We start from the raw sequence: 103,185 nt of genomic DNA, 5'->3' as shown, positions 1-103,185 counted from the left end.
CGTCAACGCATCCAGCCCAGGATGAAAAGGGCTCAATGAACCGCATGGTCGCTACGGAAGTCCGAGTGATCGACCGGGTGGTCGACACAGCTCGCTATCCGCTGACGGATCCGGCAAGTGGCGCTTGGCAGACCGCTGTTTTCCAGGCCCGTCAGGAATTGCGCACCGACGGCTGCAGTGTGCTGCCGGATTTCATCAGATCCGAACTGAGGGAGACGCTCCGCGCGGAGGGTGCGGGCGTCGCGCCGCTCGCCCACTACGACGTCGAGCAGGTCAACGCCTACAACATCCCGCTCGACGCCGAACTGCCTGAGGATCACCCCGGACGGATGATCCTGGAGCGCGGCAACGCTTTCGTCGCTCGCGACCGCATCCCGCCGACGTCGCTCATCCACCAGCTCTACACCAGCGCGCTGTTCAAGAGATTCGTCGCCGAGTGCTTCGAACTGCCCGAGCTGCACGAGTTCGCCGACCCGCTGGCCGGGCTGTGCCTCAATGTCGTGTCACCGGGAATGGAGCACCCGTGGCATTTCGACACGAACGAATTCACCGTGAGCATGCTGACCCAGGAATCGCAGGCGGGCGGCGTGTTCGAATACTGCCCGAATATCAGATCCGGTCAGGCCGAGAACTTCGGCGAGGTGCGTGCGGTGCTGACCGGGAACGGGGAGCGGCTCATCCGCGGGCTTTCCCTGCGCCCCGGTGATCTGCAGTTGTTCAAAGGCCGCTATTCGCTGCACCGGGTGACCTCCGTGCGCGGCGAGACGGCCCGCCACTCGGCGATCTTCGCCTACAGCGAGCGTCCCGGCGTCATCGGCAACGTGGAACGGACCCGGCAGCTCTTCGGCCGCGTCCTGCCCGAACACCTGGCGGCCGCGGGGCGCGCCGTGCGGGGCGACCAGCTGTTGGACTAGGGAGCGAACGTGTCCGTGCGTTTCGACACCACCGGAAAGATCTCCTTCGACGACATCTACATCCAGCCCGACCCACGCGCGTACTACGGCGCGCTACGCGAGCTGGACTACCGCATTCCCGAACTGGCCAAGCCCTACTTCCTCAAGCTCATCCACGAGTACCGCGAGACGACCGGTGCCACCGAGGTGAACGTCCTCGACGTCGGCTGCTCCTACGGGATCAACGCCGCGCTGCTGCGCTGCGACGCGACGATGGACGACCTGTACCAGCACTACGCCGACACCGGGGAACTCGGCCACGGCGACCTGGTCGCGCGTGACCGCGAGCTGATTCGCGCGCGCACGCGCCTCGACGGCGTCCGGTTCGCCGGGTTCGACGCGTCCGAGAACGCCCTGTCCTACGCGCTGTCGACCGGGTTCATCGACTCCGCGCTGCACGCCGACCTGGAGCGTGCCGACCCGACGCCGGAGCAGCGTGCCGAGCTGGCCGGAACCGACCTCGTCGTCTCCACCGGCTGCGTCGGCTACGTGACCGAGAAGACGATCTCCCGCATCGCCCGCGCGCAGGAGCGGCGGCCGTGGATGGCGCACTTCGTGCTCCGCATGTTCTCCTTCGACCCGGTGGCCGAGAGCCTGGCCGAACTCGGCTACGAGACCGAGGCCGTCGACGGCGACTTCCGGCAGCGGCGGTTCGCCTCGGCGGAGGAGCAGGCGCAGGTCCTGGACACGCTGTCGAGCGTGTCGGTGGACCCGACCGGGCTGGAAGCCGAAGGTTGGCTCTATGCCCGGCTCTATATCTCCCGTCCGCGCGCCTGACCGCGCGATGATGGGCACACCCGACCACCGAGTTCGAGGATCACAGTGAACAGCAGCCAGCAATGGTCTCCCCGCACCTTCGGCAACGAGGACCTCCTGCCGCGGGTCCCGCTGCCCGACTTGGAAGACACGTGCGAGCGCTTCCTGGCCTGGTGCGCGCCGCTGCTGACGGCCGAGGAGCTGGCCCAGACCGAGGCCGCCGTGGCCGACTACCTGCGGCCCGACAGCCCCGCGCGGGAACTGCACGCGGAGCTGGTGCGGTACAACGAGACCGAGGGTGTGCACAGCTGGCTCGACACGTTCTGGCCGTCGCGCTACCTGGGCAGGCGCGACCGGATCGCGCTCAACGCCAACTTCTTCTTCCTGTTCAAGGACAGCGACCTGGGCCAGGTCGAGCGCGCCGCCGCCCTGACCGCGGCCGCCGTCGACTACAAGCTGCGCCTCGACGACGAGCGCATCCCGCCGGTCCTGCAGCGCGGGCAGCCGCTGTCGATGGAGCAGAACAAATACCTGTTCTCCGCCACCCGCATCCCGGGTCTTGAGCAGGACACCGTCCGCGTCCCGTACACCGACGAGTGGCCGGGTCCCTCGCAGGCGAAGCACATCGCGGTGCTGTTCCGGGGCAACATCATCCGGCTGGACGTCATCGCCCCCGACGGCCGCCCGTACTCCCTCGACGGCCTCACCGAGGCGCTGCGCGCCCTGCTGACCCACGACCGCTCCGACACTTGCGTCGGCCACCTCACCACCATGGCCCGCGCGGACTGGGCAGCGACAAGGCAAGCGCTTGCGCAGGACAACGCGGCGGCTCTGGACGTCGTGGAGACGGCGCTGTTCTGCGTGTGCCTGGAAGACCTCGCGCCGAAGGACACCCAGGAGGCGTGCGACCACCTGCTGCACGGCGACAGTGCCAACCGGTGGTTCGACAAGGCCGTGTCCCTGATCGTCTTCGCCGACGGCCGGGCGGGCATCAACATCGAGCACTGCGGCCTCGACGGGACGACCATCCTCGCCTTCGTCGACAGCATCCTCGGTGACGAACCCACCGCCGAGACGGCACCCGGCGTCCCCGGTTCGGAACCGGTGGAGTTCATCCTCACCGACGCCCTGCGCGCGGAGGTGGCGGCCGCCGCCAAGTCCTTCGCCGACTACGCAGCCGCCAACGCCACCACGATCGTCTCCTTCGACGACTTCGGGGCGAACAAGGCGAAGCAGCTGGGCATGTCGCCGGACGCCTTCGCGCAGCTGGCGTACCAGCTCGCGCACAAGCGCACCAAGGGATTCACCGGCGCCACCTACGAGTCCATCGCCACCCGCCAGTACAACCGCGGCCGCACCGAAGCGATGCGCGTGGTCACCCCGGAGGTCCTGGCGTTCGTCGAGGCCATGGAATCCGGCGACCCCGACACCCGCCGAGCCGCTTTCCGCACGGCGGCGGAGAAGCACGTCGCCCGGGCGAAGGAATGCCAGGCGGGGAAGGCGCCGGAGCAGCACCTGTGGGAACTGCAGCTGATCCAGAAGCGCCGCGGCGGCGGGGAACCCCTTGCGCTGTACGACAGCCCCGGCTGGGTCACGATGCGCGACGACTACCTGAGCACCAGCTCGGCGCCGTCGGTCAACATCGAGTACTTCGGGTTCGGATCCACGTCCTCGAAATGCATCGGGGTGGCGTATGTGCTGCTGCCGGACCGGTTGAACCTGTACTTGAGCACGCCAGTGGGGGTGGCGGACGAGATGTATGCGTTCGCTGATGAGCTCAAGAAGGCTGTGCGGGAGTTGCAGGATCTCCTGTCTGCCGGCTAGTTCCCGCTTGTCAGGGGCAAGGGGGAACTGCAGGGGCGAAGCCCCGCCACCCTGGAGCTCGTCCGGTTGTCGTAGACGACAAAGGTGCCCGAAGCCTTGGCTTCGGGCACCTTTGTACGAGTCACATTCAGCGGGTCTTGGCGGGTGCCTTGTTGCCGTTGGCCGAGTTCGCCGGGGTCGCGGCGTTCTCCGACTTCTCCGTCTTCTCCGGCTTCGCCCCCGTGAAGTGGCGCTTGGCCTCTTCCAACAGGGCGAACGCGTTGGTGACCTGTTCCGAGACGCGGGTCTCGTAGTCGGTCGCGGCGCGGTTCTTCTCGGTGGCGTCGGTGAGGCGGGCCTGCGCGTCGGAGAGGAGTTTGGCGGTTTCCTTTTCCGTGGTGGCTCGCTGGGCGGCCAGTTCGGCCTCCACGCGCTCGCGTTCCTCGGCGAGTGCGGCCTCGGTGTCCGCGCGCAGCTTCTCGGCGTCGGCGACGAGGGTGGCGGCGCGCTTTTCCGCGGTGTCGAGGTTGGCCAGGATTTCCGCGTCCGACTTGGCGCGGGCCTCCTCCAGTTCCCTCTCGACCGCCGCGGACTGGGCGGCGAGGGTGGATTCGGTGTCGGCCTGGAACTTCTCGGCGTCCGCGACCAGTGTCGCGGCGCGCTTCTCCGCGGAGTCGAGGCGGGCGGCGATTTCGGCGTCGGACTTCGCGCGGGCGTCGGCGAGGTCCTTCTCGATGGCCGCGGACTTCGCCGCGTACTCGCGGTCCAGTTCGGCCGTGCGCTCGGCGAAGGTGGACTCCGCCTGCTCCGTGCGGGCGGCCAGGTCGGCTTCGGCGGTGGCGCGCTTGGCGGCGAGTTCCTGGTCGGCCTTCTCGGCGGCCGCGGCGCGCAGTTCCGCGGCCTCGGCGTCGAGCTGCTCGCGGATGCGGAGGGCTTCGGCGTCGAGTTCCTCGCGGTGGGCGGACGCGTCGTCGTAGAGCTGGGCGATGCGGGCCTCGTTGGCCTTCGACTGCCGTTCGATCTCCGCGCGGGAGTCGGCCATGAGCTTGGTGTGCTCGGCGACGAGGTTCGCGCGCATCGTCTCGTACTCGGCGTCGAGTTCGGCGTGGTTGCGGGTGTAGTCCGCCTCCAGCTGCTTGCGGCGCTCCTCGACATCGGCGACCAGCCGCTCGTGCTTCGCCTTGAGGTCCGCGGCGTACGCCTCGGCCTCGGCGCGCAGGGCGGCGGCGGCCTCGTCGGCGGCGCGGGTGGTGTTCTGGGCGTACCCGTCGGCGTTCTTGCGAGTCTGCGCGACGTAGTCGTCGGCGCTCGACTTCACGCCCGTGGCGTAGGTGTCGGCCTCGGTGCGGGTCGCCTGCGCGTACTCGTCGGCCTCACGCTTGAAGTCGGCGATCTCCTCGCGGGCCAGCTCCATCATGAGCCGGACGCGCTCGGTCATCCCCTCGGTGCTGTTGGGGTTCGAGGTGATCCGGTTGAGCCGGGTCGTCGTCTCCAACAGTTGCTGCTGCAACGAACCGAGCGACTTGGTCAGCTCCGCGACCTTGGCCGAGGCCTCGTCGCGTCCCTTGGCCGCGTGGCGCAGGTCGTAGGTGAGACGGGTGACCCGCTCGTTGACCTGGCGGGGGTTATACCCACGCAGGACCGTGTCGAAGTGCGGGACTTTGTCGGCGGACTCGGCGTCGGCAGTCGGCATTGCCCCACTTTAGTGGGTCCCCCAATCGTGTCTTCCGCAGGCTGGCAATTGGGGATGATTGTTCGCCGAAGCTCGGGCGACGTAGATCAGGTATATGACGCCGAAGAAATTTCGCATGTTGCTTCCGGCAATTCTCGCGCTGTCGTTGGCGGCCATCCCTGTCCCGGCGGGCGCCGAGCCCGCCACCGGCTACGTCGTAGTCCTGCACGCGGGCGCCGCCGACGACCTGACCCACCGCCATGGCGGAACCGTCAGACACCGCTATTCCGCTGCGCTGCAAGGGTTTTCGGCCAGCCTGACCAGCAGGCAGGCGCGCGCCATCGCAGCCGATCCGGCGGTCTCGTATCTGGTCCCGGACACCCCCGTCCACGCCTTGGGGGAGCAGCTCAATCCGCCGTCGTGGGGCCTTGACCGCATCGACCAGCGAACCCGCCCACTTGACGCCCGGTACCGATACGCGACCACCGCCGCGAACGTCCACGCCTACGTGATCGACACCGGAGTCAAAGCCACGCACCAAGATTTCGCCGGGCGCGTCTCCGGTGGCTACGACTTCGTCGACCACGACCAAGATCCCACCGACGGAAACGGCCACGGCACCTTCGTCGCGGGTGTCATCGGCGGCACCGCGCACGGCGTGGCCAAGGAAGTCCGGATCGTCCCGGTTCGGGTGCTCAACAACTCGGGGTCCGGAACGATCTCCACCGTGATCGCCGGTATCGACTGGGTGACCCGCAATGCGGTGAAGCCCGCCGTCGCCAATATGAGTCTCGGCGGATCGGCCAATCAGGCTCTCGACGACGCGGTCCGCCGCTCCATCGCCTCCGGCGTCACCTACTCGGTGCCCGCGGGTTCCTCGGCGAGCCAGGCGGGCAACTACTCGCCCGCACGCGTTGTCGAGGCGATCACGTCCGCCGCGATCGACCGTTCGGATTGCGCTTCCCGCAGTTCCAACTATGGCCCGCTCGTCGATCTCTACGCGCCCGGCGTCGGTATCACCGCGCCGTGGATCACCTCAGACACCGCCACCGTGACGATCAGCGGCACCTCCTTCGCCGCCGCGCACGTGACCGGCGCCGCCGCCCTGTTCGCCGCCCTCAACCCCACGGCAACACCGGCGCAACTACAGGCCGCCCTCAAGGCCACGGCCAGTAACGGGGTGTGCAACCTCCCGCCGAACACCCCCGACCGAATCCTCTACACAGGACAGTAAGNCCTGTTCGCCGCCCTCAACCCCACGGCAACACCGGCGCAACTACAGGCCGCCCTCAAGGCCACGGCCAGTAACGGGGTGTGCAACCTCCCGCCGAACACCCCCGACCGAATCCTCTACACAGGACAGTAAGCGCATCGCCGTCCGCCAACCGAACAAACTTGTCCCACCCACCCACCCACCCACCCGCTCGGTCGCGGTGACGTTTCGGGGGTCCCGCACGAACACGCCATCGAAGTTGGCAGTGTTCGTGCGGGGCCCCCGAAACGTCACCATCAAGGCGACCGAGTCGCGCCACCAGGCGCCATGTCACAGCGGTCGAGCCGCGCCGACGAACCGGCGCAAAATTACAGCGTTCGGGTGACGGATCTAGCGCGTGCCCGGGTGTTGCTGAGACATTTCAGCCGCTCGGGCCCAGTGCTGTGCCCGCCTGTCCGAGGCACCAAGGAGAGGACCTGTCGTGCCACCAGGCGGACGCCACGTTCGACGCGGGCTGCCCGTGATCGTCAGCGCGCTGCTGGCCGCCCAGGCCCCCGCCGCGGCGGAGCCGCTCGCGCCCACCTCGCCGATGGCCTCCCCACAGGCCATCGCCGACTTCTGGGCCGCCTACGTCGGCCGCACCGACCTGCGCCGGACGGCGGCCGTCCTGGACCACCGACTGCGGACCGACACCGCCGGCGACACCGAGAGCGCGCGCCGCGCCGCGCGAATCCTGCTCGGCCACGGTCTGGGCCACCACCGGCGCGCGTGGGCTCATCGCCTTGCCCTGGCCGGGCTCGACGTGCCGCCGCGCCACCGCCGGTTCGTCGCCGCCGCCCAAGCCGAGTCCGACCGCGCGCTCGGCCTGCGCCGCACCCATCCCGCCCCGACGACCGACATGGGCGCCTACGGCGACCACGTCGCGGCTCGGATGGCCGACGGCGACGCCACCACCTACTTCTGGAGCGCGGGCGCGCCGCGGGTGGGCACCCAGGTCGTCCTGGACCTGGGCCGGGTCCGGTCACTCAGCGGCGTGCGGCTCGTCATGGGGCAGTCCGCGCGCCCCCACGACTACCTGCGGTCCGGCGTCATCGAGCGTTCGGTCGACGGCACCGACTGGCAGCCGGTCCGCCAGGTCGCGGGCGGGCCCACCGTCGTGGCCGGGCTGTCCGAGGCGACCCGGTACCTTCGGCTGAGGGCCACCGCCGAGCAGAAGCACTGGCTGGCTGTGCGTGAGTTCAGCGTGACCCCGGAACCGGTCGACGCGTGCGCCGACGGCGTCGCCGAGACCGTGTTCCCCGTCACTTCGAGGATCGCCGAGGTGCCCGTGGAAGGGCCCAGACCGATCACCAGAGTGGTCGTCCTGGCCGCCCGCCACACGCCCCCGGGCGGGGAGATCCAACTGCGTGACGGCGACGAGCCCTGGCGGACCGTGGGCCGGGTGGCGGGGGAGTACAGCGAGGTCCGCGTCCATGGCCTCATGGCCACGCGGGTGCGCGTCGTCTTCCCGCCGGACTCGACCGTCGGAGTGCACGAGATCGTGGTCGACTGATCCGGCGCGCAACCCCGCTGGGCAGGACAATTGTCGACTGGGTGAGACTGCGGATCCGAGGTCGGCCGAACGTGCGGAACACGGCGACGAGGTTACCGGCGAGTTGTCCGTCACGTGGGACGAAGTTCCCGACTGGCGGGAAAGACACGGTAATCTCCGGCGACCGACGCTGAATTAGCAGGAGGTATCCGGGCATGTTTCGCAAGGTGCTCGTCGCCAACCGTGGCGAGATCGCCATCCGGGCGTTCCGGGCCGGGTATGAACTCGGCGCCGGGACCGTCGCGGTGTTCCCACATGAGGACCGCAACTCCCAGCACCGGATGAAGGCCGATGAAGCCTATGAGATCGGTGAACCCGGTCACCCGGTTCGGGCGTACCTGTCCGTCGAGGAGATCGTCAAGGCCGCCAAGAAGGCGGGCGCCGACGCGGTGTATCCGGGCTACGGGTTCCTCTCCGAGAACCCCGAACTGGCCACGGCCTGCGCCGAGGCGGGGATCACGTTCGTCGGCCCGACCGCCGACATCCTCGAGCTGACCGGCAACAAGGCGCGCGCGATCGCCGCCGCCAAGGCCGCGGGCCTGCCCGTGCTGCAGTCCTCCGAGCCGTCCAAGGACGTCGAGGCGCTGCTCAAGGCCGCCGAGGACATCGGGTTCCCGATCTTCGTCAAGGCGGTCGCGGGCGGTGGTGGCCGGGGCATGCGCCGGGTCGAGGAGCCCAAGGCGCTGCGTGAGTCGCTCGAAGCGGCGATGCGTGAGGCCGAGTCGGCGTTCGGCGACTCCACGGTGTTCCTCGAGCAGGCGGTCGTCGACCCGCGCCACATCGAGGTGCAGATCCTGGCCGACGCCGAAGGCAACGTGATCCACCTCTACGAGCGCGACTGCTCGCTGCAGCGCCGCCACCAGAAGGTGATCGAGCTGGCGCCCGCGCCCAACCTCGACCCGCAGCTGCGTGAGCGGATCTGCGCCGACGCGGTCAAGTTCGCCCGCCACATCGGCTACCTCAACGCGGGCACCGTCGAGTTCCTGCTCGACACCCGCGGCCACCACGTCTTCATCGAGATGAACCCGCGCATCCAGGTCGAGCACACGGTGACCGAGGAGGTCACCGACGTCGACCTCGTCCAGTCGCAGCTGCGCATCGCCTCCGGTGAGACGCTGCCCGAGCTGGGGCTCACCCAGGACGACATCTACCTGCGCGGCGCGGCGCTGCAGTGCCGCATCACCACGGAGGATCCGGCGAACGGGTTCCGCCCCGACACCGGCATGATCAGCGCCTACCGCTCCCCGGGCGGCAGCGGCATCCGGCTCGACGGCGGCACCGCGGCGGGCGCCGAGGTCAGCGCGCACTTCGACTCGATGCTGGTCAAGCTCACCTGCCGAGGCCGCGACTTCGACGCCGCGGTGCGTCGGGCCAAGCGCGCGGTGGCCGAGTTCCGCATCCGCGGTGTGGCCACGAACATCCCGTTCCTGCAGGCCGTCCTCGACGACGAGGACTTCGTGGCGGGCCGGGTGACGACGTCGTTCATCGAGCAGCGCCCGCACCTGCTCACCGCGCGGCACTCCGCCGACCGCGGCACCCGCCTGCTGACCTACCTCGCCGACGTGACGGTCAACAAGCCGCACGGCGAGCGGCCGAAGGTGATCGAGCCGCGCACCAAGCTGCCCGAGATCGACCTCAACGCCGAAGCGCCCGCGGGCTCCAAGCAGAAGCTGGTCGAGCTGGGGCCGGAGGGCTTCGCCCGCTGGATGCGCGAGTCGAGGAACGTCGGCGTCACCGACACCACGTTCCGCGACGCCCACCAGTCGCTGCTCGCGACCCGGGTGCGCACCAAGGACCTAATCGCGGTCGCCCCGCACGTCGCGCGGATGACCCCGGAGCTGCTGTCGCTGGAGTGCTGGGGCGGCGCCACCTACGACGTCGCGCTGCGGTTCCTCGCCGAGGACCCGTGGGAGCGTCTGGCCGCGCTGCGTGAGGCCGTGCCGAACATCTGTCTGCAGATGCTGCTGCGCGGACGCAACACCGTGGGGTACACGCCGTACCCGACGGAGGTGACCTCCGCGTTCGTCGAGGAGGCCACGAAGACCGGCATCGACATCTTCCGGATCTTCGACGCCCTCAACGACGTCGAGCAGATGCGCCCGGCGATCGAAGCCGTGCGCGAGACCGGATCCGCGGTCGCCGAGGTGGCCCTGTGCTACACCGCCGACCTGAGCGACCCGGCCGAGCAGCTGTACACATTGGACTACTACCTCAAGCTGGCGGAACAGATCGTCGGCGCGGGCGCGCACGTGCTGGCGGTCAAGGACATGGCGGGCCTGCTGCGCCCGCCTGCCGCGGCGCGCCTGATCACCGCGCTGCGCAAGGAGTTCGACCTCCCGGTCCACCTCCACACGCACGACACCGCGGGTGGTCAGCTGGCGACCTACCTGGCCGCCATCCAGTCCGGTGTGGACGCTGTCGACGGTGCGGTGGCGTCGATGTCGGGCACCACCTCCCAGCCGTCGCTCTCAGCCATCGTCGCCGCGACCGACCACAGCGACCGGGAAACCGGCCTGTCGCTGCAGGCGGTGTCGGACCTCGAGCCGTACTGGGAGATCGTCCGACGGGTCTACCGTCCGTTCGAGGCGGGTCTCCCGTCGCCGACCGGCCGCGTGTACCACCACGAGATCCCGGGCGGGCAGCTGTCGAACCTGCGCACCCAGGCGGTGGCGCTGGGTCTGGGCGACCGCTTCGAGGACATCGAGACGATGTACGCCGCGGCCGACCGGATGCTCGGCAGGCTGGTCAAGGTGACGCCGTCGTCCAAGGTCGTCGGCGACCTGGCGCTGCACCTGGTGGGCGCGGGCGTGGACCCGAAGCGGTTCGAGTCGGAGCCGGGCAGCTTCGACGTGCCCGACTCGGTCGTCGGCTTCCTGCACGGCGAACTCGGCGACCCGGCCGGTGGCTGGCCGGAACCGTTCCGCACCAAGGCCTTGAAGGGCCGTGCGGCCCCGAAGGGCGTCGCGGAGCTGACTTCGGAGGACCGCGCGGGCTTGGCGTCGGACCGGCGGGCAACCCTCAACCGGCTGCTGTTCCCGGGGCCGACAAAGGAGTACCTGGCGCACCGGGACCAGTTCGGCGATACGAGTGTGTTGGCGAGCAAGGACTTCTTCTTCGGCCTGGAACAGGGCAAGGAGTACGCCGTCGGCATCGGCAAGGGCGTCACCCTGCTGATCGAACTGGAAGCGATCGCCGACCCGGACGAGCGCGGCGTGCGGACCGTGATGGCCACGCTCAACGGGCAGCTGCGGCCGATCCAGGTGCGCGACCGGGCGGTCGCGTCCGACCTGCCGGTGGCGGAGAAGGCCGACAAGACGAACACCAACCACGTCGCCGCTCCGTTCGCGGGCGTTGTCACGCTGTCGGTCAGCGAGGGCGATGAGGTCGAGGCAGGCGCGACTGTCGCGACGATTGAGGCGATGAAGATGGAGGCCGCTATCACTGCTTCCAAGGCGGGCAAGGTTTCGCGGCTCGCTATTGGGAAGGTGCAGCAGGTCGAGGGTGGGGACCTGTTGGTGGTCCTCGGCTGAGCCCACCCCGCGAGTCGCCCCTTCCAGCAAACGAGTCGCCCCGCCCGGCAAGTGAATTCGACATTCACGTGGCTGTGCGGGGCGACTCATCTGCTGGAAGGGGCCGACTCGCGGTCAGGACAGGGGTCTTCGCCAGCGCGGACTTTCGTTTCAGTGATCCCGCGCACCCTTGCGGGCGTACATCGCCTGGTCCGCCGCCGCCAGTGCCGCTCCCGGGCCGTGTTCGGTCAGCTCCGCCCAGCCGATGCTGATCCCCACGGGCGCCCCCAGCGCCAGTTCGCTCCAGTTCACCCGGGCCAGGGCGGCGCTCACCCGGTCGCCGACCTCGTGGGCGGCGCGCAGTGAGGTCTCGGTGAGCACCGCGACGAACTCGTCGCCGCCATAGCGGGCCAGGAAGTCGCCCTCCCGCAGGGAAGACGCCACCACGGACGCGATGCGGGCCAGTACGGCGTCGCCCGCCAGGTGGCCGTGGTGGGTGTTGACGTCCTTGAAGTTGTCCAGGTCCATCAGGCCGACGATCGCCCGTTCGCGCCTGCCGCTGAGTTCCTCGAGCCGTTCCTCCAGGTGCCTGCGGTTCGGCAGACCCGTCAGCGGGTCGGTCAGCGCGGCTGCCGCGTATTCCGACAGGACGGCGTGGTCCGCGCGGAAACGGGCGGCGTGGGTGGCCAGCCTGCGCAGGTTCTGCCACGGCTCGCTGAACCGCCGCATCGCCTGCCGCTCGGCGGCCAGCGCGCCGGTCAGGTCGCCTGCCGAGCTCAGGGCCAGTGACCGCAGCCGCAGGATCTCGACCTCGTGCACCAGGTTGATCGGCACGGTCGCGTCCAGGGCGGGCAGGACGTCGGTCGGGCGGCCCGCGGTGATCGCCAGGCACACCCGGGTCAGGGTGCGGTACGGGTTGCTCGCCTGATCGGCCTCCGCGGGCATCAGCCGCCGCGGGTCGACCCCGGGGTCGCCGCCCAGCACGGTGTACCGGGCGGTGGCGTAGGCCAGGTAGGCCCGGTCGGCCATGGCGACGCCGTCGAGATCGCCCGCCGCCAGCCTGCGCCCGTCGGCGGACATCTCCGCCAGCATCAGCGCACACTGATCGGTGTCACCGCGGTGGTCGGCCGACACCGCGGTGACCAGCCGCATCGGGGCGTCCTCGTAGCGCAGCCCCCAATGGCTGCCCGTCTCATGGGCGTGGCGCAGGGCGACGTCGACCTCGTCGGTCATGCCCAACTCGCCCGCGGTCCACGCCAGGTCGTACCAAGCCAGCGCGGTGGTCACGCTGGGACCTGCCTGCGCCGTGGCCCGCATCCCGTCGATCGTGTGCAGCATGGCGTTCTCGATCTCGCCGACCGCGAACGCCGCGCCACCGGCGAGGGCGTGAAACTCGCCGACGAAAGCCGGTTCCGGGAACTGCTTGACCGCGTCGTCGGCTTCGGCCAAGACGCGCGCGAATTCCGGGGTTCCGGTCTGGCCCAGCGTGAGCAGCGCGCCCATGAGGAACAGGTGCGCCTGGGTCCGCTCGTGCGGATCGGCACTGAACCGGGTGAGCAGCCTGGCCCTGGCCGCGGCCTCGCGCAGCTTGCCCGCGTCCATGAGCCTGAGCAGGTCGGCACACTGACCTGCTGGTCGGCTCGGGTCGGGCTCCGGCACGCCGCTGCTCCTTTAGCTGTCCGGCCAGTTCCGGTCTGTCGTCACTACCGTAAGCCGCTGAGTAGCCCGGGTGAGGGCGACATACAAAGTTCGTGGTCCCGTGGTGGACTCCGCGACCAGCTCCGCAGGCTCGACGAGCACGACCGCGTCGTACTCCAAGCCCTTGGACTCCAGCCCGTCGACCACCCGCAGCCGCTCGTCGTTGAGCCGCTCGATCGCCGACCGGGTCGAATCGACCCGGCTGGTCGCGGTGATCACCCCGACCGTGCCGTCGACCGTGCCGAGCAGCTCCTTCGCCGCCGTGACCGCGAACTCCGTCAGCTGGTCGAACGAGCAGACCCGGACCGAGGGTTCGATTCCCGTGCTGCGCACCGCGTGCGGCAGCTGCTCGGGGGTCGAGACGTCCCGCACGACCTTGCCCGCGAGGTCGAAGATCTCCGCCGAGTTCCGGTAGTTGGTGCGCAGCGCGAACTGCCTGCGCACCGTCCGCGGGCCGCCGAACGCGCCGTCCTGCGCCTGCCGCGCCTCCGCCGGGTCCGGCCAGGAGCTCTGCACCGGGTCGCCCACGACGGTCCAGCTCGCGTACTTGCCGCGCCTGCCGACCATCCGCCACTGCATCGGCGAGAGGTCCTGCGCCTCGTCGACGACGATGTGCGAGTACTCGTCGTAGTCGTCGGGCCGGTGATAGCCCGGCCCGCTCTGCCGCTCCGACCACGTCTTCAGCTCCGCGGCCGAGGTGTCGGTCTTGCGCTTGCGGCGCTTGGGCGGCTTGCCCAGCAGCATCCGCAACTCGTCGAGCAGGGCGACGTCGGCGACCGACGGGCCGCTCGGGTCGGCCCATGAATCGGCCAGCATGTCCACTTCGGACCGGGTGAGACCGCGCCCCGCGATCCGCGAGAGGCGGCGGCGGTCGCTCAGCGACCGCAGCACCTCCGCCGGGGTGAGCAGCTGCCACCACACGACGACGAACCGGTGGAAGTCGATCCGCTCGCCGATCTCGGTGATCAGGTCGACCCGCTTCACCGGGAAGTCGGTGTAGGAGTCCGCCTTGCGCCACAACGCTTCCAGCAGCGCCTCGGCGGCGTCCACCCGCGCCTGGTTCGGCGGACGGCGGCCATTGTGGACGTTGTTGCGGACGGCGTCGAGCTCGCGGGCGTCGAGTTTGAGCACCTCGCCCCGGTACATGATCCGCAGCTCGTTGGGCGCGTCCGCCGGGGCCTCGCGGATGGCCCGCTTGAGCACCCGGCGCATCCGCAGCGACCCCTTGACCGCCGCCACCGGAGCCGGGTCGACCCGGACCGCCTTGACGCCGTCGAGCAGGTCCGACAGGGAACGCAGTTCGACGTTGTCCTCGCCCATCGAAGGGAGCACGCGCGAGATGTAGGAGGTGAACGCGGGCGACGGGCCGACCACGAGCACTCCCGTGCCGCCCATCCGCCTGCGGTCGCGGTAGAGCAGGTACGCGACGCGGTGCAGCGCCACCGCCGTCTTGCCGGTGCCCGGGCCGCCGGTGATCTCGGTGACGCCGCGCCACGGAGCGCGGATCGCCTCGTCCTGCTCCTTCTGGATCGTCGCGACGATGTCGCGCATGTTCTCGCCGCGGGCGCGGGTCAGGCTCGCCATCAGCGCGCCCTCCCCGACCACGGCCATGCTCTCCAGGTGCCGCTCCGGCATGAGCAGGTCGTCGTCGATGTCGACGACGGTCTGCCCCGAGGAACGGATCACGCGGCGCCGGATGATGTCCATCGGCTGCTCGGCGGTGGCCTGGTAGAACGGCGCCGCCGCGGGGGCGCGCCAGTCGGTGACCAGGTTGTCGAACTCGACGTCGCGGACCCCGAGGCGGCCGACGTACATCGTCTCGCCGGAGGTGTCGTCGAGCCGGCCGAAGACCAGCCCTTCGTGTTCCGCGTCGAGGGTGCGCAGGATCTGGTTCGCGTGGCGAACCATGACATCACGTTCGAAGAGCATGGCGGCTTGCTCGAAGACCGCCTCGTTGCGTGCTCCGTGGGCGAGCGCGTCGCCCCGGTTGCGCATCGCCTCGGCCTCGCTGCGCATCTCGTCGACGCGCGCGTACACGACGTCGACATGCTTCTGCTCGACCGCGATCTCGGCCTCTCTCACAGAGGTTTCCGACACGCAGCGCTCCCAGGTTGGTTTCCGACAGGAAGAGCGAGATTACGCGCTTTGGGTCGCGCCTGAATCGACCTGATGGCCGATGTGCTCCGCCTCACCGTTCAGCGGAGTGATGATAACCCTCCGTGATCCACCCGATACCAGGTGAAGGTCCCCGTCCGACCCGGCGGAAATCGCGCGGTGCGGGGTTGACGCTTCATGGCCACCAGCCGCGCCAGGCGCGGTCTTACGGTCGGCTCCACGTCCGTTTCCTGTCTCCGGGCCACTCCCGGCGACATGCCTATCGACGAGCGCGGCGAGATTGAGCGCGGCGTTGACATCGCGATCAAGGGTCAGGCCGCAGTACTCGCAGCAGAACGTTCGTACGCGCAGCGGCAGTCTGGGTTTCACTGCCTGACACCTTGAACACATCTTGGTACTGGGGAACCATCGGTCGGCCACCTGGAGCGTGCCGCCGTTCCACGCCGTCTTGTAGGTGAGTTGACGCCGGATCTCGGCAAACCCGGCGTCTGCGACGGCCCGGGCAAGGCGCCGGCTACCGAGCACGCCGGCTACGTGGAGATCTTCGATGACGATCGTGCCGTACACGCGGGCCAGGTCGATTGTGAGCTTGTGGATCGCGTCGCGGCGCTGGTTCCCGACGCGGTGATGAACCCGATTGCGCCTATCGTTGGCACGCCTCCACCGGTTTGACGGCGCGCGACCGATGCGTCTGTTCGGGCCCTGCTTGCGTGAAACGGCACGCGACATGCGGGCAAGTTTGCGCCGCGCGATGTCGTGATGCCTGGGATTGGCGCTGGGCGGTCGTCCGTCGGAGAACACTGCCAGGGCCTTGATGCCCAGGTCCACTCCGATTACGGCGTCCGGCCGTGCCGGGGTGCGCTCGGCACGCTCGACCACGCAGGAAAATGAACAGAACCAGCGACCGGCTTCCCGACGTACGGTCGCGGAGGTTATCCGAGCCGTTCCGTCGACGAGGCGGCGATGCAGCTTGCTTGTGGACTCGTGTGTCTTGATTGCTCCCAGCACCGGCAAGGTGATGTGCCTGTGGTCGTCCTCCAGGCGGATAGCGCCAGTGGTGAACCGGCACGATCCGGGGGCCGAACGCTTCGATCTGAAACGCGGAAAGCCGACTCTCCGGCCCTTGTGTTTGCCGCTACGGGAAGCCGACCAACTGCGCAACGCGCGGGCCAACTGGTCCAGGCCGGTCGAATACGCCTCTTTCGGGCATTTGTTCCACCACGGCGCGATCCTGAATTTTGCTTGGTTCCATCACCGGTTGCCTGCGGGAGGTGTCGCTGTCGGCCAAACCGTAGGAGCGCTCCGCTTCACGCTGATCGACCGTAGCGCTGAGGACCGACAATCGTGGCTAGTTCTCGCGCGGCGCCGGCCCCGACGCGCGGTCGAGCAAGGCTGGTCAGGCACCATGTGAAGGTGACAAGAATTGTGGCGGGCGCCGCCGGGGGAAGGCGGCTCGCGGTGCCGCCCAAGGGCACCAGGCCGACGTCGGACCGGGTGCGCGAGGCCCTCTTCAGCGCGTTGGAGGCGGGCGTCGGCCTGCATGGCGCCCGGGTGCTCGACCTCTACGCCGGGTCGGGCGCGCTCGGGTTCGAAGCGCTTTCCCGTGGGGCGGTGCTGGCCACGATGGTGGAGGCCGACCGCAACGCCGTCGGCGTCCTCAAGCGCAACGCCGCCATCGTCGCGCTGCCCGGCGCCGACATTCGGGCCGGACGGGTCACCCAGGTCCTCTCCGCGGGCTCCGCCGAGCCCTACGACCTGGTCATGGCCGACCCGCCCTACGCCGTCGAGGGGCCGGAACTCGCGGTGATGCTCAACGCGCTCGTCGACTATGGGTGGACCGGACCCGGCTCGACGGTGATCGTCGAGCGGTCCACCCGCGCGGGCGCGCCCGACTGGCCCGCCGCCCTCGTGCCCGAGCGGTCCCGTCGCTACGGCGATACCGAGTTGCACTGGGCCTCGCAAGTGAGTGTCGACACGGACTCCGACTGACTCCCGGCTGCTACGGTCCAAATCCATGACGCGCGCAGTTTGCCCGGGCTCGTACGACCCGCCCACCAACGGCCACCTCGACATCATCGAGCGGGCCGCGGCGCTGTTCGACGAGGTCGTGATCGCCGTCATGATCAACAAGTCGAAGCGTGGGTTGTTCACCGTCGAAGAGCGGATGGACATGCTCGCCGAGACCACCGCCCACCTCCCCAATGTCCGTGTCGACTCGTGGCACGGGCTGCTGGTGGACTACTGCACCCAGAACGACGTGCGGGCGATCGTGAAGGGCCTGCGCGCCATCAGCGACTTCGACTACGAGTTGCAGATGGCGCAGATGAACCAGGGCCTGACCGGCGTGGAGACCATGTTCATGCCGACCAGCCCGCTCAACAGCTTCCTGTCCAGCTCCCTGGTCAAGGAGGTCGCCACCTATGGCGGCTCGGTCTCGCACCTGCTCCCGGAGCTCGTCCACACCCGCCTCCTCAAGCGCCTGGCCGAGAACGCGGCGGCGGCGGAGGAGAGCTAGGCCGACGGTGCGGATCATCACAAGCCCCCACCCCCTCACAAACGAACACGCCCACTCGATCTCCACGTGCGGAGCCCGGTAAGCGGGCAGAATCGAACGGGGAGCCGTCACGTCCCGCGCGTGGAGGTGGAGGAGGAGCTGTGTACAAGGTCTTCGAGGCGATCGACGAACTGGTCACGATCCTGGAGGAAGCCCGGGGCGTGCCGATGACGTCGGGCTGCGTGGTGCCCCGCGGCGACGTCCTCGAACTGCTCGACGAGGTGCGCGACGCGCTGCCCGCCGAGATCGACGACGCGCAGGACGTGCTCGACCGCAAGGACGAGATCATCGGCGGCGCCGAACACCAGGCCGAGCAGACCCGGTCCAAGGTCGCCCTCGAAGCCGAGCAGCTCATCGCCGACGCCCGCGCCCAGGCCGAGCGCCTCGTGGCCGAGGCCACCGCGCACGCCGACCGCCTCGTCGCCGAGGCCCAGGACGAAGCCGACCGCACTGTGGCCGCGGGCCGCGCCGAGTACGAGAACCTGGTCGGCCGCTCCCAGTCCGAGGCCGACCGGATGCTGCAGGCGGGCCGCGAGTCCTACGAGCGCGCGGTCGAGGAAGGCCGCTTCGAGCAGGCCAGGCTGGTTTCGCAGACCGAGGTCGTCCAGGCCGCCCACGCCGAGTCCGCCCGCATCCTCGACGCCACCGCCGACGAGGCCGCCCGCAAGCGCGCCGAGTGCGACGACTACGTCGACACCAAGCTGGCCGAGTTCGAAGACCTGCTCAGCCACACCCTGCGCACCGTCGGCAAGGGCCGCACCCACCTGCGCGGCGCCATGAACGGCGTCCCCGCGGGCGCCGTCCCCTTCGATTACCACGGCTGACCCGCGAGTCCAACGTCCAGAACGCTGAGTCCAACGTTCACGACAGCCACGAACGTTGGACTCGTTGTTCTGAACGTTGGACTCGCGGTCTGATTTCCCGTTTCACGGTGCCTCACGTACCCTGTTCTAGCTGGCCGCGCGGACATCCGCGTCGGCCCCACCAATCCACGAAGGCGTGACCGAGTCCACCATGTCCGAGAAGCGCAAAGGCCCGGCCCGTCCGGTCCTGACCAGCCCGTGGGTCATCGACACCCGTGAGCTGGGAAGGCGACCCGGATCATCGCGACCGGTCCACCGCAACGCCCAGGCCGACTACGCCATCGGGCTCGAAGGCGTCATCGCGGTGCCCGCGGGCGCCGACGTCGAGCTCGATGTCCTGCTGGAGTCGGTCGTGGAGGGTGTCCTGGTCTCCGGGGTCGCCGCCGCCCCGCTCGCGGGGGAGTGCTCCCGGTGTCTCGACCCGATCACCGACGAGGTCGAGGTCGACATCACCGAGCTCTTCGCCTACCCGCTGAGCGCCACGGTCGAGACGACCGACGAAGACGAGGTCAGCCGCCTGATCGACGACCTCATCGATCTTGAGCCAGTCGTCCGCGACGCGGTCGTCCTGGCACTGCCGCACGTTCCGCTGTGCAGCCCGGACTGTGCCGGTCTGTGTACGGACTGTGGTGGCAAGTGGGCCGAACTCGGCCCGAATCATAGGCATGAGACCATTGATCCTCGATGGGCCGCGCTCCAAGAGCGGTTCCAACAGGATGATGGCTGAGACAACACAGTCTGTAGCGTCGTTGTAACTGTCCGTCCTGCTCACACAGCTTGCTCAGAGGAGATTCAGTCGTGGCCGTCCCCAAGCGGAAGATGTCGCGTTCGAACACCCGCTCGCGCCGGTCGCAGTGGAAGACCACTGCGGTGCACCTGGTGAACTGCTCGAACAAGGCTTGCCGGGCCCCGAAGCCGCAGCACATCGCCTGCCCGACCTGCGGCCAGTACGACGGTCGCCAGGTCGTTCAGCCCGCGTGACCGTAGGTTCACGCCATGGGGGCTAAGGCGTCTCGAGGTCCGACAGCGGACCCGTCAACGCTGCTCGACGCGCTCGGCGTCCACTTGGACGCCGAGCTGCTCGTGCTCTCGCTGACGCACCGCTCGTACGCGTACGAGAACGGCGGTCTGCCGCCCAACGAGCGCCTGGAGTTCCTCGGCGACGCGGTCCTGGGCCTCGTCGTCACCGACCACCTGTACCGCCGCCACCCCGACCTGCCCGAGGGGCAGCTCGCCAAGCTGCGGGCCAGCGTGGTCAACATGCACGCCCTCGCCGGTGTCGCCCGCGGTCTGGGCGACGGCGGCCTCGGCGCGCACCTGCTCCTCGGCAAGGGTGAGGAGCTGACCGGCGGCCGCGACAAGGCGAGCATCCTCGCCGACGGCATGGAAGCCGTGATCGGCGCGGTCTACCTGCAGCACGGCATCGACACGGCCCGCCAGGTCGTGCACCGCCTGTTCGACCCGCTGCTCATCGAAGCGCCGCTTCGTGGAGCCGGGCTGGACTGGAAGACGAGCCTGCAGGAGCTCACCGCGTCCGCGGGCCTCGGCGTGCCGGAGTACCGGGTGCGCGAGGAAGGCCCGGACCACCGCAAGGAGTTCACGGCCATCGTCGTCGTCAACGGCCAGGGCTACGGCAACGGCGACGGTCGCACCAAGAAGGAAGCCGAGCAGAAGGCCGCGGAAGCGGCTTGGCGCGAGCTTTCCGAGTCGATCGACACCAAGCGGTCCGACGAGTCCTGAGTGCCCGAACTGCCTGAGGTCGAGGTCGTCCGCCGGGGTCTGGAACGCCACGTCACCGGTCGCACGATCGCCTCGGTCGACGTCCTGCACCCCCGGGCCATCCGCCGCCACGTTCCGGGTGCGATCGACTTCGCGTCCCGGCTCGTGGGGCATTCTCTTGACGCCGCGCGCCGCCGTGGCAAGTACCTGTGGGTCGAGTTGAGCTCCGGTGAGGCCGTCCTGGCCCACCTCGGCATGAGCGGCCAGATGCTCGTCCAGTCCGCCGACGCGCCCGACGAGAAACACCTGCGGGTGCGGGTCCGCTTCGCCGACGACGGCCCCGAACTCCGGTTCGTCGACCAGCGCACCTTTGGTGGCCTGTCCGTCGAGGACACTGTCGAGGTCGACGGCGAGACGCTGCCCGAGCCGGTCGCGCACATCGCGCGCGACCCGATGGACCCGGCGTTCGACCTCGACGCCGCCGTCCGCGCCCTGCGCGCCAAGCGGACCGAGGTCAAGCGGGCGCTGCTCGACCAGACCGTGGTGTCCGGCATCGGCAACATCTACGCCGACGAAGCCCTCTGGCGCGCCCGCGTGCACTGGGCGCGACCCACCGAGCGGCTCTCCGCGGCGAAGGCCCGCGAGCTGATCGGTGCCGCCACCGACGTGATGGCCGAGGCGCTCGTCGCGGGCGGCACGTCCTTCGACGCCTTGTACGTCAACGTGAACGGCCAGTCCGGCTACTTCGACCGATCCCTGGCCGCCTACGGGCAGGAGGGGCTGCCGTGCCCCCGCTGCGGCAGTCCGATCCGTCGTGAGCCGTTCATGAACCGCTCGTCGTTCTCCTGCCCGCGCTGCCAGCGCCGCTCATGACCCGCTGCCGTAGGGCCGGGTAAGAATCTCCAGTGCGTGCCCGTCGGGGTCGTCGAAGTACACGCCGCGCCCGCCGTCGTTTGTGTTGATCTCCCCGGTCTGCCGGTGGTGCGGGTCGGCCCAGTAGCTCAGGCCGCGGTCCTTGATCCGGCCGAAGATCTCATCGAACTCGTCCTCGGAGACGAGGAACGCGTAGTGCTGCTCGGTGATCTCCCCGTCAACGTCGATGAAGTCGAGCGTGACGTCGTTGTCGGTCCGCACACACAGGAACGGGCCGAACGGGAACGGCGCGGGCAGACCTAGGACCTCGGCCGTGAACTTGGCCGACGCGGCCTTGTCCCGGCTGTGGACGATGGTGTGGTTGAGCTGGATGGACATGGCGGTTCCTCCCCATCGCAGTGCTGTCGCAGTGCTGTCGCAGTGCTGTCTCCACCCTAGAACTTCCAGCGCGGACGAGGTCAAACCGCTGGGGTGTCCACTTTCCATGTTGCGCGGTACTGCGTAATGCGCAATAGTGCTCTTAGCGCGATACCGGGGAGGGTGCATGGATACGAGCCAGCTGCTCAAGGGAGTGCTGGACCTCGCGGTGCTCGCCGTGCTGCGGGATGAGGACGGCTACGGCTACGACGTTCTCAGACGACTGCGGGGCGGCGGCATCGAGGAAGTCGGGGACGCTTCGGTCTACGGAACGCTGCGGCGGCTGTACAAGGCGGGGTACCTCAGCTCCTATGTGGTCCCCAGCGACGAGGGGCCGCACCGCAAGTACTACGGCCTCAACGATCTGGGCCGGGCCCGACTGGTCGAGACCGAGCAAGCCTGGCGGGCGTTCGCCGAGACGTTGGACGGGATTCTGCGAAAGGGGAAGGCGGCGTGAACAGCGACACTCGCCTGGAGCTCGACGAGTACCTCGCCCGGGTGCGGACGGCGTTGGCCGACCTCCCCGCCGACGAGCTGACCGAGCTGATGGAGGACGTCGAGCCGCACGTCACGGAGGTCTTCGGCGAGGACGGATCCCCCGTCGAACGCCTTGGCACGCCGGAGGACTACGCGGCCGAACTGCGCGCGACGGGTGGCTACCCGCCCCCGCCGAACCGGACCCTGCCCGCGGTTCCGCGCAAGCTGGCGGGGCGGGTCGCCCTGTGGGGACTGGCGATCACGGCGCTGGTCGCGTTCATCGTCGGTGCCGCGGGCGTGGGAGAACGCTCGGACAACCCGTTGGTCGCGGTGATCGTGTTCTTGCCACTGTTCGCGTTGGCGGCGTGGCTGATCTTCACCGGCCGTGTCCGCCGCTCGGACATCGAGGAACTGGGCGAGTACCGCTGGGCTGTCCGAACTGGACTGAATCTGCTGCAGCCCGCGGCGATGGACTACCTGCGCTCGCTGCGTCCGGCGTGGACGGTGCTGCGGATCGTGGTGCTGGCACTGGCTTTCCTCGCCACGATCAGTAGGGCGCCCTCCTTCGCGGTGGCGGTGCTCATCGCGGCGGGTGTGCTGCTCTGGACTGCGGGCCGGGTCAAGACCGACCGGCGCCTGCTGGCGATCACGGTGCCCGGCAACGCTTTCGTCGTCGGCTGCGGCATCGCCCTGGCGGTGGCCGCGGCATCGAACAGCGGCGGCACCACCTACCACGGCGGATACTCGGGCAATGGCTTGTCCTACAACGGAAGTCCACTGGCCAATGTGTACGCCGTGGGCGCCGACGGCAAAGCCATCGACGAGTTCTACCTCTATGACGAGTCCGGCAGCCCGATCACGGTCTACCGCCCATCGTGCGGTGAGCACATCGACAACCGAAACCGCTTCCCACTGCCCCGGGTCGTCTACACCCGAGGCATGTGCGAGGAACTGACCGGTCTGCCGTTCGTGCCGCTGCCGCCGTCACCCTCGGCGGTCCCGTCTCCGTCGACCACCGTGAGCCCAGCGCCGTCGACCACGGCGACTTCACCGCCGCCGTCGACGACCTCGTCGGCACCGGCCAAGACGTCGGCGGCCGTGCCGACGGGTTGATCCCCTCGGGGGAGGGTGTGAGAGTGGGAGCAGGCATCGGGGGCCTGCTCCCACTCTCGCCACGATCGGCAAGCCCTCGTCAGCTTGGTGACATCAGTTCGACGGTCGGGAAGTAGGTCCGATACCGCCGAGCCTCCCGAGTGAGCAGCGCGAATCTGCTGACGGCGGCGTGAGCGCCAATGTAGAAGTCGGGGAGGGGTGCGGTCTTCGCGCCACCCTTTGCTTTGTACTCGACGAAGCACTTGCCCGCGAGAAACGCGGCAGACCAAGGCAGCGGCGTACGCACGAAGTCGTCCTTGGGGGGCGCGTCGTCGAGATCCTCGATCGACGAGAGGCGCACCGAGACCTCGGCGCACACGATCGGATTGATCACCAGCAAGCCGACCTCGGCGGCGTCAGCCAATGCCCCGAAGACCGTTCGGCCCACTCGGGATCTTCGGTCATGATGTCGATGAGGATGTTCGAGTCGACCGGAGTCGTGTTGCGCTCACTCGCCACGGGTGAGCGCCATGATCTCGTCGGTGCTCATGGCGACATCTCCGCGATCCCGCAGGATTCCCACAATGCGTCGACCGCGTCGGCCGTGGGTGTTGGACCGCTTGAGCCGAACCTCCTCGCCTTCGACGACGAACTCGACTTCGTCACCAGGCAGCAGACCGAGTTGTTCCCGGACCGCGATAGGGATGGTGACCTGCCTCTTCTCGGTCAGTCTCATGGAGTAAGAGCAATATTTTCTCGGTATTACTCTTACTCAGTAGCCGAACATCTGGGTCCAGTAGTAACCCGGTCCCGCCAGCCCGACGCCCATCGTGCGCAGGTTGCAGTTGAGGATGTTGGCGCGGTTGCTGGAGGAGTTCATCCACGCGTTCATGACTTCCTCGGCGGTGCGGGGGCCGCGGGCCAGGTTCTCGCCGCCGGGCATCCAGTAGCCCTCGGCGTAGGCGCGGTCGATGTAGCTGCGGCCGTCCTGGCTGGTGTGCGAGTAGTAGTTGTTCGCCGCCATGTCGGCGCTGTGCGCCTGGGACGCGCGGTTGAGCCTGCTGTCCAGGGAGAGCGGCGCGCAGCCGAACTGCAGGCGCCAGTTGTTCACGATGTTGAGCACCTTCGGCGGCACCGTGCTGTCCACGGGCGTGGCCGCCGTCGTGGTGGTGGCAGGCGGGCGCGTCGTCGTGCCGGGGCCATTGGTCGGCTTCGTGCCGTGGCCCGGCGGCTTCCCGCCCGGCTCCGGCGCCGGGGATCCGCCGGGCGCGGTTGTCGGCGAGACGCTGCTCGCGCCCGAGGACGGCGGGGGCGCGGAGATGCCGGTCATGCTCGCCGACGCCGTGGGAGGCAGGGACACGGTCGGGTGGACCGCGTCGGGTGCCGTCGAGGTCGCGGGAACGTCAAGGGCGATGCGGTTCGGTTTCCCGTCGATCTTGCCCGAACTGTCCAGCAGGGTGGCGACCCCCGCTGTTCCCGCGCCGACCGCGAGCGCCACAAGAACGGCCTGCACTAGCCCACTACGACCACGACGGTGTGTCACGGTCGCGGAAGGTACCACCAACGAGTGGATCTAGGTGAATATCCAGAAACTCTCTGTTACGTAGTTGTTGGTTCGGTAGTCGTTGGTGGCGTGGTGGGTGGGGTGGTAGGCGGAGGAGTCGTCGGTTGCGTCGTCTTCGGCGGTGTAGTCGCCGGCGTCGTGGTCACCGGCCGCGGCGTCGTCGTGGTGGGGGTCGTCGGCTTGGGGCCGCGCTTCGTCGTGGTCGTCGTAGCGTCCGTCGTCGTCGACTCGGTCGTCGTGGTGGAGCTCTCCGTCGTCGTCGACGACGGGACCTCCGAGGACGTCGTGGACGCGGGCGCGCTCGTCGACGTGGCCTTGGCGGACGTGGACTTCACCGGCGCGGCGGGCGCGATCGGGCCCGCGTCGTCGCTGGCGCCCGAGGCGAAGGCCGCGACGGCGGCGAAAACGGTCGCCACGACGACGCCGGAGACACCCAGGATCGCGTAGGGCGCGCGGCGGAGACCTGGTGTTTCGTCGTCTACTGGTGACACTTCGACCCGGTCTGCTGACTCGGACATGCAGGTCCACTCCCACTGACTCGCGAGGCGAGCCGGTTCGTCGGCCGTGACGGCGCGAAAAACTACCATCTCGTAGAAGGCCCGAGACCCGCGCGTATGTTTTCTCGCTCTGTGTGGATCCCTCATCCGTGCGGCAGGATGACGGTGTGTCACAGGACCAGAACCGTGCCGATCGCGTCCGGCTGACCGCGTGGGTGCGCGGCCGCGTCCAAGGCGTCGGGTTCCGGTGGTGGACCCGCAGCCGCGCGCTCGAACTCGGGTTGTCCGGATGGGCGCGCAACACCGCCGACGGCCGGGTCGAGGTCGTGGCCGAGGGCGCGCGCGACGAATGCGACCGCCTCCTGCGGGCACTGCAGTCCGGCCAGGCCCCCGGCAGCGTCGACGCCGTGGTCGAGCAGTGGGGACCGGCGAAGGGGACCATCGAGGGGTTCGCCGAACGGTGACCGGTGAACCGATCCCGTGCCGCCCGCGTAGGCACTTACGTGGGTGACGACCCGGGACAGGACGAGTACCTCGTCCGCGAGCTGTACGACCGCTACCGGCGGCCGTTGCACAGTTATGTCCTGCGGGCCGTCGGCAACGACCACCAGCGCGCCGAGGACATAGTCCAGGAGACGCTGCTGCGCGCCTGGCGGCACGCGGACCGGCTGCACGTCGACCACGCGGGCCCGTGGCTCTACACAGTGGCGAAGAACCTGGTGATCTCCGGCTACCGCAAGCAGAACGCCCGGGTCGCGGAGGTGCCGATCGAGACCGACTGGGCCCGGTCGACCGACGACTTCGAGCAGGTCCTGCAGGGCTGGCAGGTCGCCGAGGCCATGCGGGCCCTGTCGCGCGACCACCGCGAGGTCATCGGCCAGCTGTACTACCGCAGGCGGACCGTCGCCGAGGCCGCCAAGGTCCTCGGCATCCCGGCGGGCACCGTCAAGTCCCGCACGTTCTACGCGTTGCGGGCCCTGCGCGACGCCCTGGAGGAGCGAGGGGTGACCGAGCCGTGAGCTGCATGCTGCTGACCTCCGTCGGCGCCTACGTCCTCGGCGCCCTCGACCTGCCCGACCGGGCCGAGTTCGAGGCGCACCTCTCGGGCTGCGCGTCCTGCAAGGCCGAGCTGCTGCGGATGGCGCCGCTGCCGGGGCTGCTGCACCGGATCTCCCCGGAGGACTACGAGGACCAGCCCGACCTGCCCGACCTCGAACCCCAGCCCGCGCCGCTCGCCGAGCCGACCCCGCTGCGCAAGCGGGGTCCCCGGCGGCAGTGGCCGCTCGCCGCCGCCGTGGTCATCGTGGTCGCGCTGGGTACCGGCACGGCCGTCCTCGTGCAGAGCCAGCGCGAGCCCGAGCCGACCGCGGTGAGCTGGTCGGCGAAGGACTCGGCCAGCGGGGTGGGCGCCGACGTGGCGCTGACCGACCGCCCCTGGGGCACCGAGGTGAGGATCACACTGCGTGACGTGCCCGCGGGCAAGCCGTGCAAGCTCGTGGTGCGCGACCGCGACGGCGGCAGGCAGGTCGCGGGTTGGTGGTCGACCACCTTCGAGCCTGGTGAGACCATCCCCGGCAGCACATCGTTCGACCTGGCCCGGATCTCCCGGGTCGAGGTCGTGACCGACGACGACAAGGTGCTGGTCACGGTGCCCGCCCCGGCCTGACTTACCCCCGATCGGCCCCGCCTCCCCAGGTGGACCCGTATCCGCAGGTACTCTCTCCCGGATACAGCACTCGGAAGGGCCGGTTTCGTGCACCTCAAGAGCCTGACGCTGAAGGGCTTCAAGTCCTTCGCCTCGGCGACGACGCTGAAATTCGAGCCGGGGATCACCTGTGTCGTCGGACCCAACGGGTCGGGCAAGTCCAACGTCCTCGACGCGCTGCGCTGGGTCATGGGCGAGGGCAGCGCCAAGGGCCTGCGCGGCGGCAAGATGGAGGACGTCATCTTCGCCGGCACCTCCGGCCGCGCGCCGCTGGGCCGCGCCGAGGTCACGCTGACGATCGACAACTCCTCCGGCATGCTGCCGATCGAGTACTCCGAGGTCTCCATCACGCGCCGGATGTTCCGCGACGGGGCCAGCGAGTACGAGATCAACGGCAACGGCTGCAGGCTGATGGACGTGCAGGAACTGCTGTCGGACTCCGGTATCGGCCGCGAGATGCACGTCATCGTCGGGCAGGGCCAGCTCTCCGCGATCCTCGAGTCCAAGCCCGAGGAGCGCCGCGGGTTCATCGAGGAGGCCGCGGGCGTCCTCAAGCACCGCAAGCGCAAGGAAAAGGCGCTGCGCAAGCTCGACGCGATGCAGGCCAACCTCACCCGCCTCAACGACCTCACCGCCGAACTCCGCCGCCAGCTCAAGCCGCTGGGCAAGCAGGCCGAGATCGCCCGTCGGGCGCAGAGCGTGCAGTCCGAGCTGCGCGACGCCCGCCTGCGCCTGCACGCCGACGACCTGGTCAACCAGCGCGAGGACATCGCCCGCGAGGAGGCCGACGAGGCCAGCGCGCGGCGCAAGCGCTCGGAGGTCGAGCAGGCCCTGGAGATCTACCAGTCGCGCCAGACCGAGCTGGAGGACCAGCTCGCGGTGGACGCGCCGATGCTCGCCGCCGCCCAGGAGACCTGGTATCGGCTTTCCGCTCTTGAAGAGCGGCTGCGCGGCACGGTCCGACTCGCCGTGGAGCGCGCGCGTCACCTCTCGGCGTCGGTCGAGGCCCCGCGCGGTGGCCGCGACCCGGACGAGATGGAAGAAGAGGCCGAGCACACCGCGATGCGCGAGGCCGAGCTGTTCGAGGCCGTCGCCGAGGCCCGCTACACGCTGGCCGAGTCCACCGAGCGCCGCGGCGAGCTGGAGCAGCTCGTGCGGACCGCCGAGAAGGCGCACATGGCCGCCGTGCGGGCCATCGCCGACCGCCGCGAGGGCCTTGCCCGGCTGGCCGGGCAGGTCGAGGCGCTGCGCAGCAACACCAACGCCACCGCCGACGAGATCGAGCGGCTCTCCACCGTGCTCGCCGACGCCAGTGACCGCGCCGAGTTCGCCGCGCAGGAGCTCGCCGAGGGCGAGGCCGCCACCGGCACCGAGGAAGGCGACGACGCCGGCCTGGAAGAGCGCCACCAGCGCGCCGTGCAGGCCAATGAGGCCGCCAAGGCTCGGGTCGAGGAACTCGTCAAGGCCGAGCGCGACGCCGAGCGTGAGATCGCTTCGTGGAAGGCGCGGGTCGACGCGCTGTCGATGGGACTGGCCCGCAAGGACGGCGCGGGCGCGCTGCTCGCCGCGAGCGACCGGCTGCCGGGCCTGCTCGGGTCCGTGGCCGCGCTGCTGACCGTCGAACCGGGTGCCGAGGCCGCGCTGGCCGCCGCCCTGGGTCCGGTGGCCGACGCGGTCGCCGTGGCCGACCCGGAAGGCGCTGTCGCCGCCCTGCGGATGCTGCGCGCGGGCGACGCGGGTCGCGCGGGGATGCTGGTAGGCGGCCCGGCGTTCACCTCCGACCGCTCGTCCTGGCCCACGCTGCCCCCGGGCGCGCGCTGGGCCGTGGATCTCGTGCGCGCGCCGGACGCCCTGCTGCCCGCCGTGCATCGCGCGCTCGACAAGCTGGCCGTGGTCGACGGCCTGCCCGCCGCGCAGGCGCTGATCGCCGAATACCCCGAGCTGCGGGCCGTCACCGCCGAGGGCGATGTGCTGGGCGCGCACTGGGCCGTCGGTGGGTCGGAGCGCGCGCAGAGCGTCATCGAGGTGCAGGCCGCCGTCGACGAGGCCAACGCCAAGCTCGCCGCGACCGAGCGGATGCTGGAGGGCTCCGCGGCCGCGCTGGAAGGCGCCCGCGCCGAGCAGCAGGCCCGCCGCGCCGAGGTCGGCGCGGTCAAGGAGGCGATGAACGAGGCCAAGGTGCGGGCGGCTCGGTCCTCGGAGCGGCTCAACCGGCTTCGCCAAGCCCTGCGGGCCGCCCAGGCCGAGGTCGAGCGGGCCACGTCGCAGCGGGCCAAGGTCGAGCAGGCCCGTGAGGAGTCGCTGCTCAAGCTCGCCGACCTTGAGGAACGTCTCGCGGTCGTGCAGGAGCAGGAAGTCGAGGACGAGCCCGACTCCGCCGAGCGCGACGAGTACACCGCCGAGCTGGCCACGGCGCGCCAGGAGGAGATGGAAGCGCGGCTCGTGCTGCGCACCGCCGAGGAACGCCACCGCGCGCTGCAGGGCAAGGCCGACGGCCTGCGCCGGGCCGCCCGCGCCGAGCGTGAGGCCCGCGAACGCGCCACCCGCGCGATGGCCGCCCGCAAACGCGGCGCCGTGGTCGCCCAGGCCGTCGTCGAGGGCGGTGAACTGGCTCTGCGGCGCATCGCCGGGTCGCTGCGCCGCGCGGCCGAGGAACGCGACGTCGTGCAGGGGCAGCGGGCCGAGCGCGAGCGCGTCCTCGCCGAGGTGCGCGCCAAGGTCCGTGAGCTGTCCGGTGAGCTGGAGAAGCTGACCGACGCCGTGCACCGCGACGAGGTGCTGCGCGCCGAACAGCGGCTGCGGCTCGAACAGCTGGAGACCCGCATCGCCGAGCAGTTCGGCATCGGCCTCGACGACCTGGTCGCCGAGTACGGCCCGAACGTCGCGGTGCCGCCGAGCCCGGCCGAGCTGGCCGAGTACGAGCAGGCCAAGGAACGCGGCGAGGACGTCTCGATGCCGCCGCCGTCGCCGTACGACCGTGACACCCAGGCCCGCCGGGCCAAGCGCGCCGAGCGCGACCTGGCGCTGCTGGGCAAGGTCAACCCGCTGGCGCTGGAGGAGTTCGCCGCGCTGGAGGAGCGCTACAAGTTCCTCTCCACCCAGCTCGAAGACCTCAAGGACACCCGCCGCGACCTGCTCACGGTGATCAAGGACGTCGACGAGAAGATCCTGGAGGTCTTCACCGCGGCCTACGCCGACGTCTCCCGCGAGTTCGAGATCGTGTTCAACGTGCTGTTCCCGGGCGGCGAGGGCCGGATGATCCTCACCGACCCCGACGACATGCTGACCACCGGCGTCGACGTCGAGGCCCGCCCGCCGGGCAAGAAGGTCAAGCGGCTCTCCCTGCTCTCCGGCGGCGAGAAGTCGCTGGTCGCGGTCGCCATGCTGGTCGCGATCTTCCGCGCCCGACCTTCGCCGTTCTACGTGATGGACGAGGTCGAGGCCGCGCTCGACGACACCAACATGCGACGGCTCATCGGGTTGCTGGAGCAGCTGCGGTCCAGCTCGCAGCTGATCATCATCACCCACCAGAAGGCCACAATGGAGATCGCCGACGCCCTCTACGGGGTGAGCATGCGCGGCGACGGCATCACCCAGGTCATCTCCCAGCGCCTGCGGCGCACGGACCGGGACGCGGCGATCGAGGAACCGACCGAGGAAGACCCGGCCGCCTGAGCCCGCCTTTCTACTCCCAGCCCGACGCGTGCGCGTAGGCGTCGCGCACGGTGGCGAGGCAGTGTGCGGGAGTGGGGAGGTGGTTGGTCTGATGGGCAAGCTGCGTGGTCCAGTCGAACCGCGGCAGGCTGCGAAAGACGTGCGGCGCCACTGTCCAGCCCGTGATCTCGCGGACGAGGTCAGCTGTTCGTGCGGTCAGGGCATTCAGGCCAGCCAGGAGGCGAGGTCGTAAAGATCGCGTGCGGCCCCTCGATCCATCCACGCCACAGTCTTCATCCTGGCGAACGAGGCCAGTGTGGGGACTCTCAGTTCGACCGGCTCGATGTCGCTGTATCGCATCTCGATCAGCCTGCGCTCGGTCGGCCAGGCCGCGAACTCGTGGTGCTGACAGGCGTCCAATAGCTGTACGCGAACGCTCAGCCCATCCGCCGTGCGGAGGCTCGCGGGCTCCACTGGTCGCACGTCGGCGAGCGCGGGCATCCACGACGCCCTAGGGAACTATCGCCTCAGGGAGCGGGGCACGTCCGCCGTGATTCGTGGCGCCAGCGTAGACCGGTCGGCGGCTAGGAGGTCGATGTCTTCGGACAACCTGCCGCCGTCTGCGGGGTCCGGCGCCCAGGTTCGGGCGAGCGTTGTTCCGCCGAAGAAGGTGATTCCCTCATCCGACTGGCCAAGCGCGTGAAGGATGTGACTGATCAAGTGGTCGCGCCGCACCTGCTCTTCGGCGACTCCGAAGTCGGCGGCGGTGCGCGCCGGCTCCGCTGGATCAAGCACCGGGAACCTGCCCGGCGATTTCCAGGGCGACACGCAGCGCGGCAGGGTGATGGTTGTCCGCCGCCAGTTGCCTCGTCAGGGACCAGTCAGCGCGTCCGGCGAGCGCACGGATCGCCTCATGGGCGTCCTGCTGAGTGATGCCCCCGAGGGTCGGCCGGTGCGCGAGGTCCAAAATGGTCTGCTCGATGGTTGTCAGCCACCCTTCGCCAAGTTCGGTGCTGGTTCTCTCGACATCGAGTGCCGCTACCGCACGGGTGACGAACACAATCTTTCCTCGATCGGTGTGGAGGGGCGGCCGTTGCTTGGGTACAGCGACAACCGCCGTGGCGAGTGCTCGCGGGATGGCGCCGTGGATTCGCGCGGCGCTCAAGCCCATCAGGGCTACCGGATCAACGCCGTAGTCCGCTTGACCGATACCCAGTGCGGCGGCGAGGTCCGGTGACCAGGTGTGGTCGCCGAGGCGGTGTTGCGGGACGAGTGCGTAGTACCCCGTCGCGATCCGGCGCACAGCGCCTGCTTTCGCGAGCCTCGCGACTTCAGCACGCGGGTGTGCGTAGTAGATGGCCGAGTGGACGGCTGCCCCAGACAAAGCGAAGCCCCGCCCGTGGCTCACGGGCGGGGCTTCGCTGTCAGTACGGGATTACGCGGCGGCCTTCTTGGAGCTCTGGAAGGTCAGGAACGCCGCGACGCCGGACACGATGGCCGCGAGCAGGCCGACGATCAGGCCGAAGCCCGCGCCGGAGGAGAAGTCGCCGCCTGCGAGGCTGCCCAGGCCGCCGTCGTCGGGCAGGGTCAGCCAGCGGATCAGGATGATCACCGTGGCGCCCGCGGCGAAGCCCAGCCACAGGCTCGCCTTGTTGGGGACGGCGGTGCCCAGGTGCGGCAGCAGGATGATGACCGCGGCGGCGACCAGGAGCAGAACGGCGCCCCAGCCGCCGATGCCCACGGTCCACGCGCTGGCGCTGCCGCTGGTGCCGCCGATGCCGAGGTCGCCACCGTCCCAGGAGAAGGAGTACCAGGGGAAGAAGCTGATCAGGAACGCGAGCGCGCCCGCGCCGATGCCCGCCCACTCGATCGGGGTGACCTGCTTTGCGTCGAAATTAGCCATCGGATCGCGGCCCTTCTTGATCTGAACACTGTGGATTCCGCTATGAAATCGCCGGCCCGGTCGGGACCGTGACGGCCACGCCGGAGGCGAAGGAAAGTATGGTCCGATCGAGACGTGCCCGAAATAACGGGAACGTTCCAAGATCTAACAAGTTCTCCCAGGTCGTCACTGTGCGGGCATAACCGGTGGCGGTGCGTTCCGAACGAAATCCGGTCGCGTCGGCGTGGCCTGAACGTTCACCATTTTGGGCATGTATGCCATTCGCCCCGCCCGGCCCGCCGACTTGCCCGCGGTCGTCGCGCTGGTAGTCCGTTTGCAGGCCGACCCGACCCACCACGTCGGCTATCACGGGGTGACCGAGGCACAGGTCGCCGAGGAGCTGACCGCGTTCGCGCCCGACTGGGCCTCCGGCGCGGTCCTCGCCGTCGACGGCGACGACCGGCCGTGCGGGGTCCTCAGCGTCGACGCCGACCCGGTGGTCGGGCGCGGCTGGCTGCACGGGCCGTTCGTCGACATCCCCGCCGACCATCCGGCCGCCCGCCAGTGCTGGCACAACGCGGCCGACGAACTGCTGGAGCACGCCATGGCCGTGTCGCGCCTGGCAGGCATCGGCGATTTGGAGCTCTACGGGCACCGTCTCAACCGCAGACTCGGTGACTTCGCCGCCCGCCACGGCTTCACCACCCGCGGCACCAGTCGGGTGTTCACCCTGACCGGCTCCGCGCTCCGCTCGGCTCTCATCTCCGCGGTCGACGACGCTGACACCGCGCGACCGCTCGGCGCCGACGAGGAAATCCGACGGCGGGTGATCGACCTGCACGAACGGTGTTTTCCCAACCGGTCGATCACCGGCGGCCAACTGGTCGACGGCGCCCGCGGCCACACCGTCGTCGTCGCGACCGGCGCGACCGGCCTGCTCGGCTACGCCGCCGGGTTCGTCCAGCAGGAGGAGCTCTACGTCGACTATGTCGCCGTCGACCCCGAGATGCGCGCGGCGGGAACCGGCCGTGGCCTGGTCCGCGCGTTGCTCCGTAAGCTCGCAGCCGAGCATGGTGTCCGCCCCCAGGCCGCCGCGGTGATCTCCCTGGGCAACGACGCCTCGGAGCGGATGTTCACCGCGCTCGGTTTTGACCTCCATTTGGAACTCGTCGGCTATCGACTGACTCGATAGGGTGATCGACGGCCAAGATCACTTGACGGCGAGGAGCGTCCACATGCGCGAGACCGGGCTCAACCGACGCAGGTTTCTCGCGGTGGGAGCCGCGACCGCCGTAGTCGCCTTCGACCCCTTGGGCGTCGGGTGGCTCACCGAGGCCGACGCCAGTCCGAATGGCATCCCCGTGCCCCGCCTCGACGGCGAGTTGGTCACCGACGATGCCGCGCTCGCCGAGGCCGCGGAGGACTACGGGCAGATCGTGCACGAGCGTCCGCGCGCGGTGCTGCGGCCGGGTTCGGTGAACGACATCGCGAAGGTCATCACCTTCGCCGCCGCCCACGACCTCACTGTCGCCATGCGCGGGCAGGGCCACGCCGTGCACGGCCAGGCGCAGGCGGGCGCGGGCGTGGTGATCGACTCCCGCACGATGGCCCGCGTCCACTCGGTGTCGGCGGACCGCGCGGTGGTCGACGCGGGTGTCGTCTGGTCCGACCTGATCAAGCGGACCCTCGCGAGTGGACTGACCCCGCCGGTCGCCACCGACTACCTCGGCCTGTCCGTCGGCGGGACGCTGTCGGTGGGCGGCATCGGCGGCGCCAGCTCGCACCACGGCTTGCTGGTCGACAACGTCATCGCGCTGGAGGCCGTCACCGGCACCGGCGAGGTCATGTCCTGCTCCAAGACCAAGAACCGGGAACTGTTCGACGCCGTGCTCGGCGGCCTCGGCCAATACGCGGTCATAGTCCGGGCGACGGTCCGGCTGATCCCCGCCCAGACCACGGCGCGCGTCTACAACCTCACCTACGACGACCTGCCGTCCCTGCTCGCCGCGCAGCGGACCGCGCTCGCCGACGGCCGCTTCTCCTACCTGGAAGGTCAGGTCGTCCCGGTCGAGGGAGGCTGGGACTACCTGCTCGAGGGCGTCGCCTACTTCACCGCCCCGAACAACCCCGACGACGCCGCGATGCTCGCCGGGCTGCCCGCGCCGAAGTCGACCGAGATCGCCGAGATGGCCTACTTCGACTGGCTGGACCGCATCACCGCGCTGGTCGACCAGTTGCGCCCGCTGAAGTTCCCCAACCCGTGGATCAACCTCTTCCTCCCGGACGCGGCTACCGACGCCTACGTCGCCGACCTGGTCTCCCGGCTGAACCCGGCCGACGTCGGCGGCCCGATCCTGCTCTACCCCGTGCCGCGCGCCAGGCTCACCACGCCCATGGTCGCGCTCCCCGATAGCCCCACGGTGTTCCTGTTCGCGATGCTGCGCGTGGTCGCCCCACCCAACGACGACACGGTCCGCAGGCTGCTCGCCGACAACCGCGCCGCCTACGACGCCGCCCTCGCGGTCGGTGGGAAGCAGTACCCGGTCAGCGCGATCCCGGTCCGCCCCGGCGACTGGCGCGCGCACTACGGCGACCGATATTCGGTGGCCCTTCGCGCGAAAGCACGCTTCGATCCGCACGGCGTGCTGACACCCGGCCAGCACGTCTTCCCCTGATCAGGAGGCCGCGTTGCTCTCGCTCGCGCTGACCGACGACACCGAACTGCACGTCCTCGAACCGTGGCAGGCCTCGGAGTTCTTCGAGCACATCGACTCCGCCCGCGAGTACCTGTCCGTCTGGCTGCCCTGGGTCGACCGGATCGTCGACGCCGAGTCCGCGGGCGCGTGGCTGCAGAACTACGCCGATCGGCAGGCGGCGGGCGAGGGGCGGATCTTCGGCATCCGGGTCGGCGGCAAGCTGCTCGGCGGCGCGCTGTTCCGCACCTTCGACCAGCGGTTCGGCAACTGCGAGGTCGGGGTCTGGCTGGCGCCCGAGGCGGTCGGGCGGGGGCTGGTCACCCGTGCGGTCCGGTTGATGATCGAGTGGGCGGTCGAGGAGCGCGGCATGGCCCGGGTGGAGTGGCAGGCGGCGGCGGGCAACACGCGCAGCTTGGCCACCGCCGAGCGGATCGGCTTCACCCGCGAGGGTGTGCTCCGCCAGATGTTCCCGCACCGGGGCGCCCGCCACGACGTCGAGGTGTGGTCGATCCTGGCCGACGAGTGGCGCTCACTTCGCCACGGGAACCGCGCTGTCGTCGGGATCGTCGAGGGTGGCGGGGACGACGGAGCCGCGGTGGCGAAGGGCTAGCAGACCGCCGACGATCAGCGTCACGGCCACGCCCAGCGGCGTGTACCAGGGGAACGCCAGGGCCACGGAGTCGCCCGCGGCCTTGGCGAAGTCCACGCCGAGGAACTCGCCGGTCTTCTTGCTGAACTTCAGCCCGAGGATCACGAACGCCATCACCGCGACCGTGGTCAGGAACGCGACGATCGCATCGGTCTGCCGCGCCTTGCGCACCAGCAGGCCCAACAGGAACGCGCCCAACAGCGCGCCGTAGGTGTAGCCGGTGATGGCGAGCGCGGTCTCGACGATCGGGTTCTTCGTGGTGGTGAACATCGACGCGAACACGATCAGCGCGCCCGCCCAGACCACCGTCCACATCCGGCCCTGCTTGAGCGACTCCGCCTCCGTGAGGGGCCTGCGCACGAAGCGCTGGTAGACGTCGGTGACGGTGGACGACGCCAGCGCCCCGAGCGACGAACTCAGCGCCGCCGCCAGGATGCCCGCGATCACGAAGCCGGACAGCCCACTGGGCAACTCGTTGACGATGAACGACGCGAACAGTTCGTCATTGGTCGCCAGCCCGAGGTCCTTCACCGGGTCGAGTCCTTTGTAGAACGACCACAGCATGGTGCCGATCAGCAGGAACAGTCCGAACTGCAGGAACACCACGACCCCGCTGGCCATCAGCGCCTTCTGGCTCGCCCTGAGGTCGTTGCACGCCATCAGCCGCTGAACGATCAGCTGGTCCGCGCCGTGCGAGGCCATCGACAGCACCGCGCCGCCGAGCACCGCGGTGACGAAGGCGTAGTTGTTGCTCAGCGGCGCGCTCGTGAAGTCGAGCAGTTGCGTCTTGCCCGCGTCCACCGCCGCGCCGAGCCAGCCCGCGGGCAGCCGGTTCGCCAGCACGACGATCACCGCGACACCGCCCAGGACGTACCAGAGCATCTGGATCGCGTCGACCCACACGACGGCCCGCACGCCGCCGAAGAACGTGTAGACGACCATCGCGACGCCCAGGACCGCCACGATCTGCCAGTACGCGGCGTTCACGCCGTACGCGGCCAGCACGATCTTGATCGGGATCGCGGTGGCGAACAGGCGGACGCCGTCGGCGAGCAGCCGGGTGAACAGGAACGTCACCGAGGCGGTGCCCTGCATCCCGCCGCCGAACCGTTTGCCGAGGAAGTTGTAGGCGGTGGTCATGTTGCCCGCGACATAGCGGGGGAGCAGCACGAACGACACCACGATCCGGCCGATCACGTAGCCGATCGCGAGTTGGAGATAGGTGAACGCGCCCAGGTAGGCCACGGTCGGGACGCTCAGCACGGTCAGCGTCGAGGTCTCCGCCGAGACCACCGACAGGCAGGCCACCCACCAGGAGATCTTGCCCTCGCCGACGAAGTAGTCGCTGCCCGATCGCTGCCGTCCGGCGATCCAGATGCCCAACAGGGGCATCCCCACCAGGAAGACCACGATGATCGCCAGGTCAAGTGCGCGCACTGGGGCCTCCAAGGGGTTGGGGGACGACGATCCGCAGTCGGCTGGGGGTGCCGCCGACCGGGTCGGGCAGACGCAGGGGTTCCGCGCCAGGGGTGATGCTGCCGAGCAGTCGCGGCCCCGCCGCGCCGGTGGCCGGGTCGACCGCGATGCCGCTCCAGGTCAGGAACCCCAGGAGCGCGGCGAGATAGGCCTCCTTGGCGTCCACCGGCAGGCCGAGTTCGTCGGTGGTGGACACGGGGACAGGATCGAGAGCGGTGCGCAAAGCGGAGAGCAGCGCTCTGTTGTGGACGCCCCCGCCGGAGGCGACCACCTTCTTCACGTCGTGACTTCGGCAGGCGGCGGCGACCGTCGTGGCGGTCAGCGTGACGAGGGTCGCGAGCAGATCGGCGTCGGCGACCGGTGGGACGCGGGTCAGCGCTTCGGTGAGGTAGGCGGCGCTGAACAGCTCCTTGCCGGTCGACTTGGGAGGCGGCGCCGCGTAATAGGGGTCGGCCAGCAGGATGCCCAGGAGGTCTTCACGAACAGTGCCCTGACTCGCGAGTGCGCCGTCGATGTCGTGGGCGGTGCCGAGGCGGGCTTGGGCGGCGGCGTCGAGGAGGGCGTTGCCCGGTCCGGTATCGAAAGCAAGGGCGGGGGCGTCCGGGGTCAGCACGGTGATGTTGGCGATCCCGCCGAGATTGAGCGCTGCCGTCGGTGTGTCCGGCTCGGACAGCAGCAGCCGGTCGAGGATCAGCGCCAGCGGCGCGCCGTGCCCGCCCGCGGCGACATCGCGGACGCGTAAGTCTGCGACCACCGGCAGCCCGGTCGCCTCCGCGATCCACGCGGGCTGTCCTAGCTGGAGCGTGCCCAGGCAGCGCCCGGCGTCGACCCAGTGGAACAGCGTCTGTCCGAGTGAGGCGACCAGGTCGGCGCCCTTGGCCCCGACACCGGCCACGGCCGCCGCGAACGCCTGCCCGACAGCGGTGTCGAGCTTGCACAGTGTCTCGGCGGAACAGTCCCCAGGCGGCAGCGCTGCCGTAAGCGCGGCGCGCAGGTCGGCCGGGTAGGGGATTTGGGCATGCCGGACCGGGACGAGATCGATCGTGTCCCCGCGGACGGTGAGATCGGCGACGGCCACGTCGACACCGTCCATCGAAGTACCGGAGATCACCCCGACGACGCGGTACCAACCCATTGCTCTTGGTCTATTGCACCCGTCCGTTCGGCGCAAGAGGGGACTTTTTCCCGGTGGTCGGTGCGCCCGCCTGCCGGGATGCGAGGATGGCCGGGTGTCACAGACCCTGATCGTCATCCTCATCGTCGCCGCTGTCGTTCTGGTCGCCGCCCTGGTCACCGGGGTGGTGCTGGCCAAGCGCAGGCGCATCAGCCTGGCCGAGGCGAAGCGTGAGGTCGAGAAGCCCAAGGGCGGCGGCTACCAGGCGGGCGGCGGCATCAGCCTGGCCCAGGGCGGCCCGAAGGCGGCCGCGCCGCCGCACCCGGTCGAGGACCGCACCGAGGTCGACGGCCAGCCCGGCGTCGGCGACGACGCCTCGGTGCCGCGCGACTCGCCCCGGCGCGGGATCGTCGACGTGACGCTGCCCGACGACCAGCTCATCGACGACGAGCTGACCGAGATGGCCGCCGACCAGAACCTGGCCGACAGCATCCCGGTCCAGGGCCACGCACCGACCGACAGCATCCCCACCCAGGCCGGACCGACCGACATCGTGCCGCCGCCGGTCATCCCCGAGCAGCCCATCGGCCCGCACGCGCCCGAGATGGACGAGATCGCGCCGACCACGGGCAGGCTCGAACGGCTGCGCGGGCGGCTCTCGCGCTCCCGGTCCGCCTTCGGTCAGGGCCTGCTCGGCCTGCTCGGCGCAGGCGACCTCGATGAGGACTCCTGGACCGAGGTCGAGGACACCCTGCTGCTCGCCGACCTTGGCGCGGCCACCACGCAGGAGATCGTCGACCGGCTGCGCACCGAACTGGTCGCACGCGCCGTGCGCACCCCGGAGGCCGCTCGCGCGGTGCTCCGCGAGGTCCTGATCGACGCGCTGCACCCGGACATGGACCGCGCCGTCCGCGCGCTGCCGCACGGTGAGGGCGAGAACAAGCAACCCGCCGTCGCGCTCGTCGTCGGGGTCAACGGCACCGGCAAGACCACGACCACCGGCAAGCTCGCGCGCGTCCTGGTCGCCGACGGCCGCACGGTCGTCCTCGCCGCCGCCGACACCTTCCGGGCCGCCGCCGCCGACCAGTTGCAGACCTGGGCCGACCGGGTGGGCGCGGAGGTCGTGCGCGGCAAGGAAGGCGCCGACCCGGCCGCGGTCGCGTTCGACGCGGTCAAGCGCGGGATCGCGACCGGCGTCGACACCGTCCTGATCGACACCGCGGGCCGCCTGCACACCAAGACCGGCCTGATGGACGAGCTGGGCAAGGTCAAGCGGGTCGTGGAGAAGCAGGCCGAGGTCGACGAGGTGCTGCTGGTCCTCGACGCCACCACCGGGCAGAACGGGCTGACCCAGGCCCGGGTGTTCGGCGAGGTCGTCGACGTCACCGGGATCGTGCTGACCAAGCTCGACGGCACCGCGAAGGGTGGCATCGTCTTCCAGGTGCAGCGTGAGCTGGGCGTTCCCGTGAAGCTGGTCGGCCTCGGCGAGGGCGCCGACGACCTGGCCCCCTTCGACCCGGCGGCGTTTGTCGACGCGCTGCTCGGCTGAGCTGTCCGAACCGCGTGACGGGGGCCACTATGGTCCCCATGGTCGACATCAAGCTGCTTGGCGAGCCGGTCGAGCGCGACGCGGACATCCTGACGCCCGACGCCCTGGCTTTCGTCGCGGGTTTGCACCACGCCTTCGCCGACCGGCGCGACGAACTGCTGCGGGCCAGGGTGCTCAAGCGGGAGCGGGCGTCGCGGGAGGGCAAGCTCGACTTCCTGCCTGAGACCCGTGAGATCCGTGAGTCGGACTGGCGGGTCGCGCCCGCGCCGCCCGCGCTGACCGACCGGCGGGTCGAGATCACCGGGCCGACCGACGCCAAGATGGCGATCAACGCGCTCAACTCCGGCGCGCGCGTCTGGCTGGCCGACCTGGAGGACGCCAACACCCCCCACTGGCGCAACGTCGTGTCCGGCCAGGTCAGCCTGCTCGACGCCGCGCGCGGGCGGCTGGAGTTCACCTCGCCCGAGGGCAAGCACTACGCGGTGACGGCGGAGCGCCCGGCGACGATCGTCGTGCGCCCACGCGGGTGGCACCTCGACGAGAAGCACGTGCTGTTTGACGGCCGCCGCGCGATCGGGGCTCTGGTGGACTTCGGTCTGCACTTCTTCCACAACGCGCGAGTGGCCGGGCCCTACTACTACCTGCCCAAGATGGAGAGCCACCTTGAGGCACGGCTGTGGAACGACGTGTTCACCCACGCCGAGCGCGAACTCGGCATCGCCCATGGCTCGGTGCGCGCAACCGTCCTGATCGAGACCATCCCGGCCGCCTTCGAGATGGACGAGATCCTCTACGAACTGCGCGAGCACGCCTCCGGCCTCAACGCGGGCCGGTGGGACTACCTGTTCAGCCTGATCAAGTACTTCCGCGACGCGGGCCCGGAGTTCGTCCTGCCCGACCGCGACGCCGTCACCATGACCGCGCCGTTCATGCGCGCGTACACCGAACTGCTCGTGCGCACGTGTCACCGGCGCGGCGCTTTCGCGATGGGCGGGATGGCGGCGTTCATCCCGAACCGGCGTGACCCCGACGTCACCGCGCGGGCGCTGGAGAAGGTGCGCGAGGACAAGGGGCGGGAGGCGGGCGACGGCTTCGACGGCTCATGGGTGGCCCACCCCGATCTGGTCCCGGTGTGCCGTGAGGTGTTCGACGCGGCGCTGGGCGACCGCCCCAACCAGCTTGACCGGCTCCGCGAGGACGTGTCGGTGAGCGCGGCGGACCTTCTCGCGGTGTCCGCGACGCCCGGCCGGGCGACGATGGCCGGACTGCGGTCGGCGATCGACATCGGTGTCCGCTACCTGGAGTCCTGGCTGGCGGGCACCGGGGCGGCGGCGATCCACAACCTGATGGAGGACGCGGCGACCGCCGAGATCTCCCGGTCGCTGGTGTGGCAGTGGGTGCGCAACAAGGTCGTGCTCGACACCGGCGACCAGGTGAGCGCCGACCTGGTGTGGGCGATCCTCGCCGAGCAGCCGCTGACCGCCGCGGTCGAGCTGTTCGCCGACGTGGCCCTGGCACCGGAGTACGTCGACTTCCTCACCGTTCCCGCCTACGAGCGGATCTGACATGCGCACCATCGACGGTTCGTTCCTCGCCGTGCTCACCCACCGGCTGTCCGAAGTGGACCGTGAGCGGTCCCGGCGGTATCCCGGAGACCAGGGCGGGCGCCAGCCGGTGCACACCTGCTACGTCCCGGCGGACAAGATCACCGACGACCTGCCCGCCCGGTGGGGCGCTCAGGCGCTCGCCGCTTTCGACGAGCACCTACCCGACCCGGCCGCCGTCGCGGCGATCATCGGGGTGCCCGCCGCACTCGCCGCGACCGTGTACGAGCGCGTCCGCGCCAAGCTCGAACGCGAACCGGTGGAGGACCTGCGCGTCGACTTCGAGGACGGCTACGGAAACCGCGACGACGAGACCGAGGACGGTGACGCGGCCAAAGCGGCGACGCTGATGGGCGCGTGGGGCCTGGCCGGGGTCGGCATCCGGATGAAGTCGTTCGACACCGCCGAGTTGACCCACCGGGCGGTCCACACCCTCGACGTCGTGCTGACCGACCTGGGCACGCCGCCGCCGGGGTTCGTCATCACCTTCCCGAAGGTCACCGGCCCGGAGCAGGTCACGGCGCTCGTCGAGCTGCTGGAGCTGTGCGAGCAGCGGCTCGAATGGCCGGAGGGATCGCTGCGGTTCGAGATCCAGATCGAGACCACCCAGGCCGTGATCGACCACAAAGGACGGTTCGCCGTCCCCCGGCTGATCGACGCGGGCGCGGGCCGGGTCTCGGGCCTGCACTTCGGCACCTACGACTACACCGCCGCCTGCGGCCTCAGCGCCGCCGACCAGCACCTCGCCCACCCCGCCTGCGACTTTGCCCGCAACGCCATGCAGGTAGGGGCCTCGGGAACGGGCGTCCGCCTGTCCGACGGCTCCTCCAACGTCCTGCCGGTCGGCGACAACGTCCGCCACGGCTGGCTGACGCACTACAAGCTGGTCCGCAGATCGCTCTCGCGCGGTTTCTTCCAGGGCTGGGACCTGCACCCGGCGCAACTGGTCTCCCGCTACTGCGCGGTGTTCACCCACCACCTGGAAACCGCGGAAGGCGACGGCGCCCGCCTGGCGGCCTACATGTCCCGCACCACCGGCTCAATCCTCGACGAACCCGCCACCGCGGCCGCCTTGGCGACCTCGCTGACCAGGGCAATCGACTGCGGCGCACTGACCGAGGCGGAGGTGACCGGCTACAGCGGGCTCACCCCGGATTCCCTGACAGCGCTGTCCCGTCGCCATTGACCGACCCGTGTCATCGGCTTTCACGAGCCTCGAATCCCGTTGCCAGGTCCGGCGAACTCGGCGTTTCGCGACAGACGCGCGGACTCGGTCCCATTCGGTCGTCTCGTCTACTTTGATCGCGGCGGTAACGAGCCCCCGCGAGGAGATCAGCTCGCGCAGTCGATCAGCATCCGGGCGATCTCTACGAGGATCAGGACGGTGATGTCGATGAGGTTGGCGCAGCCTGACCGCCCGCTGCCCTGTCGGTGCGCTGATTGCGAACCCATCCGGCGGGATCGTCACCCCACTGGGGGCCAGGGTCTTCGATCGATCCGAGCGCCTGCTCAAGGGTCTCTGCTCGCTGGAGATCGCCGAGGGCTTGACGGACCGCCCGTTCGATGAACTCGTTGCGCTGACGGGCGCCGACCCGTTTGTCGAGTTCCTCGATGACACCGTCATCGATGCTTATGTGCAGTCGCATGGCTCACAGCATGTCTCAAGGCTGCGGCTAGATCATGCCGAGCCGCCTGTCCCGCTCGGCCGGGGTCTGTCGTGGACAGCTGACGCACTTGTCCGCGCCCGGCGTCTGGTAAACAAGGCAACACGACGCCCTCCGCACCACGGTGCGGCCGCCGACCTCCACGAACCGCGGCACCGGCAGCTCCGGCCCGACCGCCCGCGCCAGCGCGACCGCGTCCGCCGGTCGCCCGCTCGCCCACAGCACCCGGTTCGCCAACGAGTCCGTCGTGATCGCCCACAGCGCCCGCTCCGACGCCCCGGTCGATCCCGCCAGGGAATCCACGGACGCCGCGATGACCTCCCGCAACCGCGGCCCCGGATCCCGGCACAAAGCCGACGCGGTCGCCGAGAGCACGCGCCCGTCCGGCTCCACCATCAGCGTCACCGAAGCGGGATCCGCCGACGACTCCACGACCGGCCCCAGCAGGACCAGGCTGGCGGAGTACCACCACAGCACTCCCAGCACCGCCTCGTCGCGGGTCCGGTATCGCCGCGACGCCAGTGCGATCTGCGCGGAGAGCCACCCGGCGTCTTGGATGAGCGAGATCGGGGCAGCGTCCACAGCGGATCACGTTACCGACACGATTCGGTAGTCGATCGAATACAGCCCGTAGAGGAAACTTGTCCGTAACACGACCAGGCCGACAGTTCACGTGGGCGAAACGTCGTAAGCGATCCCGCGAAACAGGACAAACCCATGCTTCCCGGCAATCAACAGGTTCACGGGAGGACGATGTGAACGCAGGAGATACAGCTTGGGTGCTGATCAGCGCGGCTTTGGTCATGCTGATGACTCCCGGCCTCGCATTCTTCTACGGCGGTATGGTGCGCGCGAAGAGCGTGCTCAACATGCTCATGATGAGCTTCATCTCGCTCGGTGTTGTCACCGTGCTTTGGGTGCTCTATGGCTACAGTCTGACCTTCGGTAACGACCTCGGCGGCGGCCTGCTCGGCGGCTTCGACTTCGTCAACCTGAACAACATCGTCGGCACCCTGGTCGGCGTCGCGCCGACCGACGCGGCGGCGCCGTGGGTCGACGGCCACCAGATCCCGCACGTCGTCTTCGTCGTCTTCCAGCTCATGTTCGCGATCATCACCGCGGCCCTGATCTCTGGTGCGATCGCGGACCGCGCGAAGTTCTGGTCGTGGACGATCTTCATCGCCTTCTGGGTGACGATCGTGTACTTCCCGGTCGCCCACTGGGTGTTCAACTTCAACGGCGTCACCGGCACCGACTTCGTCGGCGGCTGGATCGCCAACAAGCTCGGCGCGCTCGACTTCGCCGGTGGTACGGCGGTCCACATCAACGCCGGCGCCGCGGCGCTGGCACTCGTGCTGGTGCTCGGCAAGCGCAAGGGCTGGCCGCGTGAGCCCATGCGGCCGCACAACCTGCCCTTCGTCCTGCTCGGCGCCGGTCTGCTGTGGTTCGGCTGGTACGGCTTCAACGCGGGCTCGGCGCTCGGCGCGGGCGACCTCGCCGGTGTCGCGTTCCTGACCACCACCGCCGCCACCGCGGCCGCGATTTTGGGCTGGCTGATCGTGGAGCAGATCCGCGACGGCAAGCCGACCACGCTCGGCGCCGCTTCCGGCGCCATCGCGGGCCTGGTCGCCATCACGCCGGCGTGTGGCTTCGTCAACCCGCTCGGTGCCCTCGCCATCGGCCTCGTCGCCGGTGTCCTGTGTGCACTCGCGGTGAGCCTGAAGTTCAAGCTGGGTTACGACGACTCGCTCGATGTCGTCGGCGTCCACCTCGTCGGTGGCCTCACGGGCACGATCCTGATCGGCCTGTTCGCCACCACGTCGGTGAACTCGGCGGGCAAGGAAGGCCTCTTCTACGGTGGCGGCCTGGAACTGCTGGGCAAGCAGGCGGCGGCCGCGGGCGCGGTCATGGCCTACTCGTTCGTCGCGACCCTGATCATCGCCTTCATCATCCAGAAGACGATCGGTTTCCGGGTCTCCGCCGAGGCCGAGGCCACGGGCATCGACGAGGCCGAGCACGCGGAGAGCGGCTACGAGTTCTCCAGCCTGCGCTCTGGCGGCACCACGTCCGCCAAGCACGCCGAACACACCGCCGAGAAGGTTTCCGCCACCGCCGCCGCCGGTAAGGAAGGCTGAAGGACATGAAGCTGGTTACCGCGATCATCAAGCCCTTCACCCTCGACGACGTGAAGGCGGCACTGGAACAGATCGGCGTGCTCGGCATGACGGTCTCCGAGGTCCAGGGCTACGGCAGGCAGAAGGGCCACACCGAGGTCTACCGCGGCGCGGAGTACTCGGTGGACTTCGTCCCGAAGATTCGGGTCGAGGTGCTGGCCGACGACACGACCGGCGACAAGGTCGTCGACGCGATAGTCGAGGCGGCGCGCACCGGCAAGATCGGTGACGGCAAGGTCTGGGTCACACCGGTCGAGACCGTGGTTCGGGTCCGCACCGGAGAGCGCGGGACGGACGCGATCTAGATCATGACAACGGGGGAAAGTTCCCCGACGGCGGCGGACCTGGTGCTCGCTCGTGACCGGCTTCTCGGTCAGGGTGCCAGGTCCGCCAGCCCGTCTGGGCAGTCGACTCAGTCGGGCCACCGGCTCGCACCGGACACGCTGCGCGAGGCGCTGACCGACCTGCACGAGTTCTGGCTGACGGCCGCCGCCGCCCAGGCCGGCGTCGGTGGCCGCGGCGGCGGGGTGGCGCTGCTGGCGGTCGGCGGACTGGGCAGGCGCGAGCTGGTCCCGTACTCCGATCTCGACCTCGTGCTGGTGCACGACGGCCGCAAGGCGGTCGACACCATCGCCGAACGCCTCTGGTACCCGCTGTGGAACTCCGGCGTCGGCCTCGACCACTCCGTCCGCACGGTCGGTGAGGCACTAGACGTCGCCAAGGCCGACCTGCGGACCGCGCTGGGCCTGCTCGACGCCCGCCACCTCGCGGGCGACGCCGAGGTCACCGTCCGGCTGGCCACGTCCGCCCGCGAGCAGTGGCGGACCGGCGTGCGCAACCGGCTGGGCGAGCTGATCGAGTCCGTCAAGCAGCGCTGGCGCCGCGCGGGCGAGGTCGCCCACTGGGTCGAACCGGACCTCAAATACGGCCGCGGTGGCCTGCGTGACCTGGGCATTCTCGACGCCCTCTCGCTCGCCCAGCTGATCGACAGACCGGGCCCCGACGTCGTCGCCGCCCACACCCTCCTGCTCGACACCCGAACCGAGTTGCGCCGCATCGCGGGCCGTCCGCGCGACATCCTGCAGCCTCAGGACGGCGACGAGATCGCCGCGGCACTGGGTCTGGCCGACCGGTTCGCGCTGGCCAGGGCCCTGTCCGGCGCGGGCCGCTCCGTCGCCTACGCGATGGACGTCGCGCTGCGCTCCACCGGCGCCGCCAACGGCAAGCGGGTCCTCGGCCTGCTCCGCCGCGGCCCCGACCGCCGCCCACTCGACGAGGGCGTCGTGCTGCACGGCAGCGAGGTCGCGCTCGCCCGCGACGCCGACCCCGGCAAGGACCCGGGGCTGCTGGTGCGCGTCGCCGCCGCCTCCGGCCGCACCGGCCACCCGATCGCCCCCGGCGCGCTGTCGCGCCTGAGCGACCACGCGCCCGAACCGCGCGCGCCGTGGCCCGCCGAGGTCCGCCAGGACCTGGTGTCGCTGCTGGGCGCGGGGGAGGGGCTGACCGACGTCGTCGAGGCGCTCGACCGCACCGGCCTGTGGGCCCGGCTGTTCCCCGAGTGGGGCGCCGTGCGCGACCTGCCCCCGCGCGACGCCGCGCATATCTGGACTGTCGACCGTCACCTGGTGCAGACGACGGTCAACGCGTCCCGCCTGGTCACCCGGGTTTCCCGGCCGGACCTGCTGCTCATCGGCGCGCTGCTGCACGACCTGGGCAAGGGGCGCGACCAGGACCACTCGATCGTCGGCGCCGCGCTGGCCACCCAGGTGGGCGCCCGCCTTGGACTGTCCAAACAGGACGTCGACACGCTCTCGGCGATGGTGCGCCACCACCTGCTGCTGCCGCACACCGCGACCCGCCGCGACGTCGAGGACGAGGCCACCGTGCTGCGCGTCGTCGACGTCCTCGGCGGCGACCCGGTCCTGTTGGAACTGCTGCACGCTCTCGCCGAGGCCGACTCGCTGGCCACCGGCCCCGGCGTGTGGACGGACTGGAAAGCCGCCCTCACAACGGATCTGGTCACCCGCTGCCGCGCCGCGATGGCCGGAGAGCAACTGCCCGGCCCGATCCCGCTGAGCGTCCCGCAGACCGAACTCGCCGAGGCGGTCAACGCCACCGGCAAGGCGGACTTCCTGGTCGACACGAGCGACAACGTCGCCACCATCACCCTCGCCGCGAAGAACCGTCCCGGCGTGCTGTCCCGGGCTGCCGGTGTGCTGGCCCTCAACCTCCTCGAGGTCCACGCGGCGTCGCTCGTCACCTACGCGGGCGCCGCGGTCGGCGTGTTCTCCGTGACGCCGCGCTTCGGCTCCATGCCGGACCCGGCGCTGCTGCGCGAGCAGTTCCTCCGCGCCGAAGCCGGATCCCTTCCCCTGGCGGACAAACTGGCCGCCAAGGAACGCGACTACGGCGGCCGCGCCGAGGACGCGCCCGACCCCAGGGTGCTGTGGTTCGACCACGAGGCGGGCGACGAGGACGGCGCCGCGGTCGTCCTGGAACTGCGCGCCGCCGACCGGATCGGCCTGCTGCACAGCGTCGCGTCCGCTTTGGAGCGTTGCGGGATCGACGTGCTGTGGGCCAGGGTGGCGACCATGGGCGGCTCGGCCGTCGACTCCTTCAGCTTCGTCCCCGGCAGGGCCGCGGGCTGGCGGCACGTGGTCGAGTCCGCGGTTTTGCGGGCCAGCAAATAAGTAGACCTACTCATCCCTACTCGCGGGTGATCACGCTGGGACGGGCGGCCGATCCTTGACAGTCTTCTTCTTGTCAGGTGAAGGGGCGGTCCGGGGAGGGCCCACCCACTCACCGGGCGACGTAGGGAGGAGGCCCGTCGAGGGGTCGGGCCTCGTCCCGTCGTGTTCGAGCAGGCCGTCAGGTCTGTGCCGCAGGGAGGGGCCCGCCTGGGGGTCGGGCCTGCCCTGCGGCCAAATAGGACGGTGTCGAACGGACGGCCACGATCGCCGCGGCCGTCCCCACCGCGCTGACACCCAGCACGATCCATTGCGCCAAGTCGAACGCCGCGCCGCCGCCTGCCTGCAGCGCGATTCCGAGCACGACCTGCGCGCCGCCCACGACGAAGAGCATCGCCGCCGCCGTCACGGCCGCGTTCGGGTGCCTCGTGGTGGACAAGGTCGCCAGAGCCGCCAACAGGAGGAGCCCCGCGACGCCAAAAGCGACCGGGACACCCGCTTGGTCCAGTGAGGTGAGCGCGGTGAAATCGGTCGGCGTCAGGACGGTCGGCATTCCCGGGTTCGCGCCGGAGAACGTCCGCAGCAGCGCCTTGAACAAGGAGAAGCCGCCGATCGCCAGCATCAGCGCGGCGACAGCCTGACCCGACACCCGGGTCGCGGTGCCGCGGGCGACCAAGGCCGCCACCGCGGCGGGCAGGCCGAGGACGAGCAGCGGCACGATCGTCGTGGTGACCCACACGGCCTCCCGGTCCGACCAGCCGCCCAGCAAGGCGCTCGCCCGCACGAGGTCGGCGAGCGTTCCGGCCAGCAGGTAGGCGGCGGCCGCGACCACGCCCACATGCCGGTGCCTGCGCACGAGCAGCCAGCTCACGGCGACCGCCGCCACGACCGTGACCCCGACGATGACCTTCAGGTGCGCGAACGGATCTCCCGCGTTGTCGACCAGACCCGCGAGCAGCCGCCGCCACGGCGACATCGTCTGCAGTCCGATCAGCGCGGCCACGGCCACGACCGCACCAGGCATGCCGGTTAGTCGGAGCGCCAACGCCACCGCGAAAGCGAGCAGCACCACCGCGATCGCGCCTTGCAGCCGGTGATCCGCCACCATCGAGGGCAGGGGCTGTGCGGCGAACACGACCGCTGTCAACCCCGCCACCGACAGCAGTGCGGGGACAGTGGTCGACCCACCCGGCCGCAGCCACCCCGCCAGCCGCCCGGCGAACTGCCGCGCCGCGTCGAGTGTGACGGCGCAGGCGACGGCGATCACCACCGCCAGCGGCACGGCGGCCATCGCGATCGACGCCGAGTCGACGTGGCCCGGAACCATTTGGTCGTGGACGAGCATCGGCACGGGGCTGGCGAGAGCCAGCGCGACGAGCACTCCGCCCGCCGTGTCGCGGCGGAGCATCGCGAGCGCGCCGAACAGGGCTATCAAGGCAAGGCCTGCCACGATCACGAGGACTCGCATCGCGGGCTCGGGCACCGCGTCGACGACCGACGGCCCGGTGACCGCGCCCAGCGGGGTGGCGCCGCCACCGATCGCGGCGGCGGCCGCGATCGAGCCCGCGCTGATCCCGGCCGTGCTCCACGACGACGGCGCGGGCACGGCGATGACGGCTGCCACGACCGCCAGCGCGAGCAGGCTCAGCGCGGTCGTTCCTGGGCCTGCTTCTCCTGCTGCCAGAAGCAGCACCAGCACTGTCGGGACGACGGCCGCCGCACCCACGACGCCGGCGTCCGCCCCTTTCAGAGCCAGGGCAACAAGCGCGAGGAACGCGGGCAGGAAGGTCAGTAGCACGGACACGACCAGCGAGGTCTCACCGACGACGTGGACTAAGAGCGGTCCGCTCAAGTAGGCGCCGAGCACGATCGCCCCACCGCCGATGCCGCGACACACCGCCGGGCCGACCGCGTACGCGAACCGGCCGAACGCGCGCGACCCGGCAGCGAAGACGGCGACGCCGAGCACGATGACGACGGCGAGCAGCGCGAACCGCCCGCCGGGGCCGGGAAGAGCCGTGAACAGCACGATGGTGCTGATGCCGAGTAAGAGGGCCGCGGTGACCGTCAACCGGGCCGCTAGCTTGTTGGTGCCGACTTCCGGGTCGCTCATGGTGTCCCCCCACGCGAGTTGATCAGGTTTGACAGACGCTACGGATCGGCACCTAAGGGGACCGTGACGTCAGCCGACCACGGTCGCCCACCTGCCTCGCCATTACGAGGCAGGTGACCACCGATAAAATTCCGGGGAGGCGGACGAGTTACCCTCGGTCGGGGCTGGGCTCGCACTCGGCCCGCTTGCCGACTGAGTTGACCTGATTGGCTGGAGCGCCACACTCGTGTTCGACACACTCTCCGACCGGCTCACATCCGTCCTGCAGAACTTGCGGGGCAAGGGCAGGCTCACCGACGCCGACATCGACGCGACCGCGCGCGAGATCCGCATCGCGCTGCTGGAAGCCGACGTCGCGCTGCCGGTCGTGCGCACCTTCATCGCGAAGATCAAGGAACGGGCGAAGGGCGCCGAGGTCTCCGGCGCGCTCAACCCCGCCCAGCAGGTCATCAAGATCGTCAACGAGGAACTCGTCGCCATCCTCGGCGGCGAGACCCGGCGGCTCAACCTGGCCAAGACCCCGCCAACCGTGATCATGCTCGCGGGTCTGCAGGGTGCCGGTAAGACGACCCTCGCGGGCAAGCTCGCCCGCTGGCTCAAGGGCCAAGGCCACGCGCCGATGCTGGTCGCCTGCGACCTCCAGCGCCCCAACGCCGTCACCCAGCTGCAGGTCGTCGCCGAGCGCGCCGGTGTCGCGGTCTACGCGCCCGAGCCCGGCAACGGCGTCGGCGACCCGGTCAAGGTCGCCCGCGACAGCCTCGACGAGGCCCGCCGCGCCCAGCACGACGTCGTCATCGTCGACACCGCGGGCCGCCTCGGCGTCGACGAGGAGCTGATGCGCCAGGCGTCGGACATCCGCGCCGCCGTGTCCCCCGAAGAGGTCCTCTTCGTCGTCGACGCGATGATCGGCCAGGACGCCGTCACCACCGCCGAGGCGTTCCGCGACGGCGTCGGCTTCACCGGTGTGGTCCTCACCAAGCTCGACGGCGACGCCCGGGGCGGCGCCGCGCTGTCGGTCCGCGAAGTGACCGGCATGCCGATCATGTTCGCCTCCAACGGCGAGAAGCTCGAGGACTTCGACGCTTTCCACCCCGACCGGATGGCCTCGCGCATCCTCGGCATGGGCGACGTCCTCACCCTCATCGAGCAGGCCGAGCAGCACTTCGACCAGGCGCAGGCCGAGAAGGCCGCGGCCAAGATCGGCACCGGCGAGCTGACGCTGGAGGACTTCCTCGAGCAGATGCTCGCGGTCCGCAAGATGGGCCCGATCGCCAACCTGCTCGGCATGCTTCCCGGTGCGGGCCAGATGAAGGACGCGCTGGCCCAGGTCGACGAGAAGAGCATCGACCGGCTGCAGGCGATCATCCGCGGCATGACCCCGGCCGAGCGCAACGACCCGAAGATCATCAACGCGTCCCGGCGACTGCGCATCGCCAAGGGCTCCGGCGTGCAGGTCCGCGAGGTCAACGACCTGGTGAACCGCTTCTACGACGCCAAGAAGATGATGCAGCAGATGGCGGGCCGCTTCGGCATGCCCGGCGGCCGCGCCGCCGGGAAGGGCAAAAAGGGGAAGAAGGGGAAGAAGGGCCGCGGCCCGACCCCGCCCAAGATGCGCGGCGGCATGCCCGGCTTCCCCGGCGGAATGCCCGACCTGACGCAGCTGCCGCCGAGCCCGCAGGGCGGCCTGCCGCCCGGTTTCGGCGGGCTCGACCAGATGCCGCCCGGCTTCGACCCGTCGAAGCTGAAGTTCCCCAAGACCAAGTGACGGCGCTGCACCTGCGCGGGGTGATCCTGCCCGGCGAAGACGAACAAGACATCTGGATCGTCAACGGCCGCGTCCGCACCCTGCCCGTCCCGGGTGCGGAAACGGTCTTCGACGGCGGCTTCCTGGTCCCTGGTCTGGTGGACGCGCACTGCCACGTCGGCATCGGCCCCCACGGCCCCGTCGACCTCGACACCGCCGCCGAACAGGCCGAAACCGACCGCGACGCGGGCACCCTGCTCATCCGCGACTGTGGTGCCCCGATCGACACCCGGCCCCTGCAGGAGCGCCTGGACCTGCCGCGCATCATCCGCGCGGGCAGGCACCTCTCACGCCCCAAGCGCTACATCCCCCACCTCGGCATCGACGTCGGCGACCCGGAGCAACTCCCGGCCGCCGTGGCCGAGCAGGCCGACTACGGCGACGGCTGGGTCAAACTCGTCGGCGACTGGATCGACCGCGCCGAAGGCGACCTGGCCCCTCTCTGGCCCGACGACGTGCTGGCCGAGGCGATCTCGGTCGCCCACGCCGCGGGGGCCCGGGTCACCGCCCACGTCTTCGGCGAAGACGCGCTGCCGGGCCTGATCAACGCCGGGATCGACTGCGTCGAACACGGCACCGGCCTCACCACCGACGTCATCACCGAGATGGCGAAACGCGGCACGGCGCTGGTCCCCACCCTGATCAACATCGAGAACTTCCCCGGCATCGCGGCGGGCGCGGGCAAGTACCCGAAGTACGCCCAGCACATGCTCGACTTGCACGCGCGCGCGTCCGGCATGGTCGCCGAGGCCGTCGAGGCGGGCGTCCAGGTCTACGCGGGCACCGACGCCGGTGGTGGAATCGCCCACGGCAGGCTGGTCGACGAGATCATCGCCCTGCACAAAGCGGGTATGACCACCGAACAAGCCATCGCGGCTGGCTCTTGGGGCGCAAGGTCGTGGCTGGGCTGGCCCGGCCTCACCGAAGGCGCCGCCGCGGACCTTCTCGCCTTCGACGAAGACCCCCGGAAGAACCTGGAAGTCCTGCGCTCCCCGAAGCGGATCGTGCTGCGCGGCCGGGTGGTCGGTTAACCCGCTCACCCCACCGCGGCTAGTCTCTTGGCCCACACTGGAATAGCGACATCCGGACACAGGGGAGGCGAATGTGACCCCGGTTACGGAGACGCCCGCGGAGACGCCGCAGCCGCAGGTTCGAGACCACAAATGGGGTTTCGGCGCGTTCCTGCTCGTGTTGGGCGTCTACATCCTGACCGCCGTGGTCATCGGCACGATCGCGCGGATGTACGGACTCAACAAGACTCACTCGATCGCGGTGATCCTCGTCGGGACCATGGTGCCCACCGCCCTGGCCACCCTGCTGGCCCTGTTGGTCACCAAGCTGCGGGGCTACGGCCCGAAGCTCGACCTGCGATGGTCGTACACCCGTGAGGACGTCAAGGCGGGCTTCAAGTTCGGCATGCTCGGCCTGGTTCTCACCACCATCGCGGGCACCGTGTGGACCAAGGTCGTCGGTCAGGAGGACGCGAAATCCTCCCTGGGCCTGCTCGTCGACGACCGGTTGATGCCGGTGGCCGCCGCGATCACGTTGTTCGTCTATGTGTGGCTCATCGGCCCGGTCTTCGAGGAGATCATCTACCGCGGCCTGCTGTGGGGGGCGCTTGAGCGGCTGAACATGGGCCGCTGGGTGGTGTTCGGCCTGACCACCGTGATCTTCGCGATCAGCCATCTGGAGCCGTTGCGCACCTCGCTGCTGCTGGTCGTCGCCATCCCGATCGGCCTGGCCCGGCTCTACACCGGCAGGCTCGGCGCGAGCATCGTCGCCCACCAGATCAACAACTTCGTGCCCGCACTCGCCATCCTGCTGATCACCCTCGGGGTGATGCAGCCGTGATCCTCGACCTCAACGCCGATCTCGGCGAGGGCTTCGGTGTGTGGCGCCTCGGCGACGACATGGCCCTGCTCGACATCGTCACCTCCGCCAACGTCGCCTGCGGCTTCCACGCGGGCGACGCCTCGACGATGCGCGCGGTCTGCCAGGCCGCGGCGGCCGGGGGAGTGGCTGTCGGCGCCCAGGTCTCATACCGGGACCTCGCCGGGTTCGGCAGGCGCTTCATCGACGTCGACCCCGCCCAGTTGGCCGACGAGGTGCTCTATCAGATCGGCGCGCTCGACGGCATCGCGCGCGCGTCCGGGACTTCCGTGGGCTACGTGAAACCGCACGGGGCGCTCTACAACGCCGTGGTGCACCACGACGCCCAGGCCGCCGCCGTCGCGGACGCCGTGCGCGCGTTCGGCGTGCTGCCCGTCCTCGGCCTGCCCGGCTCCCGGCTGCTCGACGCGGCGGAGTCCGTGGGGCTGCCCTGCGTCTTCGAGGCGTTCGCCGACCGCGGCTACACCCCGGAGGGCACGCTCGTGCCGCGCGGCGAGCCGGGCGCGTCGATCATCGAAACGGCCGCCGTGGTCGAGCGCGCCGTGCGCCTCGCGGTGTCCAAGGAGATCGTCGCCATGGACGGGACCGTGCTCCCGATGCCCGCCCGGTCGCTGTGCCTGCACGGCGACACACCGGGTGCCGTGCATCACGCGCGGGCCGTCCGGGCGGCGCTCGACCAGGCAGGTGTCGAGGTCGCCGCCTTCGTCGGGTGACCCAAGGCGTCAAGCCCGTCTCGCGTCTGGCACAATTACCCGCTGTCCGTCATGGCCGGACCCTCTCACCGTGCCGTGACGCCTGAACCTTCGGGCAAGGCCGACCGACCCCACTCGGAACGCCACGCTCACACATCGCAGTACCGAGAGCTTTGAGGAGCACCCCAACCCGTGGCTGTCAAGATCAAGCTGCAGCGCCTCGGAAAGATCCGTGCGCCGTACTACCGCATCATCGTCTCCGACGCGCGCACCCGTCGTGACGGCAAGGCGATCGAGACGATCGGCCGTTACAGCCCGAAGGAAGAGCCGAGCCTCATCGAGGTCGACTCCGAGCGGGCCCAGTACTGGCTGGGTGTCGGCGCGCAGCCGACCGACTCGGTGAAGAACCTGCTGGAGATCACCGGCGACTGGCAGAAGTTCAAGGGCCTGCCGGGCGCCGAGGGCACCCTGCGCGTCAAGGAGCCGAAGCCGTCGAAGCAGTCGCTGTTCGAGGCCGCGCTCAAGGCCGCGGGCGAGGAGCCCTCGACCGACGCGACCACGCCGAAGAAGAAGTCGGCGCCGAAGAAGGCCGAGCCGAAGGCTGACGCCGAGGCACCGGCCGCGGCCGCCACCGAGACCGAGGCGCCGGCCGAGTGAGTGCCCTCGCGGACGCACTCGAGCACCTCGTGCGCGGCATCGTCGACCACCCCGACGATGTCCAGGTCGAGCTGGTCACGACCCGTCGTGGCCGCACGCTCGAAGTCCATGTCAACCCGGAGGACCTGGGCAAGGTGATCGGCCGGGGCGGCCGCACCGCCACGGCTCTTCGTACCGTGATGGCCGGTGTCGGCGGTCGCGGTATCCGGGTCGACGTGGTCGACACCGATCACTGATCGGACTGTGGAGCGAATGAACGCGCTGGTACTCGTCGGCCGTGTCGCCAAGGCGCACGGAATCACCGGCGAACTGGCTATCGAGCTGCACACCGACTCACCCGAGCAGCGTTTCGCGCTCGGTGAGTCGGTGACAGCACAGTTGCGGGACGGCTCCAAGCGCACGCTCACCATCACAGCCGCCCGGCCACACGCCGGGCGGCTGCTGGTGCGTTTCGAGGAAGTCCCCGACCGCAACACCGCCGAGGACATGCGGGGAGCGCTCCTGCTCGCCGACCCCTCGACGCTGGCTCCCATCGACGACCCCGACGAGTTCTACGACTACGAGCTGGCGGGTCTGTCCGCGGTGCTCCTGGACGGGACCGAAGTCGGCAAGGTCAAGGAAATCGCCCATGGCCTCGGCGGTGAGCTGCTGGTGATCAACCGCCCCGGCGGCGAAGAGGTCCTGGTGCCGTTCGTCCGTCAGATCGTCCCGGAAGTCGACGTCAAGGGCGGTCGCGTCGTGCTCGACCCGCCTGAGGGCCTGATCGAATAAACCCGTGTCCCGGGTACCCACTGATGGGTGAATGCCTCCGCTAGTCTGGCGACCGCTTCGACCCTGGGGGTGGCGGATGTCCGACAACGTGCTCATGAGCCGACTGCCGTCGCCGACCCCTGCCGAATCCTTAGTCGAGTCCCTGCGTGACGCCGCCTTAGTCGAGGCCGTCACGGGCAGGGGCGCACTCGATCCGCGATGAGCACGCGGTCCAGGAAGCTGGTCACCACCTATCTCGCGCTGGTGCAGCGGGACGGGTTCAGCGGCAGGCTGATCGGCCCCGCCGTGGGCGGGCACAACACGGCCGAGCGCGTCGGCGCCCTGCTCGCCGCCACCGACGACTACGTCGCCGAGCCCCTGCGCCACCTCAGCTCCGCCCAGGACCTGCTGGACCGCCGGGTCGAGGAGGTCGAGGCCGCGGCCCACTCGCTCGACCTGTCGTTCGACCCGCGCCAGATCGTCACCGGCCTCTACCCGCTCGGTGATCTCAACGCCTGGACCACCCCCGCCGCCGGCGGCGATCTGATCCTGATGAGCAGCGGCGCGATGGGCCTGGTCTTCCTCACCCTGAAGATCAATATGATGTCCGCCCAGATGTTCGGCGAACCACCGATCCTGGACCGGCCGCAGACCCTCGCCGCGCTGGCCGACGTCTTCGCCGCGCACCTGCGCTACGGCGACCCTTGGCGGTCCGTGCCGCTGCCACCGCTCACCGGCCACCGCGAGGTGATGCTGGACCTGCTGGTCAACGCCTCCATGCGGTTCGCGATCGGCCACGAGTACGGCCACATCGTGGCCAAGCACTCCCAGGCCGGCCGCACGACGCTCACGTCGGTGGACTCCAAGGTCGACGTCCACACCCGGTCCGTGGAGGACGAGTTCGAGGCCGACCGCATCGGCGCCCAGCTGGTCCTCACCGAGCAGTGGCTCGCCGCCGCCGCCGAACAGGACCCGCTGTTCGTCCGCAGGCACGGCCTCGCCGCCGCGGCCGCCGCCACCGGCCCGCTGTACTTCCTGCTGCTCGACCTGGTGCTGCACGAACTCGACGGTGAACTCAAGGTTGTCGGCTACCCGCCCGCGGCAAGCGGGCACCCGCCGTCCGGCCAACGCTGGGACGCTCTGTGGCCGGTCATAGAGCAGGAATACGCGCGTGCCCCGATGCCGGTGCCGCCGCTGGACCTGCCCGGCGGGCTCATGCGCTGGTTCGAGCACCTGTTCCTGGACCTGGTCCCGGCCATCGCGCAGCGCTTGGACGCCCGCGGCTAGCCTTCACCGGTGCGGATCGACATTGTCACGATCTTTCCCGAGTACCTCGACCCCCTGCGCGGCGCGCTGCTGGGCCGGGCCATCGAGCGCGGGCTGCTCAACCTCGACGTCCACGACCTGCGTCGCTGGACCTATGACGTGCACAAGGGCGTCGACGACAGCCCGTACGGCGGTGGTCCCGGCATGGTGATGAAGCCCCAGGTGTGGGGTGAGGCGCTCGACGAGGTGTGCGCGGGGGAGCCGCCCCGACTGGTCGTGCCGACCCCGGCGGGCAGGCCGTTCACCCAGGCCATGGCCCACGAGTACGCCACCGAGTCGCGATTGGTGTTCGCCTGCGGCCGCTACGAGGGCATCGACCAGCGGGTCATCGACGACGCCTCGACCCGGATGCGCGTCGATGAGGTCTCCATCGGCGACTACGTGCTGGTCGGCGGCGAGGTCGCGGTCATGGTCATGGTCGAGGCGGTGGCCCGGCTGCTGCCCGGTGTCCTGGGCAACCCGCTCTCGGCCGAGCAGGACTCGTTCTCCGACGGGCTGCTGGAAGGCCCCAGCTACACCCGCCCCGAGGTGTGGCGCGACCGCGCGGTGCCCGAGGTGCTGCGGTCGGGCAACCACAAGGCGATCGACCGCTGGCGCCGTGACCAGGCGATCGAGCGCACGTTCGCGCGCCGCCCCGACCTGCTCGCCGCCCTGCCCCCCGAGTCGCTGGACAAGCACGACCGAGCCCTGCTCGAACGGCTGCGGAAGGCCCCGCCAGGGGGCGATTTCCGGTCCGAGGATCCCGTCTGACATACTTCCTGAGTTGTCGCGTCCGGGTCTTCCCGAGCGCGCACCTCAAGCCCACTCCCAGGCTGGACACATAGGCGGCTTGCCGCCTGCGGCCGGGAGCGACGAACGAACATCTCCGAATTGACGAGGACGGACTACCGATGAACACCCTGGATGCCCTGGACGCCAAGTCGCTGCGTTCCGACATCCCGGACTTCCGCCCGGGTGACACGCTGAAGGTCCACGTCCGCGTCATCGAGGGCACTCGTACTCGTGTCCAGGTGTTCCAGGGCGTCGTCATCCGTCGCCAGGGTGGCGGGATCCGCGAGACCTTCACTGTCCGCAAGGTGTCGTTCGGTGTCGGCGTGGAGCGCACCTTCCCGGTGCACACTCCCAACATCGCCGAGATCGAGGTCGCCAAGCGCGGCGACGTCCGGCGCGCCAAGCTGTACTACCTCCGTGAGCTGCGCGGCAAGGCCGCGAAGATCAAGGAGAAGCGCGAGCCTCAGACCGCTTCCTGACGCGGTCAGCACACCGGCTGACGTACGCTGGCGTGCGTGGTCGACCGTTCCTCCCGCCGTGTGCCGCTGCCTGCTGAAGGCGCGGCACACGTCGGGCATTTCCAGGAGGAGACGGCGGACCAGCGCCATGGCCAGACCAACGGGACTTCGGTGAGCGCCAAGCGGGTCAACGGCACCAAGGTCAACGGCACCGCGGTTCCCGAGGTCGCCTACACCGAGCCCATCAGGCGAGCTGCCGAAACGCCGCCGTCGGGCCCGCAATCGGTGAGTCCCGAGTTCTGGTTCGGCACGCCGCTGCCGGAGGAAGCCCTCCCGCCGCTGCCGGAAGAGCCGCCGAAGCCGCCGGTCCCCAGTGTTTCCACCCGGGTGACCGAGCAGATCTCCCGCGGCCCCGCGGCGCCTCCGCCGGATCCCGGTGCGCACGTCACCGAGCGCATCTCGCGTCTCCCCATCGACGGGCCGACCGAGCTCATCCCCAAGGTCGAACCGCACAGCCCCGCGCCGACGCTTCCGCCCAAGCCCGTGGTCCCGCCGAAGGCCGAGCCCGCCGCCAAGCCGTCGACGCCGGCCAAGTCAGAGGCCCCGGCGAAGCCCGAGGCGGAGGCCGAGGAGACCGACGAGGAGCGCAGGCGCAGGCAGGGCAAGCACCGCAGGCCGCCGCGCAAGCAGCCGCTCTGGCGCGAGTTGCTCGTCCTCGCGGGAGTGGCGCTGGTCCTCACGTTCGCGATCCAGCACTTCATCGGTCGGGTGTATTCCATCCCGTCCGGCTCGATGGAGAAGACGTTGCACGGCTGCCCGGGCTGCACCGGCGACCGGGTGTTCGTCGACAAGATCGTCTACGACTTCCGCGATCCCAGCCCGGGCGACGTGGTCGTCTTCCAGGGGCCGAACACCTGGACCGAGAACGACATCCGGGACAAGCGCTCGGACAACCCGCTGGTCCGCGGGCTGCAATACATGGGTTCGCTGATCGGTGTCGCCCCGCCGGACGAGCGCGACTTCGTCAAGCGGGTCATCGCTGTCGGCGGCCAGACCGTCGAGTGCTGCGACGAGCAGAACCGCGTGCTGGTCGACGGCAAGCCCCTCGACGAGCCATATATCTACTGGGAGCACGGCACACCCAGCGAGCGCAATCAGTTCGCTCGCGTTACGGTGCCCGAGGGCACCCTGTGGGTCATGGGTGACAACCGCGACAACTCCTCCGACTCCCGATTCCAGGGTGGCGGCGGCATCCGCGGCGTCGTCCCGCTCGGCAAGGTCATCGGCAAGGCCCGCTACATCGTGCTGCCGCCCTCGCGCTGGCGCGGTGTGGGCGACCACAACCCGCAAGGGGACGTCGATCTGGCCGCGGCAGCGTGGCAGCAGGGGATCCCGGCCGGTCTCGGCGTGGCCGCCGCGTGGCCGGTGCTGTGGATCGGCCGCCGCGCGAAGATCGCTCTCACATCACGGAAGGCTGATTAGTGTCGGACGCACACGGTGCCGTGCCAGGGGATGGACGCGGCGCCGAGAATCTCGCTGTCGACGATCCGGGCATTCGGGAGCCGGACATGCACGAATCGCACCAGTCGGAATCGGACGAGCCGGACTCGGGCACGAAGGCGGGCAAGCCGAAGCGGAAGCACTCCTTCTTCGTCGAGTTGCTGATGCTCGCCGCGGTGGCCCTGGTGCTCACCTTCCTCATCCAGACTTTCGTCGCGCGGGTGTTCGTCATCCCGTCGGAGTCGATGGAGCGCACCCTGCACGGGTGCGCGGGCTGCACGGGCGACCGCGTGCTGGTCGACAAGGTCGTCTACTACTTCAACGACCCGAAGCCGGGCGATGTGGTGGTCTTCCAGCGTCCGTCGACGTGGGACCAGCACGGCGGCGCCAAGCGGTCCGACAACGCGCTCGTCGCGTGGATCCAGGACATCGGCTCGCAGTTCGGCATGGTCGAGTCCAGCGACGAGGACGTCGTGAAGCGGATCATCGCCGTGGCGGGCCAGACCATCGAGTGCTGCGACGACGAGAACCGCGTCATGGTCAACGGCAACTCCCTGAGCGAGCCGTACCGCTACATGCCCGGGCCGGAAGCCCAGCAGGACGTGTTCCCGAAGATCACCGTTCCGCCGGGCATGGTGTTCGTGATGGGCGACAACCGCAACAACTCCCGCGACTCGCGCGCGCAGGGCGGCGGCGGCGCGAACGGGTTCGTCCCGGTCGACAACATCATCGGCAAGGCCCGCGCGATCATCCTGCCGCCGTCGCGGTGGCAGGGCATCGGCGACCACAACCCGCAGGCGCTCTCCGCCCCCGCGTGGCAGACCGGCATCCCGGCGGGTCTCGGCATCGCGGCGGCGTGGCCGACGCTGTGGCTGGGGCGCAGGGTGCGGGGCATGCTCACCGCCGGTGGTCGCTCGGCTCCCCGGTAGGCTTGATCGGTGTCCGACCAACCCCTCGACGAGGATGAGCCGAAACCGCGCAAGAGCAAGAAGAGGCGGCCCTTCTGGCAGGAACTGCCGATCCTCATCGCGGTCGCGCTGGTTCTGACGTTTCTGATCCAAACGTTCCTGGCGCGGGTCTTCGTGATCCCGTCGGCGTCGATGGAGCAGACGCTGCACGGCTGCCCGGGCTGCTACGGCGACCGGGTCCTGGTCGACAAGCTCGTCTACACCTTCGGTGAGCCGGAGGTCGGCGAAGTCGTCGTGTTCAAGCGGCCCGCCACCTGGAACCGCCCCGAGTTCACCTCCTCGCGGTCGGACAAGGTGGTGGTGAGCTGGCTGGAGAGCATCGGCGGGCTGTTCGGGCTCGCGGCGCCCGACGAGGACGACGTCGTCAAGCGGATCGCCGCGGTCGGCGGTCAGACGATCAAGTGCTGCGACGAGCAGAACCGGGTACTCGTCGACGGGAAGCCGCTCGACGAGCCGTACATCTTCTGGGACACCTCCATCGGCGATCCCAAGCAGGCGCAGTTCGGTCCGATCACGGTTCCGCGGGGCATGCTGTTCGTGATGGGCGACAACCGCAACAACTCGGGCGACTCGCGCAGCCAGGGCGGCGGCGGCGGAAACGGACTGGTGCCGGTGGACAACGTGATCGGCAAGGTGCGGGCGATCATCCTGCCGCCTTCGCGGTGGCAGGGTGTCGGCGACCACAACTCGCAGGCACTGTCCGCGCCGGCGTGGCAGACCGGCATCCCCGCGGGCCTCGGCATCGCGGCGGCGTGGCCGACGCTGTGGCTGGGTCGGCGCGTGCGCACCCTGGTGAGGCCCCGGTGACCGCCTTCCTGCGCCCACCCCGCGCCGTGGTCCGCCGCGACGCGGGCAACTGGAGCCTGCAGGCCGCGTTGCACCGCCGAGGCCTCGGGCCGGTGGCGGGCGTCGACGAGGCGGGCCGCGGCGCGTGCGCGGGCCCGCTGGTCATCGCCTCCTGCGTCCTGCGCCCCGGCGACGCCGAGCGGCTCGACGGGCTCACCGACTCCAAGCTGATGACGGCGGCGGCGCGCGACCGGATGTTCGACCTGGTCAAGAAGCGTGCCGTCGACTACGCGGTGGTCGTCGTGCCGACCGCCGAGGTCGACCGGATGGGCGTCCACGTCGCCAACATCGAAGGCATGCGGCGCGCGGTCGCCCGGCTCGGCACCCACCCCGGGTACGTGCTGGTCGACGGCTTCCGCGTGCCGGGCCTGACGGCCCCGAGCGTGCCCGTCCTCAAGGGCGACCAGGCCGCGGCGTGCGTCGCGGCCGCGTCGGTCTTGGCGAAAGTCACCCGGGACCGCATCATGGAGGACTTGCACGACCAGTTGCCGCAGTATCGATTCGATGTTCACAAGGGCTACTGCACCGGTATCCACACCGCCGCGTTGGATGAGCACGGACCAAGCCACGAGCACCGCTGGTCCTTCGCCAACGTAGCCGCGGCGGGCTTGGCCCACGGCCTGCGCGCGCCACACCGGGTGGCGCTGAGTGTGGCCGCGGCGGCCGTGGTTCAGAATGGTGGACCACCGCAGTGAGCGGGACATCACGACCAGGAGGGGCGCGCGGCACATGAGCGCGGAGGATCTCGAGAAGTACGAGACCGAGATGGAGCTGTCGCTCTACCGGGAGTACCGCGACATCGTCGGACAGTTCGCCTACGTGGTGGAAACCGAGCGACGTTTCTACCTGGCCAACGGCGTCGACGTCCAGGTACGCGACGCCGACGGCGAGGTCTATTTCGAAGTACGCATGTCCGACGCCTGGGTGTGGGACATGTACCGGCCCGCGAGGTTCGTGAAGAACGTCCGGGTGATCACCTTCAAGGACGTCAACGTCGAGGAACTCGACAAGCCGGACCTGCGACTGCCCGAAGACGGCCCGTTCGGCACCTAGCACAAGCGAGCGACAAAGAAGTGACCCGGAGATCGACTTCTCCGGGTCTGTCCACACGAATCCACAGGTCACCACCGGGCACTCCCGCCGGGCCCTGAGGTGCGACACCGTCGAGATCGACACCACTCGATCCCGACTGGAGCACCATGCCCGCCCATCTCGACCTAGGCACCCAAGGCGAAGACCTCGCGGCCAGGTACCTGGAGAGCACCGGCCTGGTCCTGCTGGACCGCAACTGGCGCTGCCGCCAGGGCGAACTGGACCTGATCCTCACCGACCGCACCCGGCTCGTGGTCTGTGAGGTCAAGACCCGAACCTCCACCGTGTACGGCACCCCCACCGAGTCGGTGACGGACGCCAAAGCCGCCCGGATCCGCCGTCTCGCCACCCGCTGGCGCGTCGACCACGGCCTCCTGCCGTGCGAAACGCGCTTCGACATCGTGTCGGTCCTGTGGGCGCCGGGCGGGACACCGGAGATCCGCCACCTCAAGGCAGCCTTCTGATGCGCGGCCGTGTGCCCATGACGGTGGACTCCGGTTCCAGCGCCCTCCCCATCACGGTTCGACCCATGCTCACTTCCCTTTGGGGCGTGGCCTGATGGTCCTTGCCCGCGCCTGGTCGATCGCACTGTTCGGCGTCGACGGGATCACCGTCGAGATCGAGGCCGATATCGGTGGCGGCAAGCCCAAAACAACCATCGTCGGCCTGCCCGACGCCTCCCTCAACGAAGCCAAAGACCGGGTTCGCGCCGCGGTGCGCAACAGTGGGCTGCAGTGGCCTGATCAGCTGGTCACCCTTGGCCTCTCGCCCGCCGCCCTCCCCAAGGGTGGCTCCGGCTACGACCTCGCGCTCGCGCTGTCCGTCCTGGTCGCCGACCGCAAGGCGCCGCCGGAGTTGCTGGCGGGCACCGTCCTCCTCGGCGAACTCGCGCTCGACGGCAGGCTGCGCACGGTCCGGGGCGTCCTGCCCTGCATGCTCGCGGCCCGCCGTTCCGGGTTGCGCCGGGCGATCGTTCCCATGGCTGCCATGGCGGAAGCGTCGCTGGTCGGCGGGCTGGAGGTCTACGGCGCCGACTGCCTCACAGATGTCCTCGTCTGGGCTCGGGGCGAGGGCGAACTGGCCCGGCCCGAGCCGCTCACCGCCGAAACCGGAGCGGCGCCTCCTGACCTCGCGGACGTGCTCGGCCAGCCCGAGGCACGGTGGGCCCTGGAAGTCGCGGCGGCCGGTGGGCACAACCTGCTCCTCGCGGGGCCACCCGGGACGGGCAAGACCATGCTCGCCAAACGCCTGCCCGGCTTGCTGCCCCCGCTCGACCGCGAACAAGCGCTCGAAGTCACCGCCATCCACTCGGTCTCCGGCGACCTGGCCGCCGAGTCACCCCTGATCACCCTTCCTCCCTTCATCGCGCCACACCACACGACGTCCGTGCCCGCGCTCGTCGGCGGTGGCGTCGGCTTGGCCAAGCCCGGAGCGATCAGCAAGGCGCACAGGGGAATTCTCTTCTTGGACGAGGCCTGCGAGTTCGCCCCGAACCGCCTCGAAGCGCTGCGGACCGCACTGGAGGAAGGCGAGATCCGGCTTGCCCGGCGCGACGGCGTCGTCCGTTACCCGGCTGCCTTCCAACTGGTCCTGGCCACCAATCCCTGCCCCTGCGCGCCGTCGCGGGAAGCGGACTGCGTGTGCGCTCCGCATGCCAGACGTCGTTATCTGGCAAGGCTTTCCGGTCCGCTGCTGGACCGGGTCGACCTACGCGTGCGGATGCGACCGATCACCGCCATGTCCCGGGCGGGCGACACCGAGCCGGAGTCCACCGCCACGGTTCGTGAGCGGGTCGAGCAAGCCCGCGACCGGGCGGGCACGCGTTGGTCGGCCTACGGCTGGCGGACCAACTCCGAAGCACCGGGCCCGGTCCTTCGCCGTGCCTTCGCCTTACCCCGCGACACCACCGCGCTGCTCGACCGAAGCCTCAACACCGGCGCCCTCACCGCCCGGGGCGCCGACCGCTGCCTTCGCATCGCCTGGACCCTCGCCGACCTGGCGGAGTCGGCAACCCCCACCCCGGACCATGTCGCGGCCGCGCTTGAGTTTCGGGACCGGCGGTCGGCGTGAACTCCTTGCCAGGAAACGACTTTGTAAAGGAACATCGATGAATAGCTTTCGTACGAAGGATCAAACAAGGCAACCGGATCGATTCCCTTTGCTGACAGGGATTTGCGGGGGAAGGGAATGACGATCGATGCTGTTCGAGCCGCTCGTGCCTACCTCCTGGGTGTCGCCGAGCCACCCGCGGCGGCGTTGTCGATGTTCGTCGAGGCGCTCGGGCCGGTGCAGGCCGCGGCGCGGGTCAAGGCGGGGGAGGTGCCGGACGCCGTTCGCGACGAGACCTCGGCCCGCAGCGCACGCGACCGCGCCGAAGCCGACCTCGAGAACGCGGCGGCGGCCGGTGCGCGGCTGGTCATTCCGGAGGACCAGGAGTGGCCCGGCTGGCCACTGCTCGCCCTGCACCACGCGTGCGGGCGTGGCCTGCGCTGGGCGGGGCCGCCGCTCGCGCTGTGGGTGCGCGGCCCGGTCGCGCTCGACGACGCCCTGCAGCGTGCCGTGTCCGTCATCGGGGCCCGGGCCGCGACGAGCTACGGCGAACACGTCGCCACCGAGTTCGGCTACGGGCTGGCCGAGGCGGGCGCGACGGTCGTCGCCGGCGCCGCGTACGGCATCGACGGCGCCGCCCACCGGGGCGCGCTCGGCGCCGAAGGCGCGACCATCGCGGTGCTCGGCTGCGGAGTCGACGTCCGATACCCGGCGGCGCACTCGCGGCTGCTCGACCGGATCGCCGACACCGGCGCGGTGATCAGCGAGTACCCGCCGGGCACGCCGCCCGCCAAACACCGGTTCCTGGTGCGCAACCGGCTGATCGCGGCGCTGAGCGCGGGCACGGTCGTCGTCGAGGCGGGCGTGCGCAGCGGGGCGCGGAACACGGCGTCGACGGCGGCCGCCCTGGGCAAGGTCGTGCTGGCGGTCCCCGGCCCGATCGGCTCGGCGATGTCGCTCGGCTGCCACGAACTCCTGCGGCTCGGGGCCGCCACCGTGGTGTGTTCGGTCCCGGAGATCCTGGAGGCGGTCGGGCAGGTCGGCGCGGACCTCGTCGCGCCCCGGGAGAAACCGAGGCGGTCCACCGACGGGTTGGGTGATCAGGCTCTCCGTGTGCACGAAGCACTGAAAACGCGTGGCGGGCTGAGCCCGGAACAGGTCTCTTCGGCATCGGGAGTGCCGTTGTCGCGGGTCAGAGCGTTGCTGCCGGAGTTGGAGCTCACCGGACTCGCCGCCCGAGGCGAGGAAGGGTGGCGCCGACTTCGATCATGACCGCGTGGCGATGCTTGACCCGAGCCCCGCCATGGCGCAGCGTCAAGGGGTGCCTCGCGCCTCCACCGGATCAAGCCGGGTCGACCTCCACCGGGTCCGATCCGCGCTGCCGGGCGGGGTTCGCACGGTTTTGACCGACTACGAACGCCATCTGGCATTGGAAAGGGGTCTGTCCCCCCACACCGTCCGCGCCTACGTCGGCGACGCGGTCTCGTTGCTCGGACACCTCCACGGCCTCCTCGACGGCTTCGCCGAATCAGGTGACGGATCCGCGGGCGACTCCGCCGGTGGGCCCGACACCGGCGATGGTGATCGTGGCGACGCGGGCGACGACAACCCCGGTGTCGGCGGGGATGCCGACGACGACCGCCATGACGTCGGTGATGGCGGCGTCGAGCGAGCGGCAGGGGCGGGTCTGCGCGGCGTCGGCCTTGATCTTGAAGGGCTGCGTGGGTGGTTGGCGGCGCAGTTGGGGGCGGGGGCGAGTCGGACGACGATGGCCAGGCGGTCGGCCTCGGCGCGGACGTTCACCGCGTGGGCGCTGCGGCGCGAGCACCTCGACGTCGACCCCGGGTCGCGGCTGGTGGCGCCGGTGCGGCATCGGACACTGCCGTCGGTGTTGCGGCAGGATCAGGCCTCCGAGCTGATGCGGGTGTCGGCGGCGGGCGCGGCCCAACTGGATCCGGTGGCGCTGCGTGACCACGCGCTGTTGGAGTTGCTGTACGCCACCGGAATCCGGGTATCGGAACTCTGCGGGCTCGATGTCGACGACGTCGATTCCGGCTCGCGGGTACTCAGGGTGATGGGCAAGGGCGGCAAAGAGCGGACCGTCCCGTTCGGTGTTCCCGCCGCCGCGGCCGTGTCGACCTGGCTCGACCAGGGTCGGCGGGCACTTGCCAGCGACGATTCCCCGCCGGCACTGTGGCTCGGTACCCGTGGGGGACGGCTTCAACCAGCCAGTGTGCGGCGCATCGTGCACGACGCTTTGGGGGCGGTTTCGGGCGCGCCGGACATGGGCCCGCACGGGCTTCGTCACTCCGCGGCTACGCACCTGCTCGAAGGGGGTGCTGACCTTCGTAGCGTCCAGGAGCTACTTGGTCACGCTACGCTCTCGACGACCCAGCTCTACACCCACGTGACCGTCGAACGGCTGAAGGCGATCCATGACCGAACCCATCCCCGTTCCCGGTGACACCGGGGAAGGTTCTCGGACACCGGTGGCCCCGTCCCCGGAATCGAGACCCCCGGTGAACGGAACCGCCGTCTCCTTCGGGACCGGCGAGACCTCCGGAGTGCTGCCCGGAGACCAACGCACCGCCGACGACGTCGAAGCGGGCATCGTCGCCCTGTGGCGCAAGTTCGGCGAGCAGCGCGAGCACGGGCTCAGGGACCGGCTCGTGCTGCACTACGCCCCGCTCGTCAAGTACGTGGCGGGACGGGTGGGCACCGGCCTGCCCGCGCACGTCGACGTGTCCGACCTGATCCAGTCCGGGATCTTCGGCCTGGTCGACGCCATCGAGAAGTTCGAGCCGGAGCGCGGCCTCAAGTTCGAGACCTACGCCATGCAGCGCATCCGCGGCGCGATCCTCGACGACCTGCGCGCCCAGGACTGGGTGCCGCGCACCGTCCGCGGCCGCGCCCGCGAGGTCGAACGCGGCATCGAACGCCTCGGCGCCAAACTGCAGCGCACCCCCAACGACGCCGAACTCGCGGGCGAACTGGGCCTGACCGTCGGTGAACTGCGCGACGTCTACGCCCAGCTCCAACTCACCAGCGTCGTCGCGCTCGACGAGCTCGCCGCCGCCGGGCGGGGATCGACCTCGCTGGCCGACACGCTCGAGGACGAGACCGCCGAGGACCCGGTTGCGTTGCTCGTCGACCAGGACAACCGCCGCCAGCTCGCCGAGGCCATCGGCAGGCTCGCCGAGCGAGACCGGGTCGTGGTCACCCTCTACTACTTCGAGAACCTCACCCTCGCCGAGATCGGCCGTGTCCTCGGCGTCACCGAGTCGCGGGTCTGCCAGCTGCACACCCGGGCGGTCCTCCGCCTGCGCGCGAAACTCCTCGAGGTCGCGGAAGTCTGAGGCGGCGGACTCCCACCCGGGTTCCAGCGGGAGCAGCCGCACCCTCGGTGGGCGGATAAGCCACAGGGGCTCCAGGTATGTCCCGTCGCGGCGCAAGCTCCAGTGCAGGCAGGCGAGCTCGGGGCACCCAGGGTGGCCGGGGGTGAGCACCCCGATCTGCTCGCCGCGACGGACCCGCGCTCCCGCCGCCACCGACGGCGCCACGGGCTCGTACGCGGTGCGCAACCCGGCGTCGTGGTCGATGGCGATGACCTCGCGGTCCACGACTCGCCCGGCGAAGACCACCACCCCGTCGCCCGCCGCGAGGACCGGCGCTCCCGGTGCGCTCGCCAGGTCGACACCGCGGTGACCGGGCCCGTAGGGCGTCGATGGGGCTTGGAACGGCCGCACGACCTCGTGGGGTGGGGGAAGCGGCCAGGAGAACCGCCCGTCATCCGGCGGTTCGGCCGGACCTTCGGGCGGCTGAACTCGACGGACTGGGATCACGCCGACCGGGCCCACCTGGGCGACCCTGGACGTGGCGGCGTCGACACCGGTGGCCGGACCTGCGCCCGCCTGCCACGACCAGTCCGCCGCCACAGCCCCCAAGACTGCGCCCATCAGCGCCCCAAGCGGCGCCGCGAAGATCACCGCGCGGAGGCGGTGACGGCGGTGTTCGTGCTGGTGGCGGCCCATACGACAACCCTGCCGGGGGCGGCCCGGCGGCACCAGGGGTCGGTCAGATCTGTGGATGAATACGGGGCCTGTGGATAACCGCGGGCTCCGATTCTCGATTCCGACCCTGACCGGCGTACACTTCGACCCGCGTCTCGTGGCGACATGAGGCGACTTCGCGTGCCAGTGCGCGTTCGCGGCCACCGCAAGTGGCAGCCGCGGCACAAAGGGTGGTCGACGGTCCCGTTCTCAACAGCGGGTTCGGCCATCCGCACGGCACCAGGGCCTGCAGGTCACCGACCTGCGGCGACAACCGAGTACGCGCGCCACGGCCCAACCGCCCGGCGCGCCCGAAATGAAGAGGTGCGAACCCGGCCATGGCCGTCGTCACCATGAGGCAACTGCTGGATTCCGGCGTGCACTTCGGGCACCAGACCCGCCGCTGGAACCCGAAGATGAAGCGCTACATCCTGACTGACCGCAACGGTATCTACATCATCGACCTGCGGCAGACCCTGACCTACATCGACCGCGCCTACGAGTTCGTCAAGGAGACTGTCGCCCACGGCGGCTCGATCCTTTTCGTCGGCACGAAGAAGCAGGCGCAGGAAGCCATCGCCAACGAGGCGCTGCGCGTCGGCATGCCCTACGTGAACCAGCGCTGGCTGGGCGGCATGCTCACCAACTTCTCCACCGTGCACAAGCGTCTTCAGCGCCTCAAGGAGCTGGAGTCGATGGAGCAGACCGGTGGCTTCCAGGGTCTCACCAAGAAAGAGATCCTGATGCTGACCCGCGAGAAGGACAAGCTCGACCGCACCCTCGGCGGTATCCGCGACATGGCGCGCGTTCCCAGCGCCATCTGGATCGTGGACACCAAGAAGGAGCACATCGCGGTCGGCGAGGCGCGCAAGCTGCACATCCCGATCGTGGCGATCCTCGACACCAACTGCGACCCGGACGAGGTCGACTACCCGATTCCGGGTAACGACGACGCGATCCGCTCCGCCGCGCTGCTGACCAAGGTGGTGGCCGAGGCCGCCGCCGCCGGTCTCATCGCGCGCTCGGGTGCCCGCAACGGCGCCGACAAGCCGGAAGCGGGTGCTGCCACCGAGCCGCTGGCCGAGTGGGAGCAGGAGCTGCTCAAGGGTGCCGAGACCGCCGCCGCCGACGGCGAGCAGGCCGTCGCCGCGGTCGAGGCCGCGACCGAAACCCCCGCCGAGTCCTGATCTCGGCTCGCGGTGGCCGCCCTGGACCACACGGTCCGGGGCGGCCACCGCGCCACAAACTAAGCGAACGCGCGTAACCGAAGAAGGACGGAAAACGCACGATGTCGAACTTCACCGCGGCCGACGTCAAGAAGCTCCGGGACCTCACCGGCGCCGGAATGATGGACTGCAAGAAGGCGCTGACCGAGACCGACGGCGACTTCGAGAAGGCCGTTGAGATCCTGCGCATCAAGGGCGCCAAGGACGTGGGCAAGCGCGCCGAGCGCGCCACCGCCCAGGGCCTGGTCGCCGCCGACGGCGGTGTCATGGTCGAGCTGAACTGCGAGACCGACTTCGTCGCCAAGAACGAGGAGTTCCAGGCACTGGCGAACAAGATCGTCGCCGTCGCCCGGGAGACCAAGGCCACCGACGTCGACACCCTCAAGGCCGCCGAGCTCGATGGCGGCACCGTGGGCGACGCCGTGCACAACCTCTCGGCCAAGATCGGCGAGAAGCTCGAGCTCCGCCGCGTCGTCGTGTTCGACGGCCCCGCGACCACCTACCTGCACCGCCGCGCCTCCGACCTGCCGCCCGCCGTGGGCGTGCTGGTCGAGTACACCGGCGACGGTGAAGAGGTGGCCCGCTCGGTCGCCATGCAGATCGCCGCGATGAAGCCGCGCTACGTCACCCGTGACGAGGTTCCGGCCGAGGTCGTCGCGACCGAGCGTCGCATCGCCGAGGAGACCGCCCGCGAAGAGGGCAAGCCCGAGGGCGCGCTCCCGAAGATCGTCGAAGGCCGGGTCAACGGCTTCTTCAAGGACGTCGTGCTGACCGAGCAGTCCTCGGTCGTCGACTCCAAGAAGTCGGTCAAGGCCATCCTCGACGAGGCGGGCGTGACCGTGAGCCGCTTCGCGCGCTTCGAGGTCGGCCAGGCCTGACCGATAGGGCACCTAAGCAGGCCCTAACAGCAACACAGTGACTAGGGTTATGCCCCGTCCCCGGTACCGACCGAGGGCGGGGCATAGTCACGAGGAGGGGTCTTACGTGACTCAGAACGGCAGCTTCCGCCGAGTCCTGCTCAAGCTGGGCGGCGAGATGTTCGGCGGCGGCGAGGTCGGTGTCGACCCGGACGTCGTCTACGCGGTGGCCCGGCAGATCGCCGACGTCGTCCGCGGCGGCGTGCAGACCTCGATCGTCATCGGCGGTGGCAACTTCTTCCGCGGCGCGGAGCTGAGCCAGCGCGGGATGGACCGCGACCGGGCCGACTACATGGCGATGCTGGGCACCGTCATGAACTGTCTCGCCCTGCAGGACTTCCTGGAGAAGGAAGGCATCGACACCCGCGTCCAGACGGCCATCACCATGGGCCAGGTCGCCGAGCCCTACATCCCGCGCCGCGCCGAGCGGCACCTGGAGAAGGGCCGCGTGGTCATCTTCGGTTGCGGGGTCGGCATGCCGTACTTCTCCACCGACACCGCCGCCGCGCAGCGCGCCCTGGAGATCGGCTGCGACGCGGTGCTGATGGCCAAGGCCGTCGACGGTGTCTACGACGCGGACCCGAAGCTCGACCCGAACGCGAAGATGTTCACCGACATCACCCACCGCGAGGTGTTGGAGCGTGGACTCAAGGTCGCCGACGCGACCGCGTTCAGCCTTTGCATGGACAACAACATGCCGATCATCGTGTTCAACCTCCTGACGGAGGGGAACATCGCCCGCGCGGTGCGTGGTGAGAGGATCGGCACGCTGGTCAGTACGCCCGCGAAGTCAGCGTGACCCACTGCATTTAAGGAGCGCCCCCTTGATCGACGAGACACTCCTCGACGCCGAGGAGAAGATGGAAAAGGCCGTGTCGGTGGCCAAGGAGGACATGAACTCCGTCCGAACCGGTCGCGCGACGCCGTCGATGTTCTCTCGCATCCACGTCGAGTACTACGGCTCCATGACCCCGCTCAACCAGTTGGCGAGCGTCGCGGTCCCCGAGGCCCGGATGGCGGTCGTCAAGCCCTACGACGCCACCCAGCTCAACGCCATCGAGAAGGCGATCCGGGATTCCGACCTGGGCGTCAACCCGAGCAACGACGGCAGCATCATCCGCATCGTCATCCCGCAGCTCTCCGAGGAGCGCCGCAAGGAGATGGTGAAGGTCGCCAAGACCAAGGGTGAGGACGCGAAGATCTCGATCCGCAGCGTCCGCCGCAAGGCCAAGGAAGAGCTCGACCGGCTGGTGAAGGACGGCGAGTCGGGTGAGGATGATGTCGTCCGCGCCGAGAAGGAACTGCAGAACCTGACCGACAAGTACGTCCACCAGGTCGAAGAGCTCGTCAAGCACAAGGAAGCCGAACTGCTCGAGGTCTGACCTCGAACAGCTGGCAAGGAGTACGCGGAGATGGTGGCCGGGCCCGTCGGGGAGTTGGAGCATGAATCTAGGGACCACCCGGTGACAACCGGAAGCGCGGATCTGCCCGCGCCGAACGTCTCGCGCGCGGGCCGCAACCTGCCCGCGGCGATCGGCGTCGGCGTCGTGCTCGGCGGGGCTGTGCTGCTCGCCCTGTTGACGGTCCGGCATGTCTTCATCGGCATCGTGGCGATCGCGGTCGCCGTGGCGACGTGGGAACTCGTGGGCGCGCTCAAGCGCGGCGCGGGGATCGACGTGGCGCTGTGGCCGGTTCTGGTCGGTGGTCAGGCGATGGTGTGGCTGTCGTGGCCGTTCGGTCGCGACGGCCTGCTCACCGGGTTCGTGGTGACGATCCTGGCGTGTCTGCTGTGGCGTTTGCGCGGTGGTGTCGAGGGCTACCTGCGTGACGCGAGCGCGTCGGTCTTCACCGCGGCCTACGTGCCGTTGTTCGCCGCTTTCGCCGCGATGCTCGTGGTCCCCGCCGACGGCGCCGCCCGGGTTCTCTGCTTCATGATCCTCGTGGTCAGCTCCGACACCGGCGGGTACATCGCCGGTGTGCTGTTCGGCAAGCACCCGATGGCGCCGGTGATCAGCCCGAAGAAGTCCTGGGAGGGCTTCTGCGGTTCGGTGGTCGCCGGTGTCGTCGCGGGTGCGCTCACCGTCCACTTCATGCTGGGCGGCGAGATCTGGCAGGGCGTGCTGTTCGGCGTCGCGATCGTCGCCACCGCCACCCTGGGCGACCTGGTGGAATCGGTGATCAAGCGCGATCTCGGCGTGAAGGACATGGGCACGCTCCTGCCGGGGCACGGTGGCCTGATGGACCGCATGGATTCGCTGCTTCCCTCCGCCGTGGTGTCCTGGTTGTTGCTTCGCCTGTTCGTCCCAGCCTGATCTGTGCTTACCTGGGTGGTATGGGGATGGTCGCGCGGGCTAGAGCTCGGCTGATCACGTCGTTGCGTGCGGCGGAGGTCGTGCCGAGCCCGAACATCTGGCATTGGCCCGAGGTCTACGAGACCGAGAACCGCGCCCAGGACGCCGAGGGCACCCTGTGGCGACTCCTCGGCGACCTGTGCGACTGGTCGGGCGACGTCCTGGACGTCGGCTGCGGCGACGGCTTCCACCTGCCGCGATTCGCTTCGAAGGCCCGGTCCGTGCTCGGGGTCGAGCCGCACCCGCCGCTGGTCGAGCGGGCCCGCGCGCGGATCGCGAGAATGCCCGGGATCGCGGTGGCGCCGGGGTCGGCGCAGGACCTGCCGGTCGGCGACGCGACCTTCGATGTGGTGCACGCCAGAACGGCGTACTTCTTCGGCCCCGGCTGTGACCCGGGGCTGCGTGAGGCCGACCGCGTGCTACGTCCCGGCGGCACCCTGGTGATCGTCGACCTCGACGCGGCGTGCCCGCCGTACGGCCGCTGGATGCGGGCCGACCTGCCGGATTATGACCCGGCGGAGGTCGACAAGTTCTTCGACCTCAAAGGGTTCACCCGCCACCGGGTCTCCACGGTGTGGCGCTTCGCCGACCGGGAGAGCATGGCGGCGGTCCTGCGGATCGAGTTCTCGGCGGCCGTGGCGGCGCGCGCGCTCGCGGAGGTGCCGGGACTTGAGTTCACGGTGGGCTACCGGGTGCTGATCCGGCGCAAGCCCACCGGCCTGATCCTCGCTTAGTCCTCTTCGCCGAGCACCGCGTAGAGCTGGCGACGGGCCTCGTTGATGATCTCGATCGCCTTGGCCTTCTGTCGTGCGTTCGCGGCCTGGGATACTCCGATGACGGCCGCGCTGAACTGGCCCATGGCGCCGCGCAGGCTGACCTCCGCGGGGTCGACTCCCGCCGTGACGTGGTCCCACGGTGCGGTATCGCCGAACTGCTCGACAGCGGCGGTCCCGTCCTCGGTCAGCTCGAACAGGCGCTTGCCGCCGTCCCCGTCCGTCGCGCGGACAAGGCCTTCGTCGGCGAGCAGCTGCAGCGTGGGGTAGACCGAGCCGGGGCTCGGCTTCCAGAATCCGCCGGTGCGCTGGGCGATCTCCTGGATCATCTCGTAGCCGTGCATCGGCCGGTCTTTAAGCAGCGTGAGCAGGGCGGCACGCACATCGCCGCGACGCTGACGGCCGCCCGGTCCGCGGCGCCCGCGTCCACCCGGTCCGTGCCCGCCGAAGCCGGGAGGGAACGGGGGCAGCGGGGGGAACGGCGGGGTCATCTCGGCCTCCGGGTCGAAGTGCGTGTCGACGTGGTCGGTGTGGTGGAAGTGGTGGCGCCGCGGGTGGTGGCGGCGGTGTCCGAAGGACGTACGCATTGTTCACTCCTGTGTTTCAGATGTCGCTAGCGGTCGCTCGCGATAGCTCAACGATATATCGGAACGTATCGCGATGCAACGACGATATGTGTGACGTGCGTTTCAAGGGGCGCTGGGACAGCGCGAACCAGCCAGTACGAGGCCGAAAGTGTGTGGTGAGTGTTTCTGAGCGAGCGGGTTAGCTGCTCGCGTGCTCCATGCAGGCGACGGGGTCGGTGAAGAGGGCTTCGAGGGCGGTGTGGGCGGCGCCTCGAGCCGGGCCGGTGAAGGCGAAGCCGGAGGTCCTGATGTCGCAGCCGCCTGCTTGGCCTGCGATGGCCCGCGCCTCGACGGCACCCCGCACGTGGGTGAGGAGGTGCTCGCCGAAGTAGGAGAAGTAGCCGCCGAGGATCACTGCTCGGGGGCTCAGGACGTCGATCAGCATGCCCACGACGACGCCGAGGCCCTGCCCGACGGTGCCCAGTGCGGCGAGCACGACGGGGTCGCCCGCGTCGGCGCGGGTTCGCAGGTCGGTCATCTGCTGGTCCAGGTCACGCACCGCGTGCGGCGGGTCGGACACGGTGTCGAGAAACGCGGTCACCCCGACCGTGGCCTCCACGCATCCGCTGCGCCCGCACGGGCACGGCAGGTCGGGCCTGCCCAGTGGCAGGTGGCCGATCTCGCCCGCGAAGCCCATGGCGCCGCGCAGGATCTGGCCGTCCACCAGGATTCCGGCCCCCACGCCGAGTCCACCGGTCACGTAGAGCAGGTCGTGGATGCCCTCGGTGCGGGCCACGGCGTATTCCGCGACCGCGCCGAGCCGGGCGTCGTTGTCGATGCGCATCGGGGGGACGTCCGCGTTCAGCCGTGAGATCAGCCCGTCGACCAGCTGCACGTCCGACCAGCCCAGCGGAGCGGCGAAGCGGATCACGCCCGCGTCGCGGTCCAGCTGGCCCGGCGCGGCGATGGTGATGCCGAGGACGTGGCTCCCGGACTCGGCCAGCACCGCCAGTGCGTCGTGGATGAGTGCCGCGACGGCGTCGAGCACGGTGTCGGGGTCGGCTCGGTCGATGGCGATGGACCGGTCGAGCAGGACGTCGTCGCGCAGGTCGAGTGCGACCGCGCGGGCGTCGGTGGCGGTGAGCTCCACACCCAGGCCGCAGATGGCCGTGCCGCGCAGTTCCACCGTCTGCCGGGGCCTGCCGACCGCGCCCGCCCGGGTGGCATCGGTCTGGTAGACGAGGCCCAGCTCGGTCAGCTCGCTGACCAGCGTGGACACCGTCGCCTTGGGCAGCCCGAGATCTTCGGCAAGCTGGGTCTGCGACCGCGATCCGTGGGTGTTGAGGTCGCGCAGCACCAAGCCGAGGTTGGCCCGGCGGATGGCGGTCCGGCTCGCCACCTCACCGGACCGGACAAGGGGGACCGGAACGTCCGCTCGTGTCATGCGCATCGTTCCCGGTCCCCCTTGGTCGATCCCACTACTTCCTACACCCCGGTGACGTTCAGCTCGGCGACCGACGCCCAGGGCCCGCCCGCCTGCTCCGAGGTGGCGCGGAACTTGACGTACCGCCCCGACTTCGCCGTGAAGCAGGCGTCCGACTCGGCCGTCGTGTTGGCGAACGTCCCGGTCTTCACCGCCGTGCCCCACGTCGTGCCGTCCGCGGAAACGTAGACCTCGTAGCCGGCGATCTTGCCGTTGACCCCACTCTGCCGGGGCAGGTGGTGCAGGCACGACACCGAGTAGGAGCGGCCGAGGTCGAGCACGATCTCGTGCGGGTACGCCGCGTCCGGCTCGACCTGCGACCAAGCGGTGTGCCACAGCGTGTCCGCCACGCCGTCGAGCACGTTGGCCGCCGCGCCGTTGGTCGCGGTGTCCTGACTGGACACCGACGCCACCGTGATTCCCGACTGCGGAATCCGGCCCGCCTGCTTGTATCCGACGTTCAGTTCGGCCACCGCGGTCCACGGGTTGCCGCCGACCTCCGACAGCGCGCGCAGCCGCACGTGCCGGGCCTGTCGGGCGGTGAAGGTGACCGCCTGTTCCGTCGTGGTGTTGGGGAACGTGCCGGTCGCCGCCGCCGCGCCCCAGTTCACCCCGTCGGTCGAGGTGTAGATCTCGTAGTTCGCGATCCGCCCGTTGGTCTGGGACTGCCGCGGCAGGTAATACACAGTGGACACGTTGTAGGTAGCGCCGAGGTCCACGCGGATCTCGTGCGGCATCGGGTCCGAACCGCCCGCCCACTTGGTGTGCCAGATCGTGCTCGCGTTGCCGTCCAACACGTTGGCCGCGGCGCCGTTCTCACCCGTGGTCTCCTGCGAGTCCACATAGGTCACCGACATCCCGGACTGCGGCACCCGCACCACATCCCCACCGGCGCCGGGGCCGAGGTCGTCGACCACCAGGTCGTCGAGGATCAGGTCGGCCTCGTTGTTGGAGTTCTCGGGGGTCAGCTTGCGGACGCCGATCCAGGCGTTGGGTCCGGCGGTGAACGTCTTGCTGAACACCGTGGTGGTCCGCGCCTGGGCGAAGTTGGTGGAGCTGGTCTCGGAGGCGCCCGAGCCGGTGACGAAGGCGTACTCGTTGCCGAACCCGGCCTGGTAGTTCGCCGTCACCTTGTACTGCCTGCCCTCGGTGAACCGCAGCGTCTGCGGCACCGTCTGGTAGATCAGCCGCTGCCGTTCCTCGTGCGACTTCAGCGAGTTGTCGCCGGTGATCACGTCGTCGACCAGCTTCCCGTTCCAGCCCGCCTGCGTGTAGGGCGCGTTGCGCTGGGCGATGTGGGTTCGCGGGTCGTTCTGCGAACCGCCGCCGACGACGAACGGTCCCCAGCCCGCGTCGACGTTCTCGAAGTCCTCGGCGAAGTAGTGACCGTTCATGGGAGTGCGCCCGGACTGGACCACGCGGACGTCGTCGAAGACCACGGTGCCCGAGCCGGTCGCGGTGGAAAGCGCCAGCGTCGCGGTGGTCTGCCCGGCGGGGACGTCGAAGAGGACCTTCATCCGCTGCATCGTCGTGCCGTTCTTCTCACTGCCGCCCGCGGCCTGGGTGACCCCGGACCAGTCGGCGTACACCGAAGCCGCTGTCCCGCCTGTCGGTGTCACGCTCAGCGTCGCCTTGCGGCCCGCGGGAGTCGAGACCCACACCGAGGCCGAGTACGTGCCCGCGGTCAAACCGGTGAGCTGCTGCGACACCGTCGGAGTGGAGTTCGCCGCGACGGTCAGCTCGTTCTGGCCGGAGCCGTTGCGGGTGACCGAGGCGCCCGTGCCGGTGACCGACCACGCCGACAGGTTTCCGGCGTAGAAGCCCGGGTCCTTCACCGGAGTTCCCTGGCCCCAGTTCGCGTCGCCCTGCGCGGGCGCCGCGCCGTTGTAGACGACGTAGGCGGTGTTCGCGGCCGCGTTCAGCGAGACCTGCCCGGCGGTGACCGCCAGGTCGCCGACGAGCACGCGGCCTGCGTCGGTGAGCTGGTAGAGCTTCGGCGCGGTCCAGCCCGCGGGCAGGGTCCACGTCGTGTTGCCACCGGAAGCGTTCCAGTGGTAGAGCCTGCCGTCACGGGGGAGGAGATAGGCGTTGCCGCGCAGCACTTCCCGGCCGTTCTCGCGGATGACCTTGGTGCCGCCCGCGTTGGTCACCGTGACGCCGTTGGCCAGTGTCACCGTGTCAGTGGTCCACTTGGTGATCGGCGAGCCCTGCAGGTACTTGGTCGGCAGGTTCACTGCGAAGGTGGTGCGCAGGAAGGCGTTGAAGTCCTTCTTGCCCTGCCAGCCTTCGTAGGCCTCGAGTTCGGCGCCACCGAGCAGCGGGTGCCGGACGATCCAGTCGTCGCGGGTGTGGTTGCCGATGAACCGGGCGAGCTGGGAGTTGATTCCCTTGTAGTCGGTGCCGCCGTAGTTCACGTCGGCCGACCAGTGCGTCCACACCGTGTTGTCGACCAGCTTGTCCGGGAACTCGGTCGCCATCTGCCAGCCCAGCCCGTTGATGTCACGCGCCAGCTTGCGGGAGACGTAGCCGTCGCCGTACCAGACGTCGACGTAGAGGAAGTCCAGCGCGGGCACCGCCGCCTTGAGCTCGTTGAGCCGGGCCAGCCGGTCGCCGGACTGGCCGTCCTTGCGGGCGTCGATCACATAGGACTGGTCGAGCCAGTCCCAGCCGTTGGCGCCGGTGTGCTTGGCGGGGTTGAACGTGCGCGACACGGGATATTCCTCGTGCGCGTTGACGTGCACGCCGATGTCGGCGTTGAGCCCCTCGGCGGCCTCGGTCAGCGCGCGCAGTTCGGCGGCGCCGCCCATCTTCGGGCCGACGTAGCCGTAGTCCATGTGCGCGGAGTCATGGCCCTCGGAGCCGTAACCCTTGAGCAGCACGAACTGTCCGAGCCCATCGGTGGCCCGGGCCACCCGCTTGGTCTCGTCGAGGGTCTGCGGGAACGGGTGCGTGGCCTGCGAGCCGAAGTTGAACGGGATGCGCTGCACCACGCGGTCCGCGGTGTGCTCCCAACCCTGCGGCGCCGTCCAGATGTCGCGCGCGGCGACGGCGGCGTCCTGCCAGTCGACGGTGCTGTCACCGTTGCGGTCGCGGGTGATCGCGACCTTCGCGTAGGGCAGCGGCTCGGTGTCGGTCAGTGCCGCGCCCGCGGGCCGGTAGAGCCAGTCACCGCTCCACAGGCCTGCCCGGCGGTAGCCGGTCTTGGCGACGACCTGCTTCTGCAGACGTCCGCTCTCGTTCGCGTTGGTGCCGGAAGGGTTGTCGTAGTACGAGTTCGAGACGATCGCCGCGCCGAGCGTGGCCGTGTTGGCCACGGCGAACATCGCGCCAGCCGGCGCGGTGTCGGCGGGCGTCGACGAGGTGATGGCGGTGAACGTGTCGCCGGTGCCGGTGGTCGCGGTGTTCATCCGAGCGGTCGCGAGCGCGGCGCCGGTCTGGCTGCTGCGCACGGAGACGAGGTTGTGGCCCGGGATGGCGAAGCTGGACACCCGCAGGGAGGGAGTGTCGCTGATGCCGGTCACCGCGAAGTGCACGACGGACCCGCTCACCGACAGCCGTGCGTCGATGGTGACGCCGGAGAACGAGAGCTTGTAGTCGACGCGGTCGGTCGCGACGGTCGAGGTGACGGTGGGGGTGTAGGTGGTGCCGTTGACCCGGATCTGGGTGAGTGGGTCCTCGTTGCCGTGCAGCACCGCGTTGCTCGCGCGGTCGGTGTAGCTGATCACCCGGGGGAAGCTGTCGTCGACGCTGACGGACAGGGCGGGCGAGGTGATGGTGACCGTCGCACCCTCGGCTGCGGCGGTCACGACTGGGATGGCTAAGGAACCGGCTATCAAGGCAAGCGTTAGGGGCACTTGGGCACGCATGCGCACTCCTGCAGGGGTAGGAGAGTTAGTTCAGCTAGTGTTCTAACTCACGTTGCCCGCGTCAAGAGTCGTCGTGCAAAAAGATGCTTGAATTAGGCCGACCAAGACCAACTTCGCGCAGAAATCAGCCCAGGCAGCCCCGGAAGACGTCCGGCTCGCCCAGTGCGGGCTCGGCCACGAAGCGAACAGTGTCGCTGTCGCCCGGGTGCAGGTCCAGTACCACGATCTCGTTGGCCCCCGCGACCAGCACCGGCTTCGGCACGTAGAGCCGGGTCTGCGGGCCGCGGTCCCAGTAGCGCCCCAGGTTGAAGCCGTTGACCCACACCACGCCCTTGGCGAAGCCGGGCAGGTCGACGAAGGTGTCCGCGGGGTCGTTCACGTGGAGCACGCCGCGCCGGTATACCGGACCGCCCCCGGGCTGTCCAAAGTGGATCTTGCTGAGGTCCGCGAGTCGCAGAACCTCCCAGTCGCACAGCGCGGCGCCGTCGACCAGCACGCCGCCAGGCAGGCCCTTGCGGTCGTGCAGGTGTGGGCCGTAGTTCACCCGACCCTGGTTCTCCAGCAGGATCTCCAGCAGCGCGCCGCCCGGCGGGAGCGCCACCGTGTCGCACTCGCCGTCGCGCTCCAGCACGCCGATTTCCGCGCCGTCCACGAGGAGCTGCGCGCGGTCGTGCACGACTGGGATCCGCAGGGTCGCCGCGCCCGCGGGAAGGCTCGCGCGGTAGACAGCGAACCCGTGGCCGATCCCGGCCTCCTCGACGGTCGGCGGCTCGTCGAACCGGCCCACCGACACCAGGTTGCGCAGCACGGGGGCACTCTCGGTCAGCCGGACGTCGCCGAACCCGGCCAGGCGCACGGCCGGTGGTTCCTCGGTGAGGGGTTCGCCCAGGTGCTTGGCGATCACGTCGCGGAAGGCCCCGAACTTCGGCGTCGGCGCGCCCCACTCGCTCAGCGGCGCGTCGTAGTCGTAGGAGGTGATCGTCGGCTCGAAGCCTTCGCCGTGGTTGGCGCCGTTGAGATAGCCGAAGTTGGTGCCGCCGTGCCACATGTAGAAGTTGACCGACGCGCCCGCGCCCAGGATGTCGTCCAGGGTCGCCGCCGCGTCCAGGGGGTCACGCGCGTGGTGGCGCTCGCCCCAGTGGTCGAACCAGCCGCACCAGAACTCCATGCACATCAGCGGGCCCTCGGCTCGGTGTCCGCGAAAGGCCTTGAACGCCTCCTCCGCTCGCGAGCCGAAGTTCACCGTGCCCAGCACGTCGTCAACGAGACCGTTGGTGAGCATGTGCTCCTCCGGGCCGTCGGAGGTGAACAGCGGCACGTCGACCCCGCGCCGCAGCAGGCCGTCCCGAAGGTGCGTCAGGTAGGCGGGGTCGGCGCCGTAGGAGCCGAACTCGTTCTCCAACTGCACCATCAGCGCGGGGCCGCCGCGGGTGGCCAGCATCGGCAGCAGTTTCGGGATCACCACGTCGAACCACGCGTCCACCGCGTCGAGGAACGGCTGGTAGGAGCTGCGCAGCCGCATGTCCGGGTCGCGCAGCAGCCACCAGGGCAGGCCGCCGAGTTCCCACTCCGCGCAGATGTACGGCCCGGGCCGCAGCAGCACGAACAGCCCGGTCTCCTCGGCGAGCGCGACGAACCGCTCGACGTCGAGACCGCCGGTGAAGTCGTGGCGGCCCGGCTCGGGCTCGTGCAGGTTCCACGGCAGGTAGGTCTCGACCGTGTTCAGCCCCATCGCCCGCGCGGCGGCGAGGCGGTCGGCCCACTGCTCCGGGTGCACGCGGAAGTAATGCAGCGCGCCGGAGACCAGCCGGATCGGTTCGCCGTCGAGCAGGAAGTCCTTGGTGCCGACGACGAACCTGGGGGAGTCACTCATGTGTGTCCTCAATGGTCAGGCTGGCTGGGAGAGGATGACCGACCTGGTCAGGTTGCGGGGGTGGTCCGGGTCGAGCCCATGCGCCTCCGCGATCGCCGAGGCCAGCCGCTGGGTGAGCACCAAGTCGGCCATCGGGTCGAGGTTCGAGGTGACCAGGGTGCCGCCCGCGGCGGTGATCTCGTCGCCGAGTCCGGCGGGCAGGTCGCCGATCATCCACACGACGCGGCCGAGTTCGGTCACGCTGATCGGGCCGTGCCGGTACTCCATCGCCGGGTAGGACTCGCTCCAGGCCGCGGACTCCTCGCGCAGCTTCAGCGCGGCCTCGTGCGCGAGCCCGACGGTCCAGCCGCGGCCGAGGAAGGTGAACTGGGCGGCGTGCACGATGTCCGCCGGGAGCGGCACCGTGATCGCTTCGCGCAGGTCGGTGATGGCCGGGCCGAGGTCTTCGCCGAGCCCCGCCCGCAGCAGTGCCAGGGTGGTCGTGGCGAACCGGGTCTGCACTACCGCGCGCTCGTCGGCGAAGCCGAGCGGCACGACGTCGTCGGCGAAGCGCGACACCGGCGAGTCCGGGTCGGCGGTGACCGCGACCGTGCGCGTGCGAGGCGGCAGCGCGCGCAGCAGGTCGACTACCTCGCTGGTCGCGCCGGACCGGGTCAGCGCGATGACCGTGTCGTAGGTGCGCGCCTCGGGAAACTCCGACGCCGCGAAGGCGTCGGTCCGGCCGTGTCCGCGCTGTTCGCGCAGGGCGGCGTAGGACTCCGCGATGAACCGTGAGGTGCCGCAGCCGACCACGGCGACGCGCTCGCCGGACTGGGGCAGGACGCGGGCCAGCTCGGCGGCAAGGGCGACCGCTCGGCTCCAGCACTCGGGCTGGCTGGCGATCTCGCTGGTGATGAAGGACAAGGCGCCCCTCCGTCCTGGCCGGTGAACTGGCAACAGCGTACACAAAACTGTTTGCGACTGTTGACTTATGGTTGGAACCCCATAGAATTTCGCATGTTCTTGCACACCTTCCCCTTTGGAGCCCCTCATGGCCGGTGTTTCGTACCGCGGTGTCACACGCCGCTATCCCGGCGTGGAGCGTCCCGCCCTCGCGGAACTCGACCTGAAGATCGAACAAGGGGAACTGCTCGTCCTCGTCGGACCGTCGGGCTGCGGCAAGTCGACCACTCTGCGGATGCTCGCCGGGCTGGAGCCGGTCGACGACGGCGAGATCTGGATCGGTGACCGCGACGTCACGTCGCTGCCGCCCAAGGACCGCGACATCGCCATGGTGTTCCAGAGCTACGCGCTCTACCCGCACATGACCGTCGCCGAGAACATCGGGTTCCACCTGCGCATCACCAAGGTGGAGAAGGCGGAGCGCGAGCGCCGGATCCTGGAGGCGGCGAAGCTGCTCGACCTGGAGAAGTACCTCGACCGCAAGCCCGCCAAGCTCTCCGGCGGCCAGCGGCAGCGGGTGGCGATGGGCCGCGCGATCGTCCGCCGCCCGCAGGTCTTCCTGATGGACGAGCCGCTGTCGAACCTCGACGCCAAGCTGCGGGTCCAGACCCGCACCCAGATCGCCACGCTGCAGCGGCGGCTGGACGTCACCACCCTCTATGTCACCCACGACCAGGTCGAGGCGATGACGATGGGCGACCGGGTCGCCGTCCTCAAGGACGGGGAACTGCAGCAGTGCGACACCCCGATCGCCCTGTTCTCCCGGCCCGCCAACCTGTTCGTCGCCGGGTTCATCGGCTCGCCCGCGATGAACCTGCTCCCGGCCACTGTGGATGGTCGCGAGGCGGTGTTCGGCGGCCAGCGCGTGCCGCTCACCCGCGAGCAGGTCAACGACGTGACGAGCCCCGACGTGGTTGTGGGCGTGCGTCCGGAGAACTGGCGCGTGGGCGCCGAGGGCTCCCGGGGGATGGCGGTGACAATCGAGGTCGTGGAGGAACTCGGCAGCGACGGATTCCTCTACTGCCGCCCGGATGGCGCCCCCGACCACGAGCCGATCGCGGTGCGGACCGAAGGCATGTCCCGCGCGATGCGCGGAGAGCGGATCACTCTCGTCCCCGACGTCGAGCGGCTGCACGTGTTCGACGCCGTGACGGGTTTGCGGCTCGGCGGGCAGTGAACTGCTCCTGGCGGGTGCGATCGAGCAAGCCGCCCCCGCCAGGGTCGCACGATTTGGCTCGCCACCCCGGGTCGCGCGGGCACGGTGAGCGAACGCGACAACCGCGAGTCGCCCCTTCCCGACTACGAGTTCACCGTTCAGGACGGTGAGTTCGCATCTTCGTCCCTGAGGTCGAGCGGTTGCGTGTTCGATGCCGCGACGGGTTCGCGGCACGGCGAACGACGAGAGCTGGTCCCGGCGGATGCGGTCGAGGATGCCGCACCCGCCGGGATCGCGCGGTCAGCGGGCGCCGAGAACCTCGAGCAGCCGCGCCGCTTCCTTGCTCACCGCGGCACGGCCCGCGGCGACGTACTTGCGACTGTCCACAGTGGTCGGGTTCTCGGCCAGGTAGGCGCGCACGGCCCCGGTGAAGACCTTGCTCAGCTGAGTGGCGATGTTGACCTTCGTCATCCCCGAGCGCACGGCCTCGGCCAGGTCCGGGTCGGCGACACCGGACGAACCGTGCAGCACCAGTGGAACCGGCACGGCCGCCCGAAGGTCCCCGATCAGGGCGAAGTCCAAGGACGCGTCCCTGGTCAGCATCGCGTGCGAAGAGCCCACGGCCACCGCCAGCGCGTCGACCCCGGTCGCCTCGACGAACTCGACCGCCTCACCCGGATTCGTCCGGACCCCCGGCGCGTGCACCCCGTCCTTGCCGCCCACCTCGCCCAGCTCGGCCTCCACCCACACGCCGTTGCGGTGACAGTGTTCGGCGACCTCTCGGGTGCGCGCCACGTTCGCCTCGTAGTCCAAAGTGGACCCGTCGTACATGACCGACGAGAAGCCCAGCCGGACCGCCTCGTGAACCAGGTCCACCGACTCCGCGTGGTCGAGGTGCACGGCCACCGGCACCTCAGCCGACCGCGCCACCGCGAGGGTCGCGACGGCGATCGGCTCCAGCGCACCGTGGTAGCGCACGCAGTTCTCGCTGATCTGCAGGATCACCGGCGCGCCCGCCGCGGCCGCGCCTTCGACCAGCGCCTCGGCGTGCTCCAGGTGGATCACGTTGAACGCGCCCACCCCGCGGCCCGCCGCCCGGGCGGGCCCCACGATCTGGTCAGTTCCGACTAGCGGCATCGAGTTCCTCCACGTTCACCCCGGCACGCAGCTCGTCGCGCGTGCCCTCGTCGATGTCTCCCGCGAGGGGCGCGGCGACCGCGGCCGCGGACCACGCCACCGCCTCGCGAATCAAGTCCGGCCAAGGGTTTCCGGCCACCAGCCCCGCCGCGAGCGCCGCGACACCCGCGTCGCCCGCCCCGGTCGGGTTGCCGCTGATCCGCCGGTCGGGCCGGGCCCGCCAGCAGCCGTCCGCGGTCACCGCGACCATCCCGTCAGGCCCGAGCGAGGCCACGACCGCGCCCGCTCCCGCCCGGCGCAGCGCCTGCGCCGCCGCCACCGGGTCGGATTCACCGGTAGCCTCGAACAGCTCGACCGCGTTCGGCTTGACCACGTCGGCACCCGCCGCGATCCCCGCCAGCAGCGCGTCGCCGCTGGTGTCGAGGACGGTGCGGCAGCCGTGCGCACGGGCGACGCGGACCAGGTCGGCGTAGGCGTCGAAGCCCAGGCCCGGAGGCAGGCTGCCGGAGAGCACCACGAGGCGGGCGTCGGCGAGCAGTCCGGCGAGGTGCCCGCGGAACCCGGCCCACTCGGCGGCGGTGACCGGCTCGCCGGGCTCGTTGAAGACGGTGGCGTCGCCGTCGGCGACGACGGTCACGGTGCGCCGAGACTCCGCGGCGACCTCGTACGGATGGAACACGACGCGTGCGGCGGCCAGGTCGCGGTCGAGCAGGCTGCCGGTCGGGCCACCGACCAAGCCGGTCGCGATCACGGGGATCCCTTGGCGGGCAAGCACTCGGGCCACGTTGATGCCCTTGCCACCCGCCCGGCTGCGAACCGACGTCACCCGGTGGCTGCCGTTGGGCAGCAGCGCGGGCACCACGTAGGTGACGTCGAGGGCGGCGTTCGGGGTGACGGTGACGATCACCGGACCCACCTTCCCTTGGCCAGCACTCGGCGCACCCCCAGTCGGGCGTCGAGCACCACCAGGTCCGCGTCCATCCCGGGGGCGAGCGTGCCGATCCGGTCGCCCAGCCCGAGCACCGCCGCGGGGGTGGCACTGGCGGCGCGCGCGGCCTCGGCGAGCGGGACACCCGCGTCGACCGCGTTGCGCACGGCCGCGTCCATCGTCAGCGTGCTGCCCGCGAGCGACCCGCCGTTGGCGAGCCGGGCCACGCCTGACTCGACCCGGACGTCGAGCCCGGAGAGCCGTACCTCGCCGTCGCCCATGCCGGTCGCCGAGATCGCATCGGTGATCAGCGCGCTGGACTTCTTGGTGCGCAGCACATGCGCGACCAGGTCCGGGTGCAGGTGGACGCCGTCGTTGATCAGCTCGACGGTCACCCGGTTGTCGTCGAGGAGGGCGAGCACGGGCCCCGGATCGCGGTGGCCCATCGCGGGCATCCCGTTGAACAGGTGCGTGGCGAGCCGCGCGCCCGCGTCGATCGCGGTCCGGGTCCGGGCGAGGTCCGCGCCCGTGTGTCCGATCGCCGCCACGACACCGCGGGCGGTGAGCAGCGCGATCGCGGCGATCGCACCGGGCCGCTCGGGCGCGATCGTGACCACCCGGACCGCGCCCGCACCCGCGTCGAGCAGCGTTTCGAGCAGGTCGGGATCAGGGTCGAGCAGCAGGGTCGGATCGTGGGCGCCGCAGTGGGAGGCGGCCAGGAACGGGCCTTCCAGGTGGATGCCCGCGATGACCCCGGCGCGCGCGAGCGGGACGAGCCCGGCTGTCGCGGCGACCAAGTCGTCGACCGGGGCGGTCACCAGGCTGGCCAGGATCGTGGTCGTGCCGTGTCCGAGGTGGAAGTCCCGCGCGGTCTGGGCTTGCGCCGGGTTCTGGAAGGACGCGCCGCCGCCGCCGTGGACGTGCAGGTCGACGAACCCCGGCACCACGGGGTCGCCGCCGAGGTCGATGGTGTCGCCCGGGGGCGGCGGTCCGTCGCCGAGCGCTTCCACGCGCCCGTCGCGGACCGCGATCCAGCCGCGGTCCAGCCAACCGGTGGCGGTAAGGATCCGCCCGCCGCTCAGCACTTCCGTCGTCATTCACCGCTCCGGGTCTTGAGGTGGTCCAGGGCGAGCAGGGCGGCGCCGAGGCAGGCCGCCTGGTCGCCGAGCGCGGCCGCGACCACCGTGGGCACGCGCTGGAACGTCAGCCGCGCGCCGAGTCGCTCGCGCAGCGGGTCGAACAGGTCCGGGCCCGCGCCGGAAAGTCCGCCGCCGATGACGACGACTTCCGGTGCGAGCACGGTCACCACTGTGGCCAAGGTGTCGGCGAGGGCGTCGACACCTTGGTTCCACACCCGCGCGGCGACGGCGTCCCCAGCGCGCATGCGGTCCAGGACCTCCAGCGCGGCGGACACGTCTTCGCCGGTCAGGGCGCTATAGCGGCGGGCAAGCGCACTCGCCGAGCCCACCGTCTCCAGGCAGCCACGCCCCCCGCAGGGGCACGGCTCGCCATCCGGTTCGACGACGAGGTGGCCGATCTCCCCGGCGTATCCGCCCGCGACGACCATCCGGCCGTCGGCGATGAACGCCGCGGACACTCCGGTGCCCACGGGGATGAAGGCGACGTCCTGGTAGCCCTTCGCGGCCCCGAGCCGCCACTCGGCCAGCGCCCCCGCCCGCACGTCGTGGCCCACGGCCGTGGGCTTGCCGGTGCGGTCGGCGAGCTTGGCGAGATCCAGGTCGCGCCAGCCCAGGTTGACCGAGAAGCGGGCGATGCCCGCGGCTTCGTCGACCAGCCCGGGGAACACGATCCCCGCCGCGGCCACCGGCATCTCGGCGAGTTTGTCCAGTTCGCCGAGCACGTCGGTGACCGCGTCGATCACCGCGTCGGCGCCGTACGGGGTCGGGCGGCGCAGGGTGTGGCGGACCCGCAGGTCGCCGTCGACCAGCGCCGCCTTGATGCTTGTGCCGCCGATGTCGACGGCGGCGACCAGGCTCACCTGGATGACGCTAGCCGCACCGGCACTCACTGGCCCGTGGCGGCGAGGATCACCGACCGTGTGAGGTTGCGCGGGCTGTCCGGGTCGAGGCCCTTGCGCTCGGCGATGGCGAGCGCGAGCCGGTGCGCGAGCACCAACTGCGCCATCGGGTCGAGGTCGTCGGTGACGAAGGTGGCGCCGGTCGCGGCGACGTCCTCGGGCAGGCCTTCGGGGGCCGGGCCGAACACCCACGTCAGCCTTCCGGGCTCGGCGATGCTGACCGGGCCGTGCCGGTACTCCATGGCCGGGTACGACTCGGTCCACACCTGCGCGGCCTCCCGCAGCTTGAGCGCGGCCTCGTGCGCCAGGCCGACGGTCCAGCCCTGCCCGAGGAAGGTGACCTGGTCGGCGGCGGGCAGGTCGCCCAGTGGCCGGGTCAGCGCTTCGCGCGCGTCGGCGACGGCCTTGGTCAGGTCCTCGCCGAGGGAGGCGCGCAGCAGCGCGAGCACCGACGTCGCGGACCGGGTCTGCACGACCGAGCGCTCGTCGATGAACGGCAGCTCGATCGCGTGGTCGGCCAGCTTGGTGACCGGGGAACCCTCGGTCGCGGTGATGGCGACGGTCTTGGCGCCGCCCCGCAGCGCCTCCAGGAGGGTGAGCACCTCGGTGGTGGTGCCCGAGCGGGTGATCACGATGACCCGGTCGTAGTCCGTGCGGCCGACCGGGAACTCCGAGGCGGCGAACGCGTCGGTGGTGCCGTGGCCCGCGCCTTCGCGCAGCGAGGCGTAGGCCATCGCCACGAACCAGGAGGTTCCACAGCCGGTCACGGCCACCCGCTCGCCTTCGCGCGGCAGCACCGCCTGGTGCTGCGCGACGGCGTCCGCGGCACGGATCCAGCACTCCGGCTGGCTGCTGGTTTCCTCGGCGGAAGCGGACAGTCCCACGTGACCTCCTCTGATTGACTGCTGAGTGCGTGCTCGATCCTACACAAAACGTGCGTGTTTCAAACAGTTTTGCGCATGTTTGTGCAGTGATGAGAACCTAGTCCTCCGTCGGGTCCTTGCGTAATCATGCGCGGGTCCACCCGATACCGAACAGGATGGATCGCGAAGTCCTCGCGACCTACGGAGGTGGACATGGACCGGCATGAGCGGTTGAGCGCGATGCTCGAGCTCCTCGGCCGGCGCGGCCGGGTCGAGATCGAGGACCTGGCGGCCGGGCTGACCGTCTCCGCGGCGACCATTCGGCGCGACCTCGACCATCTCGCCGAGCAGCAACTGCTCACCCGCACCCGGGGTGGCGCCGTGGTCAACAACGTGAGCTACGAACTGCCGCTGCGCTACAAGTCGGGCAGGCGCGCGCCGGAGAAGTCCAAGATCGCGCAGTGCGCCGCCGCGCTGGTCGCGCAGGGCGACGTAATCGGACTCAACGGTGGGACGACCACCACGGAGGTGGCGCGGGCCCTCGCCACCCGCGGCGATCTCGCGCGCACGAGCGACGGCCGGACCCTGACCGTGGTGACCAACGCGCTCAACATCGCCAACGAACTCGCCGTCCGGCAGAACATCAAGCTGGTCGTCACGGGGGGAGTGGCGCGTCCGCAGTCCTTCGAGCTGACCGGGCCGCTCGCCACCCGGGTGCTCGGTGACATCGGCCTGGACATCCTGTTCCTCGGCGTCGACGCCTTCGATCCGGACAGCGGGGCCTACGCCCACCACGAGGGTGAGGCCAGCATCAACGCGTTGATGGTCCAGCGGGCCAGCAAGGTCGTGGTGGTCGCCGACAGCTCGAAGCTGGGCAGGCACGCGTTCACCCGCATCTGTCCGCTGTCGGGGATCAACGCACTGGTCACCGACTCAGGCGCGCCCGCGGACGTGATCGCGGCCTTCCAGTCGGCGGGCGTCGCCGTGCACCAGGTCTGACCCCCGCGGGGGATTACGCCGTCCGCTCCGGACCCGTGGAATGGTCTAGTTCCGCGGGTCCTTCGCGTCTCCGCGTCCTGATGGAGGGACCGTGACCGGGATGTTGCGCGAAACTGTTGACTCGATGTTCGATTGCGCTCAGAATCCTCCAATATCTAACAAGTTCGCGCGCCCAGCGTCGCCGATCGCCCGGAGGTCCCCCGTGTTCCCAGATGTGTCCAAGCGGTTCGCGGCACTGGCCGCCGCCGCGTCGGTCGCCCTCGGCGTCACCGCGTGCGCGGGTTCGCCCGAACCCGACAGCGCACCCCTGTCCTCCGGTCCGGTCACCGTGGAGTTCTGGGGCTGGGCACCCGGCTACCAGGAAGCCGCCGACCTCTTCAACTCCACGCACACCGACGTGAAGGTCAAGTTCAACAAGACGCCGTCCGGCTCGAAGGGCGGCTACCAGCAGATGCTCAACGCGGTGAAGGGCGGTTCCGCGCCGTGTCTGGCCCAGGTCGGCCTGGAGACGCTGCCGACCTTCGTCGTGGAGGGCGCGCTGGCCGACGTCGGTACGCACGCCGCGGGCGACGGCGGCAAGTTCGTCGACTGGACCTGGAACCAGGTCCAGGTGGGCAAGGCCGTCTTCGCCGCGCCCGTCGACACGGGCCCGATGGTGCTCTACTACCGCAAGGATGTCTTCGAGAATTTCGGCGTCGCCGTCCCCACCACCTGGGACGAGTACGAGCAGGCCGCCAAGAAGATCAAGGCCGCCGACCCGAGCTACTTCATCACCTCCTTCGACAGCGGCGACCTCTACACCTTCGCCGGCTACGCCTGGCAGAACGGCGCCGAGTGGTTCGGCACCCAGGGTGAGAGCTGGAAGGTGGACGTCGCGGGCGGCGACACCGCCAAGGTCGCCGAGTACTGGCAGCGGCTGCTGTCCGAGAAGCTGGTCAAGCCCGAGCCGGGCTTCGACAAGGAGTGGAACGCCGACGTCAACAGCGGCAAGGTCGCCAGCTACGTCGGCGCCTCCTGGGCGTCCGCGCTGATCAAGGACAACGCCCCCGACGGCAAGGGCAAGTGGGGCGTGGCCCCGATGCCGCAGTGGACCGCGGGCGAGAAGAAGGCGGGCAACGCGGGCGGCTCGTCCACCGCGGTGCTCAAGGGCTGCAAGGATCCCAAGCAGGCGTGGGACTTCGCGGTGTGGATGAGCACCGACCCGGCCGCCTACAAGATCCTGATCGAGAAGGCGGGCCTGTACCCGGCGGCCAAGTCGCTGCTCGACCTTCCCGAGCTCAACGCCCCGTCGGAGTACTTCGCCGGCCAGAACCTCGGCGCCGCCTTCAAGGAAGCGGCGAACAACACCGACACCGGCTGGCGCTGGGGCCCGACGATGACCCAGGTCAGCACCGACTTCGGTGACGCGGCGGGCAAGGCGGTCACCGGCACCGGCACGCTGCCCGACGCGCTGAAGGCCGTGCAGGACAAGACCGTCGGCGCCATCAAGCAGAAGGGCCTCTCGGTCGCGGGCGGGTGATCCCGCGCCGCCCGGACGGCCTGCCCGATGCGGGGGCGGGCCGTCCGGGCGGATTCCGCCCAACCATCTACAAAGGAAGGTCCGCCGTGCCCACCGTCGCCCCGCGGAAAGTCACCGTCCCGCCTGCCCCGACGTCCACAAAGGCGGGTGGCGCGAAACGGCGCAAGCCGGTGTCGCACCGCAAGTTCGTCGTGGGCTTCCTCGTCCCCTTCGGCCTGCTGTTCGTGGCCATGTACCTGGCGCCCATCGCCTATGCGATCGTGGAGAGCCTCTACACGGTCAAGCGGTCCGGCCTCGGCCTGGGACCGAGCACCACCGAGTTCGCCGGCCTGGACAACTTCGCCAGGGTCTTCTCCGACGACGCGTTCCTCACCGCCATCGGCCGGGTGCTCCTGTTCGGCGCCGTCCAGGTTCCGGTGATGCTGGGGCTGGCGCTGCTGTTGGCCCTGCTGCTCGATTCCACTGTGGTCAAGTTCCCCGGTTTCTTCCGGATCGCCTACTTCATCCCGTTCGCGCTGCCGGTCGTGGTGTCGGCGCTGCTCTGGTCGTTCCTCTACTCGCCGGGGTCGAGCCCGTACCAGAAGCTGTTCGCCCTGCTCGGCATCTCCGTGGACTTCACGGGCGGCGACACCGTGCTGTGGTCACTGGCCAACATCGTGACCTGGGCGTGGACCGGCTACAACATGCTGATCATCTACTCGGCGCTGCAGGCCCTGCCCGAGGACATCTACGAGGCCGCGCGCCTCGACGGCGCCAGTGGCTGGCAGATCGCCTGGCGGATCAAGATCCCGCTGGTGCGCCCCGCGATCACGCTCACGGCGGTGATGTCGGTGATCGGCACCCTGCAGCTCTACAACGAGCCCGCCATCGTCAAGCACATCGCGCCCGCGATCGACTCCAAGTACACCCCGCTGATGCTCGCGCAGACCGCCGGTCTGGAGAACAGCGACTACAACTTCGCCGCGGCCGTGTCCGTCGTGCTCGCACTGGGGACGTTCCTGGTGTCGTTCTTGATCCTCCGCTTCGCCCGCAGGAAGGCAGTCTGATGTCGGCACCGACGACCGCGCGCAAGGGTGCCCGGACCTACACCATGGGACAGGTCCTCGGCACGGCGTTCCTGTTCGTCCTGAGCGTGTACTTCCTGCTGCCCCTGTGGTGGCTGCTGGTCTCGTCGACCAAGAGCACCGGGCAGCTGTTCTCCACCAACGGTTTCTGGTTCGCCGACATCCAGCTGTGGACGAACCTCACGAACCTGTTCAAGGCCGACGACGGTGTGTTCCTCACCTGGGTCGGCAACACCATTCTCTACGCGGGTGTGGGCGCGGTCGTGAGCACGCTGATCTCCGCCGCGGCAGGCTATGTGCTCGCCAAGTACCAGTTCCGCGGCAAGGAAGCGGTGTTCGGCGTGATCATCGCCGCCGTGCTGGTTCCCAAGGTGATGCTGGCACTTCCGCTTTACCTCATGTTCGCCAAATTGGACATGGTGAACACTTTCTGGGCTGTCTTCCTGCCCAGTATCGTCTCCCCGTTCGGGGTCTACCTGTGCCGCGTGTACGCCGCGGCCTCGGTGCCCGACGAGCTGATCGAGGCAGGCCGCATCGATGGCGCGAGCGACACGAGGATCTTCTTCACCGTCTCGCTTCGAGTCATGTCCCCGGCGCTGGTCACGGTGTTCCTCTTCCAGCTGGTCGAGATCTGGAACAACCTGCTGCTGCCGATGGTGATGCTGCAGGACGACGAACTGTGGCCGATCACCGTCGGTCTCACGTACTGGGACAGCCTGCGCACGACGTCGAACTACGGGCTGACTGTCACCGGCGCGGCGGTCTCCGTCATCCCGCTCATCATCGCTTTCATTCTGCTGCAGCGCTTCTGGCGTTCGGGCCTGACCGCGGGCGCCGTGAAGTAAACCCAGTGAGTCGCGTTTTTCCCCGTCCCCTGCCGAGGAGAGAACAGTGAAGCGACGTACGATGTTGAAAGCGGCTGCCGGTTCGGCGGCCGCTTTCGCGTTGCTACCGGAAAGCGTGCGCGTCGCGCTCGCCGCGGAAGCACCTACCGGCGGTCTCGAGGTCATCGAGCACGTGGTGGTCTTCATGCAAGAAAACCGCTCCTTCGACCATTACCTGGGCACGCTCAAGGGCGTGCGCGGATTCGCCGACCCGGCCGCGATCAAGCTGCCCAATGGCAAATCGGTCTTCTACCAGCCGGCGGGAACCGGTGAGCTGCTGCCCTATGAGGTAAGCGACCAATTCCTGGCTGACGTCAACCACAACTGGACCGGCGGACACGGCGCATGGAACAAGGGCAAGCACAACCAGTGGCATGCGCATAAGGGAAACCGGGGGCTGACCTACCACACCCGCTCCGCGCTGCCTTTCTACCACCAGCTGGCCGACGCCTTCACCGTCTGCGACGCATACCACTGCTCGGAGATGGGCCCGACCAACCCGAACCGGATGTACATGTTCACCGGCAAGATCGGGTACGAGCCGGATGGCACGACCCGCGCCATCGGCAATGACTCCTGGGGGAACCCGGGCCACATCGGCTACTCCTGGACCACCTACGCCGAGCGGCTGCAGGCGGCGGGCAAGACCTGGAAGGTCTACCAGGAGTGGGACAACTACGGTGACAACTCGCTCGACTACTTCATCAGCCTCATGGCCGTGGGGCGCAAGGCCTTGGCGAAGACCAGGGACGCCAACGGCAATCCGTACACCAAGCTGGAGTACTTCTACTACGCCGTGGCGAAGGCCTCGGTGGCCGACCAACAGAAGCTGCTCGCCGACCTCGCGCTCGGCGTGAACACGCTGACCGCCGCCGAGCGGAGCCTTTACGACCGCGGCCTGCACCGCGAGCGGCCCGACCAACTCGTGCCCGCGTTCAAGGCCGACATCGACGCGGGCAAGCTGCCCGCGGTCTCCTGGATCGTCGCGCCGGAACCGCTGACCGAGCACCCGTACTGGGGGCCCAACACCGGAGCGGACCTGGTCAAGCGCACCCTGGACGCGATCGCGTCAAAGCCGCAGGTGTGGAACAAGACGGTCTTCCTGCTGATGTACGACGAGGAAGGCGGGTTCTTCGACCACATGCCGCCACCCGCCCCGCCGGTCAGCGACTCCGAGGGCCGCAGCACCGTGGCCACCACCGACGAACTCGTCGGCAGTGAGCCGATTGGCCTGGGCATGCGGGTGCCGATGATGGTCATCTCGCCGTGGAGCCGCGGCGGCAAGGTGTGTTCGGAGGTCTTCGACCACACCTCGGTCGTGCGGTTCCTGGAGAAGTGGACCGGGATCAACGAGCCGAACATCTCCCCGTGGCGGCGCGCGGTGTGCGGTGACCTGACGTCCACTCTGGACACGACGGCGCCGAACACCACCTACCCGACGCTGCCCACGCCCGTGCTCACCTCCGGACCCAAGGGCACGAACCCGGCGCCGCCCGCGGTGCAGACGTTCCCGGTCCATGAGGCGGGCGTGCGAACCGCGCGGCCGCTGCCGTATGTCCTGACCGCGTCCGGCCGGGTCGCCGCGGACAGGTTCTGGATCGACTTCGCCAACACCGGCACGGCGGGCGCCCACTTCTACGTCTACGCAAACGCTTTCCGCACTGACGGACCTTGGCGCTACACCGTCGAGGCGGGCAAGACTTTGACGGACTATTGGCAGTCCGGCACGCCGACGGGCGCGTACGACCTGAACGTCCACGGCCCCAACGGGTTCATCCGCCGCTTCGCCGGAAACCGGGTCACGGCGACCACCACCGGCAACGCCAACCCCGAAGTCGCGTTGCGCTACTCGCCCGCCGAGGGGCGGGTCTACCTCACCATGACCAACGCGGGTGCGAAGGCATGCGTGGTCACCGTCCGGACGAACAACCGCGGCGGCGGGCCGTGGACCTACGTCGTCAATCCGGGGGCCACCGTCGAGGACTGGTTCAGCACCGGCAACGGCATGACTGGCTGGTACGACCTGACCGCCACGGCCGACACCACCGACGGCTTCGTCCGGCGCTTCGCGGGGCACATGGAGACCGGTGCGGAGAGCACGAGCGACCCGGTGATGGGCTCGGGCCCGCTCTCGGCGGTCGTCCGGTCGTACTCCAGCCAGGAAACCGTCGGCGAGAATGGAGCCGCCGCGAACGCGGTCGACCGCAGGACCACCACGATCTGGCACACCAAGTGGAGCGGCGGCTCGGACCCACTGCCGCACGAGATCGTGCTGGACCTGGGAACTTCCCGGACGTTGACCGGTCTGACCTACATGCCGCGCCAGGACGGCGGCGCCAATGGCCGCATCGGGCGTTACGAGGTCTATGCGAGCACGGACGGCACAACGTGGGGCAGTGCGCTGGCGGCGGGCACCTTCGCCGACGACGCCACGTCCAAGACGGTTCGGTGCTGGCCGACTACGGCTCGGTACGTGCGCCTGCGGGCGCTGACCGAGGCGGGGAACCGGGGTCCGTGGACGTCGGCGGCCGAGGTGGTCGCGCTGGGCTGGTGATTCGTCCCGCGCCGTCCTGCCTGGTGGCGGGACGGCACGGGCACCAGGCACGAGACCGCGCATGAGACAATGGGCGGGTTATGACTTCCCTTCCCCTTGTTTTCGACGCACCTCGTCGCGGTCTCCCGCCGAGGCACCTGGTCGACCTCAGCCCCGACGAGCGCCGCGCCGCCGTGGCCGAGCTGGGGGAGAAGCCGTTCCGCGCGACCCAGCTCGCGAACCACTACTTCGGCAGGCTGACCGTCGACCCGGAGGCGATGACCGACATCCCGGCCACCAGCCGCGACAAGCTGGTCGCCTCGCTGATGCCGTCGCTGTTCACCGTGATCCGCAAGGTCACCTGTGACGAGGGCACCACCCGCAAGACCCTGCTCCGCGCCCACGACGGAACGCTCATCGAGAGCGTCCTCATGCGCTACCCGGGCCGCGCCACGCTGTGCATCTCCAGCCAGGCGGGTTGCGGCATGGCCTGCCCGTTCTGCGCCACCGGCCAGGCGGGCCTGACCCGCAACCTGTCGACGGCGGAGATCGTCGACCAGGTCCGCATGGGCGCCGCCGCGATGCGCGACGGCGAACTGCCCGGCGGTCCCGGCAGGCTGTCGAACATCGTCTTCATGGGCATGGGCGAACCCCTCGCCAACCTCCGTCGTGTGATCGATGCGGTGCACCGGATCTGTGATCCGGTGCCGGAGGGCCTGGGCATTTCGCAGCGCTCGGTGACGGTCTCGACGGTCGGGTTGGTTCCGGCGATCCGGAAGCTGACCGATGAGGGGCTGCAGGTGCGGCTCGCGGTGTCGCTGCACACCCCGGATGACGAGCTGCGCGACACACTGGTTCCGGTGAACAACCGGTGGAAGGTCGCCGAGGTCCTGGAAGCGGCCCGCGACTACGCCGACAAGACCGGTCGCCGGGTGTCGATCGAGTACGCCCTGATCCGCGACATCAACGACCACCCGTGGCGCGCGGACCTGCTCGCCAAGCTCCTTCGCAAGTACCTGGGTCAGCTCGCTCACGTCAACGTGATCCCGCTGAACCCGACGCCGGGCAGCAAGTGGGATGCCAGCCCGAAACCGGTCGAGCGCGAGTTCGTCCGCCGGGTCAACGAGGGTGGGGTCGCCTGCACCGTGCGTGATACCCGAGGCCAGGAGATCGCCGCGGCCTGCGGTCAGCTCGCCGCCGAAGGCTAGCCGGCGACTGATCCGGGCAAGGCGTGGCTGGATCCGTAGGCGTCACGGCTGGCCAGGATGAGACCGTTGCGCGCGGGGATGACACGGCGAACACCATCTCCTTGGTCATGGGCGTGTTCGAGCTCATCAACTGCCCGCCGAACGCGCCTTCGGTGTCGCTCCACGCGGCATCGGCCGCGTAGGCGAGTTCCCGTGAGGAGTCGTCGGAATCGACGCCGACGACAACTACGGGTAGATCGATTCGGATAGCTCGGCCAGGCAGGCCAGGAGCGGCGGCGCTCGATAGGGACCGGGGGGCAGGGAGCCTGCGACGATCCGAGTTCCACAGTCCGGCATTCAGCCGTCGCCGCAGACGGCAACACAGGACCGGCCGTGCTAATCAACGATTTGGGCTGTTTGGGCGACTCCGTGGCCTGCGGGTCGCCGAACTCCGACTGTCGGTATCGGTGGGCGTCGTGTGGGTGAGGCGGTTCGGGTCGCGGTGGTGGGCTGTTGGGGTTGCGTGGCGGCCAGACCGTTGTCGGCGGCGGGGTGGGGGAGAAGAGTGGCCGGGCCAGGTCGGGGAGTTCTGGGGAATACCTGGTTCTGGGGAAGGAATCCGAAATGTTCATAAATGCACGGTTATCGATTGTCGCCCTGATGACAGGCGCCCTCGCGGCGCTGGCCGTCCCGGCGGCGCAGGCGAGCACACCCGCCACGGCGGGGCAAGGCAAGACCGACTCCGCAGCGGCCGCCCTGGCACCGTGTGTCCAGGCGGCGAAGAAGACCGGAGCGAAGGCGTGGACGTGCATGCCGACGGGGCTCACGGTCACCACGGACGCGGCGGGCAAGCCCAGCGGCCAGTTCACTCCGATCGCTGCGGCCATTCCAGCGCAGATCGACGGGCCGGTCGGCACGCTCGACGACTACGACACCTGGTGCGAGAACGGCAGCATCTGCCACCGCAAGATCAGCAGCTATATCGGTGAGACCAAGGGCAACGCCGCCTACGGCAACTCGCAGGGTGTGATCGGCACCTTCGACGTCGTGCTGCGTACCAACCTCAACGGTCGCCAGGCGCAGTGGCGGGTCACCCTGATTCGCGACACTGGGCCTGGCCTGCAGTTCTCCAACGTGCGGGTCAACTGCTGGGAGGAGATCAGCAACTGGCCGGACAACAACTGCGGCGTCCACGGCGCCGGATCTCCGTACGTCAGTTATCGGTGGGGCAGCGGCTTGCTCTACGGAAACCGGCTCAACAACTCCAACGAGTACTACGGAGCGGTCAACGGCTCCTTCACCCCCAACGGCTACCCGCAATACACGATGGGCACCCTGGAAAGCCGCTACTTCAACTGCTACGGCACTGGCAACTGCTACTTCCCGTGATCGGGGCGTAGCGTCTTGAGCATGCTCGTGGCTGCTCGACTCTGGCCGGGTCGAGCAGCCACGGCATTGGCGCTGAAGGGTAGGGGCGATGACTGTGTCCGGCCACAGCCGCAAGTGGGATCACGTTCGGGAACTGCCGGTCGACATCCGCGTCACCGCAGCCCCCGGCGCCGGGGGCCCGACGGCGACCGTCACCGTCGATGGTGAGGTTTACCACCAGGTCCCCGACACTGGTTTCACCATGCTCATCGCCTGGTACAACGGCCCCGCCCACTTGGTGCGGCTGCTCGACCTCGCCCACCACACCGTGACCGTGACAACCATCCGGCACGACGGAGCCACCGAATACGTCGAGCCGCGCGGGCTGGCCGACCAGGACACCATCGACGAGGACATCGAGGACTACCTCGCGGACGCCGGCGTCCCCGCCCCACCGCGCGGATACCGCTGGTACCAGCGACTTCCCCACAGCCACGCCACCCTCGAAGACTTCCACGCCGAGATCAACACGCGGCTGCGCGAACTCGACCCACACGGAACAGCCAACAGGCCCCACGACATCGCGCCGCTGCTGGCCAGGATCGTCGCCGACCTCGAACAGCCGTGATCCTCAACGCATGTGACCTGGCGCGGTGTGCCCGCATACCGGCCACCGCCACGTCCTGATCCCACGAGCCTCCTTGCCGCCGGATTTCACGAACCCGTCATTCACGCGTGTGTCCCAGCAGGGGCTTTGTCCTCGGCGAAATGCGCCGGCGCCCGATGGCTTGGGCATCTCTCAGCGGCATGTGACGGTGTCGACGGTCGGGTTGGTGCCTGCGATCCGAAAGCTCACCGAGGAGAACTTGCAGGTCAGGCTCGCTGTGTCGCTGCACACGCCGGATGACGAGCTGCGTGACACCCTTGTGCCGGTCAACGAGCGTTGGAGGTGGCCGAGGTCCTGGAGGCGGCCAGGGGCTATGCCGACCGCACCGGCCGTCGGGTGTCCATCGAGTACGCCCTGATCCGAGACATCAACGATCAGCCCTGGCGCGCTGACCTCCTGGGCAAGATCTTGCGCAAGCATCTCGGGCAGCTCGTGCACGTCAACGTGATCCCGCTGAACCCAACTCCGGGTAGCAAGTGGGACGCCAGCCCCAAGCCGGTGGAACGCGAATTCGTCCGCCGAGTCAACGCACAAGGCGTCGCCTGCACTGTGCGCGACACCCGAGGCCAGGAAATCGCCGCCGCCTGCGGACAGCTCGCAGCCGAAGGCTGATCGCTGGACCGTGTCGGTTCCACGATTCTGAGACGGTCGCCAGCCGACGGGACGACCGTGCGCACTAACCGCCTGTCCGATGGCTCACTTGGCACGTTCTTACCAGGCTGATGGATGGCCTGACGCTGTCTCACACCATTGACCTGCGGATACGCGCCCAGCGAGCTGGCGCTGAGCGCCTCGAACAAGCGTGTGCTTACGCAAAGAAACATACTTGGGGGCCGTATGTGGATGCCTCGGTGGCTCTACACTTAGAACAAGTTTCCCACAAGTTTCCCAGGGATGAGCCGATGTGTCGCGACCACTAGCTTTGCCGAACCCGTCAACTGAACAGTTGACTAATTCGCCGCTTCAGTTGGTTGTTTGCCAGGTGCGCCACGAGCGCAACCTTGCTGTTGCGGACGTGACCAAGGCGCTCGCGATTCGCGAAGCGCTTGGCGACTACAAGTTGGAGGAAGCCAGACAGCAGCAGATCGAGTTCCTGGCGAGCCCAGAAGGCGTCAGTCCCCTGTCAACGCCTCTGGAACAGCACGGTTGGCGGCTTCGATCGCGAGACGTCACCGGCTGGACTGTCTCACTTCGCCCCGAATCCTTTGCCCTGGAGTCGAGCGGCTACACCTCGTGGACTGACTTTCGGGACCGACTCGAGCCGCTAGTCAGAGCGGTTCATGAGCATCTAAAGCCCGCAGCGGAGCTAAGACTTGGCCTGAGGTACATCGATCGGATCAAGCTCCCCGACATCGCTCGCCCGCTGGACTGGCAGGGATACATCGATGATCGATTGCTCGGGCCACTTCTGAACACCCAGCTTGGCGCTTCGATCAGAGGGCAACAGCAGGCTGTGCAACTGCAAGGGCCAAACGGCAGTCAAGTTTTGCTGCGTCATGGTGTCGAAGCTGACGACTCTGGCGGTTGGCCGTATGTTCTGGATACCGACTGCTCCAGAGGTGACTCAAGAGCCTTTGACGCGGACGATGTACTCGAAGGTGCCCACAGTCTTCATCGCTTGGCGCTGCAAATCTTCCAGACTGCTGTAACGCCTGCCTTGATCAAGAGGTTAATAGAGGGGGAGGCAGAACATGACACTCACGCTGGTGCCAACTCTTGATCGGACCCCTTTGGTCGAGGCGCGTGACCCGCTTGCGCTGGATGGAACCGAGTGCACACCGCTGTTGGAACCAGAAGCCTCGACGGTGCTTGAGTCTGGCTTCATGGCCACACAGGTTGAGCTAGCCTCGCCGCTCCTGCTGCTTGCCCACGATCTTGCGGAGCGACTGTCCAGGCCGGTGTTGCGCGAAGCGCTGACGTCGATCGCTGTCACAGGAGTGCTACATGCGACCTGGGTGCATCCCTCGATGGCGGCATCCGTCATTCGAACTGCCGCATCGGTCGCCGGCCTCCTAGCACCGATGGCTGTCGCGGGAACAACTCGGGTTGCTCGCTCGTCGCCCGAGAAGCGCCAGGGGAACACCACACGAGCTGTTCTTGCTGTTACAGAGCTCGCATCGTGGTTGGATTGTACAGAAGAAGAGGTCGCCGAACTCGCTGGTTTCTCGCGACGCAATTTGTCTAATTGGCGTGGAGGCGCGAGCGCGTATCCAAAGACGGTTCGTGGCTTATTCGAAATTCATGGGCTAGTGGGTGCGCTCGTTCATCATCTGGGAAAAGTTGGCGCTTTGGTATGGCTGGCGCAGGCTGACGAGGAAAACTGTGCACGCAGGGAACTGTTGCGGACGTCTGCAGGACGCTCGAAAGTTCAGAACTCGGCCCAGTCGTTGCTCTTCCAAAAGGCTCAGATTTTGACATTTGAGCCGGAATACGAGCAGCACGAAGAGACTTCAAGGATCCGAAGGTCTGCGGGCGGGCACGAAGTTTTCGTTCGCCCACCTGTCCGACGTAGAACGCCGCCAGAATGACAACAGGTGAGATTCAGAAACTGCCATCTATCGATGATGGCCTACCTGTTGACAGGGAATCCTGGCCTGTCGGTGTTTTAAATGAGATGGCAAAGTTCGCCCAAGGCGATATAGTTGCCGATCCGCCGTTCTTCTATTTCGCGGATCCTGATCGTCCGGTTTGGAAGCGAACTGCGGCCTATGTCGACGGCCATGATGGGCCAGAACTAATCGAGATGCCTGAGGGGGCTAACCCGCGCTACGGCTTGATCACAACGCAAACATGTGATCTCGTGGAAGAGGAGCCTTACCCGGCGGTCAAACCATGGGTTCAGATTGCACCGGTAGAGGAAAGAAGCGATCTTGATGGCGGCATACGAAAGTTGCTGCGCCAGGGAAAAGGTCCCCTGCATTACCTGTACATGGATGCACTCCCCGACGGATTCTGGGTGGCTGACCTTAGAATCGAAATGCCAGTCGAGAAGGGGTGGCTGGCAGGGCGTACACCAATCGCCGCTTTTGGGCATGGTCGAGCGGGTAGTTGCGTCGGTGAGAGGATAGCCAAAATTCGATGTCGCCCCGCTTTCGCGAAAACGTTTGTGGATGCGATCCAACTCCCGCTTGGCGACAGCCTAAAGATCTTGCAAAAAGAAGACGCCGCCATGTTCCATCGTATGGACGAGCAGGTGTCTGAAGTTGCGATTGAGCTGGATGACTATCTTGCGCCGAGCGTCGCTCGGGTCACTCTGATCACCGAGGGTGAGCTTGACGATGAGGTCGCCGAGTGGTGGCGCTCCTGGTGGGACACGGCGCGTTCAGTGGGTGCACAGCATAATATAATTCTGCAATCATTCGAAGCGCGGGCTCTCTCCAGTGTAAGGCTATCAGAATATCGACGAATGACCACGCTACCCCTTCTTCGGGTCAGTCCGGGGTAGTGTCACGAGATTTCTGCTGGATTCGACCAGGATCTTGCATTTGCGTGTTTCGGTAACTCTGGATGCGTACGGCACGTCCGCGACGGGTTTGTAGATCACAGGACTCTCCGTCAGATTGGATGCCAGGCTTGCGCCGTCCGAGGGAGTTTGTCGGGGATGGTGACGTTGTAAGTGCGTTGCCATGGGCGAACCCCTCGCCAATTACAAGCGCGTGG

The 103,185-nt window shown here is 69.4% G+C and carries 92 protein-coding genes and 3 pseudogenes; 68 read left to right on the top strand and 27 right to left on the bottom strand.

Going from position 1 to position 103,185, the window contains the following annotated elements:
- The first annotated feature begins 35 nt into the window (after positions 1 to 35).
- The 3 genes from GPZ80_RS26775 to GPZ80_RS26765 are packed head-to-tail and all read left to right on the top strand — an operon-like array spanning position 36 to position 3,533.
- The gene (locus GPZ80_RS26775; RefSeq protein ID WP_376771734.1) at positions 36 to 914 is read left to right on the top strand and encodes a HalD/BesD family halogenase; all 879 of its coding nucleotides are present in this window, start codon (positions 36 to 38) and stop codon (positions 912 to 914) included.
- A 9-nt stretch (positions 915 to 923) separates the two neighbouring features.
- A complete protein-coding gene (locus tag GPZ80_RS26770; RefSeq protein WP_312880596.1) occupies positions 924 to 1,730 on the top strand; it encodes a class I SAM-dependent methyltransferase in 807 nt (268 codons plus the stop codon).
- 45 nt (positions 1,731 to 1,775) lie between these two features.
- The gene (locus GPZ80_RS26765) at positions 1,776 to 3,533 is read left to right on the top strand and encodes a choline/carnitine O-acyltransferase (RefSeq protein ID WP_312880595.1); all 1,758 of its coding nucleotides are present in this window, start codon (positions 1,776 to 1,778) and stop codon (positions 3,531 to 3,533) included.
- Positions 3,534 to 3,660: 127 nt separating this feature from the next.
- Here the strand turns inward: GPZ80_RS26765 and GPZ80_RS26760 are convergent, their stop codons facing one another.
- Complete coding sequence (locus GPZ80_RS26760) at positions 3,661 to 5,205, bottom strand: coiled-coil domain-containing protein (RefSeq protein WP_187223850.1); 1,545 nt, start codon at positions 5,203 to 5,205, stop codon at positions 3,661 to 3,663.
- A 115-nt stretch (positions 5,206 to 5,320) separates the two neighbouring features.
- Between GPZ80_RS26760 and GPZ80_RS26755 the strand changes: the two genes are divergently transcribed.
- From GPZ80_RS26755 to GPZ80_RS26745, 3 genes are all read left to right on the top strand, one after another.
- Positions 5,321 to 6,418, top strand: a complete 1,098-nt coding sequence (locus GPZ80_RS26755) for a S8 family peptidase (RefSeq protein WP_187223849.1) — start codon at positions 5,321 to 5,323, stop codon at positions 6,416 to 6,418.
- Between the two features lie 460 nt (positions 6,419 to 6,878).
- Positions 6,879 to 7,949, top strand: a complete 1,071-nt coding sequence (locus GPZ80_RS33865) for a discoidin domain-containing protein (protein ID WP_187223848.1) — start codon at positions 6,879 to 6,881, stop codon at positions 7,947 to 7,949.
- Between the two features lie 194 nt (positions 7,950 to 8,143).
- Positions 8,144 to 11,518, top strand: a complete 3,375-nt coding sequence (locus tag GPZ80_RS26745; protein WP_187223847.1) for a pyruvate carboxylase — start codon at positions 8,144 to 8,146, stop codon at positions 11,516 to 11,518.
- Between the two features lie 150 nt (positions 11,519 to 11,668).
- Here GPZ80_RS26745 and GPZ80_RS33860 read toward each other — a convergent pair whose 3' ends face one another.
- The 3 genes and pseudogenes from GPZ80_RS33860 to tnpB form a co-directional block, all read right to left on the bottom strand.
- Positions 11,669 to 13,156: a GGDEF domain-containing protein gene (locus GPZ80_RS33860; protein WP_187223846.1), complete on the bottom strand. Its 1,488-nt coding sequence runs from the start codon at positions 13,154 to 13,156 to the stop codon at positions 11,669 to 11,671.
- A 12-nt stretch (positions 13,157 to 13,168) separates the two neighbouring features.
- Positions 13,169 to 15,292: a HelD family protein gene (locus GPZ80_RS26735; RefSeq protein ID WP_187223845.1), complete on the bottom strand. Its 2,124-nt coding sequence runs from the start codon at positions 15,290 to 15,292 to the stop codon at positions 13,169 to 13,171.
- A 39-nt stretch (positions 15,293 to 15,331) separates the two neighbouring features.
- Positions 15,332 to 16,549, bottom strand: a pseudogene (gene tnpB / locus GPZ80_RS26730) (IS607 family element RNA-guided endonuclease TnpB); the annotation flags it as partial.
- 153 nt (positions 16,550 to 16,702) lie between these two features.
- Here tnpB and rsmD point away from each other — a divergent pair.
- The 7 genes from rsmD (at position 16,703) to mutM (ending at position 21,319) form a co-directional block, all read left to right on the top strand.
- Positions 16,703 to 17,299, top strand: coding sequence for a 16S rRNA (guanine(966)-N(2))-methyltransferase RsmD (gene rsmD / locus GPZ80_RS26725; protein ID WP_222719920.1), 597 nt, complete (start codon positions 16,703 to 16,705; stop codon positions 17,297 to 17,299).
- Positions 17,300 to 17,324: 25 nt separating this feature from the next.
- Positions 17,325 to 17,825: a pantetheine-phosphate adenylyltransferase gene (gene coaD / locus GPZ80_RS26720; protein WP_187223842.1), complete on the top strand. Its 501-nt coding sequence runs from the start codon at positions 17,325 to 17,327 to the stop codon at positions 17,823 to 17,825.
- Positions 17,826 to 17,965: 140 nt separating this feature from the next.
- Positions 17,966 to 18,688 carry a DivIVA domain-containing protein gene (locus GPZ80_RS26715; RefSeq protein WP_187223841.1) on the top strand — a complete coding sequence of 241 codons (723 nt, stop codon included), beginning with the start codon at positions 17,966 to 17,968 and terminating at the stop codon, positions 18,686 to 18,688.
- A gap of 190 nt (positions 18,689 to 18,878) precedes the next feature.
- Complete coding sequence (locus GPZ80_RS26710) at positions 18,879 to 19,454, top strand: YceD family protein (RefSeq protein ID WP_187223861.1); 576 nt, start codon at positions 18,879 to 18,881, stop codon at positions 19,452 to 19,454.
- Between the two features lie 71 nt (positions 19,455 to 19,525).
- Positions 19,526 to 19,708: a 50S ribosomal protein L32 gene (gene rpmF, locus GPZ80_RS26705; protein WP_091370894.1), complete on the top strand. Its 183-nt coding sequence runs from the start codon at positions 19,526 to 19,528 to the stop codon at positions 19,706 to 19,708.
- A 15-nt stretch (positions 19,709 to 19,723) separates the two neighbouring features.
- Positions 19,724 to 20,467 (top strand): ribonuclease III, encoded by a 744-nt coding sequence (gene rnc / locus GPZ80_RS26700; protein ID WP_187223840.1) that lies wholly within the window; start codon positions 19,724 to 19,726, stop codon positions 20,465 to 20,467.
- A complete protein-coding gene (mutM, locus tag GPZ80_RS26695) occupies positions 20,468 to 21,319 on the top strand; it encodes a bifunctional DNA-formamidopyrimidine glycosylase/DNA-(apurinic or apyrimidinic site) lyase (protein ID WP_187223839.1) in 852 nt (283 codons plus the stop codon).
- On the opposite strand, the gene GPZ80_RS26690 is transcribed toward mutM, so the two are convergent.
- Positions 21,314 to 21,697 carry a VOC family protein gene (locus GPZ80_RS26690; protein ID WP_376771733.1) on the bottom strand — a complete coding sequence of 128 codons (384 nt, stop codon included), beginning with the start codon at positions 21,695 to 21,697 and terminating at the stop codon, positions 21,314 to 21,316. The two genes, mutM and GPZ80_RS26690, sit on opposite strands and share 6 nt — an antisense overlap.
- Positions 21,698 to 21,863: 166 nt before the next feature.
- On the opposite strand from GPZ80_RS26690, the gene GPZ80_RS26685 reads away from it, so the two are divergent.
- Both GPZ80_RS26685 and GPZ80_RS26680 read left to right on the top strand, forming a co-directional pair.
- Positions 21,864 to 22,193, top strand: a complete 330-nt coding sequence (locus tag GPZ80_RS26685; RefSeq protein WP_091370902.1) for a PadR family transcriptional regulator — start codon at positions 21,864 to 21,866, stop codon at positions 22,191 to 22,193.
- Positions 22,190 to 23,326: a DUF1700 domain-containing protein gene (locus GPZ80_RS26680; protein WP_187223837.1), complete on the top strand. Its 1,137-nt coding sequence runs from the start codon at positions 22,190 to 22,192 to the stop codon at positions 23,324 to 23,326. The genes GPZ80_RS26685 and GPZ80_RS26680 overlap by 4 nt, the downstream gene beginning before the upstream one ends.
- A 79-nt stretch (positions 23,327 to 23,405) precedes the next feature.
- Here the strand turns inward: GPZ80_RS26680 and GPZ80_RS26675 are convergent, their stop codons facing one another.
- The 3 genes from GPZ80_RS26675 to GPZ80_RS26665 all read right to left on the bottom strand — a co-directional run bounded on the left by GPZ80_RS26675 (position 23,406) and on the right by GPZ80_RS26665 (position 24,818).
- Complete coding sequence (locus tag GPZ80_RS26675) at positions 23,406 to 23,729, bottom strand: type II toxin-antitoxin system VapC family toxin (RefSeq protein ID WP_222719898.1); 324 nt, start codon at positions 23,727 to 23,729, stop codon at positions 23,406 to 23,408.
- An 84-nt stretch (positions 23,730 to 23,813) separates the two neighbouring features.
- Complete coding sequence (locus GPZ80_RS26670; RefSeq protein ID WP_187223836.1) at positions 23,814 to 24,041, bottom strand: AbrB/MazE/SpoVT family DNA-binding domain-containing protein; 228 nt, start codon at positions 24,039 to 24,041, stop codon at positions 23,814 to 23,816.
- A 36-nt stretch (positions 24,042 to 24,077) separates the two neighbouring features.
- A complete protein-coding gene (locus GPZ80_RS26665; RefSeq protein ID WP_187223835.1) occupies positions 24,078 to 24,818 on the bottom strand; it encodes a CAP domain-containing protein in 741 nt (246 codons plus the stop codon).
- Between the two features lie 123 nt (positions 24,819 to 24,941).
- On the opposite strand from GPZ80_RS26665, the gene GPZ80_RS26660 reads away from it, so the two are divergent.
- The 5 genes from GPZ80_RS26660 (at position 24,942) to smc (ending at position 30,746) form a co-directional block, all read left to right on the top strand.
- Positions 24,942 to 25,316, top strand: coding sequence for a hypothetical protein (locus GPZ80_RS26660; RefSeq protein ID WP_187223834.1), 375 nt, complete (start codon positions 24,942 to 24,944; stop codon positions 25,314 to 25,316).
- Between the two features lie 217 nt (positions 25,317 to 25,533).
- Positions 25,534 to 25,830 carry an acylphosphatase gene (locus GPZ80_RS26655; RefSeq protein WP_312880594.1) on the top strand — a complete coding sequence of 99 codons (297 nt, stop codon included), beginning with the start codon at positions 25,534 to 25,536 and terminating at the stop codon, positions 25,828 to 25,830.
- Positions 25,831 to 25,869: 39 nt separating this feature from the next.
- Positions 25,870 to 26,385 carry a sigma-70 family RNA polymerase sigma factor gene (locus GPZ80_RS26650; protein WP_187223833.1) on the top strand — a complete coding sequence of 172 codons (516 nt, stop codon included), beginning with the start codon at positions 25,870 to 25,872 and terminating at the stop codon, positions 26,383 to 26,385.
- Positions 26,386 to 26,390: 5 nt separating this feature from the next.
- Positions 26,391 to 27,032, top strand: a complete 642-nt coding sequence (locus tag GPZ80_RS26645; RefSeq protein ID WP_281401485.1) for an anti-sigma factor family protein — start codon at positions 26,391 to 26,393, stop codon at positions 27,030 to 27,032.
- A gap of 87 nt (positions 27,033 to 27,119) precedes the next feature.
- Positions 27,120 to 30,746: a chromosome segregation protein SMC gene (smc, locus tag GPZ80_RS26640; protein WP_187223831.1), complete on the top strand. Its 3,627-nt coding sequence runs from the start codon at positions 27,120 to 27,122 to the stop codon at positions 30,744 to 30,746.
- Between the two features lie 204 nt (positions 30,747 to 30,950).
- Here smc and GPZ80_RS26635 read toward each other — a convergent pair whose 3' ends face one another.
- The 3 genes from GPZ80_RS26635 to GPZ80_RS26625 form a co-directional block, all read right to left on the bottom strand.
- A complete protein-coding gene (locus tag GPZ80_RS26635) occupies positions 30,951 to 31,226 on the bottom strand; it encodes a nucleotidyl transferase AbiEii/AbiGii toxin family protein (RefSeq protein ID WP_187223830.1) in 276 nt (91 codons plus the stop codon).
- Positions 31,227 to 31,512: 286 nt separating this feature from the next.
- Complete coding sequence (locus GPZ80_RS32980; protein WP_312880593.1) at positions 31,513 to 32,028, bottom strand: type IV toxin-antitoxin system AbiEi family antitoxin domain-containing protein; 516 nt, start codon at positions 32,026 to 32,028, stop codon at positions 31,513 to 31,515.
- Positions 32,029 to 32,160: 132 nt separating this feature from the next.
- Positions 32,161 to 32,628: a hypothetical protein gene (locus GPZ80_RS26625; protein WP_187223828.1), complete on the bottom strand. Its 468-nt coding sequence runs from the start codon at positions 32,626 to 32,628 to the stop codon at positions 32,161 to 32,163.
- Between the two features lie 250 nt (positions 32,629 to 32,878).
- Here GPZ80_RS26625 and GPZ80_RS26620 point away from each other — a divergent pair, with 250 nt between their 5' ends.
- The 3 genes from GPZ80_RS26620 to GPZ80_RS26610 are packed head-to-tail and all read left to right on the top strand — an operon-like array spanning position 32,879 to position 35,913.
- Positions 32,879 to 33,799, top strand: coding sequence for a GNAT family N-acetyltransferase (locus GPZ80_RS26620; RefSeq protein WP_187223827.1), 921 nt, complete (start codon positions 32,879 to 32,881; stop codon positions 33,797 to 33,799).
- Positions 33,800 to 33,842: 43 nt separating this feature from the next.
- The gene (locus GPZ80_RS26615) at positions 33,843 to 35,282 is read left to right on the top strand and encodes an FAD-binding protein (RefSeq protein WP_187223826.1); all 1,440 of its coding nucleotides are present in this window, start codon (positions 33,843 to 33,845) and stop codon (positions 35,280 to 35,282) included.
- 13 nt (positions 35,283 to 35,295) lie between these two features.
- Positions 35,296 to 35,913 (top strand): GNAT family N-acetyltransferase, encoded by a 618-nt coding sequence (locus tag GPZ80_RS26610; RefSeq protein ID WP_187223825.1) that lies wholly within the window; start codon positions 35,296 to 35,298, stop codon positions 35,911 to 35,913.
- Here GPZ80_RS26610 and GPZ80_RS26605 read toward each other — a convergent pair.
- Both GPZ80_RS26605 and GPZ80_RS26600 read right to left on the bottom strand, forming a co-directional pair.
- Complete coding sequence (locus tag GPZ80_RS26605) at positions 35,833 to 37,389, bottom strand: sodium:solute symporter (protein WP_187223824.1); 1,557 nt, start codon at positions 37,387 to 37,389, stop codon at positions 35,833 to 35,835. The two genes, GPZ80_RS26610 and GPZ80_RS26605, sit on opposite strands and share 81 nt — an antisense overlap.
- Entirely contained in the window at positions 37,376 to 38,563 is a 1,188-nt protein-coding gene (locus tag GPZ80_RS26600; RefSeq protein WP_187223823.1) for an anhydro-N-acetylmuramic acid kinase, read from the bottom strand. Before GPZ80_RS26600 ends, GPZ80_RS26605 begins: the two co-directional genes overlap by 14 nt.
- A 94-nt stretch (positions 38,564 to 38,657) precedes the next feature.
- Here GPZ80_RS26600 and ftsY point away from each other — a divergent pair, with 94 nt between their 5' ends.
- The 3 genes from ftsY to GPZ80_RS26585 are packed head-to-tail and all read left to right on the top strand — an operon-like array spanning position 38,658 to position 42,881.
- Complete coding sequence (ftsY, locus tag GPZ80_RS26595) at positions 38,658 to 40,091, top strand: signal recognition particle-docking protein FtsY (RefSeq protein WP_187223822.1); 1,434 nt, start codon at positions 38,658 to 38,660, stop codon at positions 40,089 to 40,091.
- Between the two features lie 38 nt (positions 40,092 to 40,129).
- The gene (aceB, locus tag GPZ80_RS26590) at positions 40,130 to 41,656 is read left to right on the top strand and encodes a malate synthase A (protein ID WP_187223821.1); all 1,527 of its coding nucleotides are present in this window, start codon (positions 40,130 to 40,132) and stop codon (positions 41,654 to 41,656) included.
- A gap of 1 nt (position 41,657) precedes the next feature.
- Complete coding sequence (locus GPZ80_RS26585) at positions 41,658 to 42,881, top strand: DUF6986 family protein (RefSeq protein ID WP_187223820.1); 1,224 nt, start codon at positions 41,658 to 41,660, stop codon at positions 42,879 to 42,881.
- A 190-nt stretch (positions 42,882 to 43,071) separates the two neighbouring features.
- On the opposite strand, the gene GPZ80_RS26580 is transcribed toward GPZ80_RS26585, so the two are convergent.
- A complete protein-coding gene (locus GPZ80_RS26580; protein WP_187223819.1) occupies positions 43,072 to 43,341 on the bottom strand; it encodes a hypothetical protein in 270 nt (89 codons plus the stop codon).
- 27 nt (positions 43,342 to 43,368) lie between these two features.
- Positions 43,369 to 43,941, bottom strand: coding sequence for a (2Fe-2S)-binding protein (locus GPZ80_RS26575; RefSeq protein ID WP_187223818.1), 573 nt, complete (start codon positions 43,939 to 43,941; stop codon positions 43,369 to 43,371).
- 221 nt (positions 43,942 to 44,162) lie between these two features.
- Between GPZ80_RS26575 and GPZ80_RS26570 the strand changes: the two genes are divergently transcribed.
- From GPZ80_RS26570 to GPZ80_RS26560, 3 genes are read left to right on the top strand one after another with little or no spacing between them, the layout of a single operon-like run.
- The gene (locus GPZ80_RS26570) at positions 44,163 to 45,494 is read left to right on the top strand and encodes an ammonium transporter (RefSeq protein WP_222719910.1); all 1,332 of its coding nucleotides are present in this window, start codon (positions 44,163 to 44,165) and stop codon (positions 45,492 to 45,494) included.
- A gap of 5 nt (positions 45,495 to 45,499) precedes the next feature.
- Positions 45,500 to 45,838, top strand: a complete 339-nt coding sequence (locus GPZ80_RS26565; RefSeq protein ID WP_133794075.1) for a P-II family nitrogen regulator — start codon at positions 45,500 to 45,502, stop codon at positions 45,836 to 45,838.
- 3 nt (positions 45,839 to 45,841) lie between these two features.
- Positions 45,842 to 48,223: a [protein-PII] uridylyltransferase gene (locus GPZ80_RS26560; protein WP_187223816.1), complete on the top strand. Its 2,382-nt coding sequence runs from the start codon at positions 45,842 to 45,844 to the stop codon at positions 48,221 to 48,223.
- 178 nt (positions 48,224 to 48,401) lie between these two features.
- On the opposite strand, the gene GPZ80_RS26555 is transcribed toward GPZ80_RS26560, so the two are convergent.
- On the bottom strand, positions 48,402 to 50,333 hold the full coding sequence (locus GPZ80_RS26555) for a hypothetical protein (RefSeq protein ID WP_187223815.1): 1,932 nt from the start codon (positions 50,331 to 50,333) through the stop codon (positions 48,402 to 48,404).
- 226 nt (positions 50,334 to 50,559) lie between these two features.
- Between GPZ80_RS26555 and ffh the strand changes: the two genes are divergently transcribed.
- From ffh to GPZ80_RS26455, 20 genes are all read left to right on the top strand, one after another.
- On the top strand, positions 50,560 to 52,098 hold the full coding sequence (gene ffh / locus GPZ80_RS26550) for a signal recognition particle protein (protein ID WP_187223814.1): 1,539 nt from the start codon (positions 50,560 to 50,562) through the stop codon (positions 52,096 to 52,098).
- A complete protein-coding gene (locus tag GPZ80_RS26545) occupies positions 52,095 to 53,168 on the top strand; it encodes an amidohydrolase family protein (protein WP_187223813.1) in 1,074 nt (357 codons plus the stop codon). The genes ffh and GPZ80_RS26545 overlap by 4 nt, the downstream gene beginning before the upstream one ends.
- Before the next feature lie 73 nt (positions 53,169 to 53,241).
- Positions 53,242 to 53,988 carry a CPBP family intramembrane glutamic endopeptidase gene (locus GPZ80_RS26540; RefSeq protein ID WP_312880591.1) on the top strand — a complete coding sequence of 249 codons (747 nt, stop codon included), beginning with the start codon at positions 53,242 to 53,244 and terminating at the stop codon, positions 53,986 to 53,988.
- Complete coding sequence (locus tag GPZ80_RS26535; protein WP_312880590.1) at positions 53,985 to 54,740, top strand: LamB/YcsF family protein; 756 nt, start codon at positions 53,985 to 53,987, stop codon at positions 54,738 to 54,740. Before GPZ80_RS26540 ends, GPZ80_RS26535 begins: the two co-directional genes overlap by 4 nt.
- Before the next feature lie 171 nt (positions 54,741 to 54,911).
- Positions 54,912 to 55,376, top strand: a complete 465-nt coding sequence (rpsP, locus tag GPZ80_RS26530; RefSeq protein WP_091370942.1) for a 30S ribosomal protein S16 — start codon at positions 54,912 to 54,914, stop codon at positions 55,374 to 55,376.
- Positions 55,373 to 55,612, top strand: coding sequence for an RNA-binding protein (locus GPZ80_RS26525; protein WP_054050002.1), 240 nt, complete (start codon positions 55,373 to 55,375; stop codon positions 55,610 to 55,612). Before rpsP ends, GPZ80_RS26525 begins: the two co-directional genes overlap by 4 nt.
- A 16-nt stretch (positions 55,613 to 55,628) precedes the next feature.
- Positions 55,629 to 56,147, top strand: coding sequence for a ribosome maturation factor RimM (gene rimM / locus GPZ80_RS26520; protein ID WP_187223812.1), 519 nt, complete (start codon positions 55,629 to 55,631; stop codon positions 56,145 to 56,147).
- A gap of 198 nt (positions 56,148 to 56,345) precedes the next feature.
- Positions 56,346 to 57,413: a M48 family metalloprotease gene (locus tag GPZ80_RS26515; RefSeq protein WP_187223811.1), complete on the top strand. Its 1,068-nt coding sequence runs from the start codon at positions 56,346 to 56,348 to the stop codon at positions 57,411 to 57,413.
- Between the two features lie 9 nt (positions 57,414 to 57,422).
- Positions 57,423 to 58,202, top strand: a complete 780-nt coding sequence (gene trmD, locus GPZ80_RS26510) for a tRNA (guanosine(37)-N1)-methyltransferase TrmD (protein WP_187223810.1) — start codon at positions 57,423 to 57,425, stop codon at positions 58,200 to 58,202.
- A gap of 140 nt (positions 58,203 to 58,342) precedes the next feature.
- Complete coding sequence (gene rplS / locus GPZ80_RS26505; RefSeq protein WP_091370949.1) at positions 58,343 to 58,702, top strand: 50S ribosomal protein L19; 360 nt, start codon at positions 58,343 to 58,345, stop codon at positions 58,700 to 58,702.
- 522 nt (positions 58,703 to 59,224) lie between these two features.
- On the top strand, positions 59,225 to 60,163 hold the full coding sequence (lepB, locus tag GPZ80_RS26500; RefSeq protein ID WP_187223857.1) for a signal peptidase I: 939 nt from the start codon (positions 59,225 to 59,227) through the stop codon (positions 60,161 to 60,163).
- A gap of 86 nt (positions 60,164 to 60,249) precedes the next feature.
- Positions 60,250 to 61,110 carry a signal peptidase I gene (gene lepB / locus GPZ80_RS26495; RefSeq protein ID WP_187223809.1) on the top strand — a complete coding sequence of 287 codons (861 nt, stop codon included), beginning with the start codon at positions 60,250 to 60,252 and terminating at the stop codon, positions 61,108 to 61,110.
- A gap of 9 nt (positions 61,111 to 61,119) precedes the next feature.
- On the top strand, positions 61,120 to 61,956 hold the full coding sequence (lepB, locus tag GPZ80_RS26490; RefSeq protein ID WP_187223808.1) for a signal peptidase I: 837 nt from the start codon (positions 61,120 to 61,122) through the stop codon (positions 61,954 to 61,956).
- Positions 61,953 to 62,690 carry a ribonuclease HII gene (locus GPZ80_RS26485; RefSeq protein WP_187223807.1) on the top strand — a complete coding sequence of 246 codons (738 nt, stop codon included), beginning with the start codon at positions 61,953 to 61,955 and terminating at the stop codon, positions 62,688 to 62,690. The genes lepB (GPZ80_RS26490) and GPZ80_RS26485 overlap by 4 nt, the downstream gene beginning before the upstream one ends.
- Before the next feature lie 34 nt (positions 62,691 to 62,724).
- A complete protein-coding gene (locus GPZ80_RS26480; protein WP_091371416.1) occupies positions 62,725 to 63,048 on the top strand; it encodes a DUF2469 domain-containing protein in 324 nt (107 codons plus the stop codon).
- Positions 63,049 to 63,194: 146 nt separating this feature from the next.
- The gene (locus tag GPZ80_RS26475; protein ID WP_187223806.1) at positions 63,195 to 63,551 is read left to right on the top strand and encodes a YraN family protein; all 357 of its coding nucleotides are present in this window, start codon (positions 63,195 to 63,197) and stop codon (positions 63,549 to 63,551) included.
- A 94-nt stretch (positions 63,552 to 63,645) separates the two neighbouring features.
- Positions 63,646 to 65,157, top strand: a complete 1,512-nt coding sequence (locus tag GPZ80_RS26470; RefSeq protein WP_187223805.1) for a YifB family Mg chelatase-like AAA ATPase — start codon at positions 63,646 to 63,648, stop codon at positions 65,155 to 65,157.
- A 117-nt stretch (positions 65,158 to 65,274) separates the two neighbouring features.
- Complete coding sequence (dprA, locus tag GPZ80_RS26465) at positions 65,275 to 66,408, top strand: DNA-processing protein DprA (RefSeq protein WP_187223804.1); 1,134 nt, start codon at positions 65,275 to 65,277, stop codon at positions 66,406 to 66,408.
- Positions 66,409 to 66,439: 31 nt separating this feature from the next.
- Positions 66,440 to 67,600, top strand: coding sequence for a tyrosine recombinase XerC (locus tag GPZ80_RS26460; protein WP_187223856.1), 1,161 nt, complete (start codon positions 66,440 to 66,442; stop codon positions 67,598 to 67,600).
- Complete coding sequence (locus tag GPZ80_RS26455) at positions 67,572 to 68,492, top strand: FliA/WhiG family RNA polymerase sigma factor (protein ID WP_246477509.1); 921 nt, start codon at positions 67,572 to 67,574, stop codon at positions 68,490 to 68,492. Before GPZ80_RS26460 ends, GPZ80_RS26455 begins: the two co-directional genes overlap by 29 nt.
- Positions 68,493 to 68,618: 126 nt before the next feature.
- On the opposite strand, the pseudogene GPZ80_RS33855 reads toward GPZ80_RS26455, so the two are convergent.
- Positions 68,619 to 69,092 (bottom strand): annotated as a pseudogene (locus GPZ80_RS33855) (murein hydrolase activator EnvC family protein); the annotation flags it as partial.
- Positions 69,093 to 69,523: 431 nt separating this feature from the next.
- Between GPZ80_RS33855 and rpsB the strand changes: the two are divergent.
- From rpsB to GPZ80_RS26420, 6 genes are all read left to right on the top strand, one after another.
- Complete coding sequence (rpsB, locus tag GPZ80_RS26445) at positions 69,524 to 70,372, top strand: 30S ribosomal protein S2 (RefSeq protein WP_091370961.1); 849 nt, start codon at positions 69,524 to 69,526, stop codon at positions 70,370 to 70,372.
- 101 nt (positions 70,373 to 70,473) lie between these two features.
- The gene (gene tsf, locus GPZ80_RS26440) at positions 70,474 to 71,289 is read left to right on the top strand and encodes a translation elongation factor Ts (protein WP_187223803.1); all 816 of its coding nucleotides are present in this window, start codon (positions 70,474 to 70,476) and stop codon (positions 71,287 to 71,289) included.
- Positions 71,290 to 71,395: 106 nt separating this feature from the next.
- Complete coding sequence (gene pyrH, locus GPZ80_RS26435; RefSeq protein ID WP_091370964.1) at positions 71,396 to 72,127, top strand: UMP kinase; 732 nt, start codon at positions 71,396 to 71,398, stop codon at positions 72,125 to 72,127.
- 25 nt (positions 72,128 to 72,152) lie between these two features.
- Positions 72,153 to 72,710, top strand: a complete 558-nt coding sequence (gene frr, locus GPZ80_RS26430) for a ribosome recycling factor (RefSeq protein WP_187223802.1) — start codon at positions 72,153 to 72,155, stop codon at positions 72,708 to 72,710.
- An 81-nt stretch (positions 72,711 to 72,791) separates the two neighbouring features.
- The gene (locus GPZ80_RS26425) at positions 72,792 to 73,640 is read left to right on the top strand and encodes a phosphatidate cytidylyltransferase (RefSeq protein ID WP_312880589.1); all 849 of its coding nucleotides are present in this window, start codon (positions 72,792 to 72,794) and stop codon (positions 73,638 to 73,640) included.
- A gap of 20 nt (positions 73,641 to 73,660) precedes the next feature.
- On the top strand, positions 73,661 to 74,413 hold the full coding sequence (locus GPZ80_RS26420) for a class I SAM-dependent methyltransferase (protein WP_187223800.1): 753 nt from the start codon (positions 73,661 to 73,663) through the stop codon (positions 74,411 to 74,413).
- Here GPZ80_RS26420 and GPZ80_RS26415 read toward each other — a convergent pair.
- The 5 genes from GPZ80_RS26415 to GPZ80_RS26395 form a co-directional block, all read right to left on the bottom strand.
- Positions 74,410 to 75,039 (bottom strand): PadR family transcriptional regulator, encoded by a 630-nt coding sequence (locus GPZ80_RS26415; protein WP_187223799.1) that lies wholly within the window; start codon positions 75,037 to 75,039, stop codon positions 74,410 to 74,412. The genes GPZ80_RS26420 and GPZ80_RS26415 overlap by 4 nt on opposite strands.
- A 178-nt stretch (positions 75,040 to 75,217) precedes the next feature.
- Positions 75,218 to 76,468, bottom strand: a complete 1,251-nt coding sequence (locus GPZ80_RS26410) for an ROK family transcriptional regulator (protein WP_187223798.1) — start codon at positions 76,466 to 76,468, stop codon at positions 75,218 to 75,220.
- Positions 76,469 to 76,503: 35 nt separating this feature from the next.
- Positions 76,504 to 80,307 carry an endo-alpha-N-acetylgalactosaminidase family protein gene (locus GPZ80_RS26405; protein ID WP_222719897.1) on the bottom strand — a complete coding sequence of 1,268 codons (3,804 nt, stop codon included), beginning with the start codon at positions 80,305 to 80,307 and terminating at the stop codon, positions 76,504 to 76,506.
- A gap of 184 nt (positions 80,308 to 80,491) precedes the next feature.
- Positions 80,492 to 82,240: a glycoside hydrolase family 35 protein gene (locus GPZ80_RS26400; RefSeq protein WP_187223796.1), complete on the bottom strand. Its 1,749-nt coding sequence runs from the start codon at positions 82,238 to 82,240 to the stop codon at positions 80,492 to 80,494.
- A 15-nt stretch (positions 82,241 to 82,255) separates the two neighbouring features.
- Complete coding sequence (locus GPZ80_RS26395; RefSeq protein WP_187223795.1) at positions 82,256 to 83,143, bottom strand: SIS domain-containing protein; 888 nt, start codon at positions 83,141 to 83,143, stop codon at positions 82,256 to 82,258.
- 127 nt (positions 83,144 to 83,270) lie between these two features.
- Here GPZ80_RS26395 and GPZ80_RS26390 point away from each other — a divergent pair, with 127 nt between their 5' ends.
- A complete protein-coding gene (locus GPZ80_RS26390; RefSeq protein ID WP_187223794.1) occupies positions 83,271 to 84,359 on the top strand; it encodes an ABC transporter ATP-binding protein in 1,089 nt (362 codons plus the stop codon).
- A gap of 279 nt (positions 84,360 to 84,638) precedes the next feature.
- Here the strand turns inward: GPZ80_RS26390 and GPZ80_RS26385 are convergent, their stop codons facing one another.
- The 5 genes from GPZ80_RS26385 to GPZ80_RS26365 are packed head-to-tail and all read right to left on the bottom strand — an operon-like array spanning position 84,639 to position 89,319.
- On the bottom strand, positions 84,639 to 85,475 hold the full coding sequence (locus tag GPZ80_RS26385; protein WP_187223793.1) for a class II fructose-bisphosphate aldolase: 837 nt from the start codon (positions 85,473 to 85,475) through the stop codon (positions 84,639 to 84,641).
- Positions 85,456 to 86,382 carry a 1-phosphofructokinase family hexose kinase gene (locus GPZ80_RS26380; RefSeq protein WP_187223792.1) on the bottom strand — a complete coding sequence of 309 codons (927 nt, stop codon included), beginning with the start codon at positions 86,380 to 86,382 and terminating at the stop codon, positions 85,456 to 85,458. The genes GPZ80_RS26385 and GPZ80_RS26380 overlap by 20 nt, the downstream gene beginning before the upstream one ends.
- On the bottom strand, positions 86,379 to 87,500 hold the full coding sequence (gene nagA, locus GPZ80_RS26375) for an N-acetylglucosamine-6-phosphate deacetylase (protein WP_187223791.1): 1,122 nt from the start codon (positions 87,498 to 87,500) through the stop codon (positions 86,379 to 86,381). Before nagA ends, GPZ80_RS26380 begins: the two co-directional genes overlap by 4 nt.
- Complete coding sequence (locus GPZ80_RS26370) at positions 87,497 to 88,402, bottom strand: ROK family protein (protein ID WP_187223790.1); 906 nt, start codon at positions 88,400 to 88,402, stop codon at positions 87,497 to 87,499. Before GPZ80_RS26370 ends, nagA begins: the two co-directional genes overlap by 4 nt.
- Positions 88,403 to 88,428: 26 nt before the next feature.
- On the bottom strand, positions 88,429 to 89,319 hold the full coding sequence (locus tag GPZ80_RS26365) for an SIS domain-containing protein (protein ID WP_187223854.1): 891 nt from the start codon (positions 89,317 to 89,319) through the stop codon (positions 88,429 to 88,431).
- Between the two features lie 198 nt (positions 89,320 to 89,517).
- Here GPZ80_RS26365 and GPZ80_RS26360 point away from each other — a divergent pair, with 198 nt between their 5' ends.
- From GPZ80_RS26360 to GPZ80_RS26305, 12 genes and pseudogenes are all read left to right on the top strand, one after another.
- Entirely contained in the window at positions 89,518 to 90,303 is a 786-nt protein-coding gene (locus GPZ80_RS26360; protein ID WP_187223789.1) for a DeoR/GlpR family DNA-binding transcription regulator, read from the top strand.
- Positions 90,304 to 90,505: 202 nt separating this feature from the next.
- The gene (locus tag GPZ80_RS26355) at positions 90,506 to 91,822 is read left to right on the top strand and encodes an ABC transporter substrate-binding protein (RefSeq protein WP_222719895.1); all 1,317 of its coding nucleotides are present in this window, start codon (positions 90,506 to 90,508) and stop codon (positions 91,820 to 91,822) included.
- Between the two features lie 86 nt (positions 91,823 to 91,908).
- Positions 91,909 to 92,868, top strand: coding sequence for a carbohydrate ABC transporter permease (locus tag GPZ80_RS26350; protein WP_312880587.1), 960 nt, complete (start codon positions 91,909 to 91,911; stop codon positions 92,866 to 92,868).
- 44 nt (positions 92,869 to 92,912) lie between these two features.
- Positions 92,913 to 93,731, top strand: a complete 819-nt coding sequence (locus tag GPZ80_RS26345) for a carbohydrate ABC transporter permease (protein WP_187223852.1) — start codon at positions 92,913 to 92,915, stop codon at positions 93,729 to 93,731.
- 46 nt (positions 93,732 to 93,777) lie between these two features.
- Positions 93,778 to 96,324 carry a phosphocholine-specific phospholipase C gene (locus GPZ80_RS26340; protein ID WP_187223787.1) on the top strand — a complete coding sequence of 849 codons (2,547 nt, stop codon included), beginning with the start codon at positions 93,778 to 93,780 and terminating at the stop codon, positions 96,322 to 96,324.
- 80 nt (positions 96,325 to 96,404) lie between these two features.
- The gene (gene rlmN / locus GPZ80_RS26335; protein WP_187223786.1) at positions 96,405 to 97,511 is read left to right on the top strand and encodes a dual-specificity RNA methyltransferase RlmN; all 1,107 of its coding nucleotides are present in this window, start codon (positions 96,405 to 96,407) and stop codon (positions 97,509 to 97,511) included.
- A gap of 639 nt (positions 97,512 to 98,150) precedes the next feature.
- Entirely contained in the window at positions 98,151 to 98,879 is a 729-nt protein-coding gene (locus tag GPZ80_RS26330; protein WP_187223785.1) for a hypothetical protein, read from the top strand.
- 88 nt (positions 98,880 to 98,967) lie between these two features.
- Positions 98,968 to 99,486, top strand: a complete 519-nt coding sequence (locus GPZ80_RS26325) for a DUF5956 family protein (RefSeq protein ID WP_187223784.1) — start codon at positions 98,968 to 98,970, stop codon at positions 99,484 to 99,486.
- A 145-nt stretch (positions 99,487 to 99,631) separates the two neighbouring features.
- Positions 99,632 to 100,137 (top strand): annotated as a pseudogene (locus GPZ80_RS26320) (dual-specificity RNA methyltransferase RlmN); the annotation flags it as partial.
- A gap of 334 nt (positions 100,138 to 100,471) precedes the next feature.
- Positions 100,472 to 101,245, top strand: coding sequence for a TIGR04255 family protein (locus tag GPZ80_RS26315; protein ID WP_187223783.1), 774 nt, complete (start codon positions 100,472 to 100,474; stop codon positions 101,243 to 101,245).
- Positions 101,217 to 102,053, top strand: a complete 837-nt coding sequence (locus GPZ80_RS26310; protein WP_187223782.1) for a hypothetical protein — start codon at positions 101,217 to 101,219, stop codon at positions 102,051 to 102,053. Before GPZ80_RS26315 ends, GPZ80_RS26310 begins: the two co-directional genes overlap by 29 nt.
- Positions 102,050 to 102,970: a hypothetical protein gene (locus GPZ80_RS26305; RefSeq protein WP_187223781.1), complete on the top strand. Its 921-nt coding sequence runs from the start codon at positions 102,050 to 102,052 to the stop codon at positions 102,968 to 102,970. Before GPZ80_RS26310 ends, GPZ80_RS26305 begins: the two co-directional genes overlap by 4 nt.
- Positions 102,971 to 103,185: the final 215 nt, after the last annotated feature.

The sequence above is a fragment of the Actinokineospora xionganensis genome, assembly GCF_014323725.1.
GTDB classification, from domain to species: Bacteria; Actinomycetota; Actinomycetes; order Mycobacteriales; family Pseudonocardiaceae; genus Actinokineospora; species Actinokineospora xionganensis.
Note: the sequence above shows the minus strand (reverse complement) of the source record. Positions and strands in the feature narration are given on the sequence as shown.

Coding starts and splice junctions, on each gene's coding strand:
- GPZ80_RS26775 (WP_376771734.1), top strand. CDS start 36: ATGAACCGCATGGTCGCTACGGAAGTCCGAGTGATCGACCGGGTGGTC.
- GPZ80_RS26760 (WP_187223850.1), bottom strand. CDS start 5,205: ATGCCGACTGCCGACGCCGAGTCCGCCGACAAAGTCCCGCACTTCGAC.
- GPZ80_RS26755 (WP_187223849.1), top strand. CDS start 5,321: ATGTTGCTTCCGGCAATTCTCGCGCTGTCGTTGGCGGCCATCCCTGTC.
- GPZ80_RS26745 (WP_187223847.1), top strand. CDS start 8,144: ATGTTTCGCAAGGTGCTCGTCGCCAACCGTGGCGAGATCGCCATCCGG.
- coaD (WP_187223842.1), top strand. CDS start 17,325: ATGACGCGCGCAGTTTGCCCGGGCTCGTACGACCCGCCCACCAACGGC.
- GPZ80_RS26710 (WP_187223861.1), top strand. CDS start 18,879: ATGTCCGAGAAGCGCAAAGGCCCGGCCCGTCCGGTCCTGACCAGCCCG.
- rnc (WP_187223840.1), top strand. CDS start 19,724: ATGGGGGCTAAGGCGTCTCGAGGTCCGACAGCGGACCCGTCAACGCTG.
- GPZ80_RS26690 (WP_376771733.1), bottom strand. CDS start 21,697: ATGTCCATCCAGCTCAACCACACCATCGTCCACAGCCGGGACAAGGCC.
- GPZ80_RS26685 (WP_091370902.1), top strand. CDS start 21,864: ATGGATACGAGCCAGCTGCTCAAGGGAGTGCTGGACCTCGCGGTGCTC.
- GPZ80_RS26670 (WP_187223836.1), bottom strand. CDS start 24,041: ATGAGACTGACCGAGAAGAGGCAGGTCACCATCCCTATCGCGGTCCGG.
- GPZ80_RS26645 (WP_281401485.1), top strand. CDS start 26,391: ATGCTGCTGACCTCCGTCGGCGCCTACGTCCTCGGCGCCCTCGACCTG.
- GPZ80_RS26635 (WP_187223830.1), bottom strand. CDS start 31,226: ATGCCCGCGCTCGCCGACGTGCGACCAGTGGAGCCCGCGAGCCTCCGC.
- GPZ80_RS26625 (WP_187223828.1), bottom strand. CDS start 32,628: ATGGCTAATTTCGACGCAAAGCAGGTCACCCCGATCGAGTGGGCGGGC.
- GPZ80_RS26620 (WP_187223827.1), top strand. CDS start 32,879: ATGTATGCCATTCGCCCCGCCCGGCCCGCCGACTTGCCCGCGGTCGTC.
- GPZ80_RS26615 (WP_187223826.1), top strand. CDS start 33,843: ATGCGCGAGACCGGGCTCAACCGACGCAGGTTTCTCGCGGTGGGAGCC.
- GPZ80_RS26600 (WP_187223823.1), bottom strand. CDS start 38,563: ATGGGTTGGTACCGCGTCGTCGGGGTGATCTCCGGTACTTCGATGGAC.
- aceB (WP_187223821.1), top strand. CDS start 40,130: ATGGTCGACATCAAGCTGCTTGGCGAGCCGGTCGAGCGCGACGCGGAC.
- GPZ80_RS26585 (WP_187223820.1), top strand. CDS start 41,658: ATGCGCACCATCGACGGTTCGTTCCTCGCCGTGCTCACCCACCGGCTG.
- GPZ80_RS26580 (WP_187223819.1), bottom strand. CDS start 43,341: ATGCGACTGCACATAAGCATCGATGACGGTGTCATCGAGGAACTCGAC.
- GPZ80_RS26570 (WP_222719910.1), top strand. CDS start 44,163: ATGCTGATGACTCCCGGCCTCGCATTCTTCTACGGCGGTATGGTGCGC.
- GPZ80_RS26565 (WP_133794075.1), top strand. CDS start 45,500: ATGAAGCTGGTTACCGCGATCATCAAGCCCTTCACCCTCGACGACGTG.
- GPZ80_RS26560 (WP_187223816.1), top strand. CDS start 45,842: ATGACAACGGGGGAAAGTTCCCCGACGGCGGCGGACCTGGTGCTCGCT.
- GPZ80_RS26555 (WP_187223815.1), bottom strand. CDS start 50,333: ATGAGCGACCCGGAAGTCGGCACCAACAAGCTAGCGGCCCGGTTGACG.
- rimM (WP_187223812.1), top strand. CDS start 55,629: ATGAACGCGCTGGTACTCGTCGGCCGTGTCGCCAAGGCGCACGGAATC.
- GPZ80_RS26515 (WP_187223811.1), top strand. CDS start 56,346: ATGAGCACGCGGTCCAGGAAGCTGGTCACCACCTATCTCGCGCTGGTG.
- rplS (WP_091370949.1), top strand. CDS start 58,343: ATGAACACCCTGGATGCCCTGGACGCCAAGTCGCTGCGTTCCGACATC.
- lepB (WP_187223809.1), top strand. CDS start 60,250: ATGCACGAATCGCACCAGTCGGAATCGGACGAGCCGGACTCGGGCACG.
- GPZ80_RS26480 (WP_091371416.1), top strand. CDS start 62,725: ATGAGCGCGGAGGATCTCGAGAAGTACGAGACCGAGATGGAGCTGTCG.
- GPZ80_RS26475 (WP_187223806.1), top strand. CDS start 63,195: ATGCCCGCCCATCTCGACCTAGGCACCCAAGGCGAAGACCTCGCGGCC.
- GPZ80_RS26470 (WP_187223805.1), top strand. CDS start 63,646: ATGGTCCTTGCCCGCGCCTGGTCGATCGCACTGTTCGGCGTCGACGGG.
- dprA (WP_187223804.1), top strand. CDS start 65,275: ATGACGATCGATGCTGTTCGAGCCGCTCGTGCCTACCTCCTGGGTGTC.
- GPZ80_RS26460 (WP_187223856.1), top strand. CDS start 66,440: ATGGCGCAGCGTCAAGGGGTGCCTCGCGCCTCCACCGGATCAAGCCGG.
- GPZ80_RS26455 (WP_246477509.1), top strand. CDS start 67,572: ATGACCGAACCCATCCCCGTTCCCGGTGACACCGGGGAAGGTTCTCGG.
- rpsB (WP_091370961.1), top strand. CDS start 69,524: ATGGCCGTCGTCACCATGAGGCAACTGCTGGATTCCGGCGTGCACTTC.
- tsf (WP_187223803.1), top strand. CDS start 70,474: ATGTCGAACTTCACCGCGGCCGACGTCAAGAAGCTCCGGGACCTCACC.
- GPZ80_RS26420 (WP_187223800.1), top strand. CDS start 73,661: ATGGGGATGGTCGCGCGGGCTAGAGCTCGGCTGATCACGTCGTTGCGT.
- GPZ80_RS26415 (WP_187223799.1), bottom strand. CDS start 75,039: ATGCGTACGTCCTTCGGACACCGCCGCCACCACCCGCGGCGCCACCAC.
- GPZ80_RS26410 (WP_187223798.1), bottom strand. CDS start 76,468: ATGCGCATGACACGAGCGGACGTTCCGGTCCCCCTTGTCCGGTCCGGT.
- GPZ80_RS26400 (WP_187223796.1), bottom strand. CDS start 82,240: ATGAGTGACTCCCCCAGGTTCGTCGTCGGCACCAAGGACTTCCTGCTC.
- GPZ80_RS26390 (WP_187223794.1), top strand. CDS start 83,271: ATGGCCGGTGTTTCGTACCGCGGTGTCACACGCCGCTATCCCGGCGTG.
- GPZ80_RS26385 (WP_187223793.1), bottom strand. CDS start 85,475: ATGCCGCTAGTCGGAACTGACCAGATCGTGGGGCCCGCCCGGGCGGCG.
- nagA (WP_187223791.1), bottom strand. CDS start 87,500: ATGACGACGGAAGTGCTGAGCGGCGGGCGGATCCTTACCGCCACCGGT.
- GPZ80_RS26360 (WP_187223789.1), top strand. CDS start 89,518: ATGGACCGGCATGAGCGGTTGAGCGCGATGCTCGAGCTCCTCGGCCGG.
- GPZ80_RS26345 (WP_187223852.1), top strand. CDS start 92,913: ATGGGACAGGTCCTCGGCACGGCGTTCCTGTTCGTCCTGAGCGTGTAC.
- rlmN (WP_187223786.1), top strand. CDS start 96,405: ATGACTTCCCTTCCCCTTGTTTTCGACGCACCTCGTCGCGGTCTCCCG.
- GPZ80_RS26330 (WP_187223785.1), top strand. CDS start 98,151: ATGACAGGCGCCCTCGCGGCGCTGGCCGTCCCGGCGGCGCAGGCGAGC.
- GPZ80_RS26325 (WP_187223784.1), top strand. CDS start 98,968: ATGACTGTGTCCGGCCACAGCCGCAAGTGGGATCACGTTCGGGAACTG.
- GPZ80_RS26310 (WP_187223782.1), top strand. CDS start 101,217: ATGACACTCACGCTGGTGCCAACTCTTGATCGGACCCCTTTGGTCGAG.
- GPZ80_RS26305 (WP_187223781.1), top strand. CDS start 102,050: ATGACAACAGGTGAGATTCAGAAACTGCCATCTATCGATGATGGCCTA.